The 93,940-nt window shown below is 60.3% G+C and carries 93 protein-coding genes, 1 other RNA gene and 8 pseudogenes; 34 read left to right on the top strand and 68 right to left on the bottom strand.

The window, feature by feature from the left end:
• Positions 1-466: ATP-binding protein (locus BFN67_RS11305; protein ID WP_139789142.1), on the top strand; the 466-nt coding region annotated here is incomplete at its 5' end.
• Here the strand turns inward: BFN67_RS11305 and BFN67_RS11300 are convergent.
• The 26 genes from BFN67_RS11300 to BFN67_RS11180 form a co-directional block, all read right to left on the bottom strand.
• Positions 399-2,378 carry a phage tail protein gene (locus tag BFN67_RS11300; protein ID WP_080919716.1) on the bottom strand — a complete coding sequence of 660 codons (1,980 nt, stop codon included), beginning with the start codon at positions 2,376-2,378 and terminating at the stop codon, positions 399-401. The genes BFN67_RS11305 and BFN67_RS11300 overlap by 68 nt on opposite strands.
• A gap of 189 nt (positions 2,379-2,567) precedes the next feature.
• Positions 2,568-2,810, bottom strand: coding sequence for a hypothetical protein (locus BFN67_RS11290; protein ID WP_080919714.1), 243 nt, complete (start codon positions 2,808-2,810; stop codon positions 2,568-2,570).
• Between the two features lie 42 nt (positions 2,811-2,852).
• Positions 2,853-3,716, bottom strand: a complete 864-nt coding sequence (locus BFN67_RS11285; RefSeq protein ID WP_080919713.1) for a phage BR0599 family protein — start codon at positions 3,714-3,716, stop codon at positions 2,853-2,855.
• Entirely contained in the window at positions 3,713-4,018 is a 306-nt protein-coding gene (locus BFN67_RS11280; protein WP_139789141.1) for a hypothetical protein, read from the bottom strand. Before BFN67_RS11280 ends, BFN67_RS11285 begins: the two co-directional genes overlap by 4 nt.
• The gene (locus tag BFN67_RS11275; protein WP_080919711.1) at positions 3,999-4,469 is read right to left on the bottom strand and encodes a hypothetical protein; all 471 of its coding nucleotides are present in this window, start codon (positions 4,467-4,469) and stop codon (positions 3,999-4,001) included. The genes BFN67_RS11280 and BFN67_RS11275 overlap by 20 nt, the downstream gene beginning before the upstream one ends.
• A gap of 794 nt (positions 4,470-5,263) precedes the next feature.
• Positions 5,264-5,680, bottom strand: coding sequence for a hypothetical protein (locus BFN67_RS11270; RefSeq protein ID WP_080919710.1), 417 nt, complete (start codon positions 5,678-5,680; stop codon positions 5,264-5,266).
• Positions 5,680-8,196: a phage tail protein gene (locus tag BFN67_RS11265; protein WP_080919709.1), complete on the bottom strand. Its 2,517-nt coding sequence runs from the start codon at positions 8,194-8,196 to the stop codon at positions 5,680-5,682. Before BFN67_RS11265 ends, BFN67_RS11270 begins: the two co-directional genes overlap by 1 nt.
• Before the next feature lies 1 nt (position 8,197).
• Complete coding sequence (locus BFN67_RS11260) at positions 8,198-9,502, bottom strand: hypothetical protein (protein ID WP_080919708.1); 1,305 nt, start codon at positions 9,500-9,502, stop codon at positions 8,198-8,200.
• A gap of 56 nt (positions 9,503-9,558) precedes the next feature.
• The gene (locus BFN67_RS11255) at positions 9,559-13,131 is read right to left on the bottom strand and encodes a phage tail length tape measure family protein (RefSeq protein WP_080919707.1); all 3,573 of its coding nucleotides are present in this window, start codon (positions 13,129-13,131) and stop codon (positions 9,559-9,561) included.
• On the bottom strand, positions 13,118-13,345 hold the full coding sequence (locus tag BFN67_RS24005) for a hypothetical protein (protein WP_139789140.1): 228 nt from the start codon (positions 13,343-13,345) through the stop codon (positions 13,118-13,120). Before BFN67_RS24005 ends, BFN67_RS11255 begins: the two co-directional genes overlap by 14 nt.
• Positions 13,346-13,383: 38 nt before the next feature.
• On the bottom strand, positions 13,384-13,800 hold the full coding sequence (locus BFN67_RS11250) for a phage pre-tape measure protein (RefSeq protein ID WP_139789139.1): 417 nt from the start codon (positions 13,798-13,800) through the stop codon (positions 13,384-13,386).
• Positions 13,801-13,810: 10 nt separating this feature from the next.
• On the bottom strand, positions 13,811-14,593 hold the full coding sequence (locus BFN67_RS11245; protein ID WP_080919705.1) for a phage tail tube protein: 783 nt from the start codon (positions 14,591-14,593) through the stop codon (positions 13,811-13,813).
• A gap of 50 nt (positions 14,594-14,643) precedes the next feature.
• Entirely contained in the window at positions 14,644-15,171 is a 528-nt protein-coding gene (locus tag BFN67_RS11240; protein WP_080919704.1) for a hypothetical protein, read from the bottom strand.
• On the bottom strand, positions 15,164-15,775 hold the full coding sequence (locus BFN67_RS11235) for a hypothetical protein (protein ID WP_080919703.1): 612 nt from the start codon (positions 15,773-15,775) through the stop codon (positions 15,164-15,166). The genes BFN67_RS11240 and BFN67_RS11235 overlap by 8 nt, the downstream gene beginning before the upstream one ends.
• A complete protein-coding gene (locus BFN67_RS11230; RefSeq protein ID WP_080919702.1) occupies positions 15,772-16,179 on the bottom strand; it encodes a hypothetical protein in 408 nt (135 codons plus the stop codon). The genes BFN67_RS11235 and BFN67_RS11230 overlap by 4 nt, the downstream gene beginning before the upstream one ends.
• Positions 16,180-16,494 carry a hypothetical protein gene (locus BFN67_RS24525; RefSeq protein WP_192856809.1) on the bottom strand — a complete coding sequence of 105 codons (315 nt, stop codon included), beginning with the start codon at positions 16,492-16,494 and terminating at the stop codon, positions 16,180-16,182.
• Positions 16,495-16,557: 63 nt separating this feature from the next.
• Positions 16,558-17,652: a major capsid protein gene (locus tag BFN67_RS11220; protein ID WP_080919701.1), complete on the bottom strand. Its 1,095-nt coding sequence runs from the start codon at positions 17,650-17,652 to the stop codon at positions 16,558-16,560.
• An 18-nt stretch (positions 17,653-17,670) separates the two neighbouring features.
• Positions 17,671-18,126: a head decoration protein gene (locus BFN67_RS11215; RefSeq protein ID WP_080919700.1), complete on the bottom strand. Its 456-nt coding sequence runs from the start codon at positions 18,124-18,126 to the stop codon at positions 17,671-17,673.
• 24 nt (positions 18,127-18,150) lie between these two features.
• Positions 18,151-19,401 carry a S49 family peptidase gene (locus BFN67_RS11210; protein WP_080919699.1) on the bottom strand — a complete coding sequence of 417 codons (1,251 nt, stop codon included), beginning with the start codon at positions 19,399-19,401 and terminating at the stop codon, positions 18,151-18,153.
• Complete coding sequence (locus BFN67_RS11205) at positions 19,398-21,083, bottom strand: phage portal protein (RefSeq protein WP_080919698.1); 1,686 nt, start codon at positions 21,081-21,083, stop codon at positions 19,398-19,400. Before BFN67_RS11205 ends, BFN67_RS11210 begins: the two co-directional genes overlap by 4 nt.
• Complete coding sequence (gpW, locus tag BFN67_RS11200) at positions 21,080-21,307, bottom strand: gpW family head-tail joining protein (protein ID WP_080919697.1); 228 nt, start codon at positions 21,305-21,307, stop codon at positions 21,080-21,082. The genes BFN67_RS11205 and gpW overlap by 4 nt, the downstream gene beginning before the upstream one ends.
• A gap of 101 nt (positions 21,308-21,408) precedes the next feature.
• Positions 21,409-21,639: a YodC family protein gene (locus BFN67_RS11195; protein WP_080919696.1), complete on the bottom strand. Its 231-nt coding sequence runs from the start codon at positions 21,637-21,639 to the stop codon at positions 21,409-21,411.
• A gap of 20 nt (positions 21,640-21,659) precedes the next feature.
• On the bottom strand, positions 21,660-21,797 hold the full coding sequence (locus tag BFN67_RS24345) for a hypothetical protein (RefSeq protein ID WP_158083510.1): 138 nt from the start codon (positions 21,795-21,797) through the stop codon (positions 21,660-21,662).
• A gap of 27 nt (positions 21,798-21,824) precedes the next feature.
• Entirely contained in the window at positions 21,825-23,885 is a 2,061-nt protein-coding gene (locus BFN67_RS11190; protein WP_158083509.1) for a terminase gpA endonuclease subunit, read from the bottom strand.
• A gap of 107 nt (positions 23,886-23,992) precedes the next feature.
• Positions 23,993-24,679 (bottom strand): hypothetical protein, encoded by a 687-nt coding sequence (locus tag BFN67_RS11185; protein ID WP_080919694.1) that lies wholly within the window; start codon positions 24,677-24,679, stop codon positions 23,993-23,995.
• The gene (locus BFN67_RS11180; protein WP_080919693.1) at positions 24,676-24,852 is read right to left on the bottom strand and encodes a helix-turn-helix transcriptional regulator; all 177 of its coding nucleotides are present in this window, start codon (positions 24,850-24,852) and stop codon (positions 24,676-24,678) included. The genes BFN67_RS11185 and BFN67_RS11180 overlap by 4 nt, the downstream gene beginning before the upstream one ends.
• Before the next feature lie 196 nt (positions 24,853-25,048).
• Here BFN67_RS11180 and ssrA point away from each other — a divergent pair.
• Positions 25,049-25,413, top strand: a transfer-messenger RNA (tmRNA) gene (ssrA, locus tag BFN67_RS11175).
• A gap of 280 nt (positions 25,414-25,693) precedes the next feature.
• Positions 25,694-26,224, top strand: a pseudogene (locus tag BFN67_RS11170) (alkaline phosphatase family protein); the annotation flags it as partial.
• Positions 26,225-26,236: 12 nt separating this feature from the next.
• On the opposite strand, the gene BFN67_RS11165 reads toward BFN67_RS11170, so the two are convergent.
• From BFN67_RS11165 to bcoG, 7 genes are all read right to left on the bottom strand, one after another.
• Positions 26,237-27,826, bottom strand: a complete 1,590-nt coding sequence (locus BFN67_RS11165) for an ABC transporter substrate-binding protein (RefSeq protein ID WP_080919692.1) — start codon at positions 27,824-27,826, stop codon at positions 26,237-26,239.
• A gap of 20 nt (positions 27,827-27,846) precedes the next feature.
• Positions 27,847-28,788, bottom strand: a complete 942-nt coding sequence (locus tag BFN67_RS11160; protein WP_080919691.1) for an alpha/beta hydrolase — start codon at positions 28,786-28,788, stop codon at positions 27,847-27,849.
• Between the two features lie 4 nt (positions 28,789-28,792).
• Positions 28,793-29,575, bottom strand: a complete 783-nt coding sequence (locus tag BFN67_RS11155) for a carnitinyl-CoA dehydratase (protein WP_080919690.1) — start codon at positions 29,573-29,575, stop codon at positions 28,793-28,795.
• 21 nt (positions 29,576-29,596) lie between these two features.
• Positions 29,597-31,717, bottom strand: coding sequence for an acetate--CoA ligase family protein (locus BFN67_RS11150; RefSeq protein WP_080919689.1), 2,121 nt, complete (start codon positions 31,715-31,717; stop codon positions 29,597-29,599).
• Between the two features lie 3 nt (positions 31,718-31,720).
• Positions 31,721-32,884, bottom strand: coding sequence for an acyl-CoA dehydrogenase family protein (locus tag BFN67_RS11145; RefSeq protein WP_080919688.1), 1,164 nt, complete (start codon positions 32,882-32,884; stop codon positions 31,721-31,723).
• 141 nt (positions 32,885-33,025) lie between these two features.
• Positions 33,026-34,099: a 3-hydroxyacyl-CoA dehydrogenase NAD-binding domain-containing protein gene (locus BFN67_RS11140; RefSeq protein ID WP_080919687.1), complete on the bottom strand. Its 1,074-nt coding sequence runs from the start codon at positions 34,097-34,099 to the stop codon at positions 33,026-33,028.
• 24 nt (positions 34,100-34,123) lie between these two features.
• Complete coding sequence (gene bcoG, locus BFN67_RS11135) at positions 34,124-35,041, bottom strand: 3-dehydrocarnitine:acetyl-CoA trimethylamine transferase BcoG (RefSeq protein WP_080919730.1); 918 nt, start codon at positions 35,039-35,041, stop codon at positions 34,124-34,126.
• Positions 35,042-35,114: 73 nt separating this feature from the next.
• Here bcoG and BFN67_RS11130 point away from each other — a divergent pair, with 73 nt between their 5' ends.
• Complete coding sequence (locus tag BFN67_RS11130) at positions 35,115-36,095, top strand: GlxA family transcriptional regulator (protein ID WP_080919686.1); 981 nt, start codon at positions 35,115-35,117, stop codon at positions 36,093-36,095.
• A gap of 2 nt (positions 36,096-36,097) precedes the next feature.
• On the opposite strand, the gene BFN67_RS11125 is transcribed toward BFN67_RS11130, so the two are convergent.
• Complete coding sequence (locus tag BFN67_RS11125) at positions 36,098-36,868, bottom strand: TIGR01458 family HAD-type hydrolase (RefSeq protein ID WP_080919685.1); 771 nt, start codon at positions 36,866-36,868, stop codon at positions 36,098-36,100.
• Positions 36,869-36,924: 56 nt separating this feature from the next.
• On the bottom strand, positions 36,925-37,134 hold the full coding sequence (locus BFN67_RS11120) for a hypothetical protein (RefSeq protein WP_080919684.1): 210 nt from the start codon (positions 37,132-37,134) through the stop codon (positions 36,925-36,927).
• 251 nt (positions 37,135-37,385) lie between these two features.
• Here BFN67_RS11120 and BFN67_RS11115 point away from each other — a divergent pair, with 251 nt between their 5' ends.
• Positions 37,386-37,748: a nuclear transport factor 2 family protein gene (locus tag BFN67_RS11115; RefSeq protein WP_080919683.1), complete on the top strand. Its 363-nt coding sequence runs from the start codon at positions 37,386-37,388 to the stop codon at positions 37,746-37,748.
• A 31-nt stretch (positions 37,749-37,779) separates the two neighbouring features.
• Here the strand turns inward: BFN67_RS11115 and xylB are convergent, their stop codons facing one another.
• Positions 37,780-39,234 (bottom strand): xylulokinase, encoded by a 1,455-nt coding sequence (xylB, locus tag BFN67_RS11110; protein WP_080919682.1) that lies wholly within the window; start codon positions 39,232-39,234, stop codon positions 37,780-37,782.
• 296 nt (positions 39,235-39,530) lie between these two features.
• On the opposite strand from xylB, the gene BFN67_RS11105 reads away from it, so the two are divergent.
• The 3 genes from BFN67_RS11105 to BFN67_RS11095 all read left to right on the top strand — a co-directional run bounded on the left by BFN67_RS11105 (position 39,531) and on the right by BFN67_RS11095 (position 42,042).
• Positions 39,531-40,211, top strand: coding sequence for a L,D-transpeptidase (locus BFN67_RS11105; protein ID WP_425349771.1), 681 nt, complete (start codon positions 39,531-39,533; stop codon positions 40,209-40,211).
• Between the two features lie 82 nt (positions 40,212-40,293).
• Positions 40,294-41,460 (top strand): diphosphate--fructose-6-phosphate 1-phosphotransferase, encoded by a 1,167-nt coding sequence (locus BFN67_RS11100; protein ID WP_080919680.1) that lies wholly within the window; start codon positions 40,294-40,296, stop codon positions 41,458-41,460.
• Positions 41,461-41,805: 345 nt separating this feature from the next.
• Positions 41,806-42,042, top strand: a complete 237-nt coding sequence (locus BFN67_RS11095; RefSeq protein ID WP_080919679.1) for a hypothetical protein — start codon at positions 41,806-41,808, stop codon at positions 42,040-42,042.
• Between the two features lie 667 nt (positions 42,043-42,709).
• Here BFN67_RS11095 and BFN67_RS11090 read toward each other — a convergent pair.
• Positions 42,710-43,258: a glycosyltransferase gene (locus tag BFN67_RS11090; protein ID WP_245295235.1), complete on the bottom strand. Its 549-nt coding sequence runs from the start codon at positions 43,256-43,258 to the stop codon at positions 42,710-42,712.
• 98 nt (positions 43,259-43,356) lie between these two features.
• Here BFN67_RS11090 and BFN67_RS11085 point away from each other — a divergent pair, with 98 nt between their 5' ends.
• Both BFN67_RS11085 and BFN67_RS11080 read left to right on the top strand, forming a co-directional pair.
• Positions 43,357-44,511 carry a PA0069 family radical SAM protein gene (locus tag BFN67_RS11085; RefSeq protein WP_080919678.1) on the top strand — a complete coding sequence of 385 codons (1,155 nt, stop codon included), beginning with the start codon at positions 43,357-43,359 and terminating at the stop codon, positions 44,509-44,511.
• Positions 44,512-44,654: 143 nt separating this feature from the next.
• On the top strand, positions 44,655-45,320 hold the full coding sequence (locus BFN67_RS11080; RefSeq protein WP_080919677.1) for a ribonuclease HII: 666 nt from the start codon (positions 44,655-44,657) through the stop codon (positions 45,318-45,320).
• 87 nt (positions 45,321-45,407) lie between these two features.
• Here BFN67_RS11080 and BFN67_RS11075 read toward each other — a convergent pair whose 3' ends face one another.
• The 9 genes from BFN67_RS11075 to BFN67_RS11035 form a co-directional block, all read right to left on the bottom strand.
• A complete protein-coding gene (locus BFN67_RS11075) occupies positions 45,408-45,899 on the bottom strand; it encodes a F0F1 ATP synthase subunit B (RefSeq protein WP_080919676.1) in 492 nt (163 codons plus the stop codon).
• A gap of 9 nt (positions 45,900-45,908) precedes the next feature.
• Positions 45,909-46,478 (bottom strand): F0F1 ATP synthase subunit B, encoded by a 570-nt coding sequence (locus BFN67_RS11070; RefSeq protein WP_080919728.1) that lies wholly within the window; start codon positions 46,476-46,478, stop codon positions 45,909-45,911.
• A 57-nt stretch (positions 46,479-46,535) separates the two neighbouring features.
• A complete protein-coding gene (locus BFN67_RS11065; RefSeq protein WP_080919675.1) occupies positions 46,536-46,760 on the bottom strand; it encodes a F0F1 ATP synthase subunit C in 225 nt (74 codons plus the stop codon).
• 60 nt (positions 46,761-46,820) lie between these two features.
• Positions 46,821-47,579, bottom strand: coding sequence for a F0F1 ATP synthase subunit A (locus BFN67_RS11060; protein WP_080919674.1), 759 nt, complete (start codon positions 47,577-47,579; stop codon positions 46,821-46,823).
• A gap of 74 nt (positions 47,580-47,653) precedes the next feature.
• On the bottom strand, positions 47,654-48,055 hold the full coding sequence (locus BFN67_RS11055) for an AtpZ/AtpI family protein (protein ID WP_080919673.1): 402 nt from the start codon (positions 48,053-48,055) through the stop codon (positions 47,654-47,656).
• 232 nt (positions 48,056-48,287) lie between these two features.
• On the bottom strand, positions 48,288-49,475 hold the full coding sequence (locus BFN67_RS11050; protein ID WP_080919672.1) for a cell wall hydrolase: 1,188 nt from the start codon (positions 49,473-49,475) through the stop codon (positions 48,288-48,290).
• A 165-nt stretch (positions 49,476-49,640) separates the two neighbouring features.
• Positions 49,641-50,180: a formaldehyde-activating enzyme gene (gene fae, locus BFN67_RS11045; protein ID WP_080919727.1), complete on the bottom strand. Its 540-nt coding sequence runs from the start codon at positions 50,178-50,180 to the stop codon at positions 49,641-49,643.
• A gap of 126 nt (positions 50,181-50,306) precedes the next feature.
• On the bottom strand, positions 50,307-51,737 hold the full coding sequence (gene der / locus BFN67_RS11040; protein ID WP_080919671.1) for a ribosome biogenesis GTPase Der: 1,431 nt from the start codon (positions 51,735-51,737) through the stop codon (positions 50,307-50,309).
• A gap of 6 nt (positions 51,738-51,743) precedes the next feature.
• On the bottom strand, positions 51,744-52,427 hold the full coding sequence (locus BFN67_RS11035) for a tetratricopeptide repeat protein (protein WP_080919670.1): 684 nt from the start codon (positions 52,425-52,427) through the stop codon (positions 51,744-51,746).
• A 227-nt stretch (positions 52,428-52,654) separates the two neighbouring features.
• Between BFN67_RS11035 and BFN67_RS11030 the strand changes: the two genes are divergently transcribed.
• Positions 52,655-53,653, top strand: coding sequence for a polysaccharide deacetylase family protein (locus BFN67_RS11030; protein WP_080919726.1), 999 nt, complete (start codon positions 52,655-52,657; stop codon positions 53,651-53,653).
• Positions 53,654-53,660: 7 nt separating this feature from the next.
• On the opposite strand, the gene sbmA is transcribed toward BFN67_RS11030, so the two are convergent.
• Both sbmA and BFN67_RS11020 read right to left on the bottom strand, forming a co-directional pair.
• Positions 53,661-54,920, bottom strand: a complete 1,260-nt coding sequence (sbmA, locus tag BFN67_RS11025) for a peptide antibiotic transporter SbmA (protein WP_080919669.1) — start codon at positions 54,918-54,920, stop codon at positions 53,661-53,663.
• A 121-nt stretch (positions 54,921-55,041) separates the two neighbouring features.
• The gene (locus BFN67_RS11020) at positions 55,042-56,199 is read right to left on the bottom strand and encodes a YbfB/YjiJ family MFS transporter (protein WP_139789146.1); all 1,158 of its coding nucleotides are present in this window, start codon (positions 56,197-56,199) and stop codon (positions 55,042-55,044) included.
• A 215-nt stretch (positions 56,200-56,414) separates the two neighbouring features.
• On the opposite strand from BFN67_RS11020, the gene BFN67_RS11015 reads away from it, so the two are divergent.
• Entirely contained in the window at positions 56,415-57,671 is a 1,257-nt protein-coding gene (locus tag BFN67_RS11015; protein WP_080919668.1) for an aminopeptidase, read from the top strand.
• 33 nt (positions 57,672-57,704) lie between these two features.
• Positions 57,705-58,061 carry a DUF488 domain-containing protein gene (locus BFN67_RS11010; protein ID WP_080919667.1) on the top strand — a complete coding sequence of 119 codons (357 nt, stop codon included), beginning with the start codon at positions 57,705-57,707 and terminating at the stop codon, positions 58,059-58,061.
• A gap of 148 nt (positions 58,062-58,209) precedes the next feature.
• Here BFN67_RS11010 and BFN67_RS11005 read toward each other — a convergent pair whose 3' ends face one another.
• Positions 58,210-58,557 carry an ArsC family reductase gene (locus BFN67_RS11005; protein WP_080919666.1) on the bottom strand — a complete coding sequence of 116 codons (348 nt, stop codon included), beginning with the start codon at positions 58,555-58,557 and terminating at the stop codon, positions 58,210-58,212.
• A 190-nt stretch (positions 58,558-58,747) separates the two neighbouring features.
• On the opposite strand from BFN67_RS11005, the gene BFN67_RS11000 reads away from it, so the two are divergent.
• Entirely contained in the window at positions 58,748-59,155 is a 408-nt protein-coding gene (locus BFN67_RS11000) for a DUF3597 domain-containing protein (RefSeq protein ID WP_080919724.1), read from the top strand.
• A gap of 160 nt (positions 59,156-59,315) precedes the next feature.
• On the opposite strand, the gene BFN67_RS10995 is transcribed toward BFN67_RS11000, so the two are convergent.
• Complete coding sequence (locus BFN67_RS10995; RefSeq protein ID WP_080919665.1) at positions 59,316-60,758, bottom strand: aldehyde dehydrogenase family protein; 1,443 nt, start codon at positions 60,756-60,758, stop codon at positions 59,316-59,318.
• A 256-nt stretch (positions 60,759-61,014) separates the two neighbouring features.
• On the opposite strand from BFN67_RS10995, the gene BFN67_RS10990 reads away from it, so the two are divergent.
• A complete protein-coding gene (locus BFN67_RS10990; protein ID WP_080919664.1) occupies positions 61,015-62,370 on the top strand; it encodes a glutamine synthetase family protein in 1,356 nt (451 codons plus the stop codon).
• Positions 62,371-62,410: 40 nt separating this feature from the next.
• On the opposite strand, the pseudogene BFN67_RS10985 reads toward BFN67_RS10990, so the two are convergent.
• A pseudogene (locus BFN67_RS10985) lies at positions 62,411-63,365 on the bottom strand (DMT family transporter).
• A 103-nt stretch (positions 63,366-63,468) separates the two neighbouring features.
• Between BFN67_RS10985 and BFN67_RS10980 the strand changes: the two are divergent.
• Positions 63,469-64,878 (top strand): aminotransferase-like domain-containing protein, encoded by a 1,410-nt coding sequence (locus BFN67_RS10980; RefSeq protein WP_080919663.1) that lies wholly within the window; start codon positions 63,469-63,471, stop codon positions 64,876-64,878.
• A gap of 73 nt (positions 64,879-64,951) precedes the next feature.
• On the opposite strand, the gene BFN67_RS10975 is transcribed toward BFN67_RS10980, so the two are convergent.
• On the bottom strand, positions 64,952-68,008 hold the full coding sequence (locus BFN67_RS10975) for an aminotransferase class III-fold pyridoxal phosphate-dependent enzyme (RefSeq protein WP_080919662.1): 3,057 nt from the start codon (positions 68,006-68,008) through the stop codon (positions 64,952-64,954).
• A 127-nt stretch (positions 68,009-68,135) separates the two neighbouring features.
• Here BFN67_RS10975 and BFN67_RS10970 point away from each other — a divergent pair, with 127 nt between their 5' ends.
• On the top strand, positions 68,136-68,573 hold the full coding sequence (locus BFN67_RS10970) for an Lrp/AsnC family transcriptional regulator (protein ID WP_080919661.1): 438 nt from the start codon (positions 68,136-68,138) through the stop codon (positions 68,571-68,573).
• 341 nt (positions 68,574-68,914) lie between these two features.
• Here BFN67_RS10970 and BFN67_RS10965 read toward each other — a convergent pair whose 3' ends face one another.
• Positions 68,915-69,493, bottom strand: a complete 579-nt coding sequence (locus tag BFN67_RS10965) for a LysR substrate-binding domain-containing protein (protein WP_204842159.1) — start codon at positions 69,491-69,493, stop codon at positions 68,915-68,917.
• A 375-nt stretch (positions 69,494-69,868) separates the two neighbouring features.
• The gene (bla, locus tag BFN67_RS10960) at positions 69,869-70,723 is read right to left on the bottom strand and encodes a subclass B3 metallo-beta-lactamase (protein ID WP_192856806.1); all 855 of its coding nucleotides are present in this window, start codon (positions 70,721-70,723) and stop codon (positions 69,869-69,871) included.
• Between the two features lie 122 nt (positions 70,724-70,845).
• Between bla and BFN67_RS10955 the strand changes: the two genes are divergently transcribed.
• A complete protein-coding gene (locus BFN67_RS10955; RefSeq protein ID WP_080919660.1) occupies positions 70,846-71,733 on the top strand; it encodes a LysR family transcriptional regulator in 888 nt (295 codons plus the stop codon).
• A gap of 324 nt (positions 71,734-72,057) precedes the next feature.
• On the opposite strand, the pseudogene BFN67_RS10950 reads toward BFN67_RS10955, so the two are convergent.
• Positions 72,058-73,165, bottom strand: a pseudogene (locus BFN67_RS10950) (aldo/keto reductase).
• Positions 73,166-73,302: 137 nt separating this feature from the next.
• On the opposite strand from BFN67_RS10950, the gene BFN67_RS10945 reads away from it, so the two are divergent.
• Positions 73,303-74,214 (top strand): LysR family transcriptional regulator, encoded by a 912-nt coding sequence (locus tag BFN67_RS10945; RefSeq protein WP_080919659.1) that lies wholly within the window; start codon positions 73,303-73,305, stop codon positions 74,212-74,214.
• Between the two features lie 21 nt (positions 74,215-74,235).
• The gene (locus tag BFN67_RS24635; protein ID WP_204842157.1) at positions 74,236-74,940 is read left to right on the top strand and encodes a YdeI/OmpD-associated family protein; all 705 of its coding nucleotides are present in this window, start codon (positions 74,236-74,238) and stop codon (positions 74,938-74,940) included.
• Between the two features lie 191 nt (positions 74,941-75,131).
• Here the strand turns inward: BFN67_RS24635 and BFN67_RS10935 are convergent, their stop codons facing one another.
• Together BFN67_RS10935 and BFN67_RS10930 are read right to left on the bottom strand one after the other, a co-directional pair.
• The gene (locus BFN67_RS10935) at positions 75,132-75,743 is read right to left on the bottom strand and encodes a gamma carbonic anhydrase family protein (RefSeq protein WP_080919721.1); all 612 of its coding nucleotides are present in this window, start codon (positions 75,741-75,743) and stop codon (positions 75,132-75,134) included.
• Positions 75,744-75,753: 10 nt separating this feature from the next.
• Positions 75,754-76,122 carry a YciI family protein gene (locus tag BFN67_RS10930; RefSeq protein ID WP_080919657.1) on the bottom strand — a complete coding sequence of 123 codons (369 nt, stop codon included), beginning with the start codon at positions 76,120-76,122 and terminating at the stop codon, positions 75,754-75,756.
• 47 nt (positions 76,123-76,169) lie between these two features.
• Here BFN67_RS10930 and BFN67_RS10925 point away from each other — a divergent pair.
• Positions 76,170-76,277, top strand: a pseudogene (locus BFN67_RS10925) (integrase core domain-containing protein); the annotation flags it as partial.
• A gap of 41 nt (positions 76,278-76,318) precedes the next feature.
• Here the strand turns inward: BFN67_RS10925 and BFN67_RS10920 are convergent.
• Positions 76,319-77,320, bottom strand: coding sequence for a threonine ammonia-lyase (locus BFN67_RS10920; protein WP_080919656.1), 1,002 nt, complete (start codon positions 77,318-77,320; stop codon positions 76,319-76,321).
• 49 nt (positions 77,321-77,369) lie between these two features.
• Between BFN67_RS10920 and BFN67_RS10915 the strand changes: the two genes are divergently transcribed.
• Complete coding sequence (locus tag BFN67_RS10915; RefSeq protein WP_080919655.1) at positions 77,370-77,717, top strand: ArsR/SmtB family transcription factor; 348 nt, start codon at positions 77,370-77,372, stop codon at positions 77,715-77,717.
• Between the two features lie 132 nt (positions 77,718-77,849).
• Here the strand turns inward: BFN67_RS10915 and BFN67_RS10910 are convergent, their stop codons facing one another.
• Complete coding sequence (locus BFN67_RS10910; RefSeq protein WP_245295236.1) at positions 77,850-78,347, bottom strand: TetR family transcriptional regulator C-terminal domain-containing protein; 498 nt, start codon at positions 78,345-78,347, stop codon at positions 77,850-77,852.
• Between the two features lie 3 nt (positions 78,348-78,350).
• A pseudogene (locus BFN67_RS24855) lies at positions 78,351-78,476 on the bottom strand (TetR/AcrR family transcriptional regulator); the annotation flags it as partial.
• Positions 78,477-78,581: 105 nt separating this feature from the next.
• Between BFN67_RS24855 and BFN67_RS10905 the strand changes: the two are divergent.
• From BFN67_RS10905 to BFN67_RS10890, 4 genes are all read left to right on the top strand, one after another.
• On the top strand, positions 78,582-79,220 hold the full coding sequence (locus BFN67_RS10905; protein ID WP_080919653.1) for a glutathione S-transferase family protein: 639 nt from the start codon (positions 78,582-78,584) through the stop codon (positions 79,218-79,220).
• 17 nt (positions 79,221-79,237) lie between these two features.
• Positions 79,238-79,624: a nuclear transport factor 2 family protein gene (locus BFN67_RS10900; RefSeq protein ID WP_204842155.1), complete on the top strand. Its 387-nt coding sequence runs from the start codon at positions 79,238-79,240 to the stop codon at positions 79,622-79,624.
• A 61-nt stretch (positions 79,625-79,685) separates the two neighbouring features.
• Positions 79,686-80,339 (top strand): glutathione S-transferase family protein, encoded by a 654-nt coding sequence (locus tag BFN67_RS10895; RefSeq protein WP_080919652.1) that lies wholly within the window; start codon positions 79,686-79,688, stop codon positions 80,337-80,339.
• Between the two features lie 105 nt (positions 80,340-80,444).
• Positions 80,445-80,912 carry an anthrone oxygenase family protein gene (locus BFN67_RS10890; RefSeq protein ID WP_342587446.1) on the top strand — a complete coding sequence of 156 codons (468 nt, stop codon included), beginning with the start codon at positions 80,445-80,447 and terminating at the stop codon, positions 80,910-80,912.
• Between the two features lie 179 nt (positions 80,913-81,091).
• On the opposite strand, the gene BFN67_RS10885 is transcribed toward BFN67_RS10890, so the two are convergent.
• Positions 81,092-81,388 carry a putative quinol monooxygenase gene (locus BFN67_RS10885; RefSeq protein ID WP_080919650.1) on the bottom strand — a complete coding sequence of 99 codons (297 nt, stop codon included), beginning with the start codon at positions 81,386-81,388 and terminating at the stop codon, positions 81,092-81,094.
• Between the two features lie 97 nt (positions 81,389-81,485).
• Here BFN67_RS10885 and BFN67_RS10880 point away from each other — a divergent pair, with 97 nt between their 5' ends.
• Positions 81,486-82,388, top strand: a complete 903-nt coding sequence (locus BFN67_RS10880) for a LysR family transcriptional regulator (protein ID WP_080919649.1) — start codon at positions 81,486-81,488, stop codon at positions 82,386-82,388.
• A gap of 319 nt (positions 82,389-82,707) precedes the next feature.
• Here BFN67_RS10880 and BFN67_RS10870 read toward each other — a convergent pair whose 3' ends face one another.
• The 4 genes and pseudogenes from BFN67_RS10870 to BFN67_RS10855 all read right to left on the bottom strand — a co-directional run bounded on the left by BFN67_RS10870 (position 82,708) and on the right by BFN67_RS10855 (position 84,414).
• Entirely contained in the window at positions 82,708-83,274 is a 567-nt protein-coding gene (locus tag BFN67_RS10870) for a TetR/AcrR family transcriptional regulator (RefSeq protein ID WP_080919648.1), read from the bottom strand.
• A complete protein-coding gene (locus BFN67_RS10865) occupies positions 83,275-83,751 on the bottom strand; it encodes a nuclear transport factor 2 family protein (protein WP_080919647.1) in 477 nt (158 codons plus the stop codon).
• A 78-nt stretch (positions 83,752-83,829) separates the two neighbouring features.
• Positions 83,830-83,937, bottom strand: a pseudogene (locus BFN67_RS25220) (hypothetical protein); the annotation flags it as partial.
• A 162-nt stretch (positions 83,938-84,099) separates the two neighbouring features.
• Entirely contained in the window at positions 84,100-84,414 is a 315-nt protein-coding gene (locus tag BFN67_RS10855) for an ArsR/SmtB family transcription factor (RefSeq protein WP_204842153.1), read from the bottom strand.
• Positions 84,415-84,463: 49 nt separating this feature from the next.
• On the opposite strand from BFN67_RS10855, the gene BFN67_RS10850 reads away from it, so the two are divergent.
• Entirely contained in the window at positions 84,464-85,282 is an 819-nt protein-coding gene (locus BFN67_RS10850; protein WP_080919719.1) for an alpha/beta fold hydrolase, read from the top strand.
• Positions 85,283-85,313: 31 nt separating this feature from the next.
• Here BFN67_RS10850 and BFN67_RS25215 read toward each other — a convergent pair.
• The 3 genes and pseudogenes from BFN67_RS25215 to BFN67_RS10835 form a co-directional block, all read right to left on the bottom strand.
• Positions 85,314-85,559 (bottom strand): annotated as a pseudogene (locus BFN67_RS25215) (ACT domain-containing protein); the annotation flags it as partial.
• Positions 85,560-85,632: 73 nt separating this feature from the next.
• Positions 85,633-86,127 (bottom strand): GNAT family N-acetyltransferase, encoded by a 495-nt coding sequence (locus BFN67_RS10840; protein WP_080919644.1) that lies wholly within the window; start codon positions 86,125-86,127, stop codon positions 85,633-85,635.
• 361 nt (positions 86,128-86,488) lie between these two features.
• The gene (locus BFN67_RS10835) at positions 86,489-86,803 is read right to left on the bottom strand and encodes an EthD family reductase (RefSeq protein WP_080919643.1); all 315 of its coding nucleotides are present in this window, start codon (positions 86,801-86,803) and stop codon (positions 86,489-86,491) included.
• 282 nt (positions 86,804-87,085) lie between these two features.
• Between BFN67_RS10835 and BFN67_RS10830 the strand changes: the two genes are divergently transcribed.
• The 6 genes and pseudogenes from BFN67_RS10830 to BFN67_RS10805 form a co-directional block, all read left to right on the top strand.
• On the top strand, positions 87,086-87,673 hold the full coding sequence (locus BFN67_RS10830; RefSeq protein WP_080919718.1) for a DUF6088 family protein: 588 nt from the start codon (positions 87,086-87,088) through the stop codon (positions 87,671-87,673).
• Positions 87,666-88,727, top strand: coding sequence for a nucleotidyl transferase AbiEii/AbiGii toxin family protein (locus tag BFN67_RS10825; RefSeq protein ID WP_080919642.1), 1,062 nt, complete (start codon positions 87,666-87,668; stop codon positions 88,725-88,727). The genes BFN67_RS10830 and BFN67_RS10825 overlap by 8 nt, the downstream gene beginning before the upstream one ends.
• Positions 88,728-88,896: 169 nt before the next feature.
• A complete protein-coding gene (locus BFN67_RS10820; protein ID WP_080919641.1) occupies positions 88,897-89,850 on the top strand; it encodes an ArdC family protein in 954 nt (317 codons plus the stop codon).
• Complete coding sequence (locus BFN67_RS10815; protein ID WP_080919640.1) at positions 89,850-90,797, top strand: hypothetical protein; 948 nt, start codon at positions 89,850-89,852, stop codon at positions 90,795-90,797. The genes BFN67_RS10820 and BFN67_RS10815 overlap by 1 nt, the downstream gene beginning before the upstream one ends.
• 165 nt (positions 90,798-90,962) lie before the next feature.
• Positions 90,963-93,119, top strand: a complete 2,157-nt coding sequence (locus BFN67_RS10810; RefSeq protein WP_192856805.1) for a ParB/RepB/Spo0J family partition protein — start codon at positions 90,963-90,965, stop codon at positions 93,117-93,119.
• Positions 93,120-93,646: 527 nt separating this feature from the next.
• Positions 93,647-93,940: pseudogene (locus tag BFN67_RS10805) on the top strand (IS21 family transposase); the annotation flags it as partial.

The raw sequence follows: 93,940 nt of genomic DNA, 5'->3' as shown, positions 1-93,940 counted from the left end.
ATGGATCGAGCGCCGCGAGAACGTCATCGCGCTCGGTCCCAGCGGCACGGGCAAGACCCATGTCGCGCTCGGCCTCGGCCTGGCGGCGTGTCAGAAGGGCCTTCCCGTCGGCTTCATTACCGCTGCCGCCCTGGTCAGCGAGATGATGGAGGCCCGCGACGAACGGCGTCTGCTACGCTTCCAGAAGCAGACGGCTGGCTACAAGCTCCTCATCATCGATGAGCTCGGCTTCGTGCCGCTCTCCAAGACCGGGGCAGAATTGCTGTTCGAGCTGATCTCGCAACGCTACGAGCGCGGTGCGACCCTGATCACCAGCAATCTTCCTTTTGACGAATGGACGGAAACGCTGGGGTCGGAACGCCTGACCGGCGCTCTGCTCGACCGCATCACCCACCACGTCAACATTCTCGAGATGAACGGCGATAGCTACCGTCTCGCTCAAAGCCGCGCCCGAAAGGCTGGCTGAAACCCTCACAAAAATCGCCGACGCCGCAAGCGGGAAACTCTGGTCGGGCTACGCCCTCCCGACGTTCCCCACTTGCGGCGCGAAGTGGCCTACTTTTGCGCCGCCCAATGGCCTGATTTTGCTCCGCCGTTGACATCGCGGGAATAACAAAAGCGCGACTACCAATCGGCCAGTCTTGCGGCACGGTATCGAGCATGCCGCGATTCAGCACGTAGGTGCCGTCCGTGACGGACTGCACCGTGCAAAGCTCCGTCTGCTCATCCGGTCCTGTTCCGATGAGAATGAAGTCGCCCGCTTCCGGCACTAGACCCCTCAGCCCCGGAAGATCGGCGAGCGTGGTCGTGGCTTCGGCCGGCAGCGCGTCAAGGAACGCCCATGTGCCTTTATAAGATTTGGTGCCGATGTCGGTCTGCGACACCGTGCCGTTAACATCAGCCGCGTAGGTGACGAGATTGTAACTGACATCATCATCGCTGTCGGGACCAACGACCACCGAACTGATAACTTCCGGGTACACGAAATCTGCGGGGCTATCTAGTTCCAATGCCGATGTCATCATGTACGCCGGCAACGTCCCCATCTGATAGTAAGACGCGGGTGTTGGGGGCTGCGAAGGATTGATCCATTCGGTGTCGCCCGGCGAAAGATAGGAAGCCAGGTCGAGACCGAAAATATCCTCATACAGACTGAGTGTAACAGTGCTTCGATTTTTCGTTACCTCGGCAACGCGGAACACGATTCGTTCGATGTTGTATTCCGGCCACGAGAGCGTCACCACGTCGGAAGTGACGGTATCCCAAAATGTACGGTCCACGGTGGCATCACAAGTGGCGATTGGATTGACCGCTGCTGCGAGATCGCGCTCGGCCAGCTTGATTGCCAATGGTTGCGACGTGACGCCGTAGTAATTTTTCGACGATGAGATGACACCGCCTTCAGCCGCGATACCGGCAAGGTCTTGCGCGGAAACGGTTGCTTCCTGCCCGCTCTCCGAATTGCTCATCGTCACGACGACCTCGTTGGAGATTTCTCCCCATGCCTTGCGGCGGAATGTACTTAGGGTCGCATTGCTCGGATTGATTTCAGGAACCTGGTCAACGTCATAATCGGCGCGAAGCAACTTGAGCGTGTGTTTACCGGTAGCCGGGTGGACAAACAGCGCGCCCTGAACATGATCGAGAATTTCACCGATGAACTTGCCGATTTCGCTCTGGCGTGTCCATATCATGTTGAGGCCAAACTGCTCGTTGTAGAGAGTCTGAGCACATGCTTCGAATGTGGTCTTGTCGATCAGATCGGGGTTCTCCCCCATGCCCCAATGTTTGTTTACCAGGCACTCGTAGATCATGTGCGAGGGGTTGGACGCATATTGCGGACGATTTTTTGAGTCGTCTGGCATGCGGATAAGGGCAATTGCCGGGTCCAGTCCTATTGACGGCCGACGAACTCGGGCGCTGATCTTGCGCAGATACGGGTTGTTTGCGCCCCAATAGAAACCCTTGGTTCCAATGACGCTGCGCAATTGTGAGATAATATCGCCCCAAACGGTGCCGTCTGAAGTGTCGATGCCTCGATTGCCGGTGAAGAATACGCTCGACAAACCACGGAAACCCGGACAAGTGGCGGTCGTCAAGCCGAGTTTTTTGGCAAGAGTTTCCGGCACCGTCTGACTTGAATCGCCAGGGAGCCACCAAGCGAGGCCGGCAACACCACCTTCTTTCTTCAGACCACCAAACAGTGATCGCTGTGCAATCGAGAAAGTTTCGGCAGCGGTGAGCGAGCCATTCCACATTTCCTTGTCGCCATATTTCAGGCGCAATAATTGAATCCCTTCGCCATAAGCCGCGATGCCGACGTGAATCGACATTGAATACTCATGGACTTCCATTTTTCCCTGTTTGCTACCGCCCATCGTGTGACCTCATTGAGTCAAGCACGCGATCGAGCATTGCATCGTAACCGCGTCCGCGTATGGCTGACGCACGAATGCCGTGACGCAGGAACGCCGGAAAGTCCAATTCCATGTCGGCGAAGGCGCGCTTTACGCCTCGCACGCAATAGATGCGCCGCATATCTCCAATCGTGATGAATGGGTCGGCGCTCATACGTCTATCTTCTTCGTTATTGTGGCCTTGTCGCCAAACCACAGAACATTGATTCCCGTCACTTCCATCTCGCCGAAGACAACCGGGATAGGACGACCGGCTTCGGCCGTCGGATCATCCATATCCTGAACTTCGGTCGGCTTGTCTTCTTTCGGCTTCGGCATGAGCAAGTAGCCGATCGCCTGAAAGGCAATGCCAATGACAAGTTGGACCAACAAGGGGAAAAGGAAAAACACCATTTGGCCGACAGTATCACTTTATAAGTGATTTTAATAGAGGGGTTAATAGAACTGATTCTTCTGCGACAGCGGGTTCTCAAGCGGTATGAAAGGTTGCCCGCCGTAGTTGTGAATGTTGTTGTGCGTATTGCACCCCGTCATCTGTCGATTACAACCGCGCACCACCGATAACGTAGTTCCCACCCCGATACCGCGCGTCGAACCGCGAATGGTGACGACCGTGCCCCCGTTGGTGATAGCCGAGATGGTCCTGATTTCGTAGCGGCCTGTTGCCGTGTCCGTCCATTCCAGCAACCCACCAACGTAACGCTGCCCGACAGCGGTCGCATCGGCGCCCGTTCCGTTGACCGTGGCGTCAATCGTGATTCGATTGCGGTGAATTTCCGTTGCGTTACGAGAGACGGTCGCAGCGGCCTTGTTGGCACGGCAGGCTTCGCCGTAGAGCACATGAGGGCAACCGATTTGATAGTTGACACGCAACCCGACGCGTTTGATCGAAGTTGAGACAGGTACACACGACAGTTCAATTTCGTTCTGCGTGTTGGCTGCACCGGTGATGCGACCCATCCATACGGCCGGGTAATTCTCCAGCGTCACCGTGTCGTTGACGTGTCCTTCGAAGATTACCAGGTTGACCACTTGACTCGGCGGGTAGGCGAGAAACAGTTCATCGACTTCAGTACCAAGTGCCAGCGTGACCTTGATGTCGGACTTGTCGAGTGTGCCATCCTGTGTGATGTCGCCGCACTTTATGGGCCACGGCTGATAGGTCACGCCGTCACGGACGATAACCGATTCGCCGTCGTTCAGGCCGAGCGGTCCGATAGTGCCTTCCGCACCACGGATGAGATAGAGGTGAACGGGCTGCGCGCTGTAGCGGCTGTCTTCAAGCGTGTCGAAGCTCATCCGAGTTCTCCGAGTATCGCGTTGATCTCGATAGAAGTTTTAGCGGCGCGCAGACGGGCCTTAATTCCACGGCGCTGTTTGTCAAGGATAGCTATAGCCGCGTCCTGCTCAGCAGCGCGCGCCAGAATGTCTTCGCGGTCGCCATCCACCAGGGCGCCGCCAAACTCGGCCTGCAACCGCTTTACAGCATGAAGAACGCCGAATGGTCCAATAAGCGCGTTGATCTGCTTCGAGAAGTGTTCGTCTACCTTCCTCTCTGCCTGCGGCAAAAGGACTGCCGACCTACATAATTTCAAGGTCATGACGAGCCTCCATGTACGGGAACGGCGGGTTGATGATGATCGTGAGCGGGCCGGCTTCGTCGAGTTCGACCGTGGTGTCATCGAGCGGGTATTCCACGTCCTCGATTTCGGCAGCGAAGGTCGAACCTTTCGGTGCGTCCTTAATCGTGATGCGGCGGCCGCTGACGACAACCGTTGCGGGACACAGTGGGCGCGGCGTAATCTGGCCGTCCCTGATGTAGTCACTCTGGATATCGCACTTGGCGAGGATAGACGAACCGTTGGTCATCACGGGATTTCCGTCTTCATCGACGATGGCTTCACCCTGCATCGTGCGAGCCTGAATCGGTGCTCCGGGCTTTGGCTCAAATGATAGCGCGCCTCGCGCGAGATATGCTTCGAGCACTTCAGGCATCACAGGATCGCTGATGATATGGAATATTCTACCTTGTTCATCGTGTTCAATGATCAATTTTGTCTCCTTAGATTAAGTCGATGTCCCACATATAGTAATCTACTCGCATCTGATCCCCCTGAGAGTAGTTAAATTCAAATCTATTATTGAATATCTTGATTTTATACCACGGTCTATTTTTTTCACCATTAAAAATTACAGTGATTACGTTTCCGCACCATATGTAAACACCATGATTATACGGATGATTCCCATAAGCCCGGAACAACGTTAGAGGAACGTTAGAAAACGTTTTTCCGAACGACACAGAATGGGTTCTGTTGCTGGATATATAAAACGTTCCTTTAAGCGATATAGGTGATGCTGCCCAATCCGAACTAAAATTAAGGTCTTTATCTTGAGCGGTAAAAACATCCGCGCCAGGTTTTGAAACCTTCACATAATCCTGAGATATAATTAAACGATTAGACATCTGACGGAATCCTTGTAATTCCGTAGCTGAAAGAATTTGTATAGTACGGCCCGTTAATTAAGCTTATTTGCGTTGCGGAATCATACCTTACCCACAGTATCTTTGGCGACACAAGGGCATATCCCCCGGAATCTATCATAGACGGATTACACACCACCAGAATTGCTGGTTTGTATCCTAGATTAGATGGAACATATATGATCGTAGAGGCATTTGGCCCAAGAGTTATTTGCCCCGATGAAATAAATTGCAATTCAGAATAGTTCGACGACCACAACAGATTTTCTTCCAAATCTGTCATCACGTCAAAAGTTGGTTTACTTATGAAAAGGCCAGCACCGCCGCTCGCCCTATTTCCTATTAATAATCTATTGCTCATTCAAATGGTATTCCCAATCACGAAATACGAAACAGGTTTGCTACCCCCATAATGGACGGTAAAAGTGCAGGATGTTGTAGTGACAATAACACCACAATCCGGCCACCCATTGTCTTGCCAATCTGATGTTAATGTATTTATGCAGAGGTATTTCCCGTTGTTGTTTACGAAGGCCAGAACAATAGGTATCTCCGCGTAAGTAACACCGAAATTTACCGTTACATCGGATATATCATCATATCCAGCGGGGACTAGATTGATCATGCCCCTTTGTACTATCCGTCCGATTTCAGGGCTATCACTCGTGAACGACAACTGATTGTTATTCAGATTCGCATCCATAACGTCGAACCCAGGACGCGAAATCCTGACCTTGTAGTCGCCATTGAAGTTTCCGAGCAGGACGCGATTGGCCATCAGGTGTTGTCCACGAGCAGAATGTGATCACTGGTGATTTCGAGACGCGCACCGGTCGTTGCCTCACGGATCGTCACGGTGCCGTCACTGGCCACCAGGAACTTGTTATTGATGTTGATGGAGCCTGCGGTCACAGCGCCGAGGTCGGCGGATATCGCCGACAGATTGGTGACGTTCATGCGGTCAGCCGTGATGGTGCCCTTAACGACAAGCGTTCCGGGCACCATTTCGCTCATCCATGCGCGGGCGATGATTGTTCTAGAGCCAACCAGGCCGTAGTCGGCAAGAATACCGAACGACGCATAGACTGCGTTAGATGGAATTGAGGCTGTGCCGGTCGGACCGATCGGCAATTTGAATTGCTGGTAGCCGGTCGTAGTGGCGTTAGATGGATGATAAAAATTGCCTGACGTGAGGTTCTGCGATGGCCACCCGGTTTGCGCGTCCTTGATGATGTTGCCGGCGTAGTCGTAGAAACGCCACACACCATAAAATGTACTGGTCGCGTCAGACTGCCAAACAATCAGGTCGAGTTCGTAGTCCTTGCGCGGATTAATCGGCCACTTGTTGTCCCAAAAAGTAGAACCATTGCCGGTCTTATCAAGTGCTCGACCGGAATTGTAGGTTCCGCTGGTATTGATGACCGCCCACCCATCCTGCGTCCAGGCGGCGGCGTCCGCAAACGTAGGATCGAAACTCACGATCGTCGAGGACGGGAACACGCTCATCTTCGACGCCGTGACAATGCCGGATGCCAGCATTGTTGTTGAGATGGAACCTGCTGTCAGAATGTTAGTCCTGAACGTGGCAATGTCTGCTTTGTCTGCGGTGAGCGTGCCGGTCTTGACGTGTGAGCCGTCGATGATCGTGCGACCGTAGTCGCTCACGAGATCGGTGCCGCCGCGATACACGGCGAGAATGATGCGGTCGGATTGAAACGCCGTCGCCGTGTTTGTGGTCGAGGCGAGCGCGGTCGCGCCCATCACGTAATAGACGTAGACCGTCCCGCTGCTCCACGTCAGGGAACCGGCAGTGACGTTGCGAGAGGCAATGTTACCATCGTCGCCGATGTATTTCATCGTGAAGGATGTCCACGACAGTTGATTCACTGCCGGCTTGTTGTGTTCGAACTGCAAACCATCTGTCGTGATGTTGCGCATCCCGAAGACAGCAGACGTGGCAAGCAGCGTGCCCGTGGCGATCTTCGCGCCGTTGATGGCAGTCGTGTCACCACCGTCGATCCAACTTGATAGCGTGGCGCTGCCGGAAATCTGAATTTGACCTGGCGCAATCTTGACTGAAGCGCCATTGACCAGGCCGACGAGCACGTTGTTGGATGTAACGTCGGCAGCCACCAGTTTCGACACGTCGAGATTGACAATTTTGCCATTGGTGATGATCGCGTCGGCGATCTGCGCTGTGCCGGTGATGACCGCTTGATCTGTGACCAGTTGATCGGCGCCAATGGTGCGGCCGATGATCGTTCCGCCGTCAATGAGCGCCTTGCCCATGACAAGCTGGAAATCATAGCCGCCCTTATATAGACCGAGGATGACCCCCTCGGCACTGTAGACCGCAGGCAGGTTTGTCGTTGTCTTGAGAACCGTGTCACCTGGGACGTAGTAGACGTACACGTCATCCGCCGACCAATCGACGTGTCCTGCGGCGACAGCAAGCGTGGTTGGCGTCTCGCCGGGAACTCCGAACGTGATCGAACCCGCAGTCCACGAAAGACGGTTGACCTCATCCGCGCCCGGTTGAAACAGAACGTCGGTCGTGACGGTGAAGGGCTTCGGCAGCTTCGATGTAGTTAGGCTTTTGCCGGCGCTCCATGGAGACCGATTGTCGGACGTATCGACAGCCCGCACCCAAAAATGTAGCGTGATTTCATCGGCCAAGCCGGTGTGGACAAACGACGTGCCGGTGATGGTCTTGTACGTCGCGTCATCGCTCGGCAACGGGGTCGTCGGACTATTGCTCTCATAGACCTCGTAGAAGGATAGATCGGCTTCGGTATTCGCTGTCCATTTGAGCCATGCCGTGCCGATGCCGGCCGACACCTTCAGGCCGATCGGCGCCGCCGGTGGAATGGTGTCGCGCGCAACGGTGTGCGAGACTTCATCGCTGTAGAGCGAGGCGTTGCCCGACTTATCAACCGCGCGTATTCTTGCCGTGTAGGTGACATTTGGGCGAACAGGCACGGTTTGGCTGGTGCTCGATGTCTGATAACTGACCCACGGCCCGTTTTCTTCCCGCACCTGCAAATCGTAGTAGAGAAAATCGCTCTCGCTGTTGAAGTCCCATGCGACCGTCATCACGGCAGCGGGCGTCAACACAGACGACATTTCAAGACCGTTCGGAACGGCAGGTGGGGTCGTGTCGATAAGTGCTTCGAGGTCTTCCGGCGTCACGACACCGAATGCACCGGAACTGGCTCCGAGGATGAGCGTGTTCAGTTTGTCGCGGACGCTGGCACCGGATTCACCGTTGGCGATTGGATCGACTGTGACGGTCACGTCAATCCTCCCACACAGCAGCGTCTTGCCAGATACCGCCGTCGCGCCAGTAACCTGTTGCGAGAATCCAATTGCTGCCGTAGCTGTCTTCGGCGGCCAGGTTCGCGAGGGTGGTGAATGACAAGGTGATGTTGGCCACGCCGTTCGTGCGCCACTCTAACGTCAAACTGTCCTGTGCGAAGCGGGAGACGAACATCCAAGACACCGCCTCAACGTCGCTCGGTGCAACGGAGACATTGTTGTCGGTGACGATGACGCTGTTCCCACCGGAAAAGGTCATCGAACGAATCTCGAACGGGTGGAGCGTGCCGTCCTTCTTGCGGATCAGGATTGCCTTGTGTGCCCGGTCATCGCCGTAGGTGTTGGTGAAGTTGGGATCATCCACCATGATCTTGTTGTCGATGATCGACAGGATCGGCGGGAAGTCATTGCCCCACGTAGGCACATAGATTTCACCCGCCCTGCCCTTGGCGCGGACGAAGATGTCCAGCAGGGCCATTGTTTCGGCATGGGAAACGCCCATGTAGGTCGCCGTCAGCGTGCGTGACACCAACGGCACAGGCGCGAAGGTCTTGACCACGCCACGGTCGTAATCGACGGACTCATACGCGAGATTGAAAGCCACTTGTGGTTGTTGCAGGTAGTTCGGCTTCCGCAGCAACGCATACCGTCCATAGAAGATCGCGGCGGGGCCGATTACCTGCTTGGTTTCTGATGTTGGGGAACTGTCGGCGGGCAGTGGATCGGCCTCGCGTGTTACTGTTCCCGGTTCGACCTGAAGGGTGAGCGATGACGTGGAAACGAGATTGGTATAGACGCTCGTGCTCGTTGTTGCGGAGAGAACGGCAGGCAACATGGGGAGAAGTTGGGCACCGAAGCCCACAGCACCCTTGACACCAGCGGTGAGGATCACTTGATTGCCGGATATGAAATCAACCCCGACCTTCTGCGCCTTGCGCCCCGTCAGCAGCACGGCCGGCTGGCTACCGGTCAACCAAGCGGGAACGTGATCGACCTTCAGCACCGTGGCACCGTCGGCTACGGTCTCGGTCAACACCGCTCCGTCAGCCGAGAAGTCGGCTACCTGAACTTTGCCGTCTTTCGCCGCGTTGATCGCATCGGAAAAGACACGCAACCGGTCGCCGTCAAGCAGCACGGCAGCGGTAATGCTGCGCCGAGGTTGGACGCGCTGCGAACGCCGCTGCTCCGTCCCGTCACGCGAGACGAACACATCGGTCTTGAACTCGTAGGTGTCTCGAACACCGTTCTGCCAGTTCGGAACGATGGGGAGAAAGACGGGCGGCATCGCAAACTTTCACTGTTTGAGTGGAATTTACCTTTAAAAGTGAAAGTTTGCAACCGCTATCCTTGGATCGCGGCGCTCACCTTGCGCGAGTTTCGGGTGAGGAAGTTGATCATCACCTTCTCGCCCGCCAATGATTGCAGCGCAGCCTCAACCACGTCTGCCGGATCGAAGACGTTGACGTTCTTCAGGTTGACCGCCGTGCCCCGGCCGCCACCGTTGAGGACGTGACGCGGATCGTCGCGGCGAATGATTTCCTCGTCATCCATGGCGATGATCGGCCGTTCTCGCGGCCCAAGACCAGCAATGCCGCCCGTGTGGAAGCGTTGAGCGTTGGCGAAGATTGCCGGATTTACCATGCGGGTGGGGGCATTGGTGCGACCGACGATACCGCCGCTATGGAAGATCGAACTGATCGCACCACCGATAAGACCGCCGATGCCGCCCGATCCGCCCGCACCGCCGCCACCGGACAGAGCGTTGAACAAAGCCTGTTTGATGATGGCCTTGCCAATCTCGATCATGAAGTCAGCGAGACCTTGCAAGAGTGCGTTGAAGAAGGCTTTGGCTGCATTCTCGCCATTGGCAAGAGCCTGGGCGAATGCGCTGAATGCGTTGCCACCAACGTCGGCCAGTTTCTCGTTGATTTCTTCCGCCTTCGGGAGAAACTGATTCTCGATCTTGGCCGTAGCCGCGCCGATACCTGCCTGCAAGTTCTGCAACTGCATGATGGCCTGATCAGCACCGGGGCCACCGATTGCCTGCCAAAACTGGATAGCTTTTTCGATTGCCGCGTTCAGCTTGGTTTCAACGTCGCTGATCTGACCGACAACCGCGACAACCTTCGTCTGGTCGCCCGCCTGCTGCGCGATCTGCAACGACTCGAACAACGCACGACGCTGTTCAAGAAGCTGGTTGACTTCCAAGTTCACGTTCTTCCGGTCGAACTCTTTCGCGGCGAGCGCAGCGGTTTCGGCGCGTTGCTCCTTGGTCAGTTCGAGACCTGCAGCTTTCGCCTTCAGTTCCTCGGCTCGGATGGCTTTCGCGATCGCCTGCTCGCGCGCCGATTTGCTCATCAAGTCGAGTTCTTGGCGCTGCGTCTCCACGCGCTGCTGATAGTCGGCAAGGTACTTCTCGCTTTTCTTCGCACGCTCGGCGTCGAGTTCGACCAATCGCCCGGTCGTTTCCAACTCGGCGTTGGTCAGGTTCATCTTCTGCTTGGCCCACTCGACCACCTGCCCCGCAGTCTTGTTCTGCAGGATGCTCTTGTTGGCGTTGATCTGGTCTTGACCGAGAATGCCCGACACAGCGTCGGTGGGAGACGCACGAAGGAGGTTCACCGCGCCCTGCGGGCCAAGGAAGTGAGCGAGGTAGAGCGATGCGTCGTTGACCGCCACGCCTGCCTTCTGGAGCACACGGGAGTTCTCTTGGATGTAACGCTCGACCATGGCTTCGGACAGTTTGGCGTCCTTGCGCAGATCGAGGATGTATTTTTCGCCCGCAGCCTTCCCCATAGTCTGCACGAGACCGGCCGCACGGTCGGGGAAATACTTCTTGAACATCGCCAGCCACGTCGAGGCGATAAACTGCCCCGCACCGCTCGCGCTGGAATTATCGTTCTTGTATTTGGAGCCGTTACCGTATTCCGCGCCGACGATCTTCTTGGCTAGGGCGCTCGTACCTTCGCCGTTGACGTATTTCGCCGCCTGAATTTGATCGTAGGTCGCCCCGGCCTGATCCTTGATGGCTTCGAGGGTCTTCTTGGTGAGGTCCAAACCTTCCTTCTTGGCGCGGTTGAGGGCTTCCTGTGCTGCCTGCTCGACGAACAGCGCACGGTTGGTCAGGCCGGCAGTTTCGGCCTTCTTATCCAATGTCTCAATCTGATCGTGCAGAATGTCGTTGATGGCCTTTTGCTTCGACTCGCTCTGTTCGTCCGACTTCTTCTGCTCGGCGGAACCGTCCTTGATCGCCTGCAATTCTTCCTGACGAGCACTCACTTTCTTGAGCAGAACGTCACGTTCTGCTTCGAGAGACTTCAGTTCGTCGCCGGCACCACCGAAAGAATTTCCAGCGAGGTCGGTGATCCCGCCAGATTGCGTCGAACGCAACTGGAGAATCTGCTGATTGAGGTTGGCGAGCCGCTGTGCGTCGGTGACAGCGTTCTTGAAATGCGGCATCTGCAGGCCATTGACGCCATCGGCGGCGGCTTGTGCTGCCTTGGCCAGAATGTCGAGACCCTTTGCAGCGAGTTCGATAACGCCCGACTGTTGAACGGACTTGATGAATTTATCCCAAGCGTCTCCGAGCGAATCTACTGCCTGACCCCACTCACCGGACTCCTTCACCGTGGAGGCAAGCTTTCCGCGCAGTATATCTTGCGCCAAAGCAAGAGCGCCGGTACGGTCGCCGGCTTCGTCCATCGCGTAAATGCTATCCAGTTGCGATGCGGTGAGGAAATTTAGTTCCTTGTCGAGATCGCGAACGTCCTTGACCGTACCAGTGAAAGCGGTCGAAAGTTTCTTCGCGCTGTCAGCAACGCTATCTCCGCTAATATCGCTCAACTGCTTGGCCATCTTGGCAAGCGAATTGAAGTTAGAGCTATCGATGCCAGCCTTTGCGAACTCGCCGATAATCGTGCGAGCGTCCTTCATCTTCACGCCAAGGTCTGTGACCTGATCGGCGTATTTGGCCAGTTTCTCGGCGCTGTAATCGGCGCCATCGGCCGAGAGAGCGAGTTGCGATGAGAAGATGCGGACGGATTCGGCCGTGTCGTGCATCCGCATGGCAGCCACCACGAACGGCGTCAGCACGGCAGTCACACCAGCGATAACCGGAATGGACTTCGCCAGCGACACCATGACGTTCGGCCAGATTTGGACGAATTGTCCCGCCTGCTGCGATAGAATCTGCAGCGGGCGCTGCCCCATGGCGAGGCCCGACACAACGTCGTTGACCTGGTAGCCGAGGTTGGTCAATTGCCACGGCTTCAGGCCGTAAATCTCTACGTCCTGCGCGTTGCCCTTGAGGCCCTTATTCTTATTGCCGGAACCGCCGCTGACGCGCTGACGGCGCATAGAATTCGTGGCCGCGTCCATGCGGCTTTTGAGAGTGTTCTGCTGCGTGGAAGCATTCTTGCTCGCTACGGCGAGCTTGTTCAACTGCGTGGCCGTGGTAGCGACCGCCGCGCTTTCAACCTTCGCGCCTTCGGCATTGCGGATGAACGCGGCATAACCCGATTTCGTCGGGTTGTTCAGGCTCGCGCGAATCTGTGTCTTGAGGACTGACTCCGAAGCGGCTTTGGCTGCTGCCATTTTCTGAGCAGCTTCGCCAGCACGAACACCGGTCAGCTTCAAAGCGTCGGCGACTTCACGCATCTCTGCGGCAGACAGGTTCCCCGTCTTGCGCGCCGTTGCCATGACGGTGCTGTACCGCTTGATGCTGGAGATCAGACGGTCATATTCGGCAGTCGCGTCAGCAAGTCCGGCCTTCGCAGCACCTGTGATCTCCAGTCGATTAGACGCCTTCGCAGCAGCAGAAAGTTTCTTCTGCTGCTGCTCAAGGTTCTTCAGGACTTTGGAATATTCGTCGCGTGCCTTGACGGCAAACTCTACGACTCTTTCACGATTCGCCACCGATCATGTCCTTCAGATATTTCGTCAAGGTCTTGGCGGCTTTCTTGGTGAAACTCTCTTTGACACTCATGTTCGGAATGCTGGAGAGCGCCATCTGCATCAGGGAGATTTGTGTGGCCATTTGAGCGTCGATGCGTTTGACCACCAAACTCGCTTCTTCAGAAACCTTGCAAATTGGATAGCTCAGAGCGTTTGGGTGTCCGTGATCGAGCAACAAGCTGACCTGGCGCCGAACACCCTCTATCCATTTGTCTAGGTTTTCGGGTGCGTGATGCGCGCCGCGCCTTCCATCACCCGAACGACGATCTCCATGAGTTTTTCCAGCCCGCCTTCGCCCATCAGCGTGAGCGAGACGATCTTTTCGAGGAACTGTGCCTGCACCGCGAGCGGCAACTTCGCCGCCTTGTCGGCGCTGTTCGGCGAGTCCATGCCGCAAGCGATGACCAGCGATGCCAGCGGCACGAAGTCATCGATCATCGACAACGCGATTTCCTCGATCGATCCTGTCATCTTGCCATTGATGGCTTGCTGATACAGATCGGCGACGACTTCGCGGTGCTGTCGAACGATGAAGGTGATTTGGGCCAAGCCGAGACCGCGAACCTCAAAGGTCTTCCCGTTGAACTCAACGGTCTCGGTGGGGATTGTCAGCGTCTCCAACTGATCCATAGCTTCGCCCTTACGCCGCTACGGCGCGACCGTCGCGGTAGGCGAGCGCCAGATTGCCCTTCTTGAGAATGGCAAGCGAAAGCGGCATCGTCTGAAACGCGGTGGAGTCCGGGTCGTTGACGAGAGCGAAATCGCCATTGGCCGAAAGACGGGCGCGCGGCATTGTGTAGTCGGCCTGCTCACCAAGGGCGTTAAAGGAAACGAACTTGAGAGCGCCTTCCACCTGCGTGTCGCCGGCAACGATCTGCTCGCGCGTCGATGCGGCAACGTCGTAGGTGACGACGATTTTGAGTTGATCCTTCAGCGCGGTCAGAAGACCGAGATCAAGATCGACCTCGTAGTCCGTATTTTCGACCAGCGCCACCGGGGTCGTCGCACCGTCAGTAACGGTCGTGATCGTCACCGAGCGAACACCGGAGGGAACCGTGTCACTCTGCCCAAGCTGGTACACGTCGCCGGCCTTGACCGTCTCGAAGGTCTCGGAAACATCGGTCTGCGCAGTTGCGGCGATTGTGCTCACGCCACCCATGAAGAAGTAGGCAACGTTTTCGGACTTGATGTCGTCCGTGGTCAGCGCGCCGCTCATGGTGGCGCCGATGTTGATTTCCTCGTCGAGAACCTTGAGGCCCGCCTGCGAAGAAAAGTGCTGAATCGTCTCGCTGTCACGAGTCAGCGTGAACTCCGGGCAGTTGCCGAGTTCGCGATAGGCGCCGGGGACCTGCGTACCCGGATTGTATTTCGCGAAGAAGATTTTTCCGCGCGGAATGGTGAGGTGTTCCGATTGAAAGTCCATGTCCAATTTCTCCTGGGTACGTCTAAAATCACTTATAACTTGATTTTAGATCAAACGAAAGGTGTCTCTAGATTTTCTGCCAGTGTGAGCGTCACACCGAACAGGAAATAAGAGACGGCACTAACCTCGTCGTCGGGTGGACGGTGAACCGGTTGCCCTATCGACAAGCTCATGACGCACGGCGCCTTTGGCCCAAGACCTAGAACATTGTAGCGTTCCTTCTTGGAGGCAACGAGTGCCTTGATCACTTCGGCCGACAGTTTGTATGCCGGATCAAGCGGATGCATCTTGTCGTCTTCAACGAAGCCCTGAACCAAGATACGAAATTCATTTGCAGCGGCCGGCGACGTGCCGGAACCATTGTTCGGGTCGATCGCGCGAGGGTCTTCCAACACGGAGATCATCGGCAACGGATCATTATCACCGTAAATAGTACGTCCACGGAACACGCGTTCGGCAGGGCGACCGGCCTCGTCAGTGCCGTTGGAAAGATCGTGCTCGTATCCGTTGTCGGGAGTCACGTCTTTGATTCGCTCGCAGACGGCCTTTAGCACGCGAAGGCGAAATGGATCAGCCATCCAGCAACTCCATCTGACGGTTAAATTCTTCCTCTAGAAAGTCCATGGCTTCGGGCGTCATCTCGTCGAAGATACCGCCGCCGTCGGAAGCGGCTGCAAGCGCCTGGTCAACCGAGGGGCCGTAGAGCAGCCACAAATTCTTGCCGATGGCCTTTGGCTGGTAGGCACCGCGCGGCGCTTCGCCATTGGTACGAACGGCCAACCCAACGTTGTTGTTCTTCAGGCGCATGAGGAACGCGCGTTTGATCGTCCCGCCCCGACCGGGCTTCACGCTGACTCTGATCTCACCACCTTTGTGTCGTTGCCCGCCTGCGAGCGGCTTCTGCTTGGTGAAGCGGGCGAGCGAAGTAGGAACACCCCTACCCTCGATCAGCGTGTGGAAGGCACCCTTGCGAGCGCGCGTCTTCACCCACAGTCGCTTGGACGAAGGTGACAGATAGGACGCGGGGAAATTGACCTGTTCACGCGCGGCGCGCGCAAAGCGCGTCCTGCTGCGATCTGCCGTGCGATTGAGCGCGCGGGTCAGGGCCAGTTCTACCGTGTTATTCATTTCGGGAACGAAGTCGAACTGATCGAACTCGACCACGATGACGGCGGCGCTCACGTAAGGATTCCTTCCCATTCGGGGCCAGTCGTGTCTACCGTGTCGAGAAATGCAGTCAGGTCAGCTTGAGAAACCTCGGAGACCTCTGCGTAGATGTACCCGTCTCGCTCCGGCTTGGTTGGGCCGGTGAGGTATGCTTCGGAGTTTCCAAAGATGACGTAGGACTTGCCGAGAACCTTAGCGACTTCCTTCGTGTCGAAGACAATGCGGTCGGTCATGTCGAGCAGTTTGCCCGCGCTCGTCCAGTCGTCGATCATCTGCTCGGAGATGATCTGCTTTTGATGCAGACGGACGTTGACGCGAACCGGCGTGCCGGCAGCATGCGTGAGATAAACAGCCGGAATCTCGAAAGCCCGGTGAATATCTGCAAGCGCCGAACGCTTCAATTCGCGCCAACTCGCCATTTAGAGCAGGTTCTCCCCGTCGGAGGATTCCTTGGCCGCTGCGTCTTCCGCTGCTTGCTTGGCTGCTGCGTCTTCCGCTGCCTGCTTGGCTGCTGCTTTCTTAGCCTCGGCCTCGGCCACCTTGGCAGCCTTCTTCGCTGCCTTGGCATCAACCTCAGCAACAGGCTCATCGGAACCCTTGACCGGCACAGCCGCGCCGACGCGCAGAACGAAATCCAGTTCCTCGCCTTCGAGAATAGCAGTCTCGCCGGCATTGATGACAGGCGGCTTGGCCGAAACCGAACGCTGAATGGTGTGAATTGCTTTGATTTCCATGGTTGTCTCCATTGTGAGAAACGGCCCGACCGTGATTGATCGGGCCGTTGTGGGAGGCTCTGGTTACGCGAGAACGCGAGCCTTGAGGGTGCGGTTCGGGTAGAGCGGAACCGGGAGCGGGGAAGACTGGTGCATGATGAAGTCTTCGCCGGGGTCTTCCGTGCGGAACATCTTCGCGAAGATGCGGCTGTTCGACAGGCCGTTCTTGATGGCCGCGTTGTCGTAGATCGCACCGTAGCAGCGCACGCCGGTCGCACCAGGAGCAACGAGCAGAACGTCCTTCTCGTTGAGCAGATCAACCTTGGTCTTGCCGCCCGAACCATCGGGAACGTCAACGGTATCCTTGTAGGAGTAGACGTTCAGGCCCGAACCAAGCTGGCCGAGGTAGTTGAGCGGCTGCTCGGTACGCAGGATGCCGAGCGACATCTGTACCGAGTCATTGCCACGGTAGCGGGTGTCAAGGGCGTCCTTGATGCCGGTGTTCTTGCGGAAGTACGGGGCCACTTTGGCACCGACAATCAGCGTGGATGCAGCACCGCCGCCGCTCGCCAGATACATCGTATTCATCCACGTTTCCAGGTCTCCGAGGATGTCGGTCCCGGCAACGCTCCAGTAGTCAGCCGACTTGGTGATGGTGTGACCGGAGTCACGACCGAAGTCGAGCAAGACCGAAGGATGGTCGGTGCCCTGATCGCGGTCAAAGTCGATCTGGACCTTGCCGTCGATGAGAGCGCGAGCCGCCATCCACGCTTCACGCACATCGATCATGCGAGTATGGCGCTCGGTGATTTCTGCCACGCGCAGATCGAACCTTTCTTCCAGCGTCGGCGTGCGGCCGGCGTTGATGAAGACTTCCGAAGGACGGATGTTCTTCAGATCGGTCGGACGAACAGCATCCTTCAGCTTGATGTACGGCGCCGTGATCTGCGTGATCGTCTCGGCCTTGGCGTTCTGAGTCGGCTTGCCCTGTTCGTAGGGCAGGACGAACGGCGCGAGGAAGCGATCGGAATCAGGTAGATCGCCGAAGCGGATCGTCCCGTCTTCCGAGTAGTGCGTCTGCGTGAAGAACGTGTCGAGGAAATAGGACGGGACCGCCTTGTAGCGGTCGTTCTGGCGAAGCTCGTAGAGATCGCGAGGAGTCCAAAGCTCAATGGCCATGGTGGTGTTCCTTTCCGATTAGGGGTTGGCCACAGTCGAGCCGAAGTAAACTTCGCGGACGACGATGTTCGTGGGGGTGGGGGCGCCGGCAAACGCAGCGAATTTCAGCGCGTCGGTGCTGAAGCTGGTGGGCCAGTTGATCAGGTGCTTGGCGAGGCAGCCGGCACGCAAGATCGGAACGCCGGGGTTCGTGGACGCAGCGACAGTGATGTCGTAGAGCGTGATGCCGATCGGCGCGATGCTGTTTGCAGGCGTCACGGTATCGATAACGGCCGCGACCAGGTTGCCATCAGCATCGAAACCAACGGGGGTGTAGGCTTCGAGCGTCTGGCTTTCCGCCAACTGCATATCCTGAGTCACAACCGCAGGCGTTTCGCCGACGATCAGTCCTTCAAGAACCGGGTTGATGGTGTCGGACGACTGCGAGGGATAACCGGCAGAAGGTCCGAGATTGGGAAGGTTAATGGTAGCCATTTCGGCTGTCCTTTCTCGTTGGAGTTAGCCCTTGGCCTTCGTGCCGCCGACCATTGCGAGCGTCTTTTCGGCGCGGCTCATTTCCGTTTCCTCGTCGTTGCCAGCGACCACATTCGGATTCTGCGAACCGATCATCGCAGCCTTGAGCATGCCTTCAGGGGCACCTGCGCCAGTCTGCGGAGCGGCTTCGGCGTTCAGGTTGCCGAGGAACTTGCCGGCCTGTTCGACGCTCATGTCCGTATCGAGAGCGGCGGCAAGTGCGGCCTTCGGACGGTCCTTGGCGTTGTCGTGATTGAGGATCGCCGTGATGCGTTCGCGTTCAGCGGTCGCACCGGCAGCGGCACCTTCCGCACGAGCGGAGGCAGAAGCAGTTTCAACAGCCGAGGCAACGGCTGCGTCGAGATCGGCCTGTGTAAGATCGGCCATGGTTTCATCTCCTTCCGAGATTGTGGCCTCGAAGGCCGTGATCGCGTCGTCCAGCGCACCAACCTCATCGGCCAGTCCGTTTTCGATCGCCTGTTGAGCCATGAAAGTGTGAGCATCGGTGGAATCCACCGCCTCTTTACTCATGCCCCGGTTCCGCGCCACCATGGCGACGAAATCTCCGTGGAACTTGTCCACGCGCTCCTGAATCCGTTCCCGCGCACCCTCGGACAGAGCTTCGTAGGGGTTGCCCTCCATCTTGTCGGGCTTGGAACGGATGATGTTGACCTTGACGCCTGCGTCATCGAGCAGCTTCGAATATTCGAACTGCGTGACGACGACGCCGATGGAACCAACGCCACCGGTGCGGGCAACGGTGACATGCTCCGACGCGGCGATGATGTTATAGGCAGCCGAATAGGCGTGCTCGGTTGCAAAACCGCGAATGGGCTTCGTGCCTCGCAATGCGTAGAGACGATCGACGAGATCGAAATTTCCCGCGACCATGCCGCCACCGGAGTTCACGACGAGCGCGATTCCCTTGACGTTGCTGTCATCCACGCCGCGCTTGACGGCCTGAAAAATATACTCATAGCCAGTGGCCCAATCGCCGAAGGCGTAAGGGAAATCGTTCAGAAGAACGCCCTTGACCGGCACATGCAGGATGCCGTTCTTCACGACATACGGACGTGCCCACGACATGCCGTCACGCCAGAAATCGTCGGAGTCACCTGCCTTCTCGGCAGTGTCGAGCAAGACGCTGGCTTTCACGAGATGCGATTCAAGCTGACGCGCCCATCCTTCGTCGATGAGTGCTGGCTGATCCTGAAAGCGTGCCAGGATGGGGTTCATTTGTTCTCTCCATCGTTAGGCGTGGCCGTCAGCGAATTTTGAAGGTCGGTCGTGTCGGTGCTGTCGTAGATCGACGGCATCTCAAGCTTCTTATCGAGGTCGTACTCACGACGCTGTTGCCGTGCGACCTTGCGCCAGTCGGAGCCGGTCATCTTCGCGATCTCGGTCTCCTTGGTGGAGAAGCCGGATTTGACGCGTAGGATCGCCGCCTGGGTCTCCTTCAGCGGGTCAATCTGACCCTGAGCCGCGCCGATCCACTCGCAAGCCGCGAACAATTCTGCGTTCATACCGTCGTAGAAACGCGGCAGACCACGGCGCTTGAAGCACTCCAACTCATTGTAGTTGATGGCTTCTTCAAGCCACAGGCGATAGATGAAGTTGGCCACCTTCTCGGCAACGCTGCGCTTGAGCGACATCATCGTCTTGAAGGTTTCACCGGACGACGCACGAGCCGACGAATAGTTCGTCTGCGTGTAGTCGCGCGAAAGCTGCTCGTATGACACGCCAAGCGCGGCAGCGATGTAGCGCAACAAGCTCTGCTCGAACTTGTCGCCCTGCGGGCTGGCTGCACCGGGGTTCTGAATCTTGAGCTTGGTGCCTGGCGCAAAGATCGGTATCTTCGCGCCGTCCATCGTGAGGTTCTGCGCGTTCGCCGTGTAAGTGGCAATCTCGTTGAGATAATCCGTCATCCACGCGGTCGTGGCATTGCCGTCGGTCGGATTGCCGCTACCCATGGCAAGCGAAGCATCGGTCGGGAGTTCCGACTCAATCGACGCCGCATAGGTGGAAGCAACCACTGCGCGCTCAAGCTCAGTCCTGCGGAAGTGCTTCGTCATCCGCATTTCGCCGAGGGCAGCAACCATCGCCGTCACGCCGCGCGTCTGATCGGGGCGCATTTCCTCGTAGATGTGATTGATCAGCGGGCGGCCCCACGGCTTGCGAGCCGGAATGCGTTTCCACTTCATGCTGGCGAGGATGTTGGTGATGCCGAGCCGATAGTCGCCGGGATGGGCGTTGCGGATGTAATAGGCCGTCGGTGCTCCGTAGGCGTCGATCTCCACGCCCTTGCGAACGCGACGACCGGAAAGAAGCGTGCGGTCACGGGGGTCGGACAGACGCGCGCTGTCGATCAACTGCACGGCAGATGAGAACGGGCGCCCGTCGTCGAACCACTCGGCTGACATGAGCACTTCGCCGTTGGACAGGTGAACACCGACAGCGAGACGAACGATGTCCGTCAGCGTCTTGCGACGTGCGGCGTCTGGCCAGTTCTGCGGGCTTTCGGCCCAAAGTGTGAACTTGGTTTCGATTTCCTCTTGAGCCTCGGTCTCCCAAACCTCATCTTCCTTGCCGAACAGCAACTTGGTTTCGGGCTTGGAGTTCAGAAGAAAGCGAGCGCCAACGATGGAATCCTTACGGATCGCAGCACCACCGGCCACATATGCGTCGTTGCGCATCGTATCGAGCGCACGCGCGTCCAGGTCGTCCTTGAGCGGGAGAAGATCAGCGTCGGCGGAACGCAGCGCGGGCTGCCACATGCCGAGACGATCAAGCTTGTTGGCGCCATCATAGGCAACGCCGCCCGAAGCCACCGCCGAAGCTTCGGGCGGCAGCACCTCTGAAGTCAGCGGGGAGACACCGCTGTTCGACTCCAACAGGTCCGTGAGATCGAAGCCGCTCATCCCCAAATCGGCCTCAACGGCAAGCGCGCTTTGGCGGCGCAACCCGACAGTTGCGATTCGAGGTCTTTGATGTATGCGAGAAGTCGGGATGCGTTGGCGCTCGTGTAGCGAACGGACGAACCGTCGCTGTCACGGAACTCGACCGCAGCCTTGCCCATAACGAGCGCGCGATAGGCGATCCGTGCTTCGTCTAGCCATGATTGGAGTTCGGCGGTCGTCGCCATAAGTCATCCTGCAAAACTTTCACTTTTAAATACGGCAAAAGTGAAAGTTTTGCAAGAGATAGTTGACATTCATCTTTTAAGTGAATATCGTGTTTTTATTTTTACCTGGGGAATGTAGGTTTTCGCAGCACTGTGAGGACGTGCGGGACAAACTTGGCTTCGATGATTCCGGCCTTGCTGCGCCATGCACAAATGACATCCCCTCTGGCGCACGGCGTCAGGATGTTGTCGTAGTCGTCTGTCGCAATATCGACGACGATCATAGGCGGGCCGCCCGACTTGACGCGGACTAAAGTGCCTATCGGCAGTCGCTCGATTTCGGTGATGGGCATGGCGGGGCAATCCTTGTGGTTTATTTTTGACCGCCGTTGCCCTCATCGCGCTTCTTAGGTTGCTTTGGGGCAAACTTCTCCTTGGGCTTGTTTCTGGCACCAGCGTCATATGCAGATCGGGTGAAATAATCGTCGGCGTCGTAAATTCGAGTTTCCATGTCTTACTCCGTTGTTAGTCACTTCATTCAAGCCAACTTCTGCGCGAGTTCCGCCATTGTCAGGCGCTTGGGCTTCGTCGGCGTCTCTGGCGACGGCGCATCGCCGCCGAACACGAGAGCGTTTTCGTCCCACGGGGCGGCCCACACGGGAGGATCGTCATAATTGAGACGATCAATGTTGAATGTGACGAACGGAACGTTCGGCTCAACGCTCCTAATCGCCAGGCCCAGTGCATAATACGCCAAGTCGAATGCTTCGTTGCGCCGCTTGCGCGGGTTCATCCAACCCTTCTCGGTGCGAATTTCCGTCGTCATCTGTGCGTAAAACCAACCCGGCATCCAATCGGGAAAGCGCAGCATGCCACCGGTCGTCTCGTCATCGCCGCTGTCTTCGACCCGGCGAGCCATCATCACGGACACGCGATCTTTCATCAGATTCGAATTGAACAGGATGACAGGCACATCGCCCTTGGCGATAGCCATCTTTCCCTTCTGATTGGAATCCGGCCAAGTGGTGTGAGCGTGGGGGTTCGATTTCGGCGTGTCGCCTTTAACCAGGCAGAAGCGACGATGTAACCCCTCGCCGCCCTTCCGAAGCCGGCGCCACAGATTATAAGCGTGACCGGTCACACCCTCGGCACCACCCGAATCGCAGCCCATAGCACGAATTCTCATCTGCCGACCGCTACCGTCCTCAAGCGGATAGGTGCGCTTCAAAACCTCATCGACCAGAACGTCCCAATCCTCGCCGAATGCAGCCGGGTCGATCGGCAGGCGTTCCCCTGCCCCGTTGAGGCGATTCGACAGACGACATTTAAAGCCGTCGATCACCACCATGTCGCCGGTCGCGGTGAAACCATGCACCTGAATGACGAAGGCGCTTTTCTGCACGTCGGCCGTGGCGATGAGGAAGCGCACGCCATGCGGCACGGTTGGCTCTTGCTCACTCGTGTTCCAGTCTTCGGCCCGGTTTTTCAGGTCTTCCGGCGACCGCTCAGACAGGCGCGATTGCGGGATGTAGAATGAACCCTGGTCGGTCGTGACCGTCTTGCGCAGTGGTCCGTCGTCGCCCGTTTCCTCGAACGCCTTGAGCGCGCGCAAGTTCTTCTCGACCAGTTGACCCCAATCCTGATACGCGGCGGCTGGTCCCTTCATCCAGAATGAGGCAATCGACGAACGGGCTGCTTTCATGCCGTTGCGTTCGACGATCTCGCCTTCCGGCGTCCACACCATGCCGTCTTTCACCCATCGGCCGCCCCAATTGAGATCGTCCTTCATGGTGGGTTCGAGCACGCTGCCGCAACTTGGGCATGCCATGTAGGTTGCTTCCCGTGCCTCCATGATATCTGCGGTGTCGGGATAGCGCAGCAATTTGAAATCAGGCTCGAAAGGATCGTTGCAGTGCGGACAACGCCAATACCAGCGCCGACGGTCGCCACGATTGTAAAGCTCGAAGATGCCGCGAATAGGCGGCGCTTCATGCGGCGTCTGCGGCGTCCATTTCGGGTCTTGGATTTCTTTGTTCGGGTTGGGCGATGCTTCCGCGACCGTCATGCCGAACCGCTTAAAGGTCGTGGTGCGCATCTGCGCCAAGTCGAAGGGATTTCCCTCGCCGTCCACGTTATCGTCCATGCGCTCGTAGTCGATGAGCCAGACGCGGCCGACGGTGATACCCGACAGGTTGCTCGAAGTCGGGTACGTCAAGCGAAACTGCATGCCGGAATCGAACTCTTTGTCGAAGGTGTTGTCGTCCTTCCGGTTCGTAAGCTGGTGTGCCCGCACGGCGCTCGATGCCTGCAAGAAGCGTTCGAGATCACCCTTCGACCACTTGCGCGCGTTCTCGCGATCCATGTGGACGTACATCATGTCGGCGGGGTCGGTCATGACCGTATGCGTGAGCCACGACAAACTCATAAGAGTCTTACCGGTTCTCGCAGGTCCTACGAAAATCATGCCCTGATAATCGAGGCTGGTGAGCACGTCCTGCGGCTCTTGGAGGTAGGGAGTGCGGCGCAATGACCATGGGGTGCTGTGACCGCCGCCGCTGCCGATACGCATCCACTTCTCGGCAGCCTCGGTGACGCTCATGCGCTCTGCCGGCTGCAGGCTTTGAAAACCGTGAGCTACAATATTTTCAAGGATTGGATGGGGAGCCTGGTCGATTAGTTCCTCGACCGTAGGTGGGCGCATGCGACTCATTCGTCACTCACCGTCGGGCGCGCGTCGGTGCCTTCCAATTCCTTCTCGATCTCACGGGAATGGGCATTGGTCTGGTGCTCGCGCGGAAACTTTTCCAGCTTCTCACGGATTTGGGCATTCATGTCGTTCACCCGATCGACGAGGAAATTGTACTGTTCGTCGTTGAGATTCTGGCGTCCCGGCATGTCTTCGATCCACATTTTGCTCTCCTGCCGGATCAGCAAGGAGACGCGAGCGAAGGTCATGAGCACGTCTTCGTCGTGCCAAAGCTGCCCTGCCGAGGTCAGTGCTCGGATGCGGGCATTGGTCATTTCCCAATACGCCTTCGAGACGATGGGCGGCAGCGAGGCTTGGTTCTGCTGTGCGAGCCAGTCCTCAATGCTTCCCTGCGGCGGGATGAGATAGGCCATCGCCGTCAGGAAGTCGTAATACGGAACCTGGCCGCGTCCGTGAGCCTGCCACGAATCGACGGGGCACTTTTCGAGCCGCTTCTGTATCTGCTTCGGCTGCTTGCCGCAGATGTTGGCGAGGAACGTCACGCCGACGGGGCGACGAAACTCCGTGTAATGCGGAAGGTCCGTGCCCATCTGCTGCTGCAACCGCGCTTCGGCTTCCGCCTTGGTTGGCCGGCCTCGACGACGGCGTGGCGGTTCGTCACCAAGAAGATCGTCAAGATCGCTCACGCGAATACCCTGTCGAGCCAGTTCATCACTTCGCGCTTGCTCCAGCCGGCGCACCTGTGTGACACGCGGCGCTGCTGCGGAAACGTGCCTTTTGCAACGCGGCGATAGATTTCGCGCTTGGACACGCCAGCGATATCACACACCTCTTTGATGCGAAGGAATTTGTCTTCCATTTCCTGTCTCCTAAATTTGTTGATCACACTATCACTTTTTAAGTGACAATCAATCTGAAATCTAGTAGAAAGTGAAAATGAGATTTGAAACGCCTAACATGAAAGATGGAGGCGGAAATGAACCCCGGCCGGTAAATCGGCCACTTATGACCCGGCGAGGACTGTGGGAAGTCTCCTGCTTGCATAGCAGGGCGCGAAGGTTCGAATCCTTCGAGGGTCGTTAAAGTTTCCGCTTGTCGTTTGGCGGACTACAAGATGACCGTAATTCGGTCGATGGTGAGTGCGTAAAGACGCGGGGGCAGTACCCGCCGCCTCCACCAAGAATACTCGGCACAGGTGCAGCCATCCGCCCTAATAGGTGGCCTTTGATTTTAGACGGGTCGAGTATTCTTGATGGGGGCGAAATAGGATCGATTTGCGCATAGGCTTGAGAACGCGGTCGGGCATGATTCCACCCTTATCGGGTCAAACCTCCAAGTGCGAACGATAACTTTGCACATGAGATGGCCGTAGCGGCCTGATCGGAGCCTGCCGGGAGCTTGGCAACAGAATCCCGGCAACCATCCATCCCCAATAAAAATTCAGGACCGCCACGGTTCCGATGGAAAGTCGGACATGGCGGGCCTTGGAGCGAAAAGTTCGACCCATCGCCTCCGGGGCAACAACTCCCGGCGCGATGGGTCTGGCTCACCCGCGAGCGGGAGTGGATAGCATACACGATTTTTTCGGCGGCAAATCGATCTGTTATAAGTTTCTCACAGATTTCGTATAGTTCTTTCGTGTTGGAAGCCGTCTTCATTTTTGTTGGGTGAATACAACAAAATCAATGACATTCGGTAGCTTCAACCGCTACCCGTTCAATCTCGTGCGCGACATCGAATATGACGAACCGCGCGGACCGATCTCGCATGGCCGTTTCCACACCATGACCGGCTACAACGCCCGCAACCAGATGACGCCGAGCGACACCGACCTGTTCGCCACGCTCACCATGCTCACGGAGCGTTTTTCCATCGATTACGGCATCCTGCACACCTGCTCGCTGGACTCCATGGGCCACCGCTTCGGCCATGACTGCATCGAGATGGATCACGCCTGCTATGTCATGGACGGCATGCTGGCGGCGTTCCTGCCGCGCTGGCGCAAGGCTGGCTATGAGATCATCGTCACCGCCGATCACGGCCAGACCGACCGTGGCCATCATGGCGGCCACGACCATGACATGCAGGATTTCGCGCTCTATTATTTCGGCGCCGCTGCCGGAGCCGAGCCGACCATCCTGCTCAACCAGCTTCAGCTTGCACCGACTGTTCTTCAGCGTCTTGGCGTCGCCATTCCGGTAACGATGAAGGCCAAGCCCTTCCTCATCTAACGGGCAAGGTGATCAGGCCTGCAACCAGCAGGAGGCCAATGCCAGGCCGAACATGAGTTCGCCGGACGGGTGTGCCTGATAGCCGGCGACCTTGTCGGACACGGCGTCCACCCAATCGTTGAAGACGGGAATGATCGCGCCGCCCTCGTCACGCACGATCATCGCAATATCGCGGTACATCGCCTTGCGTTTGGCGTCGTCGAGTTCGGCGCGCGCGCCGATCACCAGCTTGTCGAAATCGGCGCGATGGAAGCGTGTTTCGTTCCAGTCGGCGCTGGAGATATAGGCAGTGGAATATTGCTGGTCCTGGGTCGGGCGGCCAACCCAATAAGAGGCGGAGAACGGTGCGGTGTTCCAAACCTGCGCCCAATAGCCGTCGCCCGGCATGCGCTCGATCTCAAGCTGAATACCGGCCTTTGCCGCGCTCTGCTGGAAAAGCTGCGCCGTATCGACCGCGCCCGGAAAGGCTACTTCGGAGGTTTTCAGACCGATTGGCCCGTCATGCCCCGATTTCTTGTAATGGAAGGCCGCCTTGTCCGAATCGAATTCGCGTTGCTCGATATCGTCGGAAAACAGCGGATAGGCCTTGTTGACGGGGATATCGTTGCCGAGCGTGCCATAGCCGCGCAGGATCTTTTCCACCATCTCCTTGCGGTCGATGGCATATTTCAGCGCCAGCCTGAGGTCGTTATTGTCGAAGGGCGGTGTGATGCACTGCATGGCAAAGACGTAATGGGCGCTGCCGGTAATGTTCTTGATCGACACGCCGCTCAGCCGCTTGACCAGATCGACCACCTTCGGCTCGACCCGGTTGGTCATCTGGACCTGTCCCGAGCGCAGTGCGGCCATGCGCGCCGCCGAATCGTTGATGACGATGATCTCGACCTGATCGGCATGGCCGCGCTTGTCCGGCGCCCAATAGCCATCGTGACGCGCGCCGGTTTCGCGCACGCCCGGTTCATGCGCCGCGACCTTGTAGGGGCCGGTGCCGATGCCGGCTTCCGGATTATCCTTGCCGCCATTGGGCTGGATGATCAGATGATAATCCGTCATCAGGTAAGGCAGATCGGCGTTGGCCTCCTTGAGCGTGACGATGAACTCGTCACCTTCGGCCTTCAGCGTATCGATACCGCGGAGCACGCCGAGCGCGCCCGATTTCGTCTCCGGACCGGCGTGGCGCTCAATCGTCGCCACCACGTCCTGCGCCGTCATCTCCTTGCCGTTGTGGAAGGTCACGCCCTTGCGGATCTTGAAGGTCCAGACCTTGGCATCCGCCGACGAGCCGTATTCGGTGGCAAGCACCGGCATCAGCGAACCGTCCTCGGCCACATCCATGAGTTTCTCGCCCCAACAGCGAGCAAACACGCCCTTGACCTGATTGTTGATGGCGGCGGGGTCCAGCCCATCAGTCGATTCACCGCCGACCATGCCGGCCTTCAGCATCCCGCCCCTGACCGGGCCGGCGGCGCGCGCGGCATTCGCCAACAGCAACGAGGCAACCGGCGCTGCAACGCCCAATGCAGCCGCCCGCCCAAGAAAATCGCGTCGGCTGAGACGGTTCGCCGCCACGGCGCGGCTCAGAAAGTCCAGTTCATCGGACATGATCGTGCCTCCACTTTCGCTCAGTAATTCCACTCGCCCTTGCCAAGCGAGCGGACGGCATCGACGATGCGCGTGAAGCTTTCGCGGGCACGGCCGACCGAATGGCGCGCGCGCAGATAACCATGCACCAGCCCCGCCTCGTTCACCCAATGGGCCTTGCCGCCATCGGCCAGCAAGCGGTCGCGATAGACACGGCCATCGTCCGACAGCGGATCGCATTCGGCCGAGACGATGACGGTGGGCGGCAGGTGTGAAAAATCGCTATCATTGAAGGCGGCGAAGGTCGCATCCTTCGACACGTCCTTTCCGCCCGAACGCATCTGCTTGTAATAGTCCATGTCGCGCACCGTCAGCAGCGGCGCCTCGGCATGGGTGACGTATGAACCCTTGGTCAGATCGCCGCCCAGTCCCGGATAGATCAACACCTGGCCGATCGGCGCACGGGCATGGCCGCGCGTGGCATGCGAAACCGCCGCCGCCAGATTGCCGCCGGCCGAATCGCCGCACAGGACAATCGGCTGCCGATAGGTTTTCGCGGCCCATTCGAAAGCGGCGCGGCAATCGTCATAGGCAGCGGGGTGGACATGCTCCGGCACCAGCCGGTAATCGACCGAGACGATCTCATAGCCGGTGCGCTGGCAGATTTCGGCGCAGACGTCGTCATGGCTGTCTAACCCGCCGAGGATGAAACCGCCGCCATGGAAATAAAGCACCAGCGCCGCATCGTTCGGCGTGGCATTGCGATAAATGCGGATCGGAATCTTGTGCGTCGGCGTCTCCACTGTCGAGTCGCTGGCCGTTACGCCCTCGGGATATCCGGCGTGAAACGCCTCGCACATGCGGTCATAGGTGCGGCGCTGGTCTTCGACGCTGTGATCGACCGCATCCGGCGGATAAAAGCTGTTGGTGCGGTCGATGAACGCCCATGTTTCGGCGTCGATCAGCCTGGCGTAGTCTGTCATCGAGCTATTTGCCTTTCCATACCGGATCGCGCTTTTCGGCGAAAGCGCGAAAGCCTTCCATATTGTCTTGCGAGGCATAAAGCTCATCGACCGTACGGAACTTGCGCTTGGTGATCCAGTTCATCGCGTCCTGGAATTCCATCGCCTCAGCTCGGCGGGCGACCTCCTTGATCGCGGCAAACACCAGCGGCGGGCCACCGGCAAGCAGGCGGGCGATCTCCCAGACGCGGTCTTCCAGCCTGTCGGCTGGCAGCACCTCGTTGACGAGGCCCCAGCGATGCGCCTCGGCCACGTCCATCCAGCGGCCAGTGAGCAAAAGGTCCATGGCGATGTGATAGGGAATGCGCTTCGGCAGCTTGACGGTCGCCGCATCGGCCAGCGTGCCGGCCTTGATCTCCGGTAGCGCGAAAGAGGAATGGTCGGAGGCGTAGATCAGGTCGCAGGACAGCGCCAGTTCGAAGCCGCCGCCCACCGCCATTCCATTGACGCAGGCGATCACCGGCTTGTTCATGTCACGCAATTCCTGCAGGCCGGCAAAGCCCCCGACGCCGTAATCGCCATCGACCGCATCGCCGCCCGCGGCGGCTTTCAAATCCCAGCCGGCACAGAAGAATTTTTCGCCTGCGGTCTTGACGATGGCGACGCGCAGTTCCGGATCATCGCGAAAAGCCTGGAAGGTCAGGCCCATCTGGCGCGAGGTCGCGAGGTCGATCGCATTGGCCTTGGGCCGGTCGAGCGTGACTTCGAGGATCGCGCCCTCACGGCGGGTTTTTATGACATCGGACATTTTTGCAACCTCCCAAGCGGCTTAACCCGCAACCTCAATCGCCTTCTCGGCACACATAGCCACCGCCGCTTTACCATCATTTGTCACAAGCAGTGCGTCGGCGATCCAGGCACCTTTGCCCTCGCCGCAGACAATCAGCGGATTAACGTCGAGTTCCTCTATCGCATCAGCGTGCTCCTGCACGAAACGCGAAATGGCGAGAATCGCGTCCACCGCAGCCCCCGCATCGGCTTTCTCGCGGCCGCGATAGCCGTCGAGCAGCGGATAGAGCCGCAGACCCTTCAATGCGGCCTCGATCTCCTCGCGCGAAGCGGGAAGAAGCAGCGTCGCGCTGTCCTTTAGCAGCTCGACCAGAACGCCGCCGGTGCCGACCGTCATGACCGGACCGAACAGTTGATCGCGGGTAACGCCGACGATCAGTTCGCCAATGCTGCCCTCCACCATGCGCTCGACATAGAGGCCGGCGCCGAGCGGCAACAGTGCCTCGGCAGCTGCTTCAACCTCCTCGACCGATTTGAGATTGAGCCGGACCGCACCAAGCTCGCTCTTGTGCGCCACGCCCAGCGCCTTCAGCGCAACCGGGAAGCCGAGCTTTTCGGCAGCCGATACCGCTGCCGCGACGCTTGCGGCGCGCGCGCCCTGCGGCACGGCAAGACCGGCGGCCCGCAGCGTCGCTTTGGCCTCGTCCTCGTCGGGAGACACCTTTTTTCCGCCCCTCGCTTCGCCGGCACTCGCCCACAGGTGAGACGGCAAAGGCCTTGCCCACGCCTGCCCGATAAACGCCGCCGCCTCAACCGCGTCGAATGCCTCGACAATGCCCTGCAAGGGCACGATACCGCGCCGGAACAGTTCGGCCGCATGCTCTTCGGGCAGGTTTTCCAGCATGGAGGCGACGACCGCGCCGCGCGCCTTGCTGGTCGTCAGCGCGGCCTCGAAGGCCCGCACTGTCGGCCACCAGTCGGCATCCGAGCAACGGTCGTTGCGCGGAAAATCCAGCACCAGCATGTTGAGGTCGAAATTGCCCGACGCCATCGCCGTGAAGGTGGCTGTCATCGCCGGCTCGTCGTTCCAGATGAAGGTGTGGTAGTCGAGTGGATTGGCTACCGCCACGAAGGAGCCGAGCGTCGCCTTCACCCGCGCCCAGTGTTCTTGCGTCAGCTTCGGGAAACGCGCCTTGCGCCCCTCCGCCGTGTCGGCCATCACCGATGCCTCGCCGCCCGAGCAACTCATGGAAGACAGCGTGTAACCGGGCAGCGGACCGAAGGCGTGCAGCAGCTTCAGCGTTTCCAGCAGCGACGGGATCGAATGAACACGCGCAATGCCGAGCCGCTTCAAAAATGCTTCCGAAGCGGCATCGGAACCGGCCAGCGAGGCGGTGTGCGAGACGGTCGCGGCGCGCGCCTGCTCCGAGCGGCCAACCTTCATCGCCACGATGGGCTTGTTCAGTTCGCGCGCCCGTGCCGCAAGGCGTTCGAAACCGGCGACCTTGTCAAAGCCCTCGATATGCAGGCCGAGGCAAGAGACGCGCTCGTCCTCGATCAGGCCGAGCGCCATTTCGGCAAGGCCGGTCTGCGCCTGATTGCCGGCTGTCATCAGGAAGGCGATGGGCAGGCCGCGCTTCTGCATGGTGATGTTGCAAGCGATGTTGGATGACTGTGTGATGATGGCAGCACCGCGCGCGCCCGGCTCCAGCCGCTGGCCGCCATGCTGGTCGGGCCACAGCAGCGCGCCGTCGGCATAATTAATGAGGCCGTAGCAGTTCGGGCCGATGACCGGCATCGACCCTGCCGCCTCGACGAGTTCGGCCTGCAGGCGCGCACCGTCCTCGTCGTCATCGCCGGCCTCCAGGAAACCCGCGGCAAAACAGATCGCGCCGCCCGCACCACGCGCCGCAAGTTCGCGCACGATATCAATGGTGGCGAAGCGGTTGACGCCGATGAACACCGAATCAGGCGCATCAGGCAGATCAGCCACGGACGCGTAAGCCTTGACGCCCTCGATCTCGGCGCGCTTCGGATGCACCGGCCAGACCTCGCCGGCAAAGCCCATCTTCAGCGATTGCTTGACGACATTGGGCGCAAACGACCCGCCGCCAATGACCGCGATGGAGCGAGGGCGCAACAACCGTTCGAGGCGCAACATATCTCAGCCTCCCACCGCCCGCAGCATCGCCCGGCTGATGATATGCCGCTGGATTTCGCTCGTACCTTCCCAGATGCGCTCGACGCGGGCGTCGCGCCAGATGCGCTCCAGCGGCAGATCGTCCATCAGGCCCATGCCGCCGTGGATCTGGATGGCCTCGTCGGCAATGAAGGCCAGCACCTCAGTGGCCTTGAGCTTGGCCATGGCCATATCCTGATCCGTCACCGTGCCCTGGTCGTATTTCCAAGCGGCCTCGCGGGTCAGCAATTCGGCGGCCTTCAACTCGGTCGCCATGTCGGCGAGCTTGAAGGACACGCCTTGGAACTTGCCGATCTGCTGGCCGAACTGCTGGCGCTGCGCGGCATAGTCGATGGCGTGCTGCAATGCGCGTTCCGAGCGGCCAAGGCAGGTCGAGGCAACCTGAAGCCGGGTGGCGCCGAGCCAGCTATTGGCGACCTCGAAGCCCCGATGCGGTTCTCCCAATACCTGCGAAGCAGGTAGACGAACATTGTCGAATTCCAGGATCGAATTGGTATAGCCGCGATGCGAAACGTTGCGATAGCCGTCGCGCACGGTGAAGCCCGGCGTGCCCTTGTCGACGAAGAATGCGGTGATCTTCTTGCGCTTGCCGCGCGGCCCGTCTTCTTCGCCCGAAGCCATGAAGCAGATGGCGAAGTCGGCAAGATCGGCGTGGGAAATAAAATGCTTGGTGCCATTCAGCACCCAGTCGTCGCCGTCCTGCACGGCGCTTGCCTTCATGCCGCGCAGATCGGAACCCGCGCTCGGCTCCGTCATGGCCAGGCAATCCCATTTTTCACCGCGAATGCAGGGATAGAGGTATTTTTCCTTCTGCTCGTCGGTGCCGGCAAGCAGGATGTTGGACGGGCGCGCCACGCAGGTCCAGTGCAGCGCATAATTGGCGCGGCCAAGTTCCTTTTCATAAAGCAGCCATGTCACCGTATCGAGGCCCGCACCGCCGACTTCCGCCGGCATGTTGGCCGCATAGAGCCCGGCGGCAATGGCCTTGGCCTGAATCTCCTTGATGAGGTCCATCGGCAGATGGCCGGTGCGCTCCACCTCCTGCTCGTGCGGGTAAAGCTCGTTTTCGACGAACGCCCGCGTGGTGTCGACGATAAGCTGCTGCTCTTCCGAGAGACCGAAATCCATAATCATATACCCTACAAGGTTTTATCGTGCGCCCTTCGAGGCTCGCTCGGCTCGCACCTCATGATGAGGAAGGTTGCACAACTTCCCTCATCGTGAGGAGGCAGCGCTGGTTGCCGTCTCGAATGACGCACAACGCCTGTCTCACTTCTTCTTTGCCGCAGCTTTCTTCGGCTTGTTCGCCTTGGCCTTGGCGGCGGCTTTCGACACGGCCGGCTTGGCCGCCAGCTTGCCGAGGCGCTTGACATAATCCTTGTGCAGCGCGCCGGCGCCCCAGCCCTTGCCCTTGTTCTGCTTCGACAGGGCTTCCATGATGGCAACGAGATTGTCGTCGCGGATTTTCTCAAGTTCGCGGATCGACCACTGGCCGGACTGTTCGTCGGACTGGCCGGCGATGAGTTCGACCAGTTCGTCGTTGAATTCCGGCACGTCCATCAGCTTGGTCCAAGGCCATTTCAGGCATGGCCCAAACTGCGCCATGAAGTGCCGCATGCCGGCCTCTCCGCCAGCGACGCGATAGACCTGGAACATGCCCATCTGCGCCCAGCGTAGGCCGAAGCCATAGCGCATGATGTCGTCGAGTTCCTCGACGGTGCAGATGCCATCCTTGATCAGCCACAGCGATTCACGCCATGCCGCTTCCAAAAGGCGGTCGCCGACGAAAGCCTCGATCTCCTTGCGGATGACTACCGGCTTCATGCCGATGGAAGCATAGATTTCCCTGGCAACCTCGATGGCTTCGGGGAAAGTCTGTGCACCGCCAACGACCTCGACCAGCGGCAGAAGATAGACCGGGTTGAACGGATGGCCGACGACCAGACGCTCCGGATGCTTCTTCATCGCCACCTGCATATCGGACGGCTTGATGCCGGAGGTGGAGGAACCGACAATGGCGTTGGCAGGCGCATGCGTATCGATCTCGGCCAGCACCTTGTGCTTGAGGTCGAGGCGCTCCGGCACGCTTTCCTGGATGAAATCGGCATCGGCCACGGCTTCGGCGATAGTCTTGGCGAAGGTCAGCCTGCCTTGCTTCGGCAAGCCGTCGGGCAGCATGCGCCTGTAGGCGCGGCGCGCACCCTTCATCACCTCGTCCACCTTGCGGGAGGCTTCCGGGTCGGGATCGAAGATCGAAACGTCGATGCCGTTGAGCAGAAGGCGCGCGACCCAGCCGGCGCCGATGACACCGCCGCCGATGGCGGCTGCCTTGGAGATGGTCATTTCATGCCTCCCTGAAGGATTTGGTTACACAGCCAGCGGCGCGCGCTTGTTAAGGCCCAGTTTCTTGCGCACTTCCTCGGGGCCGATGACGCGGGCGCCAAGGTTCTCGACAATGGTGACGGCCCGCTCGACAAGCTGCGCATTGGTGGCCAACTGGCCCTTGCCGAGCCACAGATTGTCCTCCAGCCCGACGCGAACATTGCCGCCGGCCAGCACCGCGGCCGCCGCATAGGCCATCTGGTTGCGGCCGAGCGAGAAGGCCGAAAAGGTCCATTCCTTCGGCACATTGTTGACCATGGCCATGAAGGTGTTGAGATCGTCCGGAGCGCCCCACGGCACGCCCATGCAAAGCTGCACCAGCGCATCCGGCTTGAGGACTTCCTCGGCGACAAGCTGCTTGGCGAACCATAGATGGCCGGTGTCGAACGCCTCGATTTCCGGCTTCACGCCCATCTCGGTCATCATGCCGCCCATGGCGCGCAGCATGCCGGGCGTGTTGGTCATCACGTAATCGGCCTCGGCGAAGTTCATCGTGCCGCAATCGAGCGTGCAGATTTCCGGAAGGCACTGGCGCACATGCTCGACGCGCTCGGCGGCGCCCGCCATATCGGTGCCCTGCTCCTTCAAGGGCAGCGGCTTTTCGGTGGAACCGAACACCATGTCCCCGCCCATGCCGGCGGTGAGGTTCAGCACCACGTCAACGTCAGCCTCGCGGATGCGATCGGTGACTTCGCGATACAAATGAATATCGCGGCGCGGCTTGCCGGTCTCCGGATCACGTACATGGCAATGGACGATGGCAGCACCCGCCTTGGCCGCCGCGATGGCCGAATCGGCGATCTGCTTGGGCGAACGCGGCACATGCGGGCTGCGGTCCTGCGTGCCGCCCGATCCGGTCACGGCACAGGTGATGAAGACCTCGCGATTCATCTCGAGCGGCATTGGCTCCTCCTCTTCGAATGGCGGCATCATTGCGCTGCTTGCGCGGTCTTGCTTCACGTTTTACGAATACAAAATGTCGAAAAACGAAAAACTGACGATCTTTCGCACCGAGCACAGCCCGCTCAAGGTAACGTTCCTGATATTTTCGGGCGCATCCATCATGTGCGTGGCCTCGGCAATCGATCCGCTGCGCGCCGCCAACCGCATCGTCGGCGAACGCCTGTTCGATTTCAAGCTGGTTTCACTGACCGGCGAAGCGCCCATCACCACTTGCGGGCTTCCGGTTGCCGTCTCAGGCCGGTTCGATGCCAGCGAGCGCACCGACATGCTGGCCGTGGTCGCCGGCTTCGGCACACAGAACTACACGACGGCGGCTTTTCTGGCCGGCCTTCGGCGGGCCGCGCGGGCCGCCCGCGCCTGCGGCGGCATCGAGGCCGGAACGTGGCTAGTCGGCCGCGCGGGCCTGCTCGAAGGCCGCGCAGCGACTACGCATTGGGAAGATCTGGAGGATTTCACCGCCGCCTTTCCCAGCGTCGATGTGCGGCCGGACCGCTATGTCATAGACGGGCCGGTTTTCACCAGCGGCGGGGCAGCGCCCACCTTCGATCTGATGCTGCATCTCATCCGCTCGCGCCTCGGCATGGCGGTGGCGCTCGATGTCGCCAGCGTCTTCATCTACGATCAAGCGCGCGCCGCTACCGACGTGCAACCACTGGTGTCGCTTGGCCGGCTCGACGGCTTCGACCCGCGGCTGGCGCATGCGATACGGCTGATGGAAGCCCATATCGACCAACCGCTCGCGGTCGCCGGCATCGCGCGGCGCGCCAAAATCACGCCGCGCACGCTGGAAAATATCTTTCGCAAGTCCGTCGGCGAGACACCGGGTGCCTATTATCTGAGGCTGCGGCTCGTCGCGGCGCGCAAGCTGGTGACCGACACCGCCGTGCCGATGGCCGACATTGCCGCCCGCACCGGGTTTTCATCCGCGGCTGCGTTCTCACGCGCCTTCGCCCGAAGTTTCGGCAAGTCGCCGTCGCATTTCAGGGCAAAATAAGGTCAGCCCACCTTGGATAGAATGTGATCGACCGCTTCCGCGAGATCGGCCACCACGGCGCTCGGCTTTGGGCTGAAGCGCGTCTCGTCGCCGGCGCGGTACTTTCCTGTCCGGACCAGCAGCGCGCAGCCCAGTTCTGCGCGTAAAGCGCCAGCGACATCGCTTTCGGCATCGTCGCCGACCATCGACACCTCCTGCGCCGTACAGCCCATCTCGGCCAGCGCGGCGTGAAAGAAAGCCGGCGCGGGCTTGCCGATCACCTCCGCCTTGACGCCGCTAGCAAACTCCAGCGCCGCAACGAAGGCGCCGGCATCCATGCTGGGCAGGCCGTCACGGTCCTTGAACATGCGGTTGTTGGCCAGCGCAATGAAGGCCGCGCCCTCCATCAATTGCCGGAACGCCGCGTTGAGCATCGCATAGTCGAAGGTATCACCGGCATCGCCGACGACAACCGCAGGTGCGCCCTCAAAAGACACCCCGTCGAATTCCGGCCTGAGCTTCGGATGAACCACCAGGTGCGGCGAACGCCTGTTGCGCAGGAGCCAGTCCCTCGCAGCACCCGCCGGCGTGACCAGTTCATGCTCGGCCACGACAATCCCGAAAGCGGCAAGCTGCCGGACAAGCGCGGCGCGCGGCGAACGCGTCGTGTTGCTGATGAAGCGAACGGCAAGCCCATAAGCGCGCAGCCGGCCGACGGCCTCGGCGGAACCGGGAATCACAGTCTCGCCGTCATAGACGACGCCGCCAAGGTCCAGAAGCACGCCGCGCAACATGGAGCAAGGATGGCGGACGCTTCCACGTCCGTCAAACGGTTTGGAGAAGCGGCCGCTCAGGCCGCGTCGCGGTGGTGATCCGCATTGTCGATGAGGGAACGCATCTGGCGGGCAAGGTGGGTCTCGAAACGGCTGGCGACAGCCCGGTCCCACTCATTGGGGGCTTTGCCAACCTCGGCGGGGCGCGGCATTGCCATCAGCCTGTCAATGATCGATCCGGCCTCGCCCTGCGAGAGAAGGGCGTCAATTTCGCGTTCGGTGTGCATATCGATTTGCCTCCTTTCCGGTTCGTTGCAGAGGCGACAATATGCATGTTCTGTGACGGCTGTTTGAAGGCAAGGCAAAGGTGATTACGTGGCGGCATGCGCAAAAATTTGCCTCAATCATTAACGGACGCGGCAGAGTCGGACTCCAGCCTGCGGATCTCGCGATTCATCGCACGCCGATTACCCGCAAGGTAATTGGTCTCAGCCTGGTCTTCGTCGAAAACGGTTTTGTCAAACCAAGGAGACAGACCATGACCGACCTCGAAACCGTCGCCCACAACTACATCGCCGCCTGGAACGAAGCCGATGCCGAAGCGCGACAGGCCAGTCTGGAAACCGCCTTTACCGGCGATGTCAGCTATCGCGACCCGATCATGCAGGGCAACGGCTATGACGGGCTTGCCGCGCTGATCGAAGGCGTGCAACAGCAATTCCCCGGATTCCGCTTCTCGCTGAAAGGCAAGCCGGACGGTTTTGCCGACAATATCCGCTTTTCCTGGATGCTCGGCTCGGAAGGCACGGAATCAGTTATCGAAGGCACCGATATCGGCACCATCGAGAACGGCCGGCTGAAAAGCGTCACCGGGTTTCTCGACAAGGTCCCGGCGCAATAAATGCCGTCGGCGCGATGAGACGGACGATCTCTTATCCGGTCACGATCTTGACGGCCGGATAGAGGGCGCGATAGCGGCCATAGGCTTCATTAAAGGCCGCCGCCAATGCCGTGTCCGGCTCGATCGTCTCGTCGGTTGCCGGCGCGGTGCAGATGCCGAACGGATCCGCGCCGGTGGCGGCGATCAGCCCGAGCCGGGCAGCGCCGAAGGCGGCGCCGAAATCGCCATCGGCGGGAATATCGACGGGGATGCCGAGCGCCGTCGCCACCGCCTTCAGCCAATAGCGCGACTTCGAGCCGCCGCCGATGGCCGTCACCCGCTCCAGTTTCGTGCCGGCGCTGGCCAGCGCCTCCAGGCTGTCGCGGAAAGCGAAGGCCACACCCTCCAGCACCGCTTGCGTGAGCCTGGCGCGGTCCGATTCATGGCCGAGGCCGATGAATGACCCGCGAATGGAAGAATCGTTATAAGGTGTGCGCTCACCCGAAAGGTAAGGCAGGAAGGTGATGCCGGACGGCGCCTTGAGCGCATCGCCGAGTTCATCGGTGAGCGCGGCGGCACCCTTGCCGGTGACGCCGGCCAGCCAGTTCAGCGAATCGGTTGCCGAAAGAACAACGCCCATCTGATGCCATGTGTTGGGCAAAGCATGACAGAAAGTGTGCACCGCGCTTTCGGCATTGGGCTTGTAGGCGCCGATGGCGGCGAACAGCACGCCGGAGGTGCCGAGCGACACGAAAGCATGGCCGTGGCCGACCGTGCCCATGCCGCAGGCCGAGGCGGCATTGTCGCCGGCGCCACCGGCAATAGGGATGCCGGCCTTCATGCCCCATTGACTGGCGAGTTCGGCACGCAGGCCGCCGGCCTTGTCACTGCCCTCGACCAGCGAGGGCATATGGCCTTCATCCAGCGCGGTCGCGGCCAGAAGTTCCGGCGACCAGCGCCTGTTGCCGACGTCCAGCCAAGAGGTGCCGGCAGAATCCGACATTTCCGAAATATGCTCGCCGGTCAGCCAGAGCCGGAGATAGTCCTTCGGCAAAAGCACTTTCGCCACTTGGTCGAAAATGGCGGGCTCGTTGTTCTTCACCCAGACGAGCTTCGGCGCGGTGAAGCCGGGAAAGACGATATTGCCGGTGATCGCGCGAAAGCGCGGATCGGCGTCCAGTTTCGCGGCCTCGGCATGGCTGCGCGTGTCATTCCACAAGATACAGGGCCGCAGCACCTTGTCGGCCTTGTCGAGAAGGGTTGCACCATGCATCTGGCCGGACAGGCCGATGCCCTTGACGGCGGAAAGTGCTGCGCCATGCTGCGCCTTGAGTTTGGCAACGGCCTCGCCGCAAGCGCGCACCCAATGCGAAGGCTCCTGCTCCGACCAGCCCGGTTGCGGGCGCGATATGTCAAGCGACGCGTGCCCTGAGCCGATAATCGCCTGCCGGTCGTCGATCAGCAGCGCCTTGACGCCCGACGTGCCGAGATCGAGGCCAAGATACATGCCGCTCTCCATCCAATAAATATTACAGACCGTTCACCTGCCCTGGCCAAAGACCATGAGACGCCGGTTCGTTCAAGCATATGCTAGCGTTTTACGCCTGCATCCCTGAAGCGCGTTCACGCTTTATCAACCACGTTTGTCGAAAATGCCGCCATGGCCGGGGTCTCGTCCCCGGTGGAAAGGCACGGGCGGGAATGGGCGAGCTGCCAGAAATTTCAACGCGGAGCGATGACGATGGCGCGACGGCCAGCGGCAACCGGCTTTCGCGGCGGTCCCTGCTTGCCGGTTTCGGGGCGATGACGCTGGCTGGGGCCACGGGCTGCACCAGCAACTCCATGGACGTCTCCGCCCTTCAGTTTGCACCGCCTAACCTCGACATGACGCCGACAGGTTCGATCAGGCCGGCCCGGCCGAGCATCAGCGTCGACAAGAACATCACCAGCCCGGACGTGATGTATGCCTCGTTGACGGATGGCGGCTTTACCATTCCCGCCGTCCCTTATCTGAAGATCAAGCCGGAATTCCGCCGCCAGATCGTTCTCGATCCGACCGGTGAGGCGCCGGGCACCATCGTCGTGCGCCTCAAGGAACGCATGCTCTATCTGGTCGAGCCGGGCGGCGAAGCCATTCGCTACGGCGTCGGCATCGGCCGCGACGGCTTTCGCTGGTCGGGCCGCGCGCAGATACAGTATGGCCGCGAATGGCCGACATGGACGCCGCCGGCAGAAATGATTGCGCGCAAGCCGGAATTGGTGAAATGGCAGGGCGGCCAGCCCGGCGGCCTGGACAATCCGCTCGGCGCCCGCGCGCTCTACATCTACAAGGACGGACAGGATACCGGCTACCGCATCCACGGCTCGCCGGAATGGTGGTCGATCGGCAAGGCGATGTCGTCCGGCTGCGTGCGGCTTATCAACCAGGATATCATCGATCTCTACAGCCGGGTGACCAAGCGCAATCCCGTCGTTGTCGTCTGAAGCTATCAATTCCTTCAAGAAATTCCGTTGCGCCTTGGCTTCAGAGAGGCGAAGGTGCAACCAATTGCCTTGGGAGCAACAGATGAGCGAAACCTTCGTAATCGCGCAGGGCGGCGGCCCGACGGCCGTCATCAACCAGACGGTCGTGGGCGCGGTGATCGAATTGCGCAAGCGCTATCCCGGCGCGCGCGTGCTGGGATCGCGCCATGGCGTGCGCGGCATCCGCGACGGCGACTATGTCGATTTGTCCGACATGCACGAAGAGCAATTGCGACTCATCGGCCGCACGCCGGGTGCGGCGCTGGGTTCCACCCGCGATAAGCCGGATCAGGCCTATTGCGAGGCAGTGCTGAAGGGCCTGCACAAGGCCGGCGCCGACGCCTTCATCTATATTGGCGGCAATGACACCTCGGGCACGCAGCAGATCCTGACCGATGCCGCCGCCGGCAAGATCGCCTTCGTGCATGCACCCAAGACCATCGACAACGATCTGGTGGAAAACGACCACACGCCGGGATTCATCTCGGCGGCCGAATTCGTCGCCAGCGCCTTTATGTCCGTCGATCTCGATTTCCGGGCATTGCCGGGCATTTATGTCGGCATTGTCATGGGCCGCCACGCCGGCTTTCTCACCGCCGCCGCAGCGGCCTGGCGCAAGGATGAGGACAACGGCCCACATCTCGTCTATGTGCCGGAACGTGCTTTCTCGGTGGAGCGTTTCATCGACGACGTGAAGGCGACGCTGGCGCGCCATCGGCGCTGCGTCGTGGCCGTTTCGGAAGGCATCTCGACCGCGGATGGCCGCTCTCTGGTGGAAAGCGTGGTGGCAGCGGACAAACTCGAACGCGACGCCTTCGGCAATGTCAAGCTTTCCGGCAGCGACCTCACCGCGGCGTTGGAACAGGCGTTGGCCGAGGGGCTGCCCGGCAAGCGCGCGCGCGTCGATGCGCTCGGCTACATGCCGCGCGGCTTCGTCGGCTCCATCAATCCGGTCGACAGCCAGGAAGCTTTCGACGCCGGCGTCTTCGCCGTAACCGTTGCCAGCGAAGGCGGCGGTTCTGTCGCGCTCCAGCATGAGAACGGCAAGACTATGTTTCGCAAGGTGCCGCTTGCCGCCGTCGCCGGCAAGACGCGCCATATGCCGGACGATTTCCTGCAAGCGGGCAGCAACCAGCTTTCCGAGGCCGCCACGGCTTATCTCAAACGCCTTGTTCCCGAAAAATACGAGATCGGCGAGCCCTTCGTGTGAGTGCGGCGCGGCCCGATCGGGGCGGAAATGAATTAGATACGGCTTAAATCGAACCATTTGGTTCGATATTTGTTGACGCGCTGTTCATCACATGGTGAACGCCGGCTAAGTATGTTTTTGCATATCGGCCAATGTCCGGTTGCGTAACTCATTGCTTCCAAAACATTTAATTATAACCGCCTGCCCCCTCGCCGGGTTTCAAGATGGAGATTCATGGTCCAGATGGAAAAACTTCGTGATTGGAAATGGCGATGTTGCCCTCCCACATCGGGGCTGTCCGACCGACGCGTCTCCTCCCAAGCACGCCGATTGAGGACGAGCATTTTGAAATACTGGAGTCTTAAAATGAAAAAGATTGCTCTTGCCGCAGCCGCCCTTCTGACCGTGACGGGCGCGGCTTTCGCCGAAAACCCCTATGTCGGCGGTAGCGATATCAACACCATCGCCAACCAGCAGGCTGTTGACGCCACCACCACCTCTTCGGTGCATAACAGCACTTATGAGTTGCTGAATGCCGGCCACAACCAGAACGCGTCTGATGAGGCCGTTCGCCTGCGCCAGCGCGATTTCGGCAATCACTGAATACGTCCCGGTTTTTCGGAACGTGGAAGCGGCGGGTTCATCCCGCCGCTTTTGTTTTTCCGGCATTCCCTCTCAACGACCATCACCTTCATTCTGAGGCAGGCTGGCGACCTGCATGCTGGTCTCGGTAAATGGCTGGACATCAGGCTGAACAGCTTAGCCCCGTCATTCCTTTCGGCTGCACGCTGAAGGCGCCGTCGACGCATGAGGGCCGCTCCGGTTTGCATGGACAGAGCCTTGCACCCTTCGAGGTTCGCCTCTTCGTGCTCACATCTTGCGCTGGCAAGTTATGCTGTGCCTGCTTCGAGATGCCGGCGAGGCCGGCTCCTCAGCATGAGGAAGGTGGGTGCGGCTGCACTTCTGAGCCTCAGGAACCCGGCACCGCCCCGCTCTTATTCTGGGTGAGGACGGTTGTGGTTGGAACTGTGCGTCGTTCGAGACGGCAACTCACGCTGCCTCCTGACGATGAGGGAGGTTTGGGTGCCGCCCCCTCAAAGTAACGAGACAGGCGTGTCATGTCACCGTCTCAAGATAGCGAAAACAGAATACCTAGATGAGCGACTGAACGGCCGCCCGTCTTCCCGACCTTTCATCAAGAAAGGTCCGTTCTTTGAAATGGCCAGATGGTGAAAGCCGGGCGTGGCAACGGTGAAGTGCGTCTTGCCGGTTATGATGCCGCCGGCCAGATGCCAACGGGCAAGGTCTTTGCCGCCATGCCACGGACGAGCGCCTCGGCGCTGTCGGCGCTCTTCGCGCGAGCCGCAGCGCGTTTTTTTGAAATGAGAAAGCCTTGCGACAAAGCGCGAGGCCGCGCAAAACTCCATGTAAACAGTGGCCGCCGCCCCACGCGCAAAGGGGTGAAACGCGCGGGCATCGCAGCCTGCGCGGCGATATAGGCGTCGGTTCCCGCTGCCCAGTCTTCGCTCAACCGGGCGCCGGGCTCGATGAACAACAGCCAGTTTCCCTTTGCTCCGGCGATGACCTCGCCCAGCCCAATCCCGCTCAGCACCGTGCACCCCGCCTGTTCGGCGATCTCGCGGGTGCTATCGGAAGAGCCACCGTCCACCACCAGAACCTCGCGCACCACCCCCTCGACCGCACCTTCGACCAGGGAGGCAAGCGTCCGGGCGAGTGCCGCCTCCACATTCAGAGCTTCGATGACAACGCTGAGCATCACAGCGCAATAGCCGACGCAGGATGGATACGCCAGCTTCATCGCATTTGTTCTTGCTTTGTTCCATTCCGCAATATAGGAATAATTTCATGAGAACAGCGATTCGTCAGCCAGCAGACAACCCTTTCGAGAGGGCCAGAATGGAACAGATCGTGCGTGCAGACATTGCAGCCTTCGGAGCCGGACGAACCGAAATGGCGAATGCAATCATCGAACAGAGCGGCATCCGCGCCAGGCCGGAACGCAATCGCGGCCGCGCCGCCGGCATCAACCCATCAGGCCGCTACGAGCCGGTCAGCCGCCATGTTTTCGACGACGGCTGGGATTCACTCGAGGAATTGCCGCCTTTCAAGACCGAAGTGCAGGTTGAAAAGCCGCGTACCATCATCACCCGCAACCAGTCGCCCGACATCTCCTTCGACCGTTCGATCAATCCCTATCGCGGCTGCGAACATGGCTGCGTCTATTGCTTCGCCCGCCCGACCCACGCCTATATGGGCCTTTCGCCGGGGCTCGATTTCGAATCGAAGCTGTTCGCCAAGCCGGATGCCGCACGCCTGCTCGACAAGGAATTGTCGAAACAGGGTTACCAACCACGAACCATCGCCATCGGCACCAACACCGATCCCTATCAGCCGATCGAGAAGGCGCATCGCATCATGCGCGAAATCCTCGAAGTGCTGGAAGCGCGCGGCCATCCGGTCGGCATCGTCACCAAATCGGCGCTAGTGACGCGCGACATCGACATATTAGCGCGCATGGCCGAGCGCGGACTTGCCAAGGTGGCGCTTTCGGTGACGACGCTCGACCGCATGCTAGCGCGCACCATAGAGCCCCGCGCATCGACACCCACCAAACGGCTGGAAGCGATCCGGCAATTGAGCCAAGCCGGTATCCCGACTTCGGTGATGGTGGCGCCGATCATTCCCGGCCTGACTGATGCGGAGATGGAGCGTATCCTCGATTCAGGCCATGCCGCCGGCGCGCGCGAGGCCGGCTATGTGGTGCTGCGCCTGCCGCTGGAGGTTTCGCCGATCTTCAAGGACTGGCTGCTGCGTCATTATCCCGACCGCTACCGGCACGTCATGACATTGATCCGTTCGATGCGCGACGGCAAGGATTACGATTCCGAGTGGGGCAAGCGCATGAAGGGCGCCGGTCCCTATGCCTGGCAGATCGGCCGGCGCTTCGAGATCGCAGCCAAGCGGCTCGGCCTCAATGTCGAGCGGCGGCAATTGCGCACGGATCAATTCATGGCCGCACCGCGTGAGAACGAGCAATTGATGCTGCTTTGAATATCCGGGTACGGCAGACGCCTGCCTTCGATCAATACCGTCGACCCTGTCCCCCGGTTGCAGGACGGCGCCCTTGCAGTCCGTTACCCCACCGGCTGCAAGGGCTTGCGGAGAATCGGGGCCAATGCGAAGTTCGCCGCGCTATGCTTCGCACCCGCCCTGATTCTCCGCTTCTCTTCGAGATTGTGGAAAGACCCGATTTCTCCTTCGAAACGAAGGCGAGGAGAGATGGTCTATGGCCTGTCGCCGGCATGGACGAAGCCGGGCGCGGACCACTGGCCGGGCCGGTCGTGGCGGCGGCCGTGGTGCTCGATCCGGACAATATTCCCGAAGGCCTGGACGATTCCAAGCGCCTCAATGCGCACCAGCGCGAAGCCCTGTTTTCAAATATCCTCGGCCGTGCGCTGGGCGTGTCGATGGCCTCGATCTCCGCCGAGGGGATCGATGCCAGCAATATCCTCAAAGCCAGTCTGGAAGCGATGCGCCGCGCGCTGTGCGGATTGCCGCTCGCCCCGAAGCTGGCGCTGGCCGACGGCCGCGATGTGCCACCCGGCCTGCCCTGTGCGGGGCGGGCACTGGTGCGCGGCGACCAGCGTTCGCAATCGATCGCCGCAGCCTCGATCGTCGCCAAGGTGTTGCGCGACCGCATGATGGCCGATTGCGGCAATCATCACGGGCATTACGGATTCGAGGTGCATATGGGCTATGCGACGGTTCGCCATCGAACCGCCCTCCAGACGCACGGGCCGATCAAGCGCCTGCACCGCTTTTCCTTCGCGCCGCTGCGGCTCGAAACCGGCCGGAACTGACCAAACCCCCACCACCCGGTCCGGGAAAGAAAAAAGCCGCCGGGTTTCCCCCAACGGCTTCGTCAATCGATGCGGCTGCGAGGCGGCTCAGTTGAGCTTGGATTTTACTTCGGCCATCGATGCCTTGAAAAGGTCCGCTCCGGCCTTGCCGCCTGCCTGGCTGGCCAGCACATTGCGGGCAGCCTCGACAGCAAGATCGACGGCACTGGCACGCACTTCGGCAATCGCCTCGCGCTCGGCCTGGCCGATCTTCTGTTCGGCAAGTGCCGTACGACGGGCGACATATTCCTCGGTGCGCTCATGCGCTTCCTTGGCCAGCACCGAGGCATCATGCTTTGCCGCCTCGACAATGGCCGCGGCTTCCTGCTCGGCTTCCTTGCGCTTCTGCTGGTAATCGGCGAGCAGTTTCTGCGCTTCCTCGCGCAATTGACGCGCATTGGCGAGTTCGTCGCGGATCTTGCCGGCCCGGCTGTCCAGCGACTTCGTCACCATGGCCGGAACCTTGATATAGATCATTATGCCGATGAAGATGAACAGCGCAATCGCTGCCCACACAGTTGCAAGAGCTGTTGCGTCCATGATCTTTCCTCAACCGGCAGCGGATTTGACGGCCGCGGCCACATCGGCCTTGTCCGCCTTGCCCAGCAGACGCTCGATGATAGCGGTCGCCGTGCTTTCGGCAATGGCGCCGACATCCTTCATCGCGGCGGTCTTGATCGTCGCGATATGGCTTTCGGCTTCGGCAAGTTTGCTTTCAAGGTCGGCTTCGACAGATTTGCGCGCCGTCTCGGCTTCCGCCTTGGCAGCGTCACGCGCCTCCTGGCCGATGGCATTGGCGCGGGTCTTGGCCTCCGCGAGTTCCTGCTCATAAGCAGCAACAGCGGCGTCTGCCTCGTCCTTCAGCTTCGCGGCCTGATCCAGATCAGAGGTGATGCGACTGCTGCGTTCTTCGATGACGCCGCCGATGCGCGGCACCACCGTCTTCTTCAGGAAGACATAGAACAGGCCAAAGGTGATCGCCAACCACAGAAGCTGGGACGGAAAGGTGGTCGCGTCGAAGGGCGGAAAGCTTTCATGCCCTCCTTCTTGATGCGGCACCTCTGTTCCGGCCTGAGCGGCGGGCGCAGCCTCTTCCGCATAAGCAGTCGTGACGAACATCAGCTTGTTCCCGTCATGCAGGCCCGCGTGCACAGCGGGCCTTATTCCAGTGATCGATTAGCCGAACAGAGCCAGCAACGCGATGAGCAGCGAGAAGATGCCCATGGCTTCCGTCACGGCGAAGCCGAAAATCAGGCGGCCGAACTGGCCATCGGCAGCAGACGGATTGCGCAGCGCGCCAGCCAGATAGTTGCCGAAGATGTGGCCGAGGCCGATGCCTGCGCCGCCCATGCCGAGGCAAGCAATACCGGCGCCGATGTACTTAGCTGCTTCAACTTCCATTTTTCTCTCCTTGATGGGAATTGGTTGCAATGCAGTGGAATATCGCCCGTGCCAGCCGCCCTAGTGGCTGGGATGCAGGGCGTCGTTAAGGTACATGCAGGTCAGAATGGCGAAGACATAGGCCTGCAATGCCGAAACTAGGAGTTCAAGCGCTGTAAGCGCCACGGCCATCGCAAGCGGCAGCACGGCGCCGGCGACGCCGACGGCGCCCAATGCGCTCAGCGAAATCACGAAACCGGAAAAAACCTTGAGGGTGATATGGCCGGCCAGCATGTTGGCGAAAAGACGAACCGAAAGGCTGACAGGGCGCGACAGGAACGAAACCAGTTCAATCGCCACCACCAGCGGCAGCAGCACGACCGGAACGCCGCTCGGCACGAACAGCTTGAGGAACCGGAACCCGTGCTTGCCAAAGCCATAGACAACCACGGTCAGGATGATCAGCATCGACAGCGCAAAGGTAACGATGATGTGGCTGGTTACGGTGAAGAAATAAGGAAACAGGCCAAGCAGGTTCGCCACCAGAACGAACATGAAGATCGAGAACACGAAGGGAAAGAACTTCATGCCCTGCGTGCCGGCGGCGTCCTTGAGCATGGAGGCCGTGAACTCATAGCACATTTCAGAGATCGACTGCAGGCGCGTCGGAACCATGCCGCGCCCCGCCATGGACAGGTAAAGGAACCCACCCGTCAGCAGCACGACAATGACCATGAACAGCGAGGCATTAGTGAAGGACACATCATAGCCGCCGATATGCAGGGGCACGATCGTGTGAATCTGGAACTGGTGGATCGGATCGACCTTGTCAGCTGCCACTTGCCTTCCCCATCAAAGCCGCCTTGCGCGGCCCCTGCTCTTGCGCGGTCGTCAATTGCGACACCGCGCTTGTTTCATTCATCCCGGCCGGATGGCCGTTTGTCAGCCTGGCCGAAGTCAGCAACCAGCCCCGCTGAACGCAGGACATTCAATATGCCAGCGCCGAAGCCGAGGAGCAAAAAGACGATCATGCCCCAAGGCGATGTTCCCGCCCAACGATCGATCGCCCAGCCAAGTGCGGCACCGACAGCCACTCCGGCAATGAATTCGCCAGAAAGCTTGACCGCCTGGGCATATCCAGTGGCGCTACTCTCCGGTTTCCCGTCTTTTCCCTCGGACCGGCCCGGCATCCTCTCGGCAAGCGATGCTCCGAGATCGCGCCGGCGGCGCTCAAGATCGTCGTCACGGATGCCGGCATCGCGGCGAGGGTCGGGTCCGGTATCGCCGGTTCCGCCTGGCCTTTTCTGCCCGGCCATCGCAACCCCTTTCCCGGCCGAAACGTCTCCGTTCGCCCGCATCCAATTCGGGCGCAACATAGATAGAGGGCTTCCACCCGTCAAGCCACGGACGGAACTTCACCACACCACATTTTGTATTATGAAATCAGGAACTTATGGGGATGCGACATCGTGCCCACCGCAGGGCTGGATGCAAAGCGCGCGAATCCACGAAATTTGGCCACTGGAGGTCTGTTGGCCAAAGGCTGCTTCAACTCCAGCCGCCGCCATAGGTACGGTAAAAAATATGCAGGCCGATCTTGGTCATCCTGTGCATGGTCCGCGCCCAGCCGGGATTGACATAGTTGGCGTAGTAATGCGTCGCCGAACCGACTTCTGGCAAGAAGATTTTGCCGGCCGTCACCGCCATGGCGATTTCCTTGGCTAGTTTGTAATGGCTGTGGCTGCGCACCACATCCTTGTGGCCGTCGCAGGCAAAAGAAAACTGGCAGGCGTTGCGCCAATTCTGGTTCTGGTACACCACACCGCATATGGAACCCGGATAAGCCGGATTGCGCACTCGATTGAGCACGACCTGGGCGACAGCCGCCTGACCGCGCATCGATTCGCTGCGGGCCTCGAAATAGATCGCATTGGCCAGGCAGGACTGCTCCTTCTTGGAGAAGACGCTCGGCGGCAGCGGGTTTTCCATCCAGGCGTGATCACCTTCCGACATTGGCGGAATGAAACGGCCGGCATTCGGCTTCTTGTCCTTGAGCAGAACCTCGAATGGCGAAGCCTTGGCATAATCCGGATCGGCGGAGGCATACGCAGTAGCCAGCACGTCCGGCTTGTTGTCGTTGAACAGTTTCGCAAGCATAGGCGGCACGTCGAAATTCGGCTTGCGAGCTTCGCGAATGTGGAAGGTGGAAGCGATCTGCACTTCCTCCCCTTTGATCTTTGGCTTAGCGAACGCCAGTTTCATGCCGCTGTTCATGCTTGGACGCAGCAGATAGCTGGTACGCTCGAACAGGGAACCGGCACTGAAATTCTTCGGCGGAGCAACCGGCACGATTTTCATTACCCGGTTGCCCTTGTCGGCGCGCATGACGCGGTCCTCGTCGGGCGTTTCTCCAACGAGACCGCTCTTGGACCGAAATGCGACCGTGCCGACGCCCGGCAATTCGACGCCGGCACCCGACAGCGAACCGGCGACGGCGCTGGAATCGGTAAAGGGCATGTCAGCCGCCTGTATGGAGCCGGCCGCTGATTTTTCGATATAGGCATTCCAGCGTGTACCGGGCGATTCGAGCCCGGATACCAGACTTGTCATGTCCTGATAGGCAGTCGCGCTGGGAAAGCCCACCCAGATGCCAAGCCCGACAACCAGCGGAGAGAGCAGCGAGCGCGACCTGCCATCGGCTGCGGCGCGCAACCGCTCAACAAAACGTCGATGCACGGAAAACTCTCCAGAACGCGAAAAAACCCACTGGAAAGACGATGGAGCATTAACCTTGATTGTTGGTTAACAGGGAGGTGCGATACACCCACGATAGCGAACGGCCACCGGTCGAAGATCGAGCCCCGACCGGTGGCCGTTATTGACTTCAGGAAAAAGCCGGCTTCAATAGTCGATCACGCCGTCCAGGGCGTAGTGTTTGATCGACTTGCGATTGGCAATCAGTTCATCGACGGTCGGTTTGCCGGTCATGGCGCGGGTAATCGCAAGCTTTGTCGCCTCGTAATTGGTGCGATAAAGATCCTTCTTGTCGAGGTTCTCGTCGCTGGCGCAGCGCGGATCGAGCCAGACCGTGATGATCATGCACAATTCGTCGGCCTGATCGCGCGGCAGGATATTCTCGCTCAGGCAATCGACGATGGCGTCGCCCATGGCCGCCTGCACGACACCGCCAAACAATTCGACATAAGCCGAGTTCTTGATGGTGGCCTTGGTGGTCATCAACGCCGCCGGCTTGACCGCCTGATTGAGATCACGCACGACAAACATGCGTGTGTGGCCCTTCGTCTGCCCCATCATCGAAGCAAATGCATGGCCGACCGGGCCTTTGACCGAACCGATGACCACCTCCGGCATAGCATCCGTCGCCTGCCCTTCCGCCGCCAGGACGGTTGCCTCCCCCGTGCGGAACCAAATCTCGCTCACTTGCGTCTCCTCTTCGAAAATCCAAGTCAATCGGTTGTAACGGTGCCCACTCAATCTCTACCTGTGCCACCCATCGCGGTCCAGATGGCCGAATGTCGCGACAGGAAACAAAATTGAATGATAGTATTACCGCTTCTTCGCCCGTCCAGCGAACGGATTTTCCGAGGCACGCAACGCCATGCGGATCGGCACGCCCGGCATGTCGAATGCCTCGCGCAGATTGTTGACCAGATAGCGCACATAGGATTGCGGCATCGCGTCGGGACGCGAACAGGAGACGACAAAACCCGGCGGGCGCGTCTTGGCCTGCGTGACATATTTGACCTTCAGCCGGCGTCCCGCGACGGCAGGCGGAGGATGATGTGCGAGAATGCCCTCCAGCCAGCGATTGAGCTTGCCGGTCGAGACACGGCTGTTCCATATTCTGTGCGTGCGCAGAACGGCTTCCATCAGCCTGTCGAGGCCGCGCCCTGTTTCAGCCGAGACAGTCACCGCCTGAATGCCGCGCACCTGTGGCAGCAGCCGCTCGGTCTTTTCGCGCAATTCGGACAGGAGTTGCTGCGGATTGTCAATCAGGTCCCATTTGTTGAAGGCAATAACCGGCGCCCTGCCCTCGCGCACGATCAGGTCGGCAATCTGCAGATCCTGCTTCTCGAACGGAATGGTGGCATCCAGGACGACGACGACGACTTCGGCAAAGCGCACGGCACGCAATCCGTCAGCCACCGAAAGCTTTTCCAGCTTTTCCTGCACGCGGGCCTTGCGGCGCATGCCGGCGGTATCGAACAATTTCAGATGGCGGCCGCGCCATTCCCATTCGACGGAAATGGAATCGCGTGTGATGCCGGCTTCCGGTCCGGTCAGGAGTCGTTCCTCGCCGATCAGGGCGTTGATCAGCGTCGATTTGCCCGCATTGGGACGCCCGACGACGGCAATGCGCAGCGGCTTGGTTTCGTCATAGGCCGGCGCATCGGCGTCGGGATCGGCGATATCCTCGCCGATCAGAACTTCGCTCGCCGCGATTTCCTCGTCGTCGTCCTCGTCGCCCCCCAGCGCACGCTCTTTACCAAGCGCTTCTATAACCGCATCGCGCAGATCAGGCAGGCCCTGGCCATGTTCGGCGGAAACCGGGATAGGCTCTCCAAGCCCGAGTTCCCAGCCTTCCAGCATGCCACCTTGCGCGCCGCGCGCCTCCGCCTTGTTGGCAACCAGAACGACCGGCTTGCCGGAGCGGCGCACAACATCGGCGAAGGTGCGGTCATCGGGCATCAGGCCGGCCTTGGCATCGATCAGGAAGAATACCAGATCAGCCTCGCCGATGGCGATCTCGGTCTGCGCGCGCATTCGCCCGGACAGGCTAGCAGCCGGCGCATCTTCAAAGCCGGCCGTGTCAATGACGTCGAAGACAAGATCATACAACCTGGCCGCGTGCACCCGACGATCGCGGGTTACGCCCGGCGTGTCGTCGACGAGCGCCAGCTTGCGCCCGACGAGGCGATTGAAAAGAGTCGACTTGCCGACGTTAGGCCGACCGAGAATGGCTACCTTGAAGCTCATGCCGTATCACGACGCATTGCTCGCCGCCGGCACTACGCCCGAACCGCGGATGAGTTCGGACATCATGGTGGCGCGCTGGCGCGCATTGGACGGAGCCGAAGGGTCGGCAGTGATCTCGTCGAACAGTTTCAGCGCATCCTGCGCCTTGCCTTCCTTCCAGGCCGACAGACCGAGTGCGGCACGCGCGGTGTGGCGCAGAGGATTGGTTTCGGCGGCAAGCGGCTCGACCCGCTTGGCGACATCGTCATAAGAGCCGTGATCGACCAGCAGCAGGCCGGCGCGGAGGCGGGCGACGTTGCGGATGGAATCCGGAATGTCATTGTTGGCAGCGACGGCGTCGAAATCGGCGACAGCACCGGCAAAATCGCCCTTATTGGCCTTGACCGTGGCCGCGCGCATGCGCGCCAGCAGCGGATAGGCGCCATAACTGTCCTTTTCGAGCTTGCCGAAAGCCAACAATGCCTCATCGGCTTTGTTGGCATCTGCCAGTTCGAGCGCCTGCGCGAACGCATCGCCCGAGGCGTTGGCGCGGCTTTCGTCCCAATAGCGATAGCCGACGAAGGCAGCGGTGCCGAGGATGACGAGAACCACCGCCGCGATAAGCATCGGGCCGTAGCGGTCCCACAGCACCTTCGCCTTTTCCTTGCGGAATTCCTCGTTGACTTCACGAATAAAATTGTCGTCCGCCATTTACCAAACCATTATCGCCATTGGCCGGGACCAAACCATGATTGCCCGTCGGGCGGGATTGTCGAGCCCGCGTTTTAGCGGAAATTTGCCGGCATGGAAGGGGCCGCCGCCGAAATTCGCCAAAAGCGGTGTTTTCGCCCATGCTCAGCATCGGGCGCGACGCATCCGCGCCATATTCGCTCGCTAGTGACGCCGCTTTCCATGCCCGAAAGATTATGATTGCGCCCATGCCGCTTGTATCCCGTATTGTTGCGTCCGCCCTTGCCCTGCTCGCGTCCCTGAGCGCAGCCAATGCCGAGGCACCGCATGCTCCGGCAAAGGCGCAACAGGTCGTCATCATCTCCTTCGACAGCGCGCGCGAGATTTCGCAATGGCAGCGCAGCCGCGCATTGGCCAGGCGCACCGGCGCGCATTTCACCTATTTCCTGTCCTGCGTGTTCCTGCTCAGCAGGGAAACGCGCAAGGAATACAGGCCCCCGCACAGAAGCGCCGGCCGATCCAATATCGGCTTTGCCGCCTCGAAAGACGAAGTGGCCGAGCGGCTGGGCCAGATCAGGCAAGCCGCCCTGGAAGGCCATGATATCGCCAGCCATGGCTGCGGCCATTTTGACGGCAAGAACTGGTCGAAGGCCGACTGGCTGGCCGAATTCACCGCCTTCAAGCACGTTTTGACAGACGCCTATTCAATCAATGGCATTGTTGGAAAACCCGACGACTGGACGGACATTGTTGCAAACTCCGCTGTCGGTTTCCGGGCGCCTTATCTTTCGACGGGCAAGGGCCTTTATGAAGCCTTGGCCGCAGCCGGATATGTCTATGACGCCAGCGGCATTTCGCGCGGCCCCGCACAACCTGAAAGACATAGTGGCATTATCCGCTTCTCGCTGCCGCTGATCCCAGAAGGGCCGAAAGGGCGGCGGGTGATTGCCATGGATTACAATCTCTATGCCCGCCATTCCGGCGCCAAGGAAGACGTGGCCAACGCAGAAGAATACGAGGGGCGCGCCTATCGGGCCTTCCGCGCCGCTTTCGACAAGCAGTATGAGGGCGAACGCATCCCGCTCGAACTCGGCTTCCATTTCACCTTGATGAATGACGGCGCCTATTGGAACGCGCTGGAACGCTTTGCCGGCGAGGTCTGCATAAAAAGCGATGTCGCGTGCATTTCTTTCAAGGATTATGCGGCGCGCATCGACAAGGGAAAGCAGCAGCCCGCCGGCGGCTGAATCGCTTTCACGCGAAGTCCTCTACGCGCCCGCCCTCGTGGAACTCGCGATCGATGGACGACAGGGGCTCGCCTTCCAGCGTCGCCTCGAAGGCGTGGAGGCGTTTGTAGATCGACAACAACTCCACGATCGTCGGCCATGCGTTGACCAGATATTGGAAGGACGAAGACACCTGGCTGAACGCCGTGGCAATCTGCTGCCAGATGCCCATGGTTATGGTGCCGGCGGCGATGGTTGGAATGAGGATCACGCTGGAGAAGATCGCATCGGCCTGCTGGAAACCCGAGCGGAAGATGTTGAAATAGGCATAGTGAAAATAGAGCGTGAAATAGTTGCGCCGCACATGGGAGAACAATTCCTTGACGGTCGGGGGCCGCGCCTTGGCCTCGTCGTCCTCGCCATAGACCAGTTCCTTGCGGTAGGCGGCCTCGACCCGCTGGTTCTTGAATTCCAGCCCCGGCAGCTTGATGCCGGCCACCATCAGAAGGACCGTACCGAACACCGACCAGCCAACGGCGGCGAAAACCAGCGAATAGGGAATCTGCCCCACCAACGGCAAGGCTGTAACATGGGTGGAAAGCTGAGCGAGCAGCGGCAGGAAGGCAATGAGCGTCATGACTGAATCGATCAAGGCGACGCCGAGCCCTTCCATGGTGGTGGAAAAACGCATCGTGTCTTCCTGGACGCGCTGCGAAGCGCCCTCGATGTGGCGTAGACGCTCCCAGTTGGCCATGTAGTAGTCGTTCATGGCGGTACGCCAGCGAAAGATATAGTGGCTGACGAAAAACCGCGTGACAACGAACAGCATCATCGCCGACATGCCGATCCAGGCATAAATCCAGAACATCGAATAGAGTTCGCCGGCGCTGACGGCGCCCGCTTTTGTCAGCGCCTTCTGGAACAGATCGAAGAAAGGACCGCGCCAATTGTTGAGCGCGACATACATCTGCACGCCGAGATAGGTCGAAAACAGGATCAGCGCCGAGCCGAGAATCGACCAGTTCTGCCAGGGATGATTGGCATAGAGGCGCCAGAACAGATAAAACGCGCCGACCATGACGCCGAAATAGATGTAGAACCAGATGAACGGCGCGGTCCAGAACATCGGGACGCCGAGCACCGGCGGCGCACCGGCAGGCGCCGGCGGCAGGCCGATCATCGCGCCGAGTTGTTCTCCGCCGAAGAACCAGAACAGAATGCCTGCAAGGCACCACAGTGCCGCCGAGCTGAAAAAAAGCTTCGGCTGCGGAAAGAACGATACGAACACCCGGTGATCCCTTGATGACTGCGATTCGCAAGCATCAAGTCACAGTTTTTGCGGCAAGGAAATGGCGCGCCGGCCATTCACCCGATTACAATATTGTCATGTCTGGTGCAGAGCGACGCGCTCAGGCAGGCTTGCGTGCCGACCAGACGCAGCCGGCGGAAAGCAAAAGCACGATGGAAGCGGCGATCGAGGGTACGAAGAAGCTGCCCGACCATTGCGCCAACAGGCCGGCCACCAGCGGCCCGACGATCTGGCCGACGCCGAACGACGCGGTCATCAGCGCAAACACCCGGCGCGGCGCGCGTGGCGCCAGCATCCGGCCCGCCTGTAGCCCAAGCGCTGTCGCGGCGATAAAGGTGAAGCCGAGCAGGACGCCGCCGAGCAACGGCCCGATCTGGCCGCCGAGCGACACGCTTGCCGCGACCCCCACCGCCTCGACAAGACAGGCCAGTACATAAGCGGCGTAAAGCCCGACCCGTGCGGCAATCCGGTTCCAGACCCAGACCGAAGGCACACCGACGAGGCCAGTGACGAGCCAGACCATGGTTTCAAAGACCCGGCCGCCGCCGTCCTGGCGCACGATGGCGATGAGGAACGTGGCCGTGACCACATAGCCGAAGCCAAACAGGCCGTAGGCGATAATGACGCGGGTGAGCGACCGATCCTTCGGCAGACGCGGTTCGCGTCCTTCCGTGCCATTGCCAAGCGGTCCGCCGCGCGCCATCAGAACCACGGCGACGAAGCCGCAGGCGGATATGATCGCCGACCAGTACCAGCCCGCGGTCCAGCCGGAATGTTCGGTGACAAGCACGGCCAGCAGCGCCGCCGAAATCGCTATTCCGAGCCCGACGCCGCCGAAATGCAAGGCATGGAGGCCGTTCCTGTCGGCGGCGGCGAGATGACTGAACACAATGCTGGTGAGAAAGACCATGACGAACGCGCTGGCGACACCGGCCAGAAAGCGGATGACGAGAAACGGCACCATCGCGTCCGTCACGCCCATCAGCGCCGCCAGCACCGCTGTGCCGCCCAGGCCAACCAGCATCATCGATCGCTCGCGCCCATGCGCCCAGCCGCCGGCGGCCAGCAGCGCGCCGACCAGATAGCCGAGGTAATTGGCCGAGGCGATCAAGCCGGCATCCGATGCCGAGAGATGCAGTTCCTCCATCATTCCCGGCAGGATCGGCGTATAGATGAAACGGCCAATGCCCATGGCAACGGCCAGGCCGATCATGCCGGCGGCGGCGTAGCGCATGGATGTGTTCGAGGCGGATTTCATCGCGGCGCACAATATGGAGGCCACATGGCAACACAATCCGTTTTCGTTGGGCCAATACCAATTGCCTGATCCAACAGCCGCCATGCCGTCTTCCGGATCAAGCACGACAAGCAGCGCGACCGGTCCAGCCGGGACTATTCGTTGACGATGGTGGAAAGACCGGTGAACGCGGTCTATGTATGATTTCAGGCATTCTTTCAAAAACAGGCAGGACCATGACGACACACGCCCGCGACTTTTCGGCATCGATCGACCCGGTGAAACTGGACCGGTTGGCGGAAGTGGTAATCAAGGTCGGGCTGCAATTGCAGCCGGGCCAGGATCTGGTGCTGACATCGTCCATTCCGGCGCTGCCGCTGACGCGCAGGATCGTCGAACAGGCTTACAAGGCCGGCGCCGGGCTGGTGACGCCGATCTTCTCCGATGACGAAATCACGCTGGCCCGCTTCCGTTACGGGCAGGATGACAGCTTCGACCGCGCAGCCGACTGGCTCTATGAAGGCATGGCCAAGGCTTTCTCCAATAATGCGGCGCGGCTTGCCGTGCGCGGTGACAATCCCTCGCTGCTTTCCGGGCAGGACCCAACGAAGGTGGCGCGCGCCAACAAGGCCAACTCCACCGCCTACCAGCCGGCGCTGGAAAAAATCACCGGCTTCGACATCAACTGGAACATCGTTGCCTATCCGGAACTGGCATGGGCGAAACAGGTGTTTCCGGGCGAGACCGACGATGTGGCCGTGGCCAAGCTGGCCGACGCGATCTTTGCCGCCAGCCGCGTCGATAATGACGACCCGATCGGCGCCTGGGCGGCACATAACGCAGCACTTCGCCAGCGCACCGAATGGATGAACGGCCATAAATTCCATGCCCTGCACTTCACCGGGCCGGGCACCGACCTGACCGTTGGGCTGGCCGACGATCACGAATGGATGGGGGGCGCCTCGACGGCCAAGAACGGCGTGACCTGCAACCCCAATATCCCGACGGAAGAAGTGTTCACCACGCCGCATGCCCGGCGGGTTTCCGGCCATGTCTCATCGACCAAGCCGCTTTCCTATCAAGGCACGCTGATCGACGAGATTTCGGTGCGTTTCGAGGAAGGGCGGATCGTGGAGGCCAGAGCCGCCAAGGGTGAGGACGTGCTGCACAAGGTGCTGGACACGGATGAAGGCGCGCGCCGGCTTGGCGAAGTGGCGCTGGTGCCGCATTCCTCGCCGATCTCCAGAAGCGGTATCCTGTTCTACAACACGCTGTTCGACGAAAACGCCTCATGTCACATCGCGCTGGGCCAATGCTATGCGAAATGCTTCGTCAATGGCGACAAGCTCAGCCGCGACGAGATCGCCGCGCGCGGCGGCAACAAGAGCCTCATCCATATCGACTGGATGATCGGCTCCGACAAGGTGGATATTGACGGCCTCCACGAAGACGGTCGCCGGGTGCCGGTGATGCGCAAGGGCGAATGGGCCTGAAAGCAGGCACGGCCGGGGACGAAAGGGAAAGACATGGCCACGGAGATCGCGATCAAGCGGGTTTACGAAGCGCCTTCATCCGCTGACGGGCAACGGGTGCTGGTGGATCGGCTGTGGCCGCGCGGCGTCAAGAAAGAAGACGCAAAACTCACTGAATGGGTCAAGGCCGTCGCGCCGAGCGACGAGTTGCGCAAGTGGTTCGGCCATGATCCGGCAAAATGGGATGAATTCCAGACACGCTACCGGGCCGAACTGAAAGACAGGAGCGAAGCGGTCGAGGAACTGCGCGATCTGGCGGCGAAGGGCAAGCTGACATTGCTCTACGGCGCACATGACGAGGCGCACAACAATGCCGTGGTGCTGGCTAAATATTTGCAAGAGGTGAAATAGGCGTGCGTCCTTCGAGGCTCACTTCGTTCGCACCTCAGGATGAGGGAGGTTTGCGCCAAAAGCCCTCATGCTGAGGAGGCGGCGAACGCCGCCGTCTCGAAGCACGCAGGGAAGGCGGAAGGTCGAGCCTCGAAGCACGCACCGAGTATCAAAGCAGTTCCCGCTCATAAATATCGGGCTTGAAGCCGACCAGAAGTTGCGCGCCTTTCTCAAGCACAGGCCGCTTGATCATAGTTGGATGGGCGAGCATCAATGCCCTGGCCTTTTGCGCGTCCAGCCCGTGCTTTTCGGCATCTGCAAGGCCCCGGAACGTCGCGCTCGACTTGTTGAGCAGCACCTCCCAGCCGAGTTTGCCGATCCAAGCCTCCAGCCTGTCGGCCTCGAACCCCTGCTTGCGATAATCATGGAAGGCATAGTCGACGCTATGGGATTCCAGCCAGTTGCGCGCCTTCTTGATCGTGTCGCAATTGGGGATGCCATAGATGGCGACGGTCATGGCGCAACTCCTTGATGCCCGAATTACAAGAAGCCCTAGCCGATTCGATTGCCGCGACGCATCCGTGAAATTGGCGGAGACGCAAGCCGAGGTGATTTCCTGCCGCGATCATAATTGTTTACATGAGCGCCTTCGCCCCCTACCGTTTGCCTGGGTGGCGGGCTCTGTTTTTGCGATCAAGGAGGCAAAGGTGGGTATTTTCGACAAGATCAAGGGCGCGATCTTCGGCCGGGCCGAGGCGGCGGAAGCCCCGGCAGCGCAGCCGGCGCCGTCTTCGGGCGGCACCGCCACGCCTCAACCCGCGCCGCCCGCCGGCGGTGCGGCCCGCGCACCGGCGCAGACGGTCGACGTGGCGGCGGTTCTTGAAAAGGCAGTGGCTTCCAAGGGCCAGAAACTCAACTGGCGTACCTCGATCGTGGATTTGATGAAGGCGCTCGACATGGACAGCAGCCTCGCCGAGCGCAAAGAACTGGCAGCCGAACTCGGCTATCCGGGTTCAACTGGCGATTCCGCGGCCATGAACATCTGGCTGCACAAGGCGCTGCTGAAGAAGCTGTCGGAAAATGGCGGCAAGGTGCCGGCCGACCTGCTCGACTGATCGGTTTCAAAGCGAAGCGGCGGCAGGGCAACGCACCTGCCGCGCTGGAGCAGCGGGTGTTCTGACGAACGTGGTTCCCGCCGCTTCTTTTGATTTACTTGGCTGCATTTGTGCGACGCCAGACGATTCCGTCTGGCTGCAAATGCTCTATTGTGAAATGTCAGGCCGTGTAAGCGGTCTTGACCGTGGTGTAGAACTCCTTGGCATAGGTTCCCTGCTCACGCTGTCCGTAGCTCGACCCCTTGGCGCCGCCGAACGGCACATGGTAATCGACACCGGCCGTCGGCAGGTTGACCATGACCATGCCCGCGCGCGAATGCCGCTTGAAATGCTCGGCGTGCTTCAGCGAAGTGGTGGCGATGCCGGCGCACAAGCCGAATTCGGTATCGTTGGCGGTGGCCAGCGCCTCCTCATAATCGCCGACGCGAATGATGCTGGCGACAGGGCCGAATACCTCCTCGCGGTTGATGCGCATGTCGTTGGTGGTGCCCGAAAACAGCACCGGCTGCATGAAATAACCCTCATTGTCATGCTTCACCGGCTCGCCGCCGGTCTCAGCCTTGCCGCCGTCTTCCTTGCCGATCTCGACATAGCGCAGATCCTGCGCAAGCTGGCGCTCGTCCACCACGGGGCCGATCTGCGTATCCTTGGCCAGCGCGTCGCCGACGCGCAGCGCCGAAACCCGCTCGCGCATGGCGGCAAGGAAGCGGTCGTGGATACCCTTGGTGACGATCAGACGGCTGGACGCCGTGCAACGCTGGCCGGTGGAATAGAAGGCGCCGTTGACGGCAGCCTCGACGGCGATGTCGAGGTTGGCATCGTCCATGACGACGAGCGGGTTCTTGCCCCCCATCTCGGCCTGGACCTTGCCGCCGCGCGCCGCCACCGTGGCGACGGCAGTTCTGCCGGTGGCGACGGAACCGGTGAAGGAAACGGCATCTATGCCGCGATGATCGAGGATCGCCTGCCCGACATCGCGGCCCTTGCCCATTACCAGATTGAGCACGCCGTGTGGCAGGCCGGCGCGATGCAATATATCGACCAGTTCCCACGCCGAGCCCGGCACCAGTTCGGCCGGCTTGAAGACGACCGTATTGCCATAGGCCAGTGCCGGGGCGATTTTCCAGGCAGGAATGGCGATGGGGAAATTCCACGGCGTGATGATGCCGACGACGCCGACCGGCTCACGCGTGACCTCGACCTTGACGCCGGGCCTGACCGAAGGCAGCACATCGCCCGGATTGCGGAGCGCCTCGCCGGCCATGAATTTCAGAATCTGCCCGGCACGCGCCACCTCGCCGCAGCCTTCGGCAAGAATCTTGCCCTCCTCGCGGCTGAGCAGGCGGCCGAGTTCGTCGCGCCGCGCCAGGACCTCCGTTCCGGCACGGTCGAGAATGTCGAAACGCTGCTGCGGCGTTGAAGTCGACCATGCCGGCAGGGCCGCCTGTGCCGCCGCCACTGCCTCGTCCACCATGCCAGCGTTGCCAGAGGCATAAAGCCCGATCACATCGGCGACGTTCGAAGGGTTGCGATTCTCGCGTCCGTCGGCGCTGTCCCGCCACTCGCCGCCGATCAGATTGGACTTCACGCTAACACTTGCCATCGTTCTTGCTTCCTTCTCTTTGCGGCTGAATTCAAGCCGGCTTGGCTTTCCGTTATCCGCCGTTATGCTGCGATCCGGGTTAGCTTGTTTCAATCGGACCCGCCCGGTCGAGCAAATCTCACTGTCCGGCCACAGTCGACATAGCCATCTTCGGTGCTGTGCCGATGGCAGGTGCCATGCCTAGTCCGGCACCGGCCAGTCGCGCAAGGCATGAAAGACAATTCGCAAGTATGTTCAACCAGCATAGGAGTTGCAATTGGGAGAAACAGTGGCGGAGGTTCTGGACTGGCTGACCAGCCGGCCCGACATCCAGAGCCTGAGGGCTGCGGTCTGCGACCTTAACGGCATCATGCGCGGCAAGCGTATCCCCGTGGAGCAGGCACAGAAGGCATTGGAGGGCAAGCTGCGCATGCCCTACTCGGTCGGCGGCGTGGATATCTGGGGCGAAGACATCGAAGGCAACAAACTGGTTTTTTCGACGGGCGACGCCGACGGCATCTGCCAGTGGACCGGGCGCGGCATATTGCCGATGGAATGGACGGCGCATCCGACCGCGCTCATACCGCTTTGGTTCGCCGACGAAAACGGGACGCCCTATCTCGGCGACCCGCGTCGTGCGCTGGCAGGCATCCTCGATCGCTACAGCGAGCTTGGCCTCACGCCTGTGGTAGCGACGGAACTCGAATTCTATCTCGTCGATCCGGATTCCACCCGCCCGAAAGGACCGAAATCCCCGGTGACAGGCAGGCGCCTCGATTCGGACGCGGCACTTTCGATCGACGAGATCGACGATTTCGAAGCCTTCATCCATGAAGTTTACGACGCCTGCCGCATGCAGGACATTCCCGTCGATACGGCGATTGCCGAAAACGGCGTCGGCCAGTTCGAGATCAATCTCAATCATGTCGCCGATGCATTGCGTGCCGCCGACGACGCCGTGCTGTTCAAGCGCACCGTCAAAGGCATCGCCCGCAAGCACGGCTTCATCGCCTCCTTCATGGCCAAGCCTTACGGCAAGCGGGCCGGCAACGGGCTGCATGTGCATTTCAGCCTGCTCGACGCCGAGGGCAACAATGTCTTCAACGATGGCAGCGATCAGGGTTCGGAAACCATGCTCCATGCCGTGGGCGGCCTGCTGGCGGCGATGGCGGAAAGCACCGTGGTGTTCGCGCCGCATTTCAATTCCTACCGCCGCTTGCGGCCCAATTCCTATGCGCCGACCGCCGTCGCCTGGGGCTACGAAAACCGCATGGTAGCCATCCGTATTCCCGGAGGCCCGCCGCAGGCACGGCGCATCGAGCACAGGGTCTCGGGCGCCGACGCCAATCCTTACCTCGTGCTTGCCGCCATTCTCGGCGCAGCCCTGGTCGGCATTGAGCGGCAATTGTCGCCTGGCGATCCGGCTGGAACCGATGTCTACAAACGCAAATTGCCGAAACTGCCTCCCGACTGGGCCTCGGCAATCGCCGGTTTCGAGCATGGTGAGTTGGTGGAAGAAATCTTCCACGATACTCTGCGCACCTCTCTCGTTGCGTGCAAGCGGCAGGAGTTGGAAACCTTCGCGCTCCGGGTCAACAATTTCGAGTTCGAGACCTATCTCGAAAGCGTATAGGCATTGCCACGAAGCCTGCCGGGCAGACCGCACCAAACATTCAGGCTTTGGCGGTCTGCCTGACATCGGCGCGGGCGAAACGCCTGGCGCCGGCAACACAAGCCACCACGCCCAATGTGACCACGATCATCACGGGGCTGACATGCTCGCCGAGCAGCCCCGCCGCCAGCACAAGGCCGAAGAAGGGTTGCAGCAATTGCAACTGGCCGACCGCCGCGATGCCCCCCAGCGCCAACCCGCGATACCAGAAGATGAAGCCGATCAGCCTGGCCGACCGCCGCGATGCCCCCCAGCGCCAACCCGCGATACCAGAAGATGAAGCCGATCAGCATGGAAAACAGCGCAACATAGGCAAGGCCGATCCATGCCGGCGCACCGATGCCGCTGAAGGATGATGGCCAAGTGAAGGCAAGGCAGACGGCCATGACCGGCAGCGACAGCACCAGCGCCCATGAAATGACCTGCCAGCCGCCGAGCCGGCGCGAAAGAGAGGCGCCCTCCGCATAGCCCAGCCCGCAAACGATGATGGCAGCCAGCATCAGAAGATCGCCGAACGACGATGCGCCAATGCCTTGACTGAGCGCGAAGCCGACAACGCAGGCGCTGCCCATGCAGGAGAACAGCCAGAATACAGGACGAGGCCGCTCGCCAGCGCGCATCACGCCGAATAAAGCGGTCGCCAGCGGCAGCAGCCCGACAAAGACCACCGAATGCGCGGCGGTGACATAGTTCAATGCCAGAGCGCTGAGCAGCGGGAAACCGACGACCACGCCGAGCGCGACGATAACCAGCGAGCCGAGATCGGAACGATCGGGCCGCTTCTGCCGCAAAAGGACAAGCAACGCCAGACCAAGCAGCCCGGCAATGACGGCGCGCGCCACGGTCAGGAAAACCGGGTCGAAATCCGCCACGGCCACCCGCGTCGCCGGCAGCGAGCCGGAAAAGATCAACATGCCGAGGAAACCATCCACCCAGCCGCGCGCCGCTTTGTCCATTATCGAACTCCGTTTTGAGCGGAATAGCGCCGCACGCCATGGACGTTCCAGTTACGATCCAATACAATTTCATCAAACTGTACCGGGACAAAACGCATTACACATGGCTGATTTCCTGACTTCCGGTGACGACACGACCCTTGTCGAGCGTGTCATGTCGGCCACTCGCAGCCGTATCGCGGCGCGTACATTGGCGCCAGGCGCCAAACTGCCCTCTATCCGGCAATGCGCCGAAACGATGCAAGTGTCCAAATCCACGGTGGTGGAAGCTTATGACCGTCTGGCGGCGGAAGGCATTATCCAGTCGCGGCGCGGCTCGGGCTTTTATGTCAGCGGCCATACGCAGCCGCTATCACTCGACAACATCGGCCCGCGGCTCGATCGGGCCATCGATCCGCTGTGGATATCGCGGCAATCGCTGGAGATGGGAGACGAGTTCCTCAAGCCGGGCTGCGGCTGGCTTCCGGCTTCTTGGATGCCCAATGACAGCCTACGCCGGGCGCTGCGCACGCTGGCGCGTGGCAACGACGATATCCTGACCGACTATGGAAGCCCGCTCGGCGCGATCGCGCTGCGGCGTCTGCTTGCGCGCCGCATGTGCGAACATGACGTCGAGGCGGGACCCGACCAGATCATGCTGACCGGGTCGGGTACGCAGGCGATTGATCTTCTGTGCCGCTTCCTGATCGAGCCCGGCGACACCGTTCTGGTCGATGATCCATGCTACTTCAATTTCCATGCCCTGTTGCGCGCCCACAGGGCCAAGGTCGTTTCCGTGCCTTACACGCCGACCGGACCGGACATCGATCAATTCGCGAAGGCGCTGACAGAGCATCGCCCGCGCCTCTACGTCACCAACTCGGCCATTCATAATCCGACCGGCGCATCGCTTTCGTCCGTAGTCGCGCATCGGCTGCTGAAACTGGCCGAGCAGCACGACATCATCATTATCGAGGACGATATTTTCGCCGACTTCGAGGAGGAGCCGTCACCACGACTCGCCGCCTTCGACGGGCTGGAGCGCGTCGTGCGGATCGGCAGTTTCTCCAAGACGCTCTCGGCTTCGATCCGCTGCGGTTATATCGCGGCAAGGCCGGACTGGATCGAGGGACTGACGGCGCTGAAGATAGCAACCGCCTTCGGCAGCGGCCGCCTTGCCGGCGAACTTCTGGCAAGCGTGCTGACCGATGGCACCTATCGCAAGCACGTCGCGGGTTTGCGCACCCGCCTTGCCACGGCGATGAGCCGGACGATCACGCGCCTGCGCGATACCGGCCTTACACCATGGCTGGAACCCAAGGCCGGCATGTTCGTCTGGTGCCGGCTGCCGGACGGGCTCGACGCCACCGCGCTCGCCCGCAAAGGGCTTGCCGAGAATGTCATCTTCGCTCCGGGCAACGCCTTCAGCCTGTCGCAGTCGGCCGGCGGCTATCTGCGCTTCAATGTCGCGCAGTCCGCCGATCCGCGCATCTTCCGAATCCTGGAAGATGCCATCGCCCAGACCGGGCGGTGAGTATCGTTCGAAACCTTGAGGATCGGCTGACGGCGACGCATATATCGCGCCGATTTCCACCGCCGGTGAGCCCCTATTCCCGGCCGGTGAGCACGGCCTCGAACGCATCTTCCAGAATCGCCACCAGCAGATCGGCATGCGCGCGGGTAAAGATCATCGGCGGGCGCATCTTGAGCACGTTGTCGTGCGGCCCTTCCGTGCCCATTAGCGCGCCGCGCGCCCGCACGCCGTTGTTGATCTTTCTGGCCAGCGCCGTCGCCGGAGCCTTGGTGATGCGATCCTCGACCAGTTCGATGCCGAGGAACAGGCCCATGCCGCGCACATTGCCGATCACCTCGTAGCGCGCCTGCATGGCGCGGAAACATTCGAGAAGATAATTGCCGATCTCGGCAGCGTTGCGGCGCAGATCGCCCTGCTCGATGACGTCGAGCACGGCAAGACCCGCCACGCAGGACACCGGATTACCGCCGAACGTGTTGAAATATTCCATGCCGTTGTCGAAGGAGCCTGCCACCTCATGCGTCGTCACCAATGCGGCCATCGGGTGGCCATTGCCGATCGGCTTGCCCATGGTGACGATGTCCGGCACCACGCCTTGCGTCTCGAACGCCCACCAGTGGCTGCCGATACGACCGAAGCCGACTTGAACTTCGTCAGCCACGCACAAGCCGCCCGCCGCCCGCACCATCGCATAGACTTCGCTCAGATAGCCTTGTGGCAAAAACACCTGGCCGGCAACGCTGGGGATGGATTCGGCCAGGAACAGGCCGGGCGCCCGCCCTTCCTTCGCCATGGCCGCGATCTGTTCGGCAACGCTCTCGGCAAAACGTGCGCCATGTTCGGCCACCGGCCAATCCGCCGGCGCATGGTAACTGTCCGGGATCTCCGCCTCGAACACATGAACGGGACGCCCCTCGCCGCCCTTGCGCTTGTATTTGTAGGGGCTGAGTTCGATGAGTTCCGGCGTCGTGCCATGATAGGCCCAATCGAGCACGATGGCTTCCTTGCGACCGGTGTGCGCGCGCGCCATGCGCAGCATCAGGCTGTTGGCCTCGCTGCCCGAGCAGGTGAAGGCGGCCACGCAAAGCTCCGGCGGCAGCGTTGTCGTCAGCCGCTCCGCATAGGTGACGATGGCGTCGTGCAGATAGCGCGTATTGGTGTTAAGAAGCGCCGTCTGCCGGGCAATCGCCTCGATCACATGCGGATGCGCATGGCCGACATGACAGACATTATTGAAGCAATCGAGATAGGCGCGGCCACGATCGTCGGTCAGCCACACGCCTTCGCCGCGCACGAACTTGATCGGCTCGGCATAGGAAATGGAGAGGTTCGGCAGCAGGTTGGCCTTGCGCGCCGCAACGATCTCGGTGCGGCTGCGCCCCTCTCGCGAAAACGTCTCGGGCGGCAGGCCGGCCAATGTCGCGGCGTCGGGAAACAGGCTGCGCCAGACATCAAGATAACGCGCCTCGCCGACGCCCAATATGTCGCGCGCCGCCAGGCCAGTGTCGGCCGATAGCTGCAAATGGAGATGCGGCGCCCAGCCGCCGTTTTCCGTCGGTGCGCCCATTTCACCGACCAATGCGCCGGCGTCCAGCCTCTCGCCAGGCTTCAGCCTGACGACGGCCTCATGCGCAAGGTGGCCCCAAAGCGTGACGAAGGGCGGGCAGCCTTGCGGCTCGTGCATCAGGGCGACCAGGCAGCCATAGCCGAGCGGATCCTTTTCGATTTCGACGCTTTTGACCGTCGCCGCCAGCGGCGAATAAACCTTGGTGCCGGCCGGCATGAACAAATCGAGGCCAAGGTGACGGTCGCGCCGCGCGCCTTCGACAAAGCGCGATTCGAACATTTTTCCGGAATAGACCGTGCGCGCCTCGCCCCACGGACCGATGCCAAGCGCGATCCCCTGCTCGGCTGCGTATGCGTCCCACCAGGCGGTTGCCTTGTCGGCTTCACCGGCGGCCGAAGTGACAGTCATCGGATGCGCGGGATCGCCATAGGGCACCAGCGCCTTGGTCAGCATGGCCGGATGCGGCCTGACTACAGGTGCGAAACCGTTGGCCTTGTCTCCGATCCAGCGCGCCACGGCGCCAGCGCCAAGCACGGCATCGAAGCCGCAGGCATGACGCAGAATGGCGGTGGCGAAGCGCGGCTTCATCGCATCCAGCCGGCGCAAAAGCCGCCAGGCCGGCGCTTCGCTGATCGCCAGATAGGGGTTGTCATCAGCCCTGTTCCTGCGAGCAGCCGAGAGCGTGACGGAGATGACCAGCCGCGCCATGATCAGGTCGAACAGGAGATCGATCTCCTCCTCGCGCAGCGGATATTCGGCATGAAAACCCGCTACCAGTTCAGCCGCCCCGCCGATCGGGTCTTCGATGTCGAGAATGGAATAAGCGCAGGCCACAGCAATTTCAGCGATCAGGACCGTGTGCAGCGCGTCGCCGAAGTCGATCAGGCCGGCCACGCTGTCGGGTTCAAGGGGATCAACCAGCACGTTCCAGTCGTTCGCGTCGTTATGGATCACCTGCGTCCGCAAGGCAGATAGGCGCGGCGCCACGTCAGTTTCAAAGCGGCCGAGAAAACGCTCCAGCATCATGCGATCCGCGACATCGGATATATGCTGGAGGCGGCCGTGCGCCTCGCCGGTGCGCCGGACATCCCAATCCAGCAGTCTAAGCGCACCGGGATGGATAAAGCCTTGCAGTGCGCGGTCCGTGCGGCCAAGCAAGGCGCCCAGCGAGCGGAAAAGCGCTGGCGTGCGAGCGCATTCGGCCAGCGGGCGGCCGGGAAGCCATGACACCAGGCGCATGGCGTGAGGCTCGCCGGCGGCATCTTCGACGCAAGCGAGTGCCGCGCCCGAACTCGTCCTGTGCAGGCGCGGCACGGCAAGTTCAGGCGCGATGGCGGCAAGATGATCGAGCAACGCGGTCTGGAATGCGCTTTCGCTTCCCGGTTCACTGGCATTGACGATCTTGAGCGTCCAATCGCCATTTGCGGCGGACGCCAACCGGAAATTCTGGTCGCGCTCGCTGTCGAGATGGCTGAATTCACCCTCAATGCCGAAATGGTCCCTGGCAAGCTGTGCGACCTGATCCACAGAGAAATCAGGAGGCGGATGATTGAGGTCTGTCATTGGAGCCTGCGGCCGGTTGGGAATTAGATGGAAAGTTTTGCACGACCATGCAAATCAGACATCCGGTAAAGTGCCGGTTGAGCCGCCAAGTTGACCGCATGGACCGGCACATGTTCGGAGACACGAAATGAAGGAACTGGACGCCAAGGACAGAGCCATCCTCGCCATCCTTTCACGCGAGGCACGCATTCCGATGAAGGCGCTTGCCGCAAGGGTCGGTCTGTCGCGTAGTGCTGCCAGCGAACGCGTTACCCAACTGGAGCGCACTGGAGTCATCCGGGGCTACAGGGCCGACATCGGGCAAATGGAGCCTAATGCCATCCGCGCTTTCCTGTTGATCACCCTGTCTCACACGCCGGCCATCGACATGCTGGACACGCTGGCGAGCTATTCGGAGGTGCGGCGGGTGTCGTCGATCAGCGGCCATCTCGATCTAGTTATCGAGGTGGAAGTGCCGTCTATCGATCGGCTAAATACCATGCGCGACATCATGGCCAGCGCCGAAGCGGTGCATGATCTCACTACGCTGATCGTTCTGCGCCGGGACATAGATCGCGCACCATGAGCGCGAAATCATTCCCACTCAATTATCGACCAGACGATCCATCTCATTGAAAAATAAAGCGAAAAAATTTTTCTGAGAACCAATATGCCGTCGCGTCTACCGTAAAAAAACTACCACTTATGAAAACATTGGGTTTTTTCGGCTGATGAGCCCAAAGAAAACTTCGCCATCTATCGCAGATGACGGCCGCCGCGTCATGTGCGGGCCTCGAACGGCGAAAGTGTTCGCAACGAATGCATTGTACGTATTCGTCGCCTCATTTGCTATCCTATTCGGAACATTTCGATCGTGGTCACACTATTCCGGCGCACAGCGATACGAATGCGGAAAGCCGCTACCGCTTATGGCTCCGCCAAAGCTCGGCGCTGGCGGATGATTTCCTCGCTCACCGCTTCGGCCACGCTTCCCACCCGGCGCGAGGCGGCAAGGTCGGCATGGGTGACGAGAAGGATCGGCCGTTGCATCATCTCGCCGCCAGGCAGGCGGTCGGCGAGAAGGCGCAGCCGTGCATCCCGCGCCACGAAATGCGGCAGCACCGAGACACCGATGCCATGCCGGACCGCTTCGACCTGCCCCGGCAGGGTGTTCACCGTCAGCCTTGGGGCTTTCGCCTCGGCGAAAGCCTGCGTCCATTTCAGCAGCGTGCCGAGACTGGCGGCCTCTGGCCAGGCAACGACGCGGCCCGGTCGGGTCCCATCAGGCGGACCGTAGAGGCCGAAGCCCATGGTCGCCAATTGGCGCATGCGCAGATGGCCGCGTTCGGGCCGCACCATGCGCAGCGCCAGATCGGCGTCGTGACGGTGCATGTTGATCGTCGCGGTGGAGAACAGGATTTCCACATCCAGCCCCGGATTGGCGTCGAGCAGCAGCGCAAGCGCCGGGACGATGAACGGCACGACGAGGCTTTCGATGCTGGTCATCGGCAGCGCCGGAGCGGGCATTGTATGGGCCTCGCACGGCTGGACCGGCGTTTCCGGCTTCGCTCTTATCTGCGTGGCGGTGGGCGCCGCCTTCCTCGCGCTAACGTGGATCGCCACTCTTCGAACACATAGCGCCAACAGCCAAGCGTGAACCGCCATGACCATGGTGATACGGCCACGGCAATCCGGCAGCCGATCGATCCAGTCACCGATCGACTCGCAGGTTGCCGGCGTGCCGAAATCCTCTCCGTTCCGAAATGGGCCGTCTCCATCGAACACCGGATGAGCGACCGCAAAAGCGCAGGCTACGCTCAGAGATGATGCGCCGACGGCAAGCATGTGTCTGATTGGCCAGTAATTCTAGGTCCGCCCGGCCTATTTTTGCTCCGCCTTGAGTTCCTTCTCGAACGCGGCTTGCGATCGTTCCACGATCTTGTGCAGCAGACCGGGCTGGACGAAGGCGGCCTTGTCGCCGGCGTCCCGTCTGGCCTTTTGTTCCCACAGGCCGGTCACCTGCGGGTGCGATGGCAGAACGATGTCGGCTTTCATGGTGCCAAGCCGCTCGAAACTTGTGCGAAAATCCGCGACAATACCCGGATAGCCCTTGTTGCCCACCAGGGCATTACCCGCGATGCTGACGCTGCACGGAAAGATGACCTGCCGTTCCGTCCCCTCGTCGGTGTCTTTCAGCGACCATGTCGTGCAGCCCTTCGTATGGCCGGGCGTGAGCGTGGCCGTCATGCGAAGCTGGCCGAGCGCAACGACGTCGCCGTCATGCAGCGCCTTGTCCACCTTGACCGCCGGGAAACGGATGATGCCATAATTGGTGTCGCCTTCCGGCGTGCCGCTCTCAAGCGCGCGCTTGTCCTGTTCCATGGCCATGAACGTTGCGCCCGTGTCGCGCTTCAATTGCGCGATTCCGGCCGCATGGTCGTAATGGGCATGGCTGTTGAGGATGATTTTCACGTCCTCGAGCTTGAACCCCAAGGCCCTGATATTGTCTTCGATCGGCCCGGCGTTTTTCGCCAGCGTTCCATCGAGCAGGATCGCCTTTCCGTCCGACACCAGCAGATAGGAGGCCAGCCCCTTTGTGCCGACATAATAGATGTTGTCGGTAATCTTGAACGGCTTTGTCGGCTGGCTCCAGATGGCCGGTGGGGCGGCAATGGCGCATGCGCCGCCGCTTATGCTGAAAGCCAATGCCAGCGCGAATGCCGATATTTTTCTCATGCCGAAAGATGTCCTTGTGAGTGATGATGCCGTTTAATACCCGGTGGCGAGGCGTATTCGCTATGTCCGCACCCGGCAAACGATGATATTTCGACAGAGACATTAGAATTATTTGGGTATCGATGGATCGGCCACATCTTCCGCTTAACGCCTTGCGGGCCTTCGAGGCGTCCGCCCGGCATCACAGTTTTACCCGCGCCGCGATCGAGCTTTGCGTCACGCAGGCGGCCGTCAGCCATCAAGTCAAGAATCTGGAGGCGCAGCTGGGCGTGTCGCTCTTCCGGCGATTGCCGCGCGGCCTGATGGTCACGGAAGAGGGCGAGGCCCTACTGCCGGTGGTGCGGGATTCCTTCGACCGCATCGGCGAGACCCTCGACCGGTTTGAGGAGGGGCATCTGCGCGAGGTGCTGGCCGTCGGGGCCGTCGGGACCTTCGCCGTGGGCTGGCTGCTGCCCCGGCTGCAAACATTCCGCGAGCAGGCGCCGTTTGTCGATCTGAGGCTCTCCACCAACAACAACCGCGTCGATATCGCCGCCGAAGGGCTGGATTATACCATACGGTTCGGCACCGGCGCATGGCATGGTCTGGATGCAGTCGAACTGTTCGAGGCCCCGCTATCGGTGCTATGTAGCCCGGAGGTGGCCGCCCGGCTGCCGTCACCCGAAGAGGTCAACCAGCAGACCTTGCTACGCTCCTACCGCAATGATGAATGGCCGAAATGGTTTGCCGCAGCCGGGCTGAAGAAGCCTGCCACTGTGCGCGGTATGACGTTCGATTCCTCGCTTGCGATGATGGAGGCCGCCATTCAGGGTGCGGGCGTCGCCCTTGCCCCGCCATTGATGTTCGCCAGACTGCTGGCCACCGGCGAGATTGTCCAGCCGTTCGATATTTCGATTGGCCTGGGCAGTTACTGGCTGACCAGGCTACAAAGCAAGCACCCCTCAGGCGCAATGCAGGTTTTTGCAAACTGGCTACTGAGTCAGGCCAAGCCGGTGTGCGCTGCTGCTTGAATCTCCTGGACAATTCGCGCGTTCGGAAACGTGTTCGTCCGCCGCGATTTGCATGCGCTTGGTCGGTCGTGTGTCAGTTCTAACGAGATAGATGTCTATGTTCAGTACGGGCTGGTCGGCCATGACCGGCAACAGCGAGCCATCTTCGAGCTGCAGGTGCGTAGGATTCACCACGCTTTTCAAGGGAGCGAAAGACTCGCATTGCCATGATGGCGCATCGTTGCCGTCATGGCGAAGGCGAGATGACCAGCGAGGCATGACCATGCCTGCCGAACAGCTACTCGCCTCAATGAAGAGTGGATGATGCGTTTGTTGACTATCACTTCAACTCACACCCGCGAAGCTGCCTGACATTTCCAGGTTCGGAAAATACCCTGCCGGCTTGTCCGCCACGGTTCTCCCGCCGGTCAGGCTGCCTTGGATTTCGGGACCGAAAAAGGAATAGGGAAATGTCGATGGCAGAGCACTTGCCCTATCCAGCCGATCACGCAGCTCAGGCGGGATCTCGAAGTGCAGCGCCCCGAGATTATCCTCAAGTTGTTCGGGCTTCGTCGCGCCAAGGAATGACAGATGCCACACCTGGCCGGGTCATGACCCAGTTCACTGCCACCTGCGCCATGCTGCGGCCGAGTTCGGTCGAAACCTTTTCCAGTTCCGCGACAATCTCCCGGTTGCGCTCGGTGAACTTCTGGAAGCCGGGATTGCGTGTTCCGCGCACCGTTTCAAGCCGACCTTCAATAGTCTTGTTCGCACTGGCGTGATACTTTCCGCTCAGCAAGCCACTGGCCAAGGGACTCCACACCATGATGCCGGCGCCGTAGCGGGTTCCAAAGGGAACGAACTCATCCTCTATGTGGCGTTCAGCAAGAGAATATTCGAGTTGAAGGGCGGAGATGGGCTCGTAGCCGCGATGCTCGGCCACGGCCTGCGCCCGGCTTGCATACCATGCCGGCACGTCGGACAGACCGACATGACGCACTTTTCCTGAACGGACGAGATCATCGAAGGTGCGCATGACCTCCTCGGGAGGGGTAAGGCGGTCCCAGCAGTGCAACAGGAAGAGATCGATATAATCCGTGTTCAACCGTTTCAACGAACCTTCGACCGCTCGCAGAATGTTCTTGCGTCCGTTCCCGGCTGCGTTCGGATTGCCGGCTTCGAGATTCATGCTGAACTTGGTCGCGATCACTGCCTCGTCACGCAGCCCGCGCTCCATGATGAACTCTCCGAGCCAGGCTTCCGCCGTGCCGCCTGTATACGCATCCGCCGTGTCGAAAAAATTGCCGCCCGCTTCGACGTAAATATCGAACATGGCGCGAGCGGTTTCCCTGTCCGCCCCCCAACCCCAATTCGTGCCGAAAGTCATTGTCCCGAGCGCAAGCCGCGGCACTTTGAGGCCGCTCTTGCCGAGTGTGTAGTAGGTCATACCCATGATGTTCTCCACGTCGCGTTGACGGCCCGGCAGGCGACCAGCCGCAGTTGCTCAATGTTGGTGCGCATAAGCTGGCGGATAGAACACCTTCCGATAAGGAGGTTTAATCTGCATGCACTGTGCGATATGGTTTAATAATGAATCGCGATCTGCTTGTTCATCTGCCCGTGGTTGTCGCCGTAGCAAGGCGCAGCGGGTTCGCTGCCGCCGCGCGCGAGCTCGGCATGAGTACATCTGCCGTGAGCCATGCAGTGCGGCTTGTGGAGGAGCGCCTGGGCCAGCCATTGTTCGCACGCACGACACGCAGTGTTGCACTTACACAGGCCGGAAGAAGCCTTGTCAGCACATTGACGCCGGCCTTGCAGGACATCCATGAACGGATCGAATTCATTCGCGCGGTCAAGGGGCAGGCCAGCGGGCTTTTGAGACTCAACGCCGCCCGCATCTGCCTGCCGCTTGCCGTAACGCGAATTGTCTCAGCTATGGCGGAACGTTATCCCGAGGTCGAGATCGAGATATTCTCCGATGAACGGCTGACAGATATTGTCTCGGAAGGCTTCGATGCGGGAATACGCGTTGGAGAGATGATCGCACAGGACATGGTGGCGGTGCGGCTGACACCACCCTTTCAGTCAATCGTGGTGGGCGCGCCCGACTATATCAGTCGCAACGGACGCCCAATGAAGCTGGCGCAGCTTTCAGACCACAATTGCATTGGTTACCGCCTCATTCGTTCAGGCGGGCTTTATCAATGGGAATTTGTGGAAGAGGGCCGCGAGATTGCGGTGGCCGTGCGTGGTTCGGCCATTGTGACTGAATCCCACTCCGCGGTCGAACTGGCACTGGCCGGGGTCGGCCTGACCTATGTGTTCGAGCCGCTGGTCCGGGCGGACATTGCAGCCGGCAGGTTGGTTCAGGTATTGGCCAGCCATGCTATCGACGAGGCAGGGCTCTTCCTCTATTTCCCGCGCCGCGCCGAATTGGCGCCCAAGCTCCGGGCTTTCATCGATACGGCCAAAGAGGCTCTACGCGGACATATTGGACCTTGAGCGGCAACTCCCCAAGGCGCAATGGAGGCCAAGATTCTGGAAATCGAGCCGAGCCGAACCTTGGCCCATAGCTGGACCACCAACGGCCTTGAAAGCGTAGTGGCCCGGACATTCGCTCCATCGGCCGCATGCGCAAGCTTGCGCGTGGTACAGTCTTGTTTTTGGGCCGGTCAGGAGCAGTTCTATCAGGGTCAAAGGCTGGCTGGCCGCATTTCCTTGCCTTGCTCGACGGAGTACTGTCACGATTGGATTAACGTTGCAGGTGATCGTCAGATGAAATTCCGGGCACAAGTCATTCCTTCCGGCAATGCGACAGGCGTCGAGGTGCCTGACGACGTTATGCAGGCGCTCGGGCCTGCGGGCCGCCCTCCGGTGACGATCACGATCAACGGCCACACCTGGCGCAGCAGGGTGGCGGCAATGCGTGGGCAGCGGCTTATAGGGATCAGTGCTGCCAACCGCGCCGCCGCGAGGATCAGCGAAGGCGATGTCATCGAAATAGATGTCGAACTGGACGAGGCGCCGCGGGAAGTTGCCGAGCCCGCCGACCTCGCGGACGCGCTCAATGATTGTCCGCAAGCCAGAGCGTCTTTCAACCGTCTGCCGTTCGGGCTTCAGCAAAAGCACGTCAGAACGATTGAGGAAGCCAGGAGCGCGGAAATTCGGGAACGGCGCATCGGCAAACTGATTGCCGCTCTCAAAGCTCCGCCTTCGGGAACGACCTGAGGTCAGATAGGCCAATCGAACAGGCACCTGCGTAGTGAGGCGAAGGCGTTTACCCGCTTGGGAAGCCAGGATGAAGAAAGATAAGAAATGCACGATTACCGTGGCGGTGCCGCAATAGCAGCAGAAGGGGGGAGATGTGGCGCGGTTCAAGTATTCCCCGCCGACGATTGTTTCTTTAGGACCACGGAAACTCAAATGCCGGCGTCTGCATCCCCGGCGTGTCGTCTCGCCAGCATCGCTGCATACCGGGGGATGACATCGCGCATGATGGTCTCGCCCTCGGGAGGACGCGCGACACCAAATACGAAGGACGGAAAATCCAGTTCCTTCTGAATCGTCCAGATTTCCTCATGCCGATCCGGAGGAAGGATATGGGCAGGGTCGCCGACGGCAATCCAGCCAAGCGGCACCATGGCGCCCGCAGCCAGACGCGTCCTGAGGTGTACAATTGCATTGATCCTGACCTCGGCACGAGCCCCGATAATCGCCCCGTTGAAGATCGTGGCTCCGGTCGCGATGAATGCCTCTTCCCCGATTACGCAACCGTTGAGAACGGCGCGCGGGCCGATCAGCACATTTCTGCCGACATGCAGCGGGCAACCGCGTATACCGCGCAGCACGGCATTCTCCATGATCACCGTCTTACCTGCGATCCTTACAGGACCCGACTCGGCGACGATCACGGTGCCGAAGCCAACCGAGGTATCCGGCCCGATCTCGACATCGCCGCTGATAACGGCGTTGGGGGCAATCCGGGCAGTTGGATGGATTTTCGGATAGAGGGAACCATCAGGCAGTATCATGGCATTTTCCTTATAAAGCACGCGTGTTGATGATGCTCACCGGCCGGATCTCGTAGGAGCCGCCGCTCGGGTTGACCTCGGAAAGTTCCCTGGCGAAGGCGACCGCCTCGTCCAGGTCGGAGCAATCGACAGTGTAGTAGTTGAGGAACTGCTCCTTCGTCTCCGCGAAAGGTCCGTCGGTGACCACCGCTTCGCCACGCACCTTGCGCAGCGTCGTGGCCGTGGTCGTCGGCAGCAGCCGTGCCACCGGCCCGAGCTTGCCGGCGCGGGCGTATTTTTCCTGAACCGCGGCGATATCGGCTCTCACGGCGTCGTCCTGCTCCTTGCTCCAGGCGCAAACGACGTCTTCGGAAGCATAGCAGAGGATGGCGTAAAGCATTGCTGACCTTTCATAACTGGAAGACGCTAGAGGTAGGACGGATGGGGATCGACTGGCACTACATTGCCCCTGGCAAGCCAATCCGGAATGCGTTCATCGAGAGCTTCAACGGCCGATTGCGGGACGAACCGCTCAACGAGACCCTGTTCCCATCAACCCGCGACGGGATCGGCCAAACCAACCGCCCGAGCCTACATCACGTTGGATAAAGGTTGGGGGGCAACGTCAGTGAGCGGTATCGGTCGCCTGAGATATTCCCGCCAGTTACGACCACGGCAGTTCTACGTCCTGCGAGTTCGCCGGCATATCGGATGCCCCCGGCAACTGCGGCAACCCCGGAAGGTTCAACCACCTGCTGATGATGGTCGAGCATCCAGAATATGGCTTTTCTGATCTCGGACTCCGATACCGGCAGTATGCGGTCTATATGATCACGCACAATTGGCCACGTTTCCGTGCTCGGCTCGATGAAGCCACTTATACCTTCCGCGATAGATTCCGCGAGATGAACATTCACAGGCTCGCCGGCTTCTTTCCAGCGGATGAAAGTTGGGCTGGCTTCACTTTGGACAGCCCAGATTTCAATGGCAGGATTAATGGCCTTGGCCACTGTGGCGATACCTGAGGCGAGACCTCCGCCTCCGATGCCGACAAGGATAACCTCCGTATCGATCCACTCGTTTAAGACTTCCAGTCCGACGGTTCCGCCCCCGGCGATCATTTGCAGGTTGGCATAGGCCGACACGAAAGTGGCACCGGCTTGTTCAGCATTCGCAAGCGCAGCCTGCCTTGCCGCTTCGATCTCGTCGTAGAATTCGATCCGGGCGCCGCATCTCTTCATGGCGGAGATTTTTGCCGGGTCGGCGGTATGTGGCAGGCAGATTGTCACAGGCACTCCGGCAGCCTGGCCCGCGTAAGCCAGGGCCAGTCCATGATTACCGGCTGTCGGTGCGATAACACCGACACTGCGCTCATTCTGATTCAGGTGCGCAACCACATTTCCTGCACCGCGCAGCTTGAAGCTTCCGGTCAGTTGCTGATTTTCGAGTTTGAGCCGAACGTCTGCACCAACCAATGCCGCCAATTCTGCCGAGCGAGCCAACGGTGTATGCCGTATCATCCCTCTGATATTTTCCGCGGCTTTGAAAACGTCGGCTATCGAGACCAAGCGGTCCGAGCTTTTGTTTTTTTCCGCCATGTCCTATACCTACCTAAATAGCAAAATAACTATATAGAAGAATGGCTATATGGATGATGACGCTTTGTCAACGGCTGACTTGTTGCGAGCCTTGGGCAATGAACACCGACTGACTATCCTCGAATGGCTCGCAGACCCTCGGTCGCATTTCCCCGAACAGAGGGATGGCGATCTCGTGGATGACGGTGTGTGTGTTGGGTTTATCACCGACAAGATCGGGTTGAGCCAGCCGACAGTCACCAATCATCTGCAATGCCTAGCGAAAGTCGGAATCGTAAACTCAAAGCGGATCAAGAACTGGGCGTTCTACAAACTTGCTCCAGAGCGTTTACAACAACTGGAAGCAGCCTTGTCTAAGGTTGCAGCGACCGCCTCGCGTATTCAGAAAAGCCCTTAGAGTCTCCTGTGGTTGCCGCCCGTGATGCAAGAGGGTTTTGCTCCGGTAAGGGGACCGGCATCCGGGCGAGCAACAAGGAGCAGCTATGTCGAGCGGCCTTTGATGGAGATCTCTCCGCGAACCGGGGTGAATCTATTCTTGATGTTCGGGAGGCCTCTTCCTGCAGATCAGATCGATCGCCGCGCCGCTGAGCTCGTCGAGCGCATGTCGCGTTTCGCCGGCTCGAGCCCGAACAGCAAGCGAGTGCATGATGGCCGAGGTCACTGCTGCAAGCCCGGCGGCGTCGGCGTCCGGGTCGAGTTCAGCATCGGCAATTGCTTGGCGAATGCGCTCCTCCAAGACAGCGTTGAACGCGCCGAGGCTTTCCTTCAGCATGTTGCGAACGGACGGCCGATGCACGGCCTCGACTGAGGCGGTGCCGATGAGCAGGCACCCACGTGCAGCATCAGCCGAAGCCATGTAAACATCTGTCGCATTACAAAGGACGTCCGCGAGTTCCTTCCTGAACGATCGTTGGCCACTCAGGGTCGATTTCATCGCGTCAACTCCGGCGTCGCGGTAGCGCTTGAGCGCCTCGATATATAGCGCCTCCTTGTCGCCGAAGGCTCCTGCGAGACTCGGCCGCGTCATCTGCGTCGCCTCGCTGAGAGCATCGAGCGAAGTGGCAGCGAAACCGACCGACCAGAAGACATCGCTCGCCCGTTGAAGCGCCTGTTCCCGGTCATATTGGACCGGTCGTCCGCGTTTTGGATTCTCCATTTTATTCGCTCCCGCATAAAATTGTTGTCACCGCTTTTGTTATATGCGACATCGCATAAAAGTCGAGCTGCATCGGTTCGGCGACCAAGGATCGAAGGAATTATCATGAAACTCTATGTCCATCAGGCGGCTTGCTCTCTGTCGCCTCATATCGTCGCTCTGGAGCTTGATCTTGATGTCCGCATCATCGAGGTTGATCGCGCAACGCACAGGACCAGCGACGGGCAGGATTTTCTTGCCATCAATCCAAACGGCTATGTGCCGGTACTCGTGTTGGATGACGGCGAAACGCTTTTGGAAGGGCCGGCGATCGTTCAACACCTGGCCGAGATGAAGCCGGCAGGCGGCCTGGCCCCCAGAGATGCTCAGGAGCGCCGGCGCATCCAGTCATTGCTGAATTTCGTGGCCACGGAACTCCACAAGCCGATGGCCCAGATGTTCTACCCCGATTACGCTGCGGTGAAGGATGTGCTCCGCGAGCACGTCACAAGGCGACTCGAATGGATATCGACCCAGTTTGCGGGAGACTTTCTGATTGGGGACAGACTGAGCGTTGCGGATATCTATCTCTTCGTCTGCCTCAACTGGTCGCCCTGGCTGAGCATCGATCTGTCGCGTTGGCCACGGCTCGAAGCATTCATGCGTCAGGTCGGCGCTCGTCCTGCAGTGCGCGAAGCGGTCAAGGCCGAAGGGCTCGCTCCCCGCGCCGATGGGATATTCTTCGCGCCTCGCGTCGCGGCGTGACGCGGACGATGGAGGAAATGATGAAAAACGACAGCTTCAACGATCCGGAGAGCGTCAAGACTGCGGAGATCCTGGCGCGCTTCAATCAAGCGTTCCTGAGCCATGATCCCTCGCCTTTGCAGGATCTGGTTGCCGATGATTGCGTCATCGAGAACACCCAACCCGCGCCAGACGGCTCGCGCCATGAAGGCAAGGCCGCCTGCATCCAGTTGTGGACGGGTATCGCGACCAATTCGGATATCTGGTTTGAGGCGGAACGCATTATCGCGCGCGGTGATCGCGGCGAAATCCGGTGGCGGCTCAGATGGGGTTCGGAGCATGGCAGTTCGGTGCGCGGGGTGAATCTCATGCGGGTGCGCGACGGGCAGATCATTGAAGCCGCCGGCTATGTAAAGGGGATCTGACGTTCCGGTTGTGAACCGGCGATCCTTGCAGCGCGCTCCAGGCCACCAAGAGAGGAATGCAATGACAATCACCATCACAGCATTTGAACGATCACCCGATGGCGGCAAGGGACTGGCGCGCGACATGCGCGTTCGCTGGGCACTCGAAGAAGTGGGGCAGCCTTATGAGGTTCGTCTTATTTCCTTCGCAAACATGAAGGGGCCTGACCATTTGGCCATCCATCCCTTCGGCCAGATACCCACCTATGAGGAAGGCTCTCTCGTGCTATTCGAGACCGGCTCAATCGTCCTCTATCTGGCCGAGCAGCATGCGGGCCTGCTGCCGAGGGATAGCAACGCCCGCATGCGCGCGATCACGTGGATGTTTGCTGCACTCAACACCATCGAACCGACTATCCTCGAATTAACGACGGCGAAAATACTCGAAGGTGACAAGCCTTGGACCGAGGAGCGCTTGCCATTGGTGAAGGACCGTATTCGCGCTCGACTGGACAAGCTCTCGGCTCACTTAGGCGTTTCCGACTGGCTCGACGGTGCGTTCAGCGTGGGCGATTTGTTGATGGTGTCAGTGCTGCTGCGACTAAGAATGTCAGGCATTTTGGACGAATATCAAAACTTGGCTGCCTATGTAGCTCGTGGAGAAGCTCGACCCGCCTATATCCGGGCTTTCGCGGCGCAATTTGCAATCAACGCTCAAGATCGCACGCAAGTTTAGAACACCCCACCCATTGACACACGGGGGGCCCACCGGCTCGACCGTTCCGCCAATGCGGCCGTCACAACAGCAGCATCAACGTCAAGCGAGGCAGTAATGTTTTCAATGCTCATTTCCACGATTACTTTGCTCGCCCTGCTCGGCAGCGGTATGATGGCAGGCCTGTTTTTTGCTTATTCGAACTCGGTCATGCCGGCACTGGCGAGGATGCCAGGCCCGCAAGGCATGACAGCAATGAACCACGTCAACGTGATCATCCAGAATCCGCTATTTCTGTCGATCTTCATGGGGACGGCAGTGATCATGTTCATGCTGATCGTCGCCGCGTTGCTTGGTTGGATCAGCCGGCCTGCCTGGATCCTGACCGGTGCAGTGCTCTACCTCGTCGGCAATATCGCCGTTACCGTGAGCATCAACGTGCCAATGAACGATGCGTTGGCTGCGGCCAATCCGGCTGGCGCCGACGGTGCGGCACTCTGGGCAGCATTTCTCGATCGCTGGGTGTTCTGGAACCATGTGCGGGCGTTGGCATGCACCGGAGCGCTCGGGGCGTTCGCGATGGCGATAAAGTAGTTCAGGCTACAGTCGGACCATGCGAGCTGGTATATTCGGCGTTATCGAGACCATGCTCATATGGAGGCGGGCTTGGTCTGTGCAGATATACCACCGGCAAGATGCTCCGGTGCTTCGCGATGACGGCGAACCTCATGTCCTTCCCTCTTCGCGAAGCAGGCCGCCGCCAGCCGGAAGCGTTACGTCGTCTGCTGGAAAAACCTGAGGTCCATCTCGTTTGCCAGCAATGTAGGGGCAGCCTTCAGGAAATCTTTCAGGTACGACGTCTCGAAATGAAGGTCGAGGTCCTGCTTCGAACGCCAGTTCTCATAGAGCATCCACGTATCGTCACCATCGGTCGCGCGATGGAGCAGATAGTCGATATTGCCGGCTTCAGCCCGTGTCGGTTCGATCAGGGCCTTGAGCCTTGAGCCGAGCTCTTCACTACGACCAGGCTTGGCCTTGAGCATGGCCACGAGGGTAAGTTGTTCAGACATTGTGAGCTCCTTTGACGTTGCGAGATCCTGTTTACTCCCCCGCAAAAGGCGTGATAATACGAACAATCATTAATGGATTAATTAGCTGGATTACACAGTGCGTCCGTCACTCACCGACCTCGCGGTCTTCGTTCGCGTGGCTGAGCTCCGCAGTTTCAGGCAGGCGGCAGATGAGCGGGGTGTGACCCCGTCATCGTTAAGTCAGACCGTCAAACGTCTGGAGGATGATATGGGCGTCCGTTTGCTTCATCGTACCACCAGAAGCGTTACACCCACCCAAGCGGGTGTGGCACTTCTCGACGGCCTGGTTCCAGCGCTGGAAGCCATTTCACGAACGGTCGATACCGTCGCCGCGCAGTCCGCCGAGCCCATCGGCAGACTTCGAATAAACGCTCCGCCGCCGGCGGCCTATCTCGTGTTTGCGCCGCTCATCGCGGAGTTTCTCGAGCGCCACCCAAGGATCGAGCTCGACCTGTCGGTCAACGACGGGCTTATCGATGTCTTCGAAGCAGGTTTCGATGCCGGCATCCGATTCGAGGAGAGCCTGTCCCAGGATATGATCGCGGTTCCTCTGGATCTTCCCATGCGTATGATCGCGGTTGCATCCCCTCGATACCTTGAAAGCCGAGCTGAAATCGTCAAGCCGACCGACCTGACGGCAAATCACAGGTTGATCCGCCATCGATTTCCGAACGGATCCATCTTTTCGTGGGTTTTTGAACGGGAAGGTCAATCCTATACAATCGCTCCGACCGGACCACTCACCGTCGATGACGCCGCGGTCGAACGTCAGGCAGCTATCGATGGCGCCGGGATTGCCTTCATGTTCGAAGGCTATGTGGCAGATGCCATATCACTTGGGCGCCTCGTGCCGGTGCTGGGTGAGTGGTGCCCGTCCTTTGCGGGGCCGTTCCTGTATTACTCAAGCCGACGCCACGTTCCTGCCCCTTTGAGCGCGCTGATTTCCTTCCTTCGTGCGCGTGTACCGCATCTGCGGTAATATTCGCGACTCATAATATATGCCTCCCGGAGACCCTGGATCACAAAATCCTGCCCCAGAGGAATTCCCTTTATGGTTCCGGCCCCCTAGGAACAGGCGTGGCTTCACCTCTCTGTCGGTCAAAGTCTAAGTCGCCGGTGCGCAAACGACCGCTCACGACCAGAAACAATTCGTCCTCGTCGTCATGTTGATACCAATGGAACTTGCCGGAAAATTTCGCCAGTTTCACATAGGAGTCATTCAGCTCCCCGGCGATCTTCGGACTCCAATAGTCGTTGAAACGACCGACCCCCTCGGCAAGATGGATCTTCTGTATTGCCTATTCCTTCCATACGAGAGTGCGCGCCTGTATCCGCTGCATGGCGCGCTCGAATGCCGCGCGATCGTCCAGCGAACGGGCAATGACAATAGCGCCCTGGATGCCGAGAACGGCGTCCTCGGCCAGCGCCACGGCCATGCTGTCCGAAGCGCCCGCATGGCGTAGCGCCAGTGCAAGCGCCTCGATCCAGCGCGCGAAATATCCACCGACCGCAGCACCGAAGCGATTCCGGGCATCGGTCAGGGCAAAGGCCCCGACCAGGCACACGCGGCCGCCAGACCGGAAATAGGTCGTGACGGCATCGAACATCTGTCCGATCGCCAGCTCCGCGTCGTCGGCTTGGCGCAGCGGTTCAAAGATGTGCTGCTCAAACCACCCATCGACCTCGGCAAGCACGGCGGCCGCCATATCCTCCTTTCCTCCCGGAAAGAAATGATAGAGGCTTCCGCGACCGAAACCCGTCTTGTCATGGATGCGCGAGATCGTCGCACCTTCATAACCATGCTCGCGGAATACCTCGGCGAGCAACGGGATCACATCAGCCTTTTCAGCAACGACACGCGGCAACTACAACCCCAGCTCGCTCAGCCCCGGATGATCGTCCGGGCGACGCCCGAGCGGCCAATGGAACTTGCGTTCGGTTTCCTTGATCGGCAGATCGTTGATGCAGGCAAAACGGTTTGCCATGAGGCCGTTTTCATCGAACTCCCAATTCTCATTACCATAGGAGCGGAACCAGTTGCCGCTATCGTCGTGCCATTCATAGGCATACCGCACGGCAATGCGATTACCACCGAAGGCCCAAAGCTCCTTGATGAGCCGGTAATCCAGCTCCTTGGCCCATTTGCGGGTCAAGAATGCCACGACCTCCGGCCGGCCGGTCGCAAATTCGGTGCGGTTTCGCCATCTGGTGCCTTCGGTATAGGCCAGCGAAACCTTTTCCGGGTTACGGCCGTTCCAGCCGTCTTCGGCGAGACGAACCTTTTGAGTGGCAGACTCGGCTGTGAACGGGGGCAAGGGCGGGCGGGATTCGGCAGATGGCATGATTTGACCTTTCGTTCCAGAGTGTAACGATCGTTCAAATATCATCCGAGATTTTTCCTCGCAAGTCCGATTATGCTCGCGTCTGCGAACGTCAATTTCGAGCCGGTCGGCTGGCGACAGGTGATAATGACGGATCAGACTGTCCTCGTCAGTCGGGATGTCGAAAAGCGCCTGCCGATCTTGAATTTTGAGAAGCGTCCGCTTGTCTGCGGGAACAAATCTTGTTCCGACCCCTGAAGGTCCGTAGTCGTAAATATCCTGAACGCCGCCTCACGTTCCCCTGAAAAATCAGCGCCAGGGATTTTGTCGCAAAACTTAAGAATTATGCGACAGCAGCTAACGGCAGACCTACCCCGTCGAAGAAAGCTCGGTTCCCAGCCAATCTAGATATTCCCTAATGGCGGCCTCATCCCGTTTGCAATACGACCATTTCAGGTGCTTCCGCACCGTGATGAAGCCTGCTTGTTTGAGGATTTCCAGATGCCGACTCGCCGTAGGCTGTGCAACGGCTAAGGCCTCGGCAATCAATGTCATGCAGACGCCGAACTCGACCGGATCGGCGGACCATTGATGGCCGAAATGCTTTTGCGGTTCCGCCAGCAGTCGGAGGACCGTTAGGCGCTGCTCGCTCGCCATGGCCTTGATTTGGGTTGCTCTGTCCATGTTTTCTATCATATAGTCATTTAGCTAAATTACAATGCGAGTCGTTATCATGCTGGACCTGCCCAACACCACGATCATCGAAGGAAATGCCGTTCGTTGGGGTAAGATTGGGAACGGGCCGCCACTGGTGGCGCTTCATGGGACACCCTTTTCCTCGCAAGTCTGGCGCAGAATCGTGCCGCAGCTCGCCGACCGTAGGACGATCTACTATTTCGATCTGGTCGGCTACGGGCTGTCGGAGATGCGCGAGGGGCAAGACGTGTCTCTGGCTGTGCAGAACAAGACCCTCGCCAGCCTGTTTGCGGAATGGGGCCTCGAACGTCCTGACGTGCTGGCGCACGACTTCGGCGGGGCCACGGCACTGCGCGCCTACTACCTGAATGGCTTACGTTATAGCTCCTTGACGATCTTTGACGCCGTTGCCCTCGCTCCTTGGGGTTCTGCTTTGGTCCAGCATGTCCGCAACCATGAAGCGGCCTTTTCCGGGATGCCGGATTACATGCACCGGGCGCTGTTGCGGGCCTACTTGCAAACGGCTGCCTATAATCCGCTGTCCGAACGGGCGCTGGAAATCTACAGCGCGCCGTGGCTCGGGCCGGTCGGCCAGCCCGCGTTCTATCGCCAAATCGCGCAGATGGATCAGAAATTCACCGATGAAGTCGAAGGGCGATACGGGCGGATGGACTGCCCCGTGACAGTTCTTTGGGGTCGGAACGACGAATGGATACCCTTTGAGAAGGGCGTGGCCCTAGCTGCGTCGATCTCCGACGCCGAGTGCATCCCCGTATCCGATTCCGGGCACCTCGTTCAGGAAGATAGGCCCGAGGCCATCGTGGCGGCCGTCCTGAAACGGCTCGACCAAGGGTGACGTATCCGCAAAGCTCTCCGTCAAATGTGCAGAGAACGAAAATCCCGATGCCATGACTGGAAAGCGGAGAAATCAGCGACTGCACAACTCCAGTGGTCTGAAAATCGAACGGCCCGATGGTGCGCAAGCATACCCAATCTCGCTCAGCCTCCACCTCCATTGGAACGCGCTCCTGATCGCATACGATCGTAAGTTCACCATCCGCCCGGATCATGGCTGACAAACCTGGCCCGGAGGCCCATCCGGGAAGTGCGGCATCGGGAGGCATGCGAGCCACGGCATATTGACCTGGGATAAGCCGAAGCTTCAGGGATAGTCGATTATTTGCCCTGCGGTCTTCTTCCTGTTGGTCAAGATTTTCGCAATTGCATTCCGAAAGACAGTCCCCCCGTGCGGTTCTTCACCTCCGTGCCGGGTACGCGCCAAAAGCCGACGCGCTCATAGAGCCGAATAGCGGGGTTCGAATCCCGGACATTAAGGCACAGGCCGACCCCGCGGCTTTTGGCTTCAAGAATAAGCTCTCCCAACAGCGCTTCGCCGATACCTTTGCCGCGCATGGTCAAGCCAACGCCTATGGATACCTCGGGAGTTCGATCATCGACAAAGAAGGCTGGCTCTTCGTGCAACGCAAACTGGCGCGCCCATGCCGCTCCGGCCGGCCGGCCATTCATTTCTGCCACATAGCCGAAATCGCATTCCCGCTTCCACTCGGCAAGATGGACTGCAACGGCTGGAATGCCCCTCGCGGTAGCCGCATCAGGCTCGTATGCCGCCACGGCAAGGAACGCCCATAGGTCGTCAAGATCTTCCTTTCGTGCAGGTCGAAGTAAAATCAATGGCATCATCCTGCGTGCGGATTCCGACGATCGTGTGCAGTTGGTGCACCAGATCGTCGGGTAAAGATATTGTTGCAAGCTCCAAAGCCCGGAAATTTCTCACGGTGCTGCTTGGGTCGCGGTATGCTAGGCCGCGGGAGCCGGACAAACGTGGCAACATTGCTACGCGCCTATGAAACAAGCGCACCGCCCGAAGGGCGAGGTTGCACAGCAAACGCCGCGACAACCGGCGGGCATCATGTTTCGGAAGAGCCAGATGCGTGAACTGATTATGCGCTTTCTTTGTATAGAGATAGCGCTCAAGTCCATTCAGAGTCTTCTTGCAAACAAACCGGTCCAGATCGCCTAGCCAAGGAAGCGCTCGAAGCCTCTAGTCTCCAACGATTTCGCTGATCTGCACGATGGGTGTGATGTCTGTATAGTTGGCGACGTCCGCGCTGATCTCCGCGCGGTGGGGACTGAGCGCCTCTTGGAATGTCTCCAGGGTCGGCGAGTAGACGTGGCACGCCGCGACGAACTCCGGCGCGCTTTCAGGCTCGCGACCCGCAAGGCCCTTATCGATCTCGTAGCGCAGGCACGCATCGCCGAGCCGTTCCTGGATCAGTGGCATATGGCGAGTGCGGTAGTACTCGTGATCGAACTTCGAGCCGCCATCGGCCGGATAGTAGACGCTCATCTTGATCATGGTCTGGCTCCTGTCTGAACACGCTCTCCGAGGAATCTTTCTAGGCCAACGACTCGTAAAGTGCATCCAGATTTTGGCTGAAGCAGGCGTGCCACCCTTGAATACAAGATGCTGGCCGAGCGGCGCTGCATAGAGGGTCGCCAGAGCCCAAACGACCCAAACATCCTTTGTGAACGCTCCACATTGAGTCTGCTCCAGAAATCATCGCCCTTGAATGTCAGAAAAACATGTACTATTTTCTGACGCATGAAAGCCACGTCCACATCGGTTCCCGATCGGATCATGAAGCGCGCCCGCTCCGCCGGGCGTGGCGGCGTCTTCACGCCCAGCGACTTTCTGGACATGGCGGGACGCGCGGCCGTCGACCAGGCGCTTTCACGACTGGTCAAGAGCGGCACGCTGCGTCGTCTGACCCGTGGCCTCTACGACTATCCCAAGCTTCATCCGAAGCTCGGCGCGCTCTCGCCCACGCCCGATGATGTCGCACAGGCATTGGCGCGTGAGACCGGATCGCATGTGCAGATCGCGGGCGCGCGGGCCGCAAACGCCCTTGGCCTCTCGACGCAGATGCCGGCAAAGAGCACTTACCTCACCGACGGGCCGTCCCGGCGCGTCGTCCTCGGCAAGCGCGTCGTGGACCTTCGGCACGCATCGCCCAAGCATCTGATCGCCCCCGGCAGTCCGGCGGGCACCGTCGTTCAGGCGCTCCGGCATGTCGGCCCCTTGCGCGCCACCGATGTCGCGCAGGTCGCCGCCTATCATCTGTCGGCGTCCGACAAGAAAGCCCTCGCGACCTCGGCCGTTCAGGCGCCGGCCTGGATGCGGCCCACGCTCGTCTCGATCGCCAGCATGGCAGGCGCCGATGGATAACGTCGCGCGCCTGCCAGCCCAGGACCGCGCCGCCCTCTTCGGGGAAACCGGCGCGACCCGAGACATGGCGAACACCATCGTCGAAAAGGACTTCTGGGTCTGCTGGACGCTGAAACGGCTGTTCGACGTGCAGGGCAAGGACACCGCCTCGCTCGTCTTCAAGGGCGGCACGTCGCTCTCCAAAGCCTTCAACGCCATCCGCCGCTTTTCCGAGGACATTGACCTGTCCTTCGACCGCGCCGACCTCGGCTATACCGGCGATCGCGATCCCGAGAAGGACGGCCTCAGCAAGAAGAAGGCCGGCCAGATCATCGAAGATCTCGTGAGCGACGTGGAGCAGCATATCGCCGAGAAGCTGATGCCAGCGCTGCACGCCGCGATCGTCGAGCATCTGGGCGAGCCCGCCGATAGCGCGTGGTCGCTCGAAATCGATCCGAACGACGCGCAGACGGTGAACTTCCACTATCCGACGGCGCTGCCGCCGACCGAATATGAGAGCATCGGCTACATCACGCCGCGGGTGAAGCTGGAGCTTGGCGCGCGCGGCGATCCCTGGCCGACCGAGGAAAAGACCATCCACCCCTATTCGGCGGAGGATTTTCCCGACTTCTTCAGCGCGCCCGATGTCGTCGTGACCGTCCTGTCCGCGCGTCGCACCTTCTGGGAAAAGGCCACGGCGCTCCATGCCGAGGCGCATCGCCCGGCAGATTCGGCGATACCTCAATATTTCTCGCGCCATTACTACGATCTCGCGATGCTGCTCGACACGGCGGAAGGACAGGCGGCGGCGTCGGACTTCGAGCTTCTGGCGCAGGTCGCCAAGCACAAGGCGACATTCTTCCGGTCGGGCTGGGCCAGCTACGATACCGCGAAACCGGGAACGCTGCGCCTGACGCCGGACCCGACCCGCATCAAGGACTTGCAGGCCGATTACAGGGCGATGGCGCCGATGATGTTCGACGAGCGGCCGCCGGCCTTCGATGCGATCCTGACCACGCTCGGAAACCTTCAGGAGACGATCAACAGCCAAGGTGCCGGAAACGGAGCGGCTTGAAAGCGTGATGAGGGGAAAGCCTTCCCCTGCGGCCGAGCCATGGTCTCGGCCGACCCCTTCTGCGGGGAGACCCCGCAACGCCCCTTGAGAGTGAGAGTGCGGATCGGGTTTGCCGTGACGGGTAGATAGCCGGAGGAGAGTCTTCCGGCGCCCGTCGCGGAGAACCGCGATGTCCAGATATGACCGCACCCCTCGCACCGGCGCTGACCGGACGAACCTCTATGACGAAATCACCGACAAGATCATCGCCGAGCTGGAAGCCAGCCGCGTCCCGTGGGTGCAGCCCTGGGGAACCTCGGCCGCCCAGGCGCCGCTCGGCCTGCCGAAGAACGCCGCGACCGGCCGAAGCTATAGCGGCATCAATGTCCTGATCCTCTGGGGCGCCGTCGTCGAGCATGGCTTCCCCGGTCAGGGCTGGCTCACTTTTCGGCAGGCCCTCTCGCTCGGCGGCCATGTCCGCAAGGGCGAGCGCGGCACCACCGTCGTCTATGCCGATCGCTTCACGCCGGAGAACGAGAAGCGCCGCGCCTTCGAGGCCGGCGAGAAAGCGCAGGCTATTCCGTTCCTGAAACGCTTCACGGTGTTCAACACGGCGCAATGCGACGAGCTGCCCGACGACATCGAGGCGGCCACGCCTCCGCCACCGCCCGGCATGATCGAGCTCCAGGTCGAGGCACTCATCAACGCGACCGGCATCGACTTCCGCATCGGCGGCGACAAGGCCTTCTACGTTCCGGCGCTCGACTATGTGCAGGTGCCGCCGCCGGCCGCCTATTTCGAGCCGATCAACTGGCACCGGACGGTACTGCACGAACTCGGTCACGCCAGCGGCGCAGCGCACCGGTTGAACCGGAATCTCTCCGGCTCTTTCGGCTCGAAGCTCTATTCGGTCGAGGAGATCACGGCCGAATTGATCTCAGCATTCTGCTGCGCTTCGCTCGGCATCGTCCCGACCGTGCGCCATGCCGACTATATCGGCTCCTGGCTGGAAGTTCTGCGCGAGGACAATCGCGCCATCGTCCGCGCCGCTTCGCAGGCGAGCAAGGCGGCGGACTGGCTCCTGTCCTTCCTGCCGGGCGCCGAGCGTCTTCCCGACACCGACGATATGCGGAGGGCCGCGTGATGAACGCGCTCGCTTTTCCCGGCTTCGCGCCCGATCCCAGCCTCGCCGCCGACATACAGTTGCGCGTACTCAGTCTCGGTGCGGGCGTCCAGTCCACCACGCTCGCCCTGATGGCCGCTCATGGTGAAATCGGCCCCATGCCGGATTGTGCGATTTTCGCCGACACCGGCTGGGAATCCAAAGCGGTCTATGAGCATCTCGCCTGGCTCAGAACACCCAACGTCCTGCCGTTCCCCGTCCATATCGTGTCAGCCGGGAATTTGCGTGCAGACCTCATTGCCGCCTCGCGCGGTGAACGATGGGCTTCGATCCCGGCTTTCACCCGCACGGTCACGCCGGCCGGCTCCGAGCTACCCGTCTATGATGAGGACGAGAACGGCGACCTCGTTCCCGTCGGCTCCCGCATTCTCAGAACCGAGCGCATCGGTGTCGGCATGATCCGCCGACAATGCACCTCTTCCTACAAGATCGTGCCGATCCGCCGGAAGGTGCGCGATCTGCTCGGCATAGCCGGACGGCGCTCGCCCGGATCGCCGGTCGCCGAGCAATGGATCGGCATTTCACTCGACGAGGCGCTGCGCATGAAGCCGTCGTTCGAGGACTGGCAGGTCAACCGCTGGCCGCTGATCGAGCGAGGCATGACCCGGCACGACTGCCTGCGCTGGCTGGAGCGTCATGACTATCCCCGGCCGCCCAAGAGCGCCTGCATCGGCTGTCCCTTTCATTCCGACGCGGCATGGCGGCGCCTGCGCGACCAAGATCCCGAGGCGTGGGATGACGCCGTGTCGCTCGACGCCACGATCCGCACTGGCCTGCGCGGCATTCGTGGCGAAGTCTATCTTCACCGCTCGGCCGTGCCGCTGAAGGAAGCGGACTTGGCGACGGCGGCCGACCACGGTCAGCTCGATCTCTGGCAGAACGAATGTGAGGGGATGTGCGGAATCTGATCGGCTGAAAGCCGGAAATACGGAAAGCCGAATGCGTGCGTCTGCGACAATCCCGCGAGCATGGTGCATGGCGCTGCCCTCCTAGAGTGAGAGGGCGGCGCTTCGCTTCGTGACGGATTGAGATCCGAGAGAGAGCCTCACGGAGTCCGTCATGGAGTGAAGACCATGGCCAAGGCCGCTGCCCGCAAGAAGAACTCGGTCGCCCCGATGATCGAGTTTTCCCGCACGCGCGATATTCCCTTCAACCGCATTCGGCTGTCGGAGAGCAACGTCCGCGAGATCGACGTCGAACAGGGCCTCGATGAGCTGACCCGGGACATCGACCGCCGCGAAGATCTCGTGATGGGCCTCAATGTCCATGCCGTCCTCGACGAGGCCGGCGCCGAGACCGGCGATTTCGAGACCCCGGCCGGCGGCAGGCGTTACCGCGCGATCGCCCGCCTGGTCGCGGCAGGCCGCTTCGCCGCCGACGGCTTGGTGCCCTGCCTGGTCAAGAAGGCCAATGCCAAGACCTCGGCCGTCGACGATTCCTACGCCGAGAACGTCATCCGGCTGGCGCTGCATCCGCTCGACCAGTTCAAGGCGTTCAAGCGCATGGTCGACGGCGGCATGTCCAAGGAGGAAGTCGCCGACGCCTATCGCACCACGCCGCGCTATATCGCCCAGCGGCTTCGGCTCGCCCGCGTCGCGCAGTCCCTGCTGGACGCCTATGCGCGCAGCGAGATGACACTGGCGATGCTGGAGGCGTTCACCGTCAACACGGATCATGCCCGTCAGGAGCAGGTTTGGGAGGCGATCCAGCGTTCGCACAATCGCCAGCCCTGGAATATTCGCGATCTTCTCACCGAGACGACCGTGCCGACCGACGACAAGCGTGCGCAGTTCGTCGGCGTCGAAGCCTATGAGCAGGCCGGCGGCGTGATGCTGCGCGATCTCTTCTCCGACGAGGATGAGGGCTGGCTGGAAAACCCCGCGCTGCTGGACCGGCTGGTCTCGGACAAGCTGAAGGGCATCGCCGATGAAGTCGCGGCCGAAGGCTGGAAGTGGATCGAGGTCGATACCGATCTGCCCTACGGCCATGATCGCGGCCTTCGCGTCCTGACCGGCACGTTCCCCGATCTGAGCGAGGAGGAGCGCGCCACCCGCGAGGCGCTGCGCGAGGAATATGAGCGGCTCGAGGCGCAACACGCCGATTACGACGAGTTGCCCGATGATATCGACGCGCGCCTCGGCGAGATCGAGGCCGCGCTGAGCACCTTCGAAAACCGCCCGGCGATCTATGACGCTGCCGAGATCGCCCGCGCGGGCGTCTTCATCAGTATCGACCGCGCCGGCGAGCTTGTCGTTGCGCGCGGCTACGCCCGTCCCGAGGACGAGGCGCCCGTCACCGTCGACGGCGAGGAGGATGCCGGCGACGGCGAGTCCGATGCCGAAGGCGGCGCGGTCGCGGCCCAAGCCAGCGTCCAGCGCGCCGTCATCACCATCGGCGGCGAGCCGGTGGATGCGGAGGAGGACGAGGATGACAGCATCAAGCCACTTCCCGAGCGACTGGTGATCGAACTTACCGCCCATCGCACGCTCGCGCTCCACGAGGCGCTTGCAAACAACCCGCATGTCGCGATGACGGCGCTCCTGCACCGCCTGGTGATGCAACGTTATCACTACTCCGCGCCGACCGGCTGCATGGAGATCTCCGTGCGCCAGCAGCGTTTCGGTGTGCAGGGCGCCGATCTCGGCGACACGCCCTCGGCCAAGGCCATCGACGAACGCTTCGACGCCTGGCAGGCCGATGTGCCCTCCGACGAAGGTGCGCTCTGGGACTGGATCGCCGCGCTCGACGACGCCAGCCGGATGGCGCTGTTGGCTCATTGCGTCAGCTATGGCGTCAACGCCCTCTACGAGCGGCCGAACCCCCACAGCGGTTCCGGCGTCTCGCAGTTCGGACTAGATCGTCGCCTCTCCGGTGCCGATCGCATCGCCCGCGCCACCGGCTTCGACATGGTGGTCGACGCCGGCTGGAGGCCCACGGTCGACAACTATCTCGGCCGCGTGACCAAGCCGCGCATTCTCGAAGCCGTCCGCGAAGGTGCGGGCGAGCGCGCCGCCCAGCTCATCAGCCATCTGAAGAAGGGCGACATAGCGAAGGAAGCCGAACGCCTGCTGGCCGAGACCGGCTGGCTCCCTGAGCCGCTGCGCATGGTGGAACACGACGAGCCGGCGACGAGCGGCGAAGGCGACGAGGCGCTGCCGGCCTTCCTCGCCGACGATGACGAGCTGTCCGACGAAGAGGACGAAGGTCTGCGCGCCATCGCCGCCGAATAGCGCACCGGCGCGGGACGGTTTCGGCCGTCTCGCGCATTCCTTCCCAACCCGTCCCTCCGCCCGGCCATCGCGCCTGACGTTCTCGTTTCAGGAGGCCATCATGGCTGGCTATTTCACCCATTTCTCGTGCCTGCTCGACGTCGGCACGCCCGATAACGCCGACCTAGCCCGGTCGGCCCAAAGCTGCGATTTTGGTCAACTCTCAGAGCGGACAGTGCTCAAAAGAGACTTGGCGGCAAGGTTGTCGCGAAAGTCCCCGTGAACCGCTAGACTTTTGCGCGTGACATTTGCGACGAGATTTGCCGAGCAATTTTAGCTTTGCGCGCTCTGGACCGGAAAGTCAGCATTTGGCGACACGACAAAGCGACAAATTACCTCTTGACTTAGAGCGCACTCTAACCCGTATGAGAGCGGCGGTGCAAAATTCGTCCACGGTAGCGGCGGGATAATCCCGCTGCGGGCGGCGTAAAACCCGGCCACCTATTTTCCTTCTGCAACGAGCGCAGGAGGGTTAGGGGATCTACACCGTGGAATTGTATCTGAAGGTTCGTCTGGCTTGCTCGGAAGGAATGAGCCGGCGTCAGGCTGCGAAGCATTTCAACATATCGCGCGACAGCGTGGCCAAGATGCTGTCGTATTCGACGCCGCCGGGCTATCGGCGCCGATCACCGATCCGGAGGCCGAAGCTGGACGCGTTCGTTGCGACCATCGATCGATGGCTGGATGAGGACGTGAAGGTTCCGCGCAAGCAGCGGCACACGGCCAAGCGTGTGTTCGACCGGCTTCGTGACGAATGCGGGTTCACCGGCGGCTACACGATC

This window comes from Manganibacter manganicus (assembly GCF_002075885.1).
GTDB lineage: Bacteria > Pseudomonadota > Alphaproteobacteria > Rhizobiales > Rhizobiaceae > Mesorhizobium > Mesorhizobium manganicum.
This window is presented reverse-complemented; position numbering and strand designations above follow the sequence as displayed.

Coding starts and splice junctions, on each gene's coding strand:
- BFN67_RS11250 (WP_139789139.1), bottom strand. CDS start 13,800: ATGGATCAGTTGGAGACGCTGACAATCCCCACCGAGACCGTTGAGTTC.
- BFN67_RS11270 (WP_080919710.1), bottom strand. CDS start 5,680: ATGGCCAATCGCGTCCTGCTCGGAAACTTCAATGGCGACTACAAGGTC.
- BFN67_RS10825 (WP_080919642.1), top strand. CDS start 87,666: ATGGATAACGTCGCGCGCCTGCCAGCCCAGGACCGCGCCGCCCTCTTC.
- BFN67_RS24525 (WP_192856809.1), bottom strand. CDS start 16,494: ATGGAAATCAAAGCAATTCACACCATTCAGCGTTCGGTTTCGGCCAAG.
- gpW (WP_080919697.1), bottom strand. CDS start 21,307: ATGGCGACGACCGCCGAACTCCAATCATGGCTAGACGAAGCACGGATC.
- BFN67_RS11080 (WP_080919677.1), top strand. CDS start 44,655: ATGCTTCGCACCCGCCCTGATTCTCCGCTTCTCTTCGAGATTGTGGAA.
- BFN67_RS11070 (WP_080919728.1), bottom strand. CDS start 46,478: ATGTTCGTCACGACTGCTTATGCGGAAGAGGCTGCGCCCGCCGCTCAG.
- BFN67_RS11150 (WP_080919689.1), bottom strand. CDS start 31,717: ATGTTGCGCCTCGAACGGTTGTTGCGCCCTCGCTCCATCGCGGTCATT.
- BFN67_RS11195 (WP_080919696.1), bottom strand. CDS start 21,639: ATGCCCATCACCGAAATCGAGCGACTGCCGATAGGCACTTTAGTCCGC.
- BFN67_RS11065 (WP_080919675.1), bottom strand. CDS start 46,760: ATGGAAGTTGAAGCAGCTAAGTACATCGGCGCCGGTATTGCTTGCCTC.
- BFN67_RS11165 (WP_080919692.1), bottom strand. CDS start 27,826: ATGTCCGATGAACTGGACTTTCTGAGCCGCGCCGTGGCGGCGAACCGT.
- BFN67_RS10915 (WP_080919655.1), top strand. CDS start 77,370: ATGGATGATGACGCTTTGTCAACGGCTGACTTGTTGCGAGCCTTGGGC.
- BFN67_RS11210 (WP_080919699.1), bottom strand. CDS start 19,401: ATGAACCCCATCCTGGCACGCTTTCAGGATCAGCCAGCACTCATCGAC.
- BFN67_RS10835 (WP_080919643.1), bottom strand. CDS start 86,803: ATGATCAAGATGAGCGTCTACTATCCGGCCGATGGCGGCTCGAAGTTC.
- BFN67_RS10830 (WP_080919718.1), top strand. CDS start 87,086: ATGAAGCGCGCCCGCTCCGCCGGGCGTGGCGGCGTCTTCACGCCCAGC.
- BFN67_RS10945 (WP_080919659.1), top strand. CDS start 73,303: ATGAATCGCGATCTGCTTGTTCATCTGCCCGTGGTTGTCGCCGTAGCA.
- BFN67_RS11285 (WP_080919713.1), bottom strand. CDS start 3,716: ATGAGCTTCGACACGCTTGAAGACAGCCGCTACAGCGCGCAGCCCGTT.
- BFN67_RS11290 (WP_080919714.1), bottom strand. CDS start 2,810: ATGGTGTTTTTCCTTTTCCCCTTGTTGGTCCAACTTGTCATTGGCATT.
- xylB (WP_080919682.1), bottom strand. CDS start 39,234: ATGTATCTTGGCCTCGATCTCGGCACGTCGGGCGTCAAGGCGCTGCTG.
- BFN67_RS10975 (WP_080919662.1), bottom strand. CDS start 68,008: ATGACAGACCTCAATCATCCGCCTCCTGATTTCTCTGTGGATCAGGTC.
- der (WP_080919671.1), bottom strand. CDS start 51,737: ATGAGCTTCAAGGTAGCCATTCTCGGTCGGCCTAACGTCGGCAAGTCG.
- BFN67_RS11010 (WP_080919667.1), top strand. CDS start 57,705: ATGGCCACGGAGATCGCGATCAAGCGGGTTTACGAAGCGCCTTCATCC.
- BFN67_RS11180 (WP_080919693.1), bottom strand. CDS start 24,852: ATGGAAGACAAATTCCTTCGCATCAAAGAGGTGTGTGATATCGCTGGC.
- BFN67_RS11055 (WP_080919673.1), bottom strand. CDS start 48,055: ATGGCCGGGCAGAAAAGGCCAGGCGGAACCGGCGATACCGGACCCGAC.
- BFN67_RS10935 (WP_080919721.1), bottom strand. CDS start 75,743: ATGATACTGCCTGATGGTTCCCTCTATCCGAAAATCCATCCAACTGCC.
- BFN67_RS11085 (WP_080919678.1), top strand. CDS start 43,357: ATGGAACAGATCGTGCGTGCAGACATTGCAGCCTTCGGAGCCGGACGA.
- BFN67_RS11130 (WP_080919686.1), top strand. CDS start 35,115: ATGTCGAAAAACGAAAAACTGACGATCTTTCGCACCGAGCACAGCCCG.
- BFN67_RS10820 (WP_080919641.1), top strand. CDS start 88,897: ATGTCCAGATATGACCGCACCCCTCGCACCGGCGCTGACCGGACGAAC.
- BFN67_RS11095 (WP_080919679.1), top strand. CDS start 41,806: ATGAAAAAGATTGCTCTTGCCGCAGCCGCCCTTCTGACCGTGACGGGC.
- BFN67_RS10930 (WP_080919657.1), bottom strand. CDS start 76,122: ATGCTTTACGCCATCCTCTGCTATGCTTCCGAAGACGTCGTTTGCGCC.
- BFN67_RS11100 (WP_080919680.1), top strand. CDS start 40,294: ATGAGCGAAACCTTCGTAATCGCGCAGGGCGGCGGCCCGACGGCCGTC.
- BFN67_RS10920 (WP_080919656.1), bottom strand. CDS start 77,320: ATGGCGGAAAAAAACAAAAGCTCGGACCGCTTGGTCTCGATAGCCGAC.
- BFN67_RS10895 (WP_080919652.1), top strand. CDS start 79,686: ATGACAATCACCATCACAGCATTTGAACGATCACCCGATGGCGGCAAG.
- BFN67_RS11125 (WP_080919685.1), bottom strand. CDS start 36,868: ATGTTGCGCGGCGTGCTTCTGGACCTTGGCGGCGTCGTCTATGACGGC.
- BFN67_RS10810 (WP_192856805.1), top strand. CDS start 90,963: ATGGCCAAGGCCGCTGCCCGCAAGAAGAACTCGGTCGCCCCGATGATC.
- BFN67_RS11245 (WP_080919705.1), bottom strand. CDS start 14,593: ATGGACTTTCAATCGGAACACCTCACCATTCCGCGCGGAAAAATCTTC.
- BFN67_RS11120 (WP_080919684.1), bottom strand. CDS start 37,134: ATGCACACCGAACGCGAAATTGACGCCCTTCTCTCGCAGGGCGAGGCC.
- BFN67_RS11240 (WP_080919704.1), bottom strand. CDS start 15,171: ATGGCTGATCCATTTCGCCTTCGCGTGCTAAAGGCCGTCTGCGAGCGA.
- BFN67_RS10955 (WP_080919660.1), top strand. CDS start 70,846: ATGGATCGGCCACATCTTCCGCTTAACGCCTTGCGGGCCTTCGAGGCG.
- bcoG (WP_080919730.1), bottom strand. CDS start 35,041: ATGCCGCTCGAGATGAATCGCGAGGTCTTCATCACCTGTGCCGTGACC.
- BFN67_RS11190 (WP_158083509.1), bottom strand. CDS start 23,885: ATGAGCGTCACCGAGGCTGCCGAGAAGTGGATGCGTATCGGCAGCGGC.
- BFN67_RS11030 (WP_080919726.1), top strand. CDS start 52,655: ATGCCGCTTGTATCCCGTATTGTTGCGTCCGCCCTTGCCCTGCTCGCG.
- BFN67_RS10840 (WP_080919644.1), bottom strand. CDS start 86,127: ATGATGCCATTGATTTTACTTCGACCTGCACGAAAGGAAGATCTTGAC.
- BFN67_RS10865 (WP_080919647.1), bottom strand. CDS start 83,751: ATGCCATCTGCCGAATCCCGCCCGCCCTTGCCCCCGTTCACAGCCGAG.
- BFN67_RS24635 (WP_204842157.1), top strand. CDS start 74,236: ATGGAGGCCAAGATTCTGGAAATCGAGCCGAGCCGAACCTTGGCCCAT.
- BFN67_RS10910 (WP_245295236.1), bottom strand. CDS start 78,347: ATGACGCGGCCGAGTCTCGCAGGAGCCTTCGGCGACAAGGAGGCGCTA.
- BFN67_RS10980 (WP_080919663.1), top strand. CDS start 63,469: ATGGCTGATTTCCTGACTTCCGGTGACGACACGACCCTTGTCGAGCGT.
- BFN67_RS11015 (WP_080919668.1), top strand. CDS start 56,415: ATGACGACACACGCCCGCGACTTTTCGGCATCGATCGACCCGGTGAAA.
- BFN67_RS11280 (WP_139789141.1), bottom strand. CDS start 4,018: ATGACCTTGAAATTATGTAGGTCGGCAGTCCTTTTGCCGCAGGCAGAG.
- BFN67_RS10815 (WP_080919640.1), top strand. CDS start 89,850: ATGAACGCGCTCGCTTTTCCCGGCTTCGCGCCCGATCCCAGCCTCGCC.
- BFN67_RS10970 (WP_080919661.1), top strand. CDS start 68,136: ATGAAGGAACTGGACGCCAAGGACAGAGCCATCCTCGCCATCCTTTCA.
- BFN67_RS10995 (WP_080919665.1), bottom strand. CDS start 60,758: ATGGCAAGTGTTAGCGTGAAGTCCAATCTGATCGGCGGCGAGTGGCGG.
- BFN67_RS11005 (WP_080919666.1), bottom strand. CDS start 58,557: ATGACCGTCGCCATCTATGGCATCCCCAATTGCGACACGATCAAGAAG.
- BFN67_RS11300 (WP_080919716.1), bottom strand. CDS start 2,378: ATGGGCGGTAGCAAACAGGGAAAAATGGAAGTCCATGAGTATTCAATG.
- BFN67_RS11145 (WP_080919688.1), bottom strand. CDS start 32,884: ATGGATTTCGGTCTCTCGGAAGAGCAGCAGCTTATCGTCGACACCACG.
- BFN67_RS10905 (WP_080919653.1), top strand. CDS start 78,582: ATGAAACTCTATGTCCATCAGGCGGCTTGCTCTCTGTCGCCTCATATC.
- BFN67_RS11260 (WP_080919708.1), bottom strand. CDS start 9,502: ATGCCGCCCGTCTTTCTCCCCATCGTTCCGAACTGGCAGAACGGTGTT.
- BFN67_RS24345 (WP_158083510.1), bottom strand. CDS start 21,797: ATGGAAACTCGAATTTACGACGCCGACGATTATTTCACCCGATCTGCA.
- BFN67_RS11075 (WP_080919676.1), bottom strand. CDS start 45,899: ATGGACGCAACAGCTCTTGCAACTGTGTGGGCAGCGATTGCGCTGTTC.
- BFN67_RS11155 (WP_080919690.1), bottom strand. CDS start 29,575: ATGTCCGATGTCATAAAAACCCGCCGTGAGGGCGCGATCCTCGAAGTC.
- BFN67_RS11205 (WP_080919698.1), bottom strand. CDS start 21,083: ATGAGCGGCTTCGATCTCACGGACCTGTTGGAGTCGAACAGCGGTGTC.
- BFN67_RS10855 (WP_204842153.1), bottom strand. CDS start 84,414: ATGGACAGAGCAACCCAAATCAAGGCCATGGCGAGCGAGCAGCGCCTA.
- BFN67_RS10885 (WP_080919650.1), bottom strand. CDS start 81,388: ATGTCTGAACAACTTACCCTCGTGGCCATGCTCAAGGCCAAGCCTGGT.
- BFN67_RS11035 (WP_080919670.1), bottom strand. CDS start 52,427: ATGGCGGACGACAATTTTATTCGTGAAGTCAACGAGGAATTCCGCAAG.
- BFN67_RS11090 (WP_245295235.1), bottom strand. CDS start 43,258: ATGAAGCTGGCGTATCCATCCTGCGTCGGCTATTGCGCTGTGATGCTC.
- BFN67_RS11105 (WP_425349771.1), top strand. CDS start 39,531: ATGACGCTGGCTGGGGCCACGGGCTGCACCAGCAACTCCATGGACGTC.
- BFN67_RS10890 (WP_342587446.1), top strand. CDS start 80,445: ATGCTCATTTCCACGATTACTTTGCTCGCCCTGCTCGGCAGCGGTATG.
- BFN67_RS11160 (WP_080919691.1), bottom strand. CDS start 28,788: ATGACAGACTACGCCAGGCTGATCGACGCCGAAACATGGGCGTTCATC.
- BFN67_RS10850 (WP_080919719.1), top strand. CDS start 84,464: ATGCTGGACCTGCCCAACACCACGATCATCGAAGGAAATGCCGTTCGT.
- BFN67_RS11020 (WP_139789146.1), bottom strand. CDS start 56,199: ATGAAATCCGCCTCGAACACATCCATGCGCTACGCCGCCGCCGGCATG.
- BFN67_RS10965 (WP_204842159.1), bottom strand. CDS start 69,493: ATGACCAGCATCGAAAGCCTCGTCGTGCCGTTCATCGTCCCGGCGCTT.
- BFN67_RS11115 (WP_080919683.1), top strand. CDS start 37,386: ATGACCGACCTCGAAACCGTCGCCCACAACTACATCGCCGCCTGGAAC.
- BFN67_RS11215 (WP_080919700.1), bottom strand. CDS start 18,126: ATGGCTACCATTAACCTTCCCAATCTCGGACCTTCTGCCGGTTATCCC.
- bla (WP_192856806.1), bottom strand. CDS start 70,723: ATGAGAAAAATATCGGCATTCGCGCTGGCATTGGCTTTCAGCATAAGC.
- BFN67_RS11220 (WP_080919701.1), bottom strand. CDS start 17,652: ATGGCCATTGAGCTTTGGACTCCTCGCGATCTCTACGAGCTTCGCCAG.
- BFN67_RS11140 (WP_080919687.1), bottom strand. CDS start 34,099: ATGACCATCTCCAAGGCAGCCGCCATCGGCGGCGGTGTCATCGGCGCC.
- BFN67_RS11230 (WP_080919702.1), bottom strand. CDS start 16,179: ATGGCGAGTTGGCGCGAATTGAAGCGTTCGGCGCTTGCAGATATTCAC.
- BFN67_RS10900 (WP_204842155.1), top strand. CDS start 79,238: ATGATGAAAAACGACAGCTTCAACGATCCGGAGAGCGTCAAGACTGCG.